This is a genomic window from Serratia sp. CY47444, assembly GCF_052168635.1.
In the GTDB taxonomy this organism is placed as follows: Bacteria; Pseudomonadota; Gammaproteobacteria; order Enterobacterales; family Enterobacteriaceae; genus Serratia; species Serratia bockelmannii.
Genome location: NZ_JBJNMH010000008.1, coordinates 111,636 through 199,993, shown reverse-complemented (window position 1 = coordinate 199,993; position 88,358 = coordinate 111,636). Strand labels below are relative to the sequence as shown.

84 protein-coding genes are annotated in these 88,358 nt (G+C 60.5%); 20 read left to right on the top strand and 64 right to left on the bottom strand.

Going from position 1 to position 88,358, the window contains the following annotated elements; genetic code table 11:
• Positions 1-157: 157 nt before the first annotated feature.
• From nuoN to lrhA, 14 genes are all read right to left on the bottom strand, one after another.
• Positions 158-1,615, bottom strand: coding sequence for an NADH-quinone oxidoreductase subunit NuoN (nuoN, locus tag ACJ8IL_RS13355; protein ID WP_025303659.1), 1,458 nt, complete (start codon positions 1,613-1,615; stop codon positions 158-160).
• Positions 1,616-1,621: 6 nt separating this feature from the next.
• Positions 1,622-3,151, bottom strand: coding sequence for an NADH-quinone oxidoreductase subunit M (gene nuoM / locus ACJ8IL_RS13350; protein ID WP_025303660.1), 1,530 nt, complete (start codon positions 3,149-3,151; stop codon positions 1,622-1,624).
• Positions 3,152-3,246: 95 nt separating this feature from the next.
• A complete protein-coding gene (gene nuoL, locus ACJ8IL_RS13345; protein WP_019453716.1) occupies positions 3,247-5,094 on the bottom strand; it encodes an NADH-quinone oxidoreductase subunit L in 1,848 nt (615 codons plus the stop codon).
• Positions 5,091-5,393, bottom strand: coding sequence for an NADH-quinone oxidoreductase subunit NuoK (gene nuoK / locus ACJ8IL_RS13340; protein ID WP_004936014.1), 303 nt, complete (start codon positions 5,391-5,393; stop codon positions 5,091-5,093). The genes nuoL and nuoK overlap by 4 nt, the downstream gene beginning before the upstream one ends.
• Complete coding sequence (nuoJ, locus tag ACJ8IL_RS13335; protein WP_019453717.1) at positions 5,390-5,947, bottom strand: NADH-quinone oxidoreductase subunit J; 558 nt, start codon at positions 5,945-5,947, stop codon at positions 5,390-5,392. Before nuoJ ends, nuoK begins: the two co-directional genes overlap by 4 nt.
• A gap of 13 nt (positions 5,948-5,960) precedes the next feature.
• A complete protein-coding gene (gene nuoI / locus ACJ8IL_RS13330) occupies positions 5,961-6,503 on the bottom strand; it encodes an NADH-quinone oxidoreductase subunit NuoI (RefSeq protein WP_025160170.1) in 543 nt (180 codons plus the stop codon).
• 14 nt (positions 6,504-6,517) lie between these two features.
• Positions 6,518-7,495, bottom strand: coding sequence for an NADH-quinone oxidoreductase subunit NuoH (nuoH, locus tag ACJ8IL_RS13325; protein WP_004936022.1), 978 nt, complete (start codon positions 7,493-7,495; stop codon positions 6,518-6,520).
• Entirely contained in the window at positions 7,492-10,230 is a 2,739-nt protein-coding gene (gene nuoG / locus ACJ8IL_RS13320) for an NADH-quinone oxidoreductase subunit NuoG (protein WP_130017836.1), read from the bottom strand. Before nuoG ends, nuoH begins: the two co-directional genes overlap by 4 nt.
• A 77-nt stretch (positions 10,231-10,307) precedes the next feature.
• Positions 10,308-11,654, bottom strand: a complete 1,347-nt coding sequence (nuoF, locus tag ACJ8IL_RS13315) for an NADH-quinone oxidoreductase subunit NuoF (protein WP_043140066.1) — start codon at positions 11,652-11,654, stop codon at positions 10,308-10,310.
• Positions 11,651-12,202, bottom strand: coding sequence for an NADH-quinone oxidoreductase subunit NuoE (nuoE, locus tag ACJ8IL_RS13310; RefSeq protein WP_004936034.1), 552 nt, complete (start codon positions 12,200-12,202; stop codon positions 11,651-11,653). The genes nuoF and nuoE overlap by 4 nt, the downstream gene beginning before the upstream one ends.
• Before the next feature lie 2 nt (positions 12,203-12,204).
• Positions 12,205-14,001 (bottom strand): NADH-quinone oxidoreductase subunit C/D, encoded by a 1,797-nt coding sequence (nuoC, locus tag ACJ8IL_RS13305; RefSeq protein WP_033651942.1) that lies wholly within the window; start codon positions 13,999-14,001, stop codon positions 12,205-12,207.
• A gap of 96 nt (positions 14,002-14,097) precedes the next feature.
• Entirely contained in the window at positions 14,098-14,772 is a 675-nt protein-coding gene (locus tag ACJ8IL_RS13300; RefSeq protein WP_004936039.1) for a NuoB/complex I 20 kDa subunit family protein, read from the bottom strand.
• A gap of 15 nt (positions 14,773-14,787) precedes the next feature.
• Positions 14,788-15,225 carry an NADH-quinone oxidoreductase subunit NuoA gene (gene nuoA, locus ACJ8IL_RS13295; RefSeq protein WP_025303663.1) on the bottom strand — a complete coding sequence of 146 codons (438 nt, stop codon included), beginning with the start codon at positions 15,223-15,225 and terminating at the stop codon, positions 14,788-14,790.
• A gap of 708 nt (positions 15,226-15,933) precedes the next feature.
• The gene (gene lrhA, locus ACJ8IL_RS13290) at positions 15,934-16,878 is read right to left on the bottom strand and encodes a transcriptional regulator LrhA (protein ID WP_025303664.1); all 945 of its coding nucleotides are present in this window, start codon (positions 16,876-16,878) and stop codon (positions 15,934-15,936) included.
• Between the two features lie 856 nt (positions 16,879-17,734).
• On the opposite strand from lrhA, the gene ACJ8IL_RS13285 reads away from it, so the two are divergent.
• Together ACJ8IL_RS13285 and yfbR are read left to right on the top strand one after the other, a co-directional pair.
• Positions 17,735-18,949 (top strand): pyridoxal phosphate-dependent aminotransferase, encoded by a 1,215-nt coding sequence (locus tag ACJ8IL_RS13285; RefSeq protein ID WP_442516591.1) that lies wholly within the window; start codon positions 17,735-17,737, stop codon positions 18,947-18,949.
• A 107-nt stretch (positions 18,950-19,056) separates the two neighbouring features.
• Positions 19,057-19,656, top strand: a complete 600-nt coding sequence (gene yfbR, locus ACJ8IL_RS13280) for a 5'-deoxynucleotidase (protein ID WP_025303666.1) — start codon at positions 19,057-19,059, stop codon at positions 19,654-19,656.
• Positions 19,657-19,683: 27 nt separating this feature from the next.
• On the opposite strand, the gene ACJ8IL_RS13275 is transcribed toward yfbR, so the two are convergent.
• The 4 genes from ACJ8IL_RS13275 to yfbV all read right to left on the bottom strand — a co-directional run bounded on the left by ACJ8IL_RS13275 (position 19,684) and on the right by yfbV (position 23,381).
• Positions 19,684-21,534: an SLC13 family permease gene (locus ACJ8IL_RS13275; RefSeq protein WP_072008257.1), complete on the bottom strand. Its 1,851-nt coding sequence runs from the start codon at positions 21,532-21,534 to the stop codon at positions 19,684-19,686.
• A gap of 79 nt (positions 21,535-21,613) precedes the next feature.
• Positions 21,614-22,270: a sugar phosphatase gene (locus tag ACJ8IL_RS13270; protein WP_060433715.1), complete on the bottom strand. Its 657-nt coding sequence runs from the start codon at positions 22,268-22,270 to the stop codon at positions 21,614-21,616.
• 17 nt (positions 22,271-22,287) lie between these two features.
• Positions 22,288-22,782 (bottom strand): YfbU family protein, encoded by a 495-nt coding sequence (locus tag ACJ8IL_RS13265; RefSeq protein ID WP_442516590.1) that lies wholly within the window; start codon positions 22,780-22,782, stop codon positions 22,288-22,290.
• A gap of 143 nt (positions 22,783-22,925) precedes the next feature.
• Positions 22,926-23,381, bottom strand: coding sequence for a terminus macrodomain insulation protein YfbV (yfbV, locus tag ACJ8IL_RS13260; protein WP_004936061.1), 456 nt, complete (start codon positions 23,379-23,381; stop codon positions 22,926-22,928).
• 358 nt (positions 23,382-23,739) lie between these two features.
• Between yfbV and ackA the strand changes: the two genes are divergently transcribed.
• Positions 23,740-24,942, top strand: coding sequence for an acetate kinase (ackA, locus tag ACJ8IL_RS13255; protein ID WP_025303669.1), 1,203 nt, complete (start codon positions 23,740-23,742; stop codon positions 24,940-24,942).
• Between the two features lie 74 nt (positions 24,943-25,016).
• On the top strand, positions 25,017-27,179 hold the full coding sequence (pta, locus tag ACJ8IL_RS13250; protein WP_043140081.1) for a phosphate acetyltransferase: 2,163 nt from the start codon (positions 25,017-25,019) through the stop codon (positions 27,177-27,179).
• 63 nt (positions 27,180-27,242) lie between these two features.
• On the opposite strand, the gene ACJ8IL_RS13245 is transcribed toward pta, so the two are convergent.
• From ACJ8IL_RS13245 to ACJ8IL_RS13225, 5 genes are all read right to left on the bottom strand, one after another.
• Positions 27,243-28,202 (bottom strand): transketolase family protein, encoded by a 960-nt coding sequence (locus ACJ8IL_RS13245; protein WP_049207313.1) that lies wholly within the window; start codon positions 28,200-28,202, stop codon positions 27,243-27,245.
• Positions 28,195-29,046, bottom strand: a complete 852-nt coding sequence (locus ACJ8IL_RS13240; RefSeq protein ID WP_049207319.1) for a transketolase — start codon at positions 29,044-29,046, stop codon at positions 28,195-28,197. Before ACJ8IL_RS13240 ends, ACJ8IL_RS13245 begins: the two co-directional genes overlap by 8 nt.
• Positions 29,047-29,059: 13 nt before the next feature.
• Complete coding sequence (locus ACJ8IL_RS13235) at positions 29,060-30,439, bottom strand: PTS ascorbate transporter subunit IIC (protein WP_043140091.1); 1,380 nt, start codon at positions 30,437-30,439, stop codon at positions 29,060-29,062.
• A 23-nt stretch (positions 30,440-30,462) separates the two neighbouring features.
• Positions 30,463-30,744 (bottom strand): PTS sugar transporter subunit IIB, encoded by a 282-nt coding sequence (locus tag ACJ8IL_RS13230; RefSeq protein ID WP_025303676.1) that lies wholly within the window; start codon positions 30,742-30,744, stop codon positions 30,463-30,465.
• A 92-nt stretch (positions 30,745-30,836) separates the two neighbouring features.
• Positions 30,837-31,280, bottom strand: coding sequence for a PTS sugar transporter subunit IIA (locus tag ACJ8IL_RS13225; protein ID WP_025303677.1), 444 nt, complete (start codon positions 31,278-31,280; stop codon positions 30,837-30,839).
• A gap of 310 nt (positions 31,281-31,590) precedes the next feature.
• On the opposite strand from ACJ8IL_RS13225, the gene ACJ8IL_RS13220 reads away from it, so the two are divergent.
• A complete protein-coding gene (locus ACJ8IL_RS13220) occupies positions 31,591-32,610 on the top strand; it encodes a LacI family DNA-binding transcriptional regulator (RefSeq protein WP_202669901.1) in 1,020 nt (339 codons plus the stop codon).
• Positions 32,611-32,664: 54 nt separating this feature from the next.
• On the opposite strand, the gene yfcD is transcribed toward ACJ8IL_RS13220, so the two are convergent.
• Entirely contained in the window at positions 32,665-33,210 is a 546-nt protein-coding gene (yfcD, locus tag ACJ8IL_RS13215) for an NUDIX hydrolase YfcD (RefSeq protein WP_025303679.1), read from the bottom strand.
• A gap of 99 nt (positions 33,211-33,309) precedes the next feature.
• On the bottom strand, positions 33,310-33,861 hold the full coding sequence (gene yfcE / locus ACJ8IL_RS13210) for a phosphodiesterase (RefSeq protein WP_435957658.1): 552 nt from the start codon (positions 33,859-33,861) through the stop codon (positions 33,310-33,312).
• Between the two features lie 233 nt (positions 33,862-34,094).
• Here yfcE and yfcG point away from each other — a divergent pair, with 233 nt between their 5' ends.
• The 3 genes from yfcG to ACJ8IL_RS13195 all read left to right on the top strand — a co-directional run bounded on the left by yfcG (position 34,095) and on the right by ACJ8IL_RS13195 (position 36,138).
• The gene (gene yfcG / locus ACJ8IL_RS13205) at positions 34,095-34,724 is read left to right on the top strand and encodes a GSH-dependent disulfide bond oxidoreductase (RefSeq protein WP_043140104.1); all 630 of its coding nucleotides are present in this window, start codon (positions 34,095-34,097) and stop codon (positions 34,722-34,724) included.
• A 111-nt stretch (positions 34,725-34,835) separates the two neighbouring features.
• Positions 34,836-35,207: a dihydroneopterin triphosphate 2'-epimerase gene (folX, locus tag ACJ8IL_RS13200; protein ID WP_025303682.1), complete on the top strand. Its 372-nt coding sequence runs from the start codon at positions 34,836-34,838 to the stop codon at positions 35,205-35,207.
• A gap of 16 nt (positions 35,208-35,223) precedes the next feature.
• On the top strand, positions 35,224-36,138 hold the full coding sequence (locus ACJ8IL_RS13195; RefSeq protein WP_060433722.1) for a TIGR01777 family oxidoreductase: 915 nt from the start codon (positions 35,224-35,226) through the stop codon (positions 36,136-36,138).
• A 7-nt stretch (positions 36,139-36,145) separates the two neighbouring features.
• Here ACJ8IL_RS13195 and hisP read toward each other — a convergent pair whose 3' ends face one another.
• The 15 genes from hisP to ACJ8IL_RS13120 all read right to left on the bottom strand — a co-directional run bounded on the left by hisP (position 36,146) and on the right by ACJ8IL_RS13120 (position 50,442).
• Positions 36,146-36,919, bottom strand: a complete 774-nt coding sequence (gene hisP / locus ACJ8IL_RS13190; protein ID WP_004936098.1) for a histidine ABC transporter ATP-binding protein HisP — start codon at positions 36,917-36,919, stop codon at positions 36,146-36,148.
• A 21-nt stretch (positions 36,920-36,940) separates the two neighbouring features.
• On the bottom strand, positions 36,941-37,645 hold the full coding sequence (locus ACJ8IL_RS13185; protein WP_025303685.1) for an ABC transporter permease: 705 nt from the start codon (positions 37,643-37,645) through the stop codon (positions 36,941-36,943).
• Positions 37,642-38,328 (bottom strand): histidine ABC transporter permease HisQ, encoded by a 687-nt coding sequence (locus ACJ8IL_RS13180; protein WP_025303686.1) that lies wholly within the window; start codon positions 38,326-38,328, stop codon positions 37,642-37,644. Before ACJ8IL_RS13180 ends, ACJ8IL_RS13185 begins: the two co-directional genes overlap by 4 nt.
• Positions 38,329-38,410: 82 nt before the next feature.
• Complete coding sequence (gene hisJ, locus ACJ8IL_RS13175; RefSeq protein ID WP_442516589.1) at positions 38,411-39,193, bottom strand: histidine ABC transporter substrate-binding protein HisJ; 783 nt, start codon at positions 39,191-39,193, stop codon at positions 38,411-38,413.
• A gap of 303 nt (positions 39,194-39,496) precedes the next feature.
• The gene (locus tag ACJ8IL_RS13170; protein WP_060433724.1) at positions 39,497-40,069 is read right to left on the bottom strand and encodes a UbiX family flavin prenyltransferase; all 573 of its coding nucleotides are present in this window, start codon (positions 40,067-40,069) and stop codon (positions 39,497-39,499) included.
• A gap of 131 nt (positions 40,070-40,200) precedes the next feature.
• A complete protein-coding gene (purF, locus tag ACJ8IL_RS13165) occupies positions 40,201-41,718 on the bottom strand; it encodes an amidophosphoribosyltransferase (RefSeq protein ID WP_025303688.1) in 1,518 nt (505 codons plus the stop codon).
• 21 nt (positions 41,719-41,739) lie between these two features.
• On the bottom strand, positions 41,740-42,240 hold the full coding sequence (cvpA, locus tag ACJ8IL_RS13160) for a colicin V production protein (protein WP_004936119.1): 501 nt from the start codon (positions 42,238-42,240) through the stop codon (positions 41,740-41,742).
• Between the two features lie 234 nt (positions 42,241-42,474).
• Positions 42,475-43,212, bottom strand: a complete 738-nt coding sequence (gene dedD / locus ACJ8IL_RS13155) for a cell division protein DedD (protein WP_049203693.1) — start codon at positions 43,210-43,212, stop codon at positions 42,475-42,477.
• Positions 43,213-44,478 (bottom strand): bifunctional tetrahydrofolate synthase/dihydrofolate synthase, encoded by a 1,266-nt coding sequence (gene folC / locus ACJ8IL_RS13150; RefSeq protein ID WP_043140120.1) that lies wholly within the window; start codon positions 44,476-44,478, stop codon positions 43,213-43,215. It lies immediately after the preceding gene.
• 191 nt (positions 44,479-44,669) lie between these two features.
• On the bottom strand, positions 44,670-45,578 hold the full coding sequence (accD, locus tag ACJ8IL_RS13145) for an acetyl-CoA carboxylase, carboxyltransferase subunit beta (protein WP_025303691.1): 909 nt from the start codon (positions 45,576-45,578) through the stop codon (positions 44,670-44,672).
• Between the two features lie 232 nt (positions 45,579-45,810).
• Positions 45,811-46,473, bottom strand: a complete 663-nt coding sequence (locus ACJ8IL_RS13140; RefSeq protein WP_004936130.1) for a DedA family protein — start codon at positions 46,471-46,473, stop codon at positions 45,811-45,813.
• 78 nt (positions 46,474-46,551) lie between these two features.
• Positions 46,552-47,373 carry a tRNA pseudouridine(38-40) synthase TruA gene (truA, locus tag ACJ8IL_RS13135; RefSeq protein WP_025303692.1) on the bottom strand — a complete coding sequence of 274 codons (822 nt, stop codon included), beginning with the start codon at positions 47,371-47,373 and terminating at the stop codon, positions 46,552-46,554.
• Complete coding sequence (locus tag ACJ8IL_RS13130; RefSeq protein WP_025303693.1) at positions 47,373-48,383, bottom strand: aspartate-semialdehyde dehydrogenase; 1,011 nt, start codon at positions 48,381-48,383, stop codon at positions 47,373-47,375. The genes truA and ACJ8IL_RS13130 overlap by 1 nt, the downstream gene beginning before the upstream one ends.
• Before the next feature lie 110 nt (positions 48,384-48,493).
• Complete coding sequence (pdxB, locus tag ACJ8IL_RS13125) at positions 48,494-49,615, bottom strand: 4-phosphoerythronate dehydrogenase PdxB (protein ID WP_043140127.1); 1,122 nt, start codon at positions 49,613-49,615, stop codon at positions 48,494-48,496.
• A gap of 53 nt (positions 49,616-49,668) precedes the next feature.
• Positions 49,669-50,442 carry an AraC family transcriptional regulator gene (locus ACJ8IL_RS13120; protein ID WP_025303695.1) on the bottom strand — a complete coding sequence of 258 codons (774 nt, stop codon included), beginning with the start codon at positions 50,440-50,442 and terminating at the stop codon, positions 49,669-49,671.
• A gap of 117 nt (positions 50,443-50,559) precedes the next feature.
• Between ACJ8IL_RS13120 and ACJ8IL_RS13115 the strand changes: the two genes are divergently transcribed.
• Positions 50,560-51,480, top strand: coding sequence for a DMT family transporter (locus ACJ8IL_RS13115; RefSeq protein WP_342095417.1), 921 nt, complete (start codon positions 50,560-50,562; stop codon positions 51,478-51,480).
• Here ACJ8IL_RS13115 and ACJ8IL_RS13110 read toward each other — a convergent pair.
• The 3 genes from ACJ8IL_RS13110 to ACJ8IL_RS13100 all read right to left on the bottom strand — a co-directional run bounded on the left by ACJ8IL_RS13110 (position 51,477) and on the right by ACJ8IL_RS13100 (position 54,053).
• A complete protein-coding gene (locus tag ACJ8IL_RS13110) occupies positions 51,477-52,895 on the bottom strand; it encodes a sensor histidine kinase N-terminal domain-containing protein (protein WP_442516588.1) in 1,419 nt (472 codons plus the stop codon). The two genes, ACJ8IL_RS13115 and ACJ8IL_RS13110, sit on opposite strands and share 4 nt — an antisense overlap.
• Entirely contained in the window at positions 52,882-53,556 is a 675-nt protein-coding gene (gene tctD, locus ACJ8IL_RS13105) for a transcriptional regulator TctD (protein WP_025303698.1), read from the bottom strand. Before tctD ends, ACJ8IL_RS13110 begins: the two co-directional genes overlap by 14 nt.
• Positions 53,557-53,723: 167 nt before the next feature.
• Positions 53,724-54,053 carry a hypothetical protein gene (locus tag ACJ8IL_RS13100; protein WP_442516587.1) on the bottom strand — a complete coding sequence of 110 codons (330 nt, stop codon included), beginning with the start codon at positions 54,051-54,053 and terminating at the stop codon, positions 53,724-53,726.
• A gap of 275 nt (positions 54,054-54,328) precedes the next feature.
• Between ACJ8IL_RS13100 and ACJ8IL_RS13095 the strand changes: the two genes are divergently transcribed.
• The 3 genes from ACJ8IL_RS13095 to ACJ8IL_RS13085 are packed head-to-tail and all read left to right on the top strand — an operon-like array spanning position 54,329 to position 57,285.
• Entirely contained in the window at positions 54,329-55,309 is a 981-nt protein-coding gene (locus ACJ8IL_RS13095; RefSeq protein ID WP_049203699.1) for a Bug family tripartite tricarboxylate transporter substrate binding protein, read from the top strand.
• A 15-nt stretch (positions 55,310-55,324) separates the two neighbouring features.
• Positions 55,325-55,756, top strand: a complete 432-nt coding sequence (locus tag ACJ8IL_RS13090; protein WP_025303701.1) for a tripartite tricarboxylate transporter TctB family protein — start codon at positions 55,325-55,327, stop codon at positions 55,754-55,756.
• A gap of 11 nt (positions 55,757-55,767) precedes the next feature.
• The gene (locus ACJ8IL_RS13085) at positions 55,768-57,285 is read left to right on the top strand and encodes a tripartite tricarboxylate transporter permease (RefSeq protein ID WP_253329919.1); all 1,518 of its coding nucleotides are present in this window, start codon (positions 55,768-55,770) and stop codon (positions 57,283-57,285) included.
• A 34-nt stretch (positions 57,286-57,319) separates the two neighbouring features.
• Here the strand turns inward: ACJ8IL_RS13085 and ACJ8IL_RS13080 are convergent, their stop codons facing one another.
• Positions 57,320-57,949, bottom strand: coding sequence for a CatB-related O-acetyltransferase (locus tag ACJ8IL_RS13080; protein ID WP_342095415.1), 630 nt, complete (start codon positions 57,947-57,949; stop codon positions 57,320-57,322).
• A 156-nt stretch (positions 57,950-58,105) separates the two neighbouring features.
• Entirely contained in the window at positions 58,106-59,101 is a 996-nt protein-coding gene (locus ACJ8IL_RS13075) for a DMT family transporter (RefSeq protein WP_442516586.1), read from the bottom strand.
• A 172-nt stretch (positions 59,102-59,273) separates the two neighbouring features.
• Between ACJ8IL_RS13075 and pdxR (ACJ8IL_RS13070) the strand changes: the two genes are divergently transcribed.
• Entirely contained in the window at positions 59,274-60,740 is a 1,467-nt protein-coding gene (gene pdxR, locus ACJ8IL_RS13070) for a MocR-like pyridoxine biosynthesis transcription factor PdxR (RefSeq protein WP_442516585.1), read from the top strand.
• Here the strand turns inward: pdxR (ACJ8IL_RS13070) and ACJ8IL_RS13065 are convergent.
• Genes ACJ8IL_RS13065 through ACJ8IL_RS13050 form a run of 4 tightly spaced genes read right to left on the bottom strand, consistent with a single transcriptional unit; the run spans position 60,737 to position 64,391 of the window.
• Complete coding sequence (locus ACJ8IL_RS13065; protein ID WP_442516584.1) at positions 60,737-61,237, bottom strand: protein disulfide oxidoreductase; 501 nt, start codon at positions 61,235-61,237, stop codon at positions 60,737-60,739. The two genes, pdxR (ACJ8IL_RS13070) and ACJ8IL_RS13065, sit on opposite strands and share 4 nt — an antisense overlap.
• The gene (locus ACJ8IL_RS13060; RefSeq protein ID WP_043140149.1) at positions 61,230-61,946 is read right to left on the bottom strand and encodes a DsbA family protein; all 717 of its coding nucleotides are present in this window, start codon (positions 61,944-61,946) and stop codon (positions 61,230-61,232) included. Before ACJ8IL_RS13060 ends, ACJ8IL_RS13065 begins: the two co-directional genes overlap by 8 nt.
• Positions 61,943-63,979: a protein-disulfide reductase DsbD family protein gene (locus ACJ8IL_RS13055; RefSeq protein WP_147824067.1), complete on the bottom strand. Its 2,037-nt coding sequence runs from the start codon at positions 63,977-63,979 to the stop codon at positions 61,943-61,945. The genes ACJ8IL_RS13060 and ACJ8IL_RS13055 overlap by 4 nt, the downstream gene beginning before the upstream one ends.
• Before the next feature lie 49 nt (positions 63,980-64,028).
• Positions 64,029-64,391 carry a hypothetical protein gene (locus tag ACJ8IL_RS13050; protein WP_033639760.1) on the bottom strand — a complete coding sequence of 121 codons (363 nt, stop codon included), beginning with the start codon at positions 64,389-64,391 and terminating at the stop codon, positions 64,029-64,031.
• 205 nt (positions 64,392-64,596) lie between these two features.
• Between ACJ8IL_RS13050 and flk the strand changes: the two genes are divergently transcribed.
• Positions 64,597-65,625, top strand: coding sequence for a flagella biosynthesis regulator Flk (flk, locus tag ACJ8IL_RS13045; protein ID WP_033651964.1), 1,029 nt, complete (start codon positions 64,597-64,599; stop codon positions 65,623-65,625).
• A 4-nt stretch (positions 65,626-65,629) separates the two neighbouring features.
• Here flk and ACJ8IL_RS13040 read toward each other — a convergent pair whose 3' ends face one another.
• The gene (locus tag ACJ8IL_RS13040; RefSeq protein WP_147824069.1) at positions 65,630-66,085 is read right to left on the bottom strand and encodes a rhodanese-like domain-containing protein; all 456 of its coding nucleotides are present in this window, start codon (positions 66,083-66,085) and stop codon (positions 65,630-65,632) included.
• Positions 66,086-66,178: 93 nt separating this feature from the next.
• Here ACJ8IL_RS13040 and pdxR (ACJ8IL_RS13035) point away from each other — a divergent pair, with 93 nt between their 5' ends.
• Positions 66,179-67,612, top strand: a complete 1,434-nt coding sequence (gene pdxR / locus ACJ8IL_RS13035) for a MocR-like pyridoxine biosynthesis transcription factor PdxR (RefSeq protein ID WP_442516583.1) — start codon at positions 66,179-66,181, stop codon at positions 67,610-67,612.
• Between the two features lie 27 nt (positions 67,613-67,639).
• Here pdxR (ACJ8IL_RS13035) and ACJ8IL_RS13030 read toward each other — a convergent pair whose 3' ends face one another.
• Positions 67,640-68,536: an endonuclease/exonuclease/phosphatase family protein gene (locus ACJ8IL_RS13030; RefSeq protein ID WP_442516582.1), complete on the bottom strand. Its 897-nt coding sequence runs from the start codon at positions 68,534-68,536 to the stop codon at positions 67,640-67,642.
• 217 nt (positions 68,537-68,753) lie between these two features.
• Here ACJ8IL_RS13030 and pepT point away from each other — a divergent pair, with 217 nt between their 5' ends.
• Positions 68,754-70,001 (top strand): peptidase T, encoded by a 1,248-nt coding sequence (gene pepT / locus ACJ8IL_RS13025; RefSeq protein ID WP_442516581.1) that lies wholly within the window; start codon positions 68,754-68,756, stop codon positions 69,999-70,001.
• Here pepT and ACJ8IL_RS13020 read toward each other — a convergent pair.
• The gene (locus ACJ8IL_RS13020) at positions 69,998-71,110 is read right to left on the bottom strand and encodes an SLC13 family permease (protein ID WP_442516580.1); all 1,113 of its coding nucleotides are present in this window, start codon (positions 71,108-71,110) and stop codon (positions 69,998-70,000) included. The genes pepT and ACJ8IL_RS13020 overlap by 4 nt on opposite strands.
• Positions 71,111-71,264: 154 nt before the next feature.
• On the opposite strand from ACJ8IL_RS13020, the gene apbE reads away from it, so the two are divergent.
• A complete protein-coding gene (gene apbE, locus ACJ8IL_RS13015; protein WP_414105048.1) occupies positions 71,265-72,296 on the top strand; it encodes an FAD:protein FMN transferase ApbE in 1,032 nt (343 codons plus the stop codon).
• A 51-nt stretch (positions 72,297-72,347) separates the two neighbouring features.
• Here the strand turns inward: apbE and ACJ8IL_RS13010 are convergent, their stop codons facing one another.
• Together ACJ8IL_RS13010 and fabB are read right to left on the bottom strand one after the other, a co-directional pair.
• Positions 72,348-72,569: a hypothetical protein gene (locus ACJ8IL_RS13010; protein WP_004936201.1), complete on the bottom strand. Its 222-nt coding sequence runs from the start codon at positions 72,567-72,569 to the stop codon at positions 72,348-72,350.
• 212 nt (positions 72,570-72,781) lie between these two features.
• On the bottom strand, positions 72,782-74,002 hold the full coding sequence (fabB, locus tag ACJ8IL_RS13005; protein WP_016926857.1) for a beta-ketoacyl-ACP synthase I: 1,221 nt from the start codon (positions 74,000-74,002) through the stop codon (positions 72,782-72,784).
• 170 nt (positions 74,003-74,172) lie between these two features.
• Between fabB and mnmC the strand changes: the two genes are divergently transcribed.
• Positions 74,173-76,194, top strand: coding sequence for a bifunctional tRNA (5-methylaminomethyl-2-thiouridine)(34)-methyltransferase MnmD/FAD-dependent 5-carboxymethylaminomethyl-2-thiouridine(34) oxidoreductase MnmC (gene mnmC / locus ACJ8IL_RS13000; protein WP_442516579.1), 2,022 nt, complete (start codon positions 74,173-74,175; stop codon positions 76,192-76,194).
• A 41-nt stretch (positions 76,195-76,235) separates the two neighbouring features.
• Here mnmC and ACJ8IL_RS12995 read toward each other — a convergent pair whose 3' ends face one another.
• The 6 genes from ACJ8IL_RS12995 to prmB all read right to left on the bottom strand — a co-directional run bounded on the left by ACJ8IL_RS12995 (position 76,236) and on the right by prmB (position 80,914).
• Entirely contained in the window at positions 76,236-76,517 is a 282-nt protein-coding gene (locus ACJ8IL_RS12995; protein ID WP_016926855.1) for a YfcL family protein, read from the bottom strand.
• A gap of 32 nt (positions 76,518-76,549) precedes the next feature.
• Entirely contained in the window at positions 76,550-77,107 is a 558-nt protein-coding gene (locus ACJ8IL_RS12990) for an elongation factor P hydroxylase (RefSeq protein ID WP_043140178.1), read from the bottom strand.
• A gap of 80 nt (positions 77,108-77,187) precedes the next feature.
• Positions 77,188-77,994 (bottom strand): sulfite exporter TauE/SafE family protein, encoded by an 807-nt coding sequence (locus ACJ8IL_RS12985; protein ID WP_025303718.1) that lies wholly within the window; start codon positions 77,992-77,994, stop codon positions 77,188-77,190.
• A 3-nt stretch (positions 77,995-77,997) separates the two neighbouring features.
• Positions 77,998-78,825 carry a penicillin-insensitive murein endopeptidase gene (gene mepA, locus ACJ8IL_RS12980; RefSeq protein ID WP_043140182.1) on the bottom strand — a complete coding sequence of 276 codons (828 nt, stop codon included), beginning with the start codon at positions 78,823-78,825 and terminating at the stop codon, positions 77,998-78,000.
• A gap of 5 nt (positions 78,826-78,830) precedes the next feature.
• Positions 78,831-79,916, bottom strand: coding sequence for a chorismate synthase (gene aroC, locus ACJ8IL_RS12975; protein WP_004936219.1), 1,086 nt, complete (start codon positions 79,914-79,916; stop codon positions 78,831-78,833).
• A 65-nt stretch (positions 79,917-79,981) separates the two neighbouring features.
• Positions 79,982-80,914 (bottom strand): 50S ribosomal protein L3 N(5)-glutamine methyltransferase, encoded by a 933-nt coding sequence (gene prmB / locus ACJ8IL_RS12970; RefSeq protein ID WP_025160157.1) that lies wholly within the window; start codon positions 80,912-80,914, stop codon positions 79,982-79,984.
• A 170-nt stretch (positions 80,915-81,084) separates the two neighbouring features.
• Here prmB and smrB point away from each other — a divergent pair, with 170 nt between their 5' ends.
• Positions 81,085-81,615 carry an endonuclease SmrB gene (smrB, locus tag ACJ8IL_RS12965; protein WP_025303720.1) on the top strand — a complete coding sequence of 177 codons (531 nt, stop codon included), beginning with the start codon at positions 81,085-81,087 and terminating at the stop codon, positions 81,613-81,615.
• A gap of 69 nt (positions 81,616-81,684) precedes the next feature.
• Here smrB and sixA read toward each other — a convergent pair whose 3' ends face one another.
• From sixA to ACJ8IL_RS12945, 4 genes are all read right to left on the bottom strand, one after another.
• A complete protein-coding gene (gene sixA / locus ACJ8IL_RS12960) occupies positions 81,685-82,167 on the bottom strand; it encodes a phosphohistidine phosphatase SixA (RefSeq protein WP_004936230.1) in 483 nt (160 codons plus the stop codon).
• A 388-nt stretch (positions 82,168-82,555) separates the two neighbouring features.
• Positions 82,556-84,721: a fatty acid oxidation complex subunit alpha FadJ gene (gene fadJ, locus ACJ8IL_RS12955; protein ID WP_197811643.1), complete on the bottom strand. Its 2,166-nt coding sequence runs from the start codon at positions 84,719-84,721 to the stop codon at positions 82,556-82,558.
• On the bottom strand, positions 84,721-86,031 hold the full coding sequence (gene fadI / locus ACJ8IL_RS12950) for an acetyl-CoA C-acyltransferase FadI (protein WP_025303722.1): 1,311 nt from the start codon (positions 86,029-86,031) through the stop codon (positions 84,721-84,723). Before fadI ends, fadJ begins: the two co-directional genes overlap by 1 nt.
• 195 nt (positions 86,032-86,226) lie before the next feature.
• Complete coding sequence (locus tag ACJ8IL_RS12945; RefSeq protein ID WP_072145088.1) at positions 86,227-86,523, bottom strand: YfcZ/YiiS family protein; 297 nt, start codon at positions 86,521-86,523, stop codon at positions 86,227-86,229.
• Positions 86,524-86,928: 405 nt separating this feature from the next.
• Here ACJ8IL_RS12945 and fadL point away from each other — a divergent pair, with 405 nt between their 5' ends.
• The gene (gene fadL / locus ACJ8IL_RS12940; RefSeq protein WP_004936243.1) at positions 86,929-88,251 is read left to right on the top strand and encodes a long-chain fatty acid transporter FadL; all 1,323 of its coding nucleotides are present in this window, start codon (positions 86,929-86,931) and stop codon (positions 88,249-88,251) included.
• Positions 88,252-88,358 lie beyond the last annotated feature (107 nt).

Below are 88,358 nucleotides of genomic sequence, written 5' to 3'. Positions count from 1 at the left end.
GAAAGTATGTTTGCCGAGGTCGATACCGATGAGCGTAATGTTTTGCATGATGATCCCCTCCGGAAAGAAAAACACCCTGTCAGCGTACCGCTCACAGGGTGGGGGTGACCATCTCATTAAGGTCGCCGAAGCGACCTTTTTACCGTCTGAAGCGTTATCAGAACGTCGGCTGTGCCATCTGCACCAGCGAAATCAGCGGCTGCGGATAGACACCCAACAGCAGCACCAGCGCGGCTGAGATCAGCACCACGACGCCACCGGCGGTCAACGCCCAGTTGTTCGGGGTGTCGCGCTGCAGCGATTCCGGCGCGCTGAGGAACAGGCTGACAGTCACGCGCAGGTAGTAGTACAGGCCAATGGCGCTGCCTACCACGACTGCGCCGGTCAGCCACCACAGGTGTGCGCTGACGCCCATCGCGATCACGAAGAACTTACCGATAAAGCCCAGCGTCATCGGGATACCGGCCAGCGACAGCATCATCACCGTCATTACCGCGGACAAGATTGGCTTATGCCAGAACAGACCACGGTAAGAGAACAGCGAATCCGCATCCGGGCCGCGGTACGGGCTGGACATCAGGCTGACCACGCCGAAGGCGCCCAGGCTGCTGAACAGGTAACCGGCCAGGTAAACGCCGGCGGTTTCCAGCGACAGCTGATGGGTTTGCACCGCAATCAGCGCCACCAGCAGGTAGCCCAGGTGAGCGATCGACGAGTAGCCCAGCAGACGCTTGATGTTGGTCTGGCTGATGGCCATCAGGTTACCGAACAAGATAGAGCAGAACGCGATGATCGACAGCACCAGGCGCAGCGCTTCGTTGTCGGCGGCTGGGGCATACAGGAACAGACGCATCACGACCGCGAAGATCGCAATCTTGCTGGCGGTTGCCAGGAAGGTCGAGACCGGCGCAGGCGCGCCCTGATACACGTCCGGCGTCCACAGTTGGAACGGCACCAGCGACAGCTTGAAGCCCAGACCGACGATCATCATGCCCATACCGGCCAGGATCAGCGGCTGGTGCATCATGTTTTCCTGCAGGCTCTTGCCGAGGCCGGCCAGCGACAGATCGCCGGATTCAGCGTACAGCAGCGCCATGCCGAACAGCAGGAACGACGACGCGGCGGCGGACAGCAGCATGTACTTGATGGCAGCTTCCAGCGGGCGCTTCTGACGATAGGCATAACCCACCAGGCCGAACAGCGGCAGCGAGATCAGCTCGATACCGATGAACAGTGAAGCCAGATGGTTGGCGCTCGCCAGCAGGATGCCGCCCATGGCGGCGATCAGCACCAGCAGGTAGAACTCTTCGCGGTTATCCGGATAGCCGACCAGCCACGGATAGGCGAAGGTGCAGGTCGCCAGACTCGCCAGCAGCACCAGCCCGGTGTAGAACATCGAGTAGCCGTCAACCCGCAGCAGCGGGGTGACGTCCATTGGGCCTGCCTGGCCGACAAAGTACAGCGAAAGCAGCGCCAGGTTGAGACCGATTACGGTCAGGGTGGCGTTGATAAAGTGGTCGCGTCGCCACGCAATGCCTAGCATCACAACCACCACCGTCAATCCGACGATCAACAGCGGCAGCAGTGCGATCAGTTGTTGAGGAGTTATTGTCATGGCGAATTACGGCCTTGTTGTTGAAATTGCTGAAACTGACGAACCAAACCAGTGTTGCACGTTGCTCATCGCCGCGTTGGAAGTATCCAGAATCGGCTGCGGGTAAACCCCCAGCAGAACCAGCAACACCACCAGCAGCAGAATGATGAACAGTTCGCGCGCGGTCATGCCCTGCAGCGGCTGGTCGGATTTAGGCGCACCGTAGTAAGCGCGCTGCATCATGATCAGCGAGTAAACCGAAGCGAACACCAGACCGAAGGTAGAGATCACGGTGATCACCGGCACCACCTGGTAGCTGCCGAACAGAATCATGAATTCACCGACGAAGTTACCGGTACCCGGCATCCCCAGCGTAGCCACGGCGAAGAACAGCGACAGCGCAGGGATGAATTTGATACGCCCCCACAGGCCGCCCATCTGACGCATGTCGCGGGTATGCAGACGCTCATACAGCTGGCCGCAGATAATAAACATACCGGCGGCGGACAGACCGTGCGCGATCATCTGGATCACGGCACCCTGGTAAGCCAGCTGGCTGCCGGTGTAGATGGCAATCAGCACGAAGCCCATGTGCGATACCGAGGTGTAGGCGATAAGACGCTTGATGTCAGTCTGCGCGAACGCCATCCAGGCGCCGTAGAAGATGCCGATCACGCCCAGCCACATGGCGATTGGCGCGAACTCGTGCGAAGCCTCAGGGAACAGCGGCAGGCTGAAACGCAGCAGGCCGTAGGCCGCGGTTTTCAGCAAGATGCCCGCCAGGTCGACGGAACCTGCGGTCGGTGCCTGGCTGTGCGCGTCCGGCAACCAGCCGTGCAGCGGCACCACCGGCATTTTCACCGCGAAGGCGATGAAGAAGCCCAGCATCAGCAGATATTGCACGTTGTGGGACATCGGCGTTTGCAGCAGGTCTTCGTAATCGAAGGTCCACACGCCGGTGGCGTTGTAGTGCACGAACACCAGGCCCAGGATCGCAATCAGCATCACCAGACCGCTGGCCTGGGTGTAGATGAAGAACTTGGTCGCCGCGGTGATACGGGTTTTACCATCCGACGCTTTGTGCCCCCACAGCGCGATCAGGAAGTACATCGGCACCAACATCATTTCCCAGAAGAAGAAGAACAGGAACATGTCGATGGCGAGGAACACACCGATAACGCCGCCCAGGATCCACAGCAGGTTGAGGTGGAAGAAGCCCTGATACTTCTGGATTTCACGCCAGGAACAGAGGATCGCCAGCACGCCCAGCAGACCGGTCAACACCACCATCAGCAGCGACAGACCGTCCAGCGCCAGGTGGATGGAGATGCCGAAGCGCGGGATCCACGGCAGCAGGAATTCGCTCTGCCACTGCGGAATGCCTTTCGGCGTGGTCAAGGTATAGCCGCCCTGCATCCACAACTGCAGAGAGAGCGCCAACGTCAGCCCCATTGCGATCAGCGCTATCCAGCGCGGCACCTTAGTACCGAAGCGCTCAAGCTGCCAGCACAGCAGACCGCCGATAAAGGGGATAAGAATTAGCCAAGGTAATAGCATGGCGTTTTGTGTCCCTTATACGAATAATTTCAAACTTTGTACGTAGCGCCTGCCCGGCGCTACGCCCGAAAAATGCGTCTGTTTAAATTATTCAATTAAACCAAAATCAACAGAGCCAATACGACCACTGCACCCACACCCATAGACGCTATATACCAACGCACCTGGCCGTTCTCGCTCACCGTCAGACCGCGGTTCCCCCAGCGGGAGAAGACGGCCGGCAGGTTCATCAGCGAGTTCAGCGGATCACGCTGCAGCAGCTTCGCAATGCCCAGATACGGCTTGACGAACACTTTGTCATACAGCCAGTCGAAGCCCCAGGCATGGAACCACCAGGTCGAGAAGAAACGACCCGGCGCGCTGTTGGCGATGCTGTTGACCAGGCTGCGTTTGCCCAGCCACAGCGCGGCCGCCAGCAGAATGCCGACGATAGCCACCACGCCAGAGGTGATTTCCAACGTCAGCACGCTGCCGTGCGCCAGTTCGGTGGTATCCGGCAGCACGCCCTGCAACGGCGGCACGATCATCGCGCCGACGAAGGTGGACAGCACCAGCAGAACCAGCAGTGGCAAGTGGTGAGTGATGCCTTTACCGGCATGCGCTTTGATTTTCTCTTCGCCATGGAACACGATGAAAATCATACGGAAGGTGTACAGCGAGGTCATGAACGCACCGACCAGGCCGGCCACCATCAGGTTGATGTGGCCGTTGGCCATCGCGCCCGCCAGGATCTCGTCCTTACTGAAGAAGCCGGCCGTGACCAGCGGCAACGCAGACAGCGCCGCGCCGCCCACCAGGAAGCAGACGTACACCAGCGGGATGCTCTTGCGCAAACCGCCCATCTTGAAGATGTTTTGCTCGTGGTGGCAAGCCAGGATCACCGAACCGGACGACAGGAACAGCAGCGCCTTGAAGAACGCGTGGGTCATCAGGTGGAAGATCGCCGCGTCCCATGCCTGCACGCCCAGCGCCAGGAACATGTAACCGATCTGGCTCATGGTGGAGTAAGCGAGCACGCGCTTGATGTCGGTCTGCACCAGCGCGGCGAAGCCGGCCAGCAGCAGAGTGACCGCACCGACGATGCCCACCAGGTGCAGCACTTCCGGCGCCATCAGGAACAGGCCGTGCGTACGGGCGATCAGATAGACGCCCGCGGTCACCATGGTCGCCGCGTGGATCAGTGCGGAAACCGGGGTTGGGCCCGCCATCGCGTCCGCCAACCAGGTTTGCAACGGCAGCTGCGCCGATTTACCGACCGCGCCGCCCAGCAGCATCAGGGTCGCCCAGGTGATGGCCGTGTCGCCCACCGCCAGTTTCTGCGGCGCCAGGATCATCAGCTCGCGGATGTTCAGCGTGCCCAGCTCGTTGTAGAGGATGAACAGCGCGAACGCCAGGAACACGTCGCCCACGCGGGTGACGATAAAGGCTTTCATCGCCGCCGCGCCGTTGGCCGGATCTTTATAGTAGAAACCGATCAACAGGTAGCTGCACAGGCCCACGCCTTCCCAACCCAGATACATCAGCAGCAGGTTGTCCGCCAGCACCAATACCACCATGCTGGCGATAAACAGGTTGGTGTAAGCGAAGAAGCGCGAATAGCCCTCTTCACCGCGCATGTACCAGGAAGCGAACATGTGGATGAAGAAGCCGACGCCGGTGACCACCGACAGCATGGTCAGCGACAGGCCGTCCAGCACCAGGGTCACGCCGATATTGAAGTTGCCGACGGCCATCCAGGTCCACAGGCTTTGCTCGAACAGCTGCACGCCGGCGGCTTTCTGGGCGAAGAAATCCATCGCCACATACACCGTGACCAGCGCAGCCAGGCCGATAGAACCCACGCCGACGGTGGCCGCCGTGTTTTCAGACCAACGACCGCGGGAAAATGCCAACAGCAGGAACCCGATCAGCGGTAGCAGAATTGTTAAATATAATAGGTTCATCCGCGCATCTCACTGACAGTATCAATATTCAGGGTATGACGACGACGGTAGAGCTGCAGCAGCAGCGCCAGGCCGATACTGGCCTCGGCTGCCGCCAGGCTGATCGCCAGGATGTACATCACCTGCCCATCCGCCTGGCCCCAGTAGCTTCCCGCCACGATAAACGCCAACGCCGCAGCGTTGATCATCACTTCCAGGCTGATCAGCATAAACAGCAGGTTGCGGCGCACCAGCAGCCCGGTCAGCCCGAGCACAAACAGGATAGCCGCCAGGATCAGGCCGTGTTGAAGAGGGATCATGCTTGCTCCTCCGATTTTCTTCTCGCCATTTCGCCACTCGCCGGCGCGTTGCTCAGCACCTCGCCAGGCTTGTGCTCGCGGCCGATATGGAAGGCGACAACCAGACCCGCCAACAGCAGCATTGAAGCCAGCTCAACCGCCAGTACGTAAGGCCCGAACAGGCTGATACCCACCGCCTTCGCGTCGACCATCTCACCGCTGATACCCTGATCGGATACGCTGCGGATCGCGACGATCAATACCACCAGCAGCGCCAGCGATAGCAGGCCAGGCCCGATCCACACCGTCGGCTTCATCCAGTCGCGCTCTTGCTGCTGCACGTTGCCGAGGTTCAGCATCATCACCACGAACACGAACAGCACCATGATGGCGCCCGCATAGACGATGATTTCCAACGCGGCGGCAAAGTAGGCGCCGAGAGAGAAGAAGACTGCCGAGATCGCCAGTAACGAGACGATCAGATACAGCAGCGCATGCACAGGGTTGGTATGGGTGATCACGCGAATCGTCGCGGCCACCGCAATCAAACCTGCCAGATAAAATGCAATTTCCATGCTTGCTGGCTCCTTAGGGCAACAGACCTTTGACGTCGATCGGTTTGGCTTCGTTTTCGGCTTCGCCTTTGGCTTTGCCGTCAATCGCCATACCGGCCATCCGGTAGAAGTTATATTCCGGATATTTACCCGGCCCCGAGATCAACAGATCTTCTTTTTCGTACACCAGATCCTGACGCTTGTACTCACCCAGTTCGAAATCCGGCGTCAGCTGGATAGCGGTAGTCGGGCAAGCCTCTTCGCACAGGCCACAGAAAATGCAGCGCGAGAAGTTGATGCGGAAGAACTCCGGATACCAACGGCCGTCTTTCTGTTCCGCTTTTTGCAGCGAGATACAGCCGACCGGGCAGGCCACCGCACACAGGTTACAGGCGACGCAGCGCTCTTCGCCGTCCGGATCGCGCGTCAGCACGATGCGGCCACGGTAGCGCGGCGGCAGGTAAACCGGTTCTTCCGGATACATCTGGGTTTCGCGCTTGGCGAAGGCATGCATGCCAATCATCCAAATGCTGCGCACCTGGGTGCCGAAACCAACCACTAACTCTTTCAATGTCATGGTTTATTCACCCCTTATTGAGCGTTGTACAAAATGACCGCGGCGGTTGCCAGCAGGTTCAGCAGCGTCAGCGGCAGGCACACTTTCCAGCCGAAGGACATCACCTGGTCATAACGCGGACGCGGCAGCGCAGCACGGATCAGGATGAACATCATCATGAAGAAGGCCGTTTTCAACGCGAACCAGATGAATGGCGGCAGGAACGGACCCTGCCAGCCGCCGAAGAACAACGTCACAATCAGGGCGGACACGGTGACGATACCGATGTATTCCCCCACGAAGAACAGACCGAACTTCATGCCGGAATATTCGATGTGGTAACCGTCGGCCAGTTCCTGCTCGGCTTCCGGCTGGTCAAACGGGTGACGGTGACACACCGCCACGCCGGCGATCGCGAAGGTCACGAAGCCGAAGAACTGCGGAATGACGTTCCAGACGTGCGCCTGGGATTCAACGATGGCCTGCATGTTGAACGAGTCCGCCTGCATCACCACGCCCATCAGCGACAGGCCGATGAACACTTCGTAGCTCAGGGTTTGCGCGGAGGCGCGCATCGCGCCCAACAGCGAGTATTTGTTGTTGCTCGACCATCCGGCGAACAGCACGGCGTACACCGCCAGACCGGCCATCATCAGGAAGAACAGAATACCGATGTTGAGATCGGACACCGCCCAGGTCGGGCTGACCGGAACGATGGCAAATGCCAGCAACAGGGAAGTAAAGGCGATCATCGGCGCCAGGGTGAAGATCACCCGGTCGGAGAATCTCGGTACCCAGTCTTCCTTGAAGAACATTTTGATCATGTCGGCGACCAGCTGCAGCGAGCCGCCCCAGCCTACACGGTTCGGTCCGTAGCGGTTCTGGAACAGGCCGAGCAGGCGGCGTTCGCCGAAGCTCATGAATGCCCCGCACGCCACGACCACCAACAGGATCACGACCGCTTTAAGAATGGCGATCAGAATGTCGATCACCTCAGGGGTAAACCAGCTCATCGTGCTGCCTCCCGCAGATTGTCTACCTTAGCACCCACCAAGATCGGCGGGATCCCTGGCAAGCCGAGCGGCAAACCAACCTGGCCCTGGGTCAGGGTTTCACTCAGACGCACCGGCAGACGCAGGGTCTGGCCCGCACAGCTGAACTCCACCAGGCTGCCCGCGTTGACGCCAAGCGTCGCCGCGTCGGCCGGGTTGACCATCACGTAGGCTTCCGGCATGCGCTGCTGGATCACGTGAGAGCGCTGCGACATTTCATCGCTGCCGAACAGGTGGTAGTAAGGCGCGACACGCCAGCCGTCGACCGGGTTGAACGCGGCCGGCACGCGGTCGAAGTAACCGAGGCTGCCCTCCCCCGCTTCGATCAGGCGCACACCCGGATCGCCGTGGCGCAGTTTGCCGCCCACTTCGGCCTGGAACTTGTTCCATGCCTGCGGTGAGTTCCAGCCTGGCGCCCAGGCGAACGGGATCTGCTGACGATCGGCCAGCGGGCTGTTGTTCCCTTCCATCGAGAAGGCAAACATGGTGTCTTTATCCTGCGGCTGACGCGGCTCGTGCACGCTGATGTTGGCGCGCATGGCGGTACGGCCGCTGGAACGGTGCGGCGAACGCGCCAGCTTCTGACCGCGAATGCGGAACGTCGCGTCCGGCGCGGCATCGACGATGCCCTGCAGCTGCGGCAATGCGGCGACGCAAGCGGCGATCACGTCATCGAGCTGGGTCCAGTCCACGTGGCGGCTGGTGTAGGTGGAGTGCAGCGAGTGCATCCAGCGCCAGCTTTCCAGCATCACGGTGAACTGATTTTTCTTGGCGTCGTCATAGTAAGCCGGATCGTATACCTGGAAGAAGCGCTGCGCGCGGCCTTCCTGGTTGATCAGCGTACCGTCGCTCTCGGCGAAGCTGGCCGAGGAGAGGATCAGGTTGGCTTTGTCCATGATCGCGGTGCGCTGGTGGTCGGCGACGATCAGGTTGTTGACCTTGGCCAACGCTGCGTCCACCTGCGCCGCCGGCGCATGACGATAGAGATCGTTTTCCATCACGATGGCGGTGTCGGCTGCGCCACTCGCCAGCTGTTCCAGCGCTTGATCGAGCGAACCGCCGCCGATCATCGCCAGGCCCATGCTGTTGGCAGCGCCCGCCACGAAGGTGATGCCGACATCGGAACCGCGGCCCTTCAACGCTTTGGCGATGTTGGCCGCCGCTTCGATGATGGCTTCGCTGCCGGCGTTGCTGCCGGTCACGATAAGCGGTTTGCGTGCGCCGGTCAGCGCCTGCACGATGATATCGACTTTCTTGTTCAAGCCGTCGGCCAGATCGTTCACCGCCGGCGCCGCGCTGTCCAGCGCGTGAGCGATGGCGAAGCCGAAGCGTGCCTGCTCGTCCACCGGCGCGCGGTAGTTCCAGGCGGCGATGTCGTCCAGGCGGGTGTTGTCGACGTTAGTGGTGAACAGCGGGTACTTGGCGTGCTGACCGATGTTCTGCACCGCCGCGATCTGCCAGTCGGCCACGCGTTGCGCCGCCGCCATCGCGCGAGCTTTCCCCTTGACGGCCTGGCGCACGGACAGCGCGATACGCGCACCGGTTTGCGTCAGGTCTTCGCCCAGCACCAGCACTGCGTCGTAATCTTCGATCTCACGCAGCGCCGGCGTATGGACGCCGCCGTTTTTCAGCACGTTCAGCATCAGCGCCAGGCGTGATTGCTCCGCCTGAGCGATACCGGTGTAGTAGTTCTCGGCGCCGACCAGCTCGCGCAGTGCGAAGTTGCTTTCCAGGCTGGCGCGCGGGGAGCCGATGCCGATGGTTTTCTTCGCCTGACGCAGGATGTCCGCCGCGCCCTGCATCGCCTGCTCGGCGTTCAGGGTGATCCAGTCATCGCCGCGCAGCTGCTGCGGTTGACGCGGACGATCTTTCTGGTTGACGTAGCCGTAACCGAAACGACCGCGGTCGCACAGGAAGTAGTGGTTCACGCTGCCGTTGTAACGGTTTTCGATACGGCGCAGCTCGCCATAGCGTTCGCCCGGGCTGGTGTTACAGCCGATGCTGCACTGCTGGCAAATGCTCGGCGCGAACTGCATGTCCCATTTACGGTTGTAGCGTTCGGAGTGCGTTTTGTCGGTGAATACGCCGGTCGGGCACACTTCCACCAGGTTGCCGGAGAACTCGCTTTCCAGCGTGCCGCTTTCCGGGCGACCGAAGTAGACGTTGTCGTGCGCGCCGTACACGCCGAAGTCGGTGCCGTCCGCATAGTCTTTGTAGTAACGCACGCAGCGGTAGCAGGCGATGCAGCGGTTCATCTCGTGCGAGATAAACGGCCCCAGCTCCTGGTTGTTGTGGGTACGCTTGGTGAAGCGGTAGCGGCGGAAGCTGTGGCCGGTCATTACCGTCATATCCTGCAGGTGACAGTTACCGCCTTCTTCACAGACCGGGCAATCGTGCGGGTGGTTGGTCATCAACCACTCGACCACGCTTTCACGGAACTGCTTCGCTTCGCCGTCATCGATGGAGATGAAGGTGCCATCGGATGCCGGGGTCATACAGGACATCACCAAACGGCCGCGCGTATCTTCCGCGTTTTGGTATTGCTTTACCGCACATTGGCGGCAAGCGCCGACGCTTCCCAGCGCCGGATGCCAGCAAAAGTAAGGAATATCAAGGCCGAGGGAAAGACAAGCCTGCAGCAGGTTGTCCGCCCCGTCTACCTCATACTCTTTGCCGTCTACATGAATCGTAGCCATAGTCAGCATGCTTCCAAGTGGCCTGCCTTGCGGCAGGCGTTAATCAAAAATTCTGGCCGTGTTCGGGCGAGTTCGGCTTACCAGCGCTGCTTCAGCAGATTGTTCGGCTGAATGCCGCCAATCGCATGGGCGTTGCCGAAGTGCTGCACGGCGATACCCGCCTCGAACTCTTCACGGAAATATTTAATCGCGCTTTGCAGTGGCTCTACGGCACCTGGCGCGTGGGCGCAGAAGGTTTTGCCCGGGCCGAGGGAGCGGCACAGCTGTTCGAGGGTTTCGATATCCCCCGGCTGCCCTTCGCCGTTTTCCAACGCACGCAGGATCTTCACGCTCCACGGCAGGCCGTCGCGGCATGGCGTACACCAGCCGCAGGACTCGCGGGCGAAGAACTCTTCCAGGTTACGCACCAGCGGCACCATGCCAATCTCGTGGTCTACCGCCATCGCCAGCGCGGTGCCGAGACGGCTGCCGGCTTTGCCGATCGCGCCGTATTCCATCGGCAGGTCGAGGTGATCGGCGGTCAGGAAGTCGGTGCCCGCGCCGCCCGGCTGCCAGGCTTTGAAACGCAGACCGTCGCGCATGCCGCCGGCGTAGTCTTCCAGGATCTCGCGCGCGGTAGTGCCGAACGGCAGTTCCCAGACGCCCGGATTTTTCACCCGGCCGGAGAAGCCCATCAGCTTGGTGCCTTTGTCTTCACTGCCGGAGATGCCGGTGTACCACTCCACGCCGTTCGCCAAAATGGCCGGCACGTTGCACAGCGTTTCGACGTTGTTGACGCAGGTCGGCTTGCCCCACACGCCGGCACTGGCCGGGAATGGCGGCTTGGAACGCGGGTTGGCGCGGCGGCCTTCCAGCGAGTTGATCAGCGCAGTTTCTTCGCCGCAGATGTAACGGCCGGCGCCGGTGTGCACGATCAGCTCGAAATCAAATCCGGTGCCGAGAATGTTCTTGCCCAGATAGCCGGCGTCGGTGGCTTCCGCGATGGCGCGACGCAGATGCGCCGCTGCTTCGATATATTCGCCGCGCAGGAAGATGTAACCGCGGTAGGCTTTCAGCGCGAACGCGGAGATCAGCATGCCTTCCACCAGCAGGTGCGGCAGCTGCTCCATCAGCAGACGGTCTTTATAGGTGCCCGGCTCCATCTCATCGGCGTTACACAGCAGGTAACGGATGTTCATGGATTCGTCTTTCGGCATCAGGCTCCACTTCAAACCGGTGGAGAAGCCCGCGCCGCCACGGCCCTTCAGCCCGGAGTCTTTCACCAGGCCGACGATCTCGTCCGGGGCCAGGCCTTTGAGGGCCTTTTCTGCGCCGGCATAGCCGTTTTTGCTGCGGTATTCGTCCAGCCACAGCGGCTGCTTGTCATCGCGCAGACGCCAGGTCAGCGGATGCGTTTCGGGAGTGCGTACAATGTGCTTGGTCATTGATACTGCTCCAGTAGCGTCTCGATATCTTCAGGCTTCAACTGACTGTGAGTGTCCTCATCAATCATCATGGTCGGCCCTTTATCGCAGTTGCCCAGACAGCAGGTCGGCAGCAGCGTGAAGCGGCCATCAAAAGTGGTTTGACCCGGCTTGATGTTCAGCTTCTTCTCGATAGCGGCCTGAATGCCCTGGTAACCGGTGATGTGACAAACAACGCTGTCACAATAACGGATCACGTGACGTCCTACTGGCTGACGGAAAATCTGGCTGTAGAACGTGGCCACGCCTTCTACGTCGCTGGCGGGGATGCCCAGCACTTCCGCGATGGCGTAAATCGCACCGTCCGGAACCCAGCCGCGCTGCTTCTGCACAATTTTCAGTGCTTCGATGGAAGCGGCGCGCGGATCCTCGTAATGGTGCTTTTCGTGCTCGATCGCATCACGTTCTTCCGCGCTCAGTACAAATGCATCAACGCCGCTCTGAGGAGCGGCTGCATTGATGGGCTCGAGCGCATCGTTGACTGCGTGATTGTCTTTTTGATCATGCATAGTTAGCGGTCCACATCTGACATTACAAAATCGATACTACCCAGATAGACGATCAGGTCGGAAACCAGGCTGCCTCGGATGACCGATGGGATCTGCTGCAGGTGCGCAAAGCTCGGCGTACGTACCCGGGTGCGGTAGCTCATGGTGCTGCCGTCGCTGGTCAGGTAGTAGCTGTTGATCCCTTTGGTGGCTTCAATCATCTGGAATGATTCGTTGGCTGGCATCACCGGGCCCCAGGAAACCTGCAGGAAGTGGGTGATCAGCGTTTCAATGTGCTGCAGCGTGCGCTCTTTCGGCGGCGGCGTGGTCAGCGGGTGATCGGCCTTGAACGGGCCTTCCGGCATGTTGTTCAGGCACTGTTCGAGGATGCGCAGGCTCTGGCGCAGCTCTTCCACCTTCAGCATCACGCGGGTGTAGCAATCGCTGTTGCCATCGCCCACCGGCACTTCGAAGTCGAAGTTCTCATAGCCGGAGTACGGGCGCCATTTACGCACGTCGAACTCGACGCCGGTGGCGCGCAGACCGGCACCGGTCACGCCCCATTCCAGCGCTTCTTTAGCGTTGTAAGACGCGACGCCGATGGAACGGCCTTTCAGAATGCTGTTCTTCAGCGCCGCTTTCACGTAGGAATCCAGACGCTTCGGCATCCATTCGAGGAATTCACGCAGCAGGCGATCCCAACCGCGCGGCAGATCGTGCGCGACGCCGCCGATGCGGAACCAGGCCGGGTGCATACGGAAGCCGGTAATCGCTTCCACCAGATCGTAGATTTTCTGACGGTCGGTAAAGGCGAAGAACACCGGGGTCATCGCGCCGACGTCCTGAATGAAGGTGGAGATATACAGCAGGTGGCTGTTGATACGGAACAGCTCGGACAGCATCACGCGGATAGTGTCGACGCGCTCAGGCACCTTAATGCCGGCCAGCTTCTCGACCGCCAGCACGTAAGGCATTTCGTTCACGCAGCCGCCGAGATACTCGATGCGGTCGGTGTACGGAATGTAGCTGTGCCAGGATTGACGCTCGCCCATCTTCTCGGCGCCGCGGTGGTGATAACCGATGTCCGGCACGCAGTCGACGATCTCTTCGCCGTCCAGCTGCAGAATGATGCGGAACGCACCGTGCGCAGACGGGTGGTTCGGGCCGAGGTTGAGGAACATGAAGTCTTCGTTCTCGGTGCCGCGCTTCATGCCCCAGTCTTCCGGCTTGAAGGTCAGCGCTTCCATCTCCAGATCTTCTTTCTGCTTGGTCAGCACGAAAGGATCGAATTCGGTGGCGCGCGCCGGGTAGTCCTTGCGCAGCGGGTGCCCTTCCCAGGTCTGCGGCATCATGATGCGCGACAGGTGCGGGTGGCCGTCGAAGGTGATGCCGAACATTTCCCAGGTTTCGCGCTCATACCAGTTGGCGTTCGGGAATACCTTGGTCGCCGTGGGCACGTGCAGGTCTTTTTCAGACAGCGCCACCTTCAGCATGATGTCGCGGTTGCGCTCGATGGAAATCAGATGGTAGAAAACGGAGAAATCCGCAGCGGGCAGGCCGTCGCGGTGGGTGCGAAGACGTTCGTCCACGCCATGCAGATCGAACAGCATGACATACGGCTTCGGCTGTTTTCTCAGGAACGTCATTACTTCCAGTAACTGGTCAGGTTTAACCCATACCACGGGCATGCCGGTACGGGTGGCCTGAACAGTAAAGGCTTCCGGCCCAAAACGGTTGCGCAGTTCGCCGATCACCGGGTCGTCAAGGTGATCTCGGGTCTGCCAGGCAGGCAAGGCGTCGTGCGTCGTCAAATCTGTCATAATTTTTTTTCACCACACTAAAGGGTTATTCGCCGCAAGTTTCACTTTTCGCTGTGTTAACCAATAGCGCACTAAGATGGACGTTAAATGAACGTCTTAAATCTCGTCAGGCGTCCGGAGGTTGGTCACCGCGATGCGCTCGCCGTGTTTACGCTCTCTTTCAGACTGCATATTGGCGCGGTAAACGCCCTGATCGCCGACAACCCACGACAGCGGGCGACGTTCTTTGCCGATAGATTCCTGCAGCAGCATCAGCGCTTGCATGTAGGCTTCCGGACGCGGTGGGCAGCCGGGAATGTACACGTCGACCGGCAGGAACTTGTCCACGCCCTGTACCACGGAATAGATGTCGTACATACCACCGGAGTTGGCGCAGGCGCCCATCGAGATCACCCACTTCGGTTCCAGCATCTGCTCGTACAGGCGCTGGATGACCGGGGCCATCTTGGTGAAACAGGTACCGGCCACCACCATCAGGTCAGCCTGACGCGGGGAGGCGCGCAACACTTCCGCACCGAAACGCGCCACGTCGTGAACGGCGGTAAACGACGTCACCATCTCCACGTAACAGCACGAAAGGCCGAAGTTATACGGCCAAATAGAGTTTTTACGCCCCCAGTTCACCATGTCATGCAGCGCATGTTCGAGTTTACCCATGTAAACCGTGCGGTGGACCTGTTGTTCCAGGGGATCGGCGACGATCTCCTGTTTTTGCAGGGGATAACGGTCGTTCTCACCGTTCGGGTCTATGCGGGTGAGCGTATAGTCCATCTTAATGCCTCGCTGTTACTGCGGATGACTGTTGGTGTTAGTGATCGTGCTCGGTTTGCTGCGGCGTTGGGAACGCGCCGGAGTCCAATCCAACGCGCCGATGCGCACCAGATAAACCAGACCGGCCAATAGCACCAAAATGAAAATGGCGGCTTCGATAAAGCCTACCCAACCGCTCTCGCGAACCGAGACCGACCAGGCATACAGGTATAAGGCTTCAACGTCGAAAATAACGAAGAACATGGCCACCAGGTAGAACTTGGCGGACAAGCGCATGCGCGCCGTGCCGACCGAGTCGATGCCTGATTCAAACGGGGTGTGTTTGGCGCGCGCCCGGGCTCTCCCGCCCAAGAAGAACGCGCCCAGCAGCATTAAGCCGCAGAGCCCGATAGCCACAACGAGAAATACGGCGAGCGCCCAGTGATGAGCGATAACTTCAGTGGTTGTTGACATACTCTATGCTTACTCATCAAAAGTGGCGTCGATCGCACTGCTCTTGTCACCGGCAGTTAGTGCGCCACATCGATTTAAGGGAAGGATAAATAACCACACAAACAAACTGCTTTTACAGCGAGTTAGGCAGCGTTTTTCTGTGGGCTTTTTACTCCTTTCTATAACCTTTTGTCAACTTTGACAAAAGTATCTACACACTAGTTTACATACGTATCATTTGATTAACATTTGATGCGCCAGGGACAGGCTAAATCGTGTCAGTTAATTTTTGTGTAGAAACAGATAGATATAAACCAACATGCACATTTCAGTTTTACTATACCATTGTCTCAGGAATTCCCTGTTCTTCCACTCACTACCTAGGGGTATTTTTTTGATCCAGGACACGTTTTCAGCATAAATCCTCAAAAAAAGTGTGGCCCTTTAACAATTTTCCTCAAATTGAGCCGCAAAAACGGCCGCTATAAGCTAACAAAATACCCCTGCTATTACCATGCCTTTAACCCATTCAATCTTATTGCTCAAAAAACGAACTTAGCGTATTAAACCCGGCCAAACTCTCTTTTCATTAACGCTTAAAAGTTAACAAAACGGCCAACTCAATTGAAAATACAAGCCAAATACATATAAATAAATTTTTAGGTAAAAAAAGGGCAAAAAAAACCTCCGCCGAAGCAGAGGTTTTTCATCAGATATCGCGCCGCGACGTTATTCTTCTTCGTCCACCAGGCTGGCGTCATCCTGATCGCTCTGGAGACCGCCTTCCGCACCGTTGAAGCCATAGCCGTCATTGCCGCCCTGCATCGCGCTGAAGATGGCCATCGCCAGCTCGTTGCTGCACTGCGCGTTTTTGCACAGCGCATACTGGGTATCCGGCAGCGGCGGCAAACCTTCCACCGCGCCCAGCACCCGCAGATCGGGGCTCATCATCTCGATCGGCCGTGCGGTCACGCCCAGGCCGGCTTTACAGGCCGCCCGCACCGCGGACAGCGTGGAGGCGACGTAGGCGATACGCCACGGAATACCGGCTTCGTCCAACTGTTTAATCGCCAGCGCGCGGAACGGGCTTGGCTCATCCATTACCACCAGCGGGATCGGTTCGCCGGCCTGATAGTGATAATCGGCGGCGCAATACCACAGCGTCGGCGACGTGCGCAGCACGATGTGCGGGTGCCCGGCAGGATCGGCCGTGGTCACCGCCAGATCGATCTCGCCCTCTTCCAGCAGATCGACCATCGTCGTACTGCGCTTTACGCGCACGTCAATGGCCAGCTTCGGATAGATGGCGGTCACGCGGTTCAACAGGAAAGGCAGAATGGTATCGGCGGTGTCGTCGGAAGCACCGATGGTCAGAACACCTTTTATATTGTTGTACATCAGCGAGGTACAGGCTTCGTCGTTAAAGCGCAGGATCTTCCTGGCATAACCGAGAAGCTGAATACCATGCTCAGTCAGGAGTTTGTTGCGCCCATGGCGGGCAAACAGTTCTTTGCCGACCAGTTGCTCTAATCGCTGCATTTGTTGACTGACGGCTGATTGAGTACGGCAAACGGCAACAGCCGCCGCGGCGAAGGTATTCAAATCAGCAACCGCAACAAAGGTTCTTAGCAGATCGAGGTCGAGATTAAGTATCGGACGATTTGCAGTTGTCATAGTGTATTCTTCACTTTTTTAAATTCTAATTTACGAACTACTACCCTGGTGTGTTTCTCAGACGCCGTTGAAAAGGACGGCGCCTGTTATGACAGTACCCCACTCATAAGTGGAGGGCAAAAAAATTACTTATGATTCGTTACCTCTATCGCTTTTTAAAATGCGATCTATCGATGGTGCTTATAGAACGCGGGGGACTGAATACCGGTGAAAAGGGAAAACCCCCACCGAACCTGAGATTTTACTCATTCATACTGCCTAATTTCCACTCCATTCGTGCTACTGAGAACCCTTATCAACCAGCCTTCAGACTGCATTCCAGAGCAAAAAAGATAAATAATTAACGGTACCGACTTCATGTTACTACTCAATGAATTTAATAAATTCAATCATTAAGATTTTTGCTTTAAATAATAATCTTATAACCACATAAACAATGCTTAAGGTAAAATATAAAGTAAAGCTAATGTAAATATGTCATTTTCCTTAGTGTGGTGCGCGAACCGACACCCCGCTATCAGACTACTCCGGTATTATCGTTCCTTTACAGTTTATTGAAGCCTATTCTCCCTTTCGGCTTATCAGTTCACTGCTGCCGGCCGCGATCGCCGGCACGTCTCGTTTATCGACGCTTGATTTAACAGAACAAAACCCTAGTAAAATTATAGTTCATGAAATTATGAACCACAAAATAACTTTACCTTTGCTTATCATAACTAAAATCCCCCGTTACGACATGCATTTGCACCAAAGGCGTGCAAAACCCTTCAAAAGCAACTACGCCAGGAGTACATTGGGCGGGTTGCGGCGTCCCACGGTAGGAGCGCCCCTATCCCAGCAAAAGGCTCAACTTTTTATGTCCCCCATTGAGAAATCCAGCAAACTGGACAACGTCTGCTATGACATTCGCGGCCCGGTGCTTAAAGAAGCTAAACGTCTTGAAGAAGAAGGCAACAAAGTCCTGAAACTGAACATCGGCAACCCTGCCCCGTTCGGTTTCGACGCCCCGGACGAAATCCTGGTCGACGTGATCCGCAATCTGCCCACGGCGCAAGGCTACTCCGACTCCAAGGGCCTCTTCTCGGCGCGTAAAGCGATCATGCAGCACTATCAGGCGCGCAACATGCGTGACGTGACCGTTGAGGATATCTACATTGGCAATGGCGTCTCTGAGCTGATCGTCCAATCCATGCAGGCGCTGCTCAACAGCGGCGACGAAATGCTGGTACCGGCGCCGGACTACCCGCTGTGGACCGCTGCGGTATCGCTGTCCGGCGGCAAGGCCGTGCACTACCTGTGCGATGAGCAGGCCGGCTGGTTCCCGGATCTGGACGATATCATCAGCAAGATCACCCCGCGCACCCGCGGTATCGTGATCATCAACCCAAACAACCCGACCGGCGCGGTTTACAGCAAAGCGCTGTTGGAACAGATCGTCGAGATCGCCCGTCAACACAACCTGATCATCTTCGCCGACGAGATCTACGACAAGATCCTGTACGACGACGCCGAACACTACTCGATCGCCGCACTGGCGCCAGATCTGCTGACCGTGACCTTCAACGGCCTGTCGAAAACCTACCGCGTGGCGGGCTTCCGCCAGGGCTGGATGGTGCTGAACGGGCCGAAGAAGCACGCCAAAGGCTATATCGAAGGGCTGGAGATGCTGGCTTCGATGCGCCTGTGCGCCAACGTGCCGATGCAGCACGCCATTCAGACCGCGCTGGGCGGTTATCAGAGCATCAGCGAATTCATTCAGCCCGGCGGCCGCCTGTACGAACAACGCAACCGCACCTGGGAATTGCTCAACGACATCCCGGGCGTCTCTTGCGTGAAGCCGCAGGGCGCGTTGTACATGTTCCCGCGCATCGATGCCAAACGCTTCAACATCCACGACGACCAGAAGCTGGTGCTGGATCTGTTGCTACAGGAAAAAGTGCTGCTGGTGCAAGGTTCGGCGTTCAACTGGCCTTACCCGGATCACGTGCGCATCGTCACCCTGCCGCGCGTAGACGAACTGGAAATGGCGGTCGGCAAGCTGGGCCGCTTCCTTGAAGGTTACCACCAGTAATCGCCTGGGGCGCAGCGCCTTGCTGCGCCCTTCTCTTATTGCCCGGTTGCAAAATTCGCCGTCACTGCTTCACAATGGGGCCCTCACTTGCCGTTAAAGAGAGCACCATGAGCCAGAGCCATTTCTTCGCCCATCTGTCCCGCCTGAAACTGATCAACCGCTGGCCACTGATGCGCAACGTGCGTACCGAGAACGTCTCCGAACACAGTCTGCAGGTGGCTTTCGTCGCCCACGCGTTGGCGGTGATCAAGAACCGCAAATTCAACGGCAACCTCAATGCCGACCGCGTTGCGCTGTTAGCGATGTATCACGACGCCAGCGAAGTGATCACCGGCGACATGCCGACGCCGATCAAGTACTACAATCCGCAGATCGCCCATGAATACAAGAAGATCGAAAAGATCGCCCAGCAAAAGCTGCTGGACATGATCCCCGCTGAGCTGCGCAACGATTTCCGCACCATTCTCGATGAGCACTACTACAGCGAAGATGAAAAGCAGGTAGTGAAGCAGGCAGACGCGCTGTGCGCCTACCTGAAATGTCTGGAGGAACTCTCTGCCGGCAACAATGAATTCACCCTGGCCAAGGCGCGGCTGGATAAAACCCTGGAACAGCGCCGCAGCCCGGAAATGGACTACTTTATGGACGTGTTCATTCCCAGTTTCAGCCTGTCATTGGACGAAATCAGCCTCGACAGCTCTCTGTAACCCCACCGGCGCAGCCTCGCTGCGCCGTTAAAAGCCGTAGAGCCACGGCACCACAATCACGCTGACCGCCATCACCAACAGGGTGAACGGCACGCCGAGCCGCACGAAATCACCGAACTTGTAATTGCCCGGCCCCAGCACCAGCGTGTTGACCGGTGAAGAGACCGGCGTCATAAAGGCGGCGGACGCGGCGATGGCGATAATCATCGCGAACGGGTATGGCGAGACGCCCATTTCGCGCGCGGCGGCAATGGCGATCGGCGCCATCAGCACCGCCGTCGCGGTATTGGAAATAAACAGGCCAATGGTGGCGCACAAGACGAACAAGCACAGCAGCATCACGCGCGGCCCCGCGCCGCCGGCGACGTCCATCAGCCCGCGAACGATCAGATCCACGCCGCCGGTCTTTTGCAGCGCCTGCGCGAACGGCATCATGCCGACGATCAAAATGATGCTCGGCCAATGGATCGATTTATAGGCGCTCTCCATGTCGATACAGCGGAACTTGCCCATCAGCAGGCAGGCGATCAACGCCGCGATCGGGTTGGGGATTTCGTCGGTCAGCATCATCGCCACCATCAACGCCAGGCAAAACAGCGCGTGCGGCGCCTGGGTGATGGCCGGCGCCACTTCGTCCACTTCGGCCGGCAGGTTGAGCACGATAAAGTCGTGGGTTTTGGCCTGCAGCTGACGAATCGCCTTCCAGTCGCCGATCACCAGCAAAATGTCGCCCAGCTCCAGCGGCTCGTCCACCAGCTTGCCGCTCAGGGTCTCGCCGTGGCGGCGGATGCCCACCACATTCAGATCGTAGCGGCTGCGGAACGCTGCTTCACGCAGGCTTTTGCCCAGCAGCGCCGAGTCCGGGATCAGCGACACTTCGGCCATGCCGACGTTGCGCGACTGTTCAGAGAAGTAATCGCCGCGCAGCACCATCGGCTCCAGCCGCTGCTCGCCGCAGAATTCGCGCAGATCGACCTGGCTGTCCGACATGTCGATCAAGAGGACGTCGCCCTCGCGCAGCTCGGTGCTGCCGGAGGCGCTGACCATCACCCGCCGGAAGCGTTTCCAGCGCTCGATGCCCACCACGTTGGCACCATAGCGCGCACGCAGGTGCAGTTCATCCAGCGAACGTCCGATCAGCGGCGAAGCGCTGCGGACAGCCAGCCGCCGCGCGCGGCCGGTCAGCTTGTAATCACGGATCAGGTCGCGGAAGGTGCGACGCTGCCAGTCATCGCCGGCTTTGCCGGTGTCACCGCTGCCCAGCCAACGCCGGGCGATCAGCATGTAGCCGACGCCCAGCGCCAGCACCACCAGGCCAATGGGCGTCACGCTGAAGAAACCGAAACCATGGATGCCTTCCCGCACCAGTTCGCTGTTGACCACCATGTTGGGCGGCGTGGCCACCAGCGTCATCATGCCGCTGATCAGCCCGGCGAAGCTGAGCGGCATCATCAGCCGCCCCGGCGCGATCTTCATTCTGGCCGTCACGCTGAGCACCACCGGGATAAAGATCGCCACCACGCCGGTCGAGCTCATGAACGCGCCCAGCCCGGCGACCGTCACCATCAGCAGCATCAACATTTTGGTTTCGCTGCTGCCGGCCACTTTCACCAGCCAGTCGCCCACCTGATAAGCCACGCCGGTGCGCACCAGCCCTTCGCCGATCACGAACAGCGCGGCGATCAAAATCACGTTGGGATCGCTGAAACCGACCGTCGCTTCCTGCAGGCTGAGCGTGCCGCTCAGCACGAAGGCGATAATCACCAACAGCGCCACCACGTCCATCCGCAGCTTGTTGGTGGTAAACAGCACGATGGCAATCAGCAGTAAACTCAGCACCCACAGTAATTCGCTGTTCAAAACGGCCTCATCCGGCAAATGTCCAAGGGTCTAAAAAATAGCATAAAAAAACCCCGCCGAAGCGGGGTCTAATCAATTAGGGTGAAGATAATGCCACTCAGGCCAGCCGGCGAACGATCGCGCCCTGCGCCGTTTTATCGACGGCGATCTGCACCAGCGAATCCAGCCGTAGGTCGACCTGCTCCAGCTTCGGCGCATCGGCCGGGGCGTTGACCGCAATCACCTGACAGCCCGCAGCCAGACCCGAAAGAATGCCGGCCGGCGCGTCTTCAACCACCACGCACTCGTGCGGCGCCAGCCCCAGGCGCTCGGCGCCCAGCAGGTAGGCATCGGGCTGTGGCTTACCGTGTTTAACCTGCTCGGCGGTGATGAACACCGCCGGCTGCGGCAAACCGCCGGCCTGGCGGCGAGCGCCGGCCACCGGCACCGAACCGGAGGTGACGATCGCCCAAGGGATGCCGAGCGCGTTCAGGCGCTCCAGCAGCGCGATGGCGCCCGGCAGCGCGCGAACGCCGTCGGTATCCTGCGCTTCCACCTGCTCCAGCAGTTGGAACTCGCGCTGAATTTCCGCTTCGCTTTCGTCCGGCATAAAGTGGCGCAGAGAAGTAATGGCCTGTTTACCGTGAATGAAGTCCAGCACCGCTTGCGGATCGACGCCGCGGCGCTCGGCCCAGTGCGTCCAGGCGCGCTCTACCGCCGGCAGAGAATCCACCAGGGTGCCATCAAGATCGAACAGAAAACCCTTACACTCCACAGAAAACCTCTTCTTAATCAAGCATTGATGATTTGCGCTATCTCAACGGCGCTCAAGTGATACTGGCGCGGACAGGCCAGCCAGATCGCCAGCATACGCTGGTACTTTTCCCACATTTTGGTCTGGGCGTTAAAACCGTGGCTACCGGAATCGAAGTGAGTATAACGCCCCTCGGTGCTGACCAGGAAACGCACGTAGCTCAGGTAGCGCGCCTCGGTAGCGGCGTCGAAGCCGAGAAACGCCAGGCGGCGCTCGTCCAGATCCTGCTTCTCTTTCTGGTTGCCCCAGGAAACCTGCAGCGCATGGTGCATCTCCATCACGTTGATGATGGTGCGGCACACCTCTTCGCTCAGTTCGCCGAAGTCGCGATCCAGTTCGCGCATTTGCAAACCGAAGCCGCGTTCGACGATGGTTTGCAACCGGCGATAACGGTCGCCGTTGTCCGGATCGAGCAGGGTCATCATCTTGTACTGGTTCGACAGGATCAGCCGCTGGGCGTTGGTCATTTCCATCAGGATTTCCTCATTTCTGTGTGATGGCGGGAGCATCGCACAGCGCAAGAACGCAGGAAATCACAACTCGACCGTTCTTTGATTTAAACCGGGGTTATTGCCGCTTTGACGAGAAAGGCCGCATCAGCGCGGCCTTTTTTCATTTACAGATCGTCGAGGAAGGTTTTGTCCAGCTGCTTGAAGGCGCGCTTGAGCAGATCGGCCAACGTCTGATAGGTCGGCGTGCCTTCGAGCGGCGCCACCGCCTGCCCGGCTTCCGTCAGCTTGTTGCGCACCTCATGGAACCATTGCAGCAGCGTCGGCGGCAGCGGCGTGACCGAACGGCGCCCCAGCCACCACAAGCCCTGCATCGGCAGGCTGCAGGCGAACAGCGCGGTGGCGATCGCCGGGCCCAGCTGGCCGCCCAGCGCGATCTGCCAGGTCAGCGTGAAAATCGCCAACGGCGGCATGAAACGGATAGCGAAACGGGTGGCACGCGCAACGCGATTCTCCGGAAAGACCGGTGCCAGACGTTTGTCTGACGGCCAGGTTTTCATATAATGCTGCCCGCGCTGGAAGACCTGAAACCAGCTTACGGAACCGGACGGTTTGCTCGTCATTGCGTACCTCAACGTCACGTAAAGAAACTAAAAGCGTGCTGCCAGAGACCATACTAAAAAATTTGAAGCTTTAAATTTATTTTGTGTTTGCACCGGGCTATCGGTATCCTAAGCCGGCCTTGTGGCCGGTAGAAGATGACGTAAATTTTGTCAACTTTTAGCCCTATAAAAATCAAGATTATTTAAACCGCAGAGAAATCATCGGTTTTTCCATCATCCTGTGATTTGTGCACTTCACATGATGTTAATCATAAATGTCATCGGCACTATGCGCTACGCTTGTTGTCTGATTGACGATTAATTCACCACGTGTGTTCGATTTTCTTTTAACAACACGACTATTTAAGTAGGTACTTCCATGTCGAGTAAGCTAGTACTGGTTCTTAACTGCGGCAGTTCTTCTCTGAAATTCGCCATCATCGATGCCGTTAACGGCGACGAATTCCTCTCCGGTTTGGCCGAGTGTTTCCACCTGCCTGAAGCTCGCATCAAGTGGAAAATGGACGGCGCCAAACACGAAGCTGCCCTGGGGGCCGGCGCTGCACACAGCGAAGCGCTGAACTTCATTGTTAATACTATTCTGGCACAAAAACCAGAGCTTTCCGCGCAGCTGACCGCTATCGGCCACCGCATCGTGCACGGCGGCGAGAAGTTCACCGCTTCTGCCGTGATCAACGACGAAGTTCTGCAGGGTATCAAAGATTCCGTGCCGTTTGCACCACTGCACAACCCAGCTCACCTGATCGGCATCGCGGAAGCGCTGAAATCCTTCCCTAACCTGGCCGACAAGAACGTTGCCGTGTTCGACACCGCGTTCCACCAGACCATGCCGGAAGAATCTTACCTGTACGCCCTGCCGTACAGCCTGTACCGCGACCACGGCGTTCGCCGCTACGGCGCGCACGGCACCAGCCACTTCTACGTGACTCAAGAAGCCGCGAAGATGCTGAACAAGCCGGTAGAAGAAGTGAACGTGATCACTTGCCACCTGGGCAACGGCGGCTCCGTAACCGCAGTGCGCAACGGCCAGTGCGTTGACACCTCCATGGGTCTGACCCCGCTGGAAGGCCTGGTGATGGGCACCCGCAGCGGTGACATCGATCCGGCTATCATCTTCCACCTGCACGATTCTCTGGGCATGAGCGTTGACCAGATCAACAAGATGCTGACCAAAGAATCCGGCCTGCTGGGCCTGACCGAAGTCACCAGCGACTGCCGTTACGTTGAAGACAACTACGACAGCAAAGCCGACGCCAAACGCGCCATGGACGTGTTCTGCCACCGTCTGGCCAAATACGTCGGCGCCTACAGCGCGCTGATGGAAGGCCGTCTGGACGCGGTGATCTTCACCGGCGGCATCGGCGAGAACGCCGGCATGGTGCGTGAGCTGACCCTGAACAAACTGGGCCTGCTGGGCTTCGAAATCGACCACGACCGCAACATGGCCGCTCGCTTCGGCAAATCCGGCGCCATCACCAAAGACGGCAGCCGCCTGGCGCTGGTGATCCCGACCAACGAAGAGTTGGTCATCGCGCAGGACGCATCCCGCCTGACCGCGTAATGCTCTCAAAACACCGTCAGCCCAGGCTGACGGTGTTGTTTTAGCCTCATGTTAATCGTGAAGAGGACTATTCTGTGTCACGTACTATTATGTTGATCCCCACCGGCACCAGCGTCGGCCTGACCAGCGTCAGCCTGGGTGTCATCCGCTCCATGGAGCAAAAAGGCGTTCGTCTGAGCGTGTTCAAGCCTATCGCTCAACCGCGCACCGGCGACAATGCGCTCGACCAGACCACCACCATCATCCGCAGCAGCAACTCCACCATTACGGCGGCCGAACCGCTGCGCATGGACTACGTTGAGGGCCTGCTGAGCTCCAACCAGCAAGACGTGCTGATGGAAGAGATCGTGGCGCGTTACCACGAGAACACCAAAGACGCGGAAGTGGTGCTGATCGAAGGCCTGGTGCCGACTCGCAAACACCAGTTCGCCAACGCGCTGAACTACGAGATCGCCAAAACCCTGAACGCCGAGATCGTCTTCGTGCTGGCGCTGGGCAACGACTCCCCGGCGCAGCTGAAAGAGCGCATCGAACTGGCGCGCACCAGCTTCGGCGGCAGCAAGAACAAAAACATCACCGGCGTTATCATCAACAAGCTGAACGCACCGGTCGACGATCAGGGCCGTACCCGTCCTGACCTGTCCGAAATCTTCGACGACTCCACCAAAGCCAGCATCGCCCACGTCGATCCTGCGCAGCTGTTCGCCAACAGCCCGCTGCCGGTTCTGGGCTGCGTGCCGTGGAGCTTCGATCTGATCGCCACCCGCGCCATCGACATGGCTCGCCACCTGAAGGCCCGCGTGGTCAACGAAGGCGACATCATGACCCGCCGCGTGAAGTCCGTGACCTTCTGTGCGCGCAGCATCCCGCACATGCTGGAACACTTCCGCCCAGGCTCTCTGCTGGTGACCTCCGCAGACCGTCCTGACGTGCTGGTCTCCGCCTGCCTGGCGGCGATGAACGGCGTGGAAATCGGCGCCATCCTGCTGACCGGCGGCTACGCCATCGACGAGCCGATCAAGAAGCTGTGCGAACGCGCCTTCCAAACCGGCCTGCCGGTGTTCATGGTTGACACCAACACCTGGCAAACCTCGCTGAGCCTGCAGAGCTTCAACCTCGAAGTGCCGGCGGACGACCACCAGCGCATCGAGAAAGTGCAGAACTACGTGGCCAGCCACATCAACACCGAGTGGATCGACTCGCTGACCGCCACCTCTGAGCGTTCACGCCGCCTGTCTCCACCGGCGTTCCGTTACGAACTGACCGAGCTGGCGCGTAAAGCCGGCAAGCGCATCGTGCTGCCGGAAGGCGACGAGCCGCGTACCGTAAAAGCGGCGGCCATCTGCGCCGAACGCGGCATCGCGGAATGCGTGCTGCTCGGCAACCCGGACGAGATCCAGCGCGTAGCGGCAGCGCAGGGCGTTGAGCTGGGCAAAGGCATCGAAATCGTCGATCCGGTCGCCGTACGTGAAAACTACGTGCCGCGTCTGGTTGAGCTGCGCAAGAGCAAGGGCATGACCGAAGTGGTCGCGCGCGAGCAGCTGGAAGACAACGTGGTGCTCGGCACCCTGATGTTGGAACAAGGCGAAGTCGACGGTCTGGTCTCCGGCGCGGTTCACACCACCGCCAACACCATCCGTCCGCCGTTGCAGCTGATCAAAACCGCACCGGGCAGCTCGCTGGTGTCCTCCGTATTCTTCATGCTGTTGCCTGACCAGGTACTGGTCTACGGCGACTGCGCGATCAACCCGGATCCGACCGCCGAGCAGCTGTCTGAAATCGCCATCCAGTCTGCGGATTCCGCCGCGGCCTTCGGCATCGAGCCGCGCGTAGCGATGATCTCCTACTCCACCGGTAACTCCGGTGCGGGCAGCGACGTCGAGAAAGTGCGCGAAGCGACCCGTCTGGCGCAGGAAAAACGCCCGGATCTGATCATCGACGGCCCGCTGCAGTACGACGCCGCCATCATGGCCGACGTTGCCAAGTCCAAGGCGCCGAACTCACCGGTAGCCGGCCAGGCGACCGTGTTCATCTTCCCGGATTTGAACACCGGCAACACCACCTACAAAGCGGTACAGCGCTCCGCTGACCTGGTTTCCATCGGCCCTATGCTGCAAGGCATGCGTAAGCCGGTGAACGACCTGTCGCGCGGCGCACTGGTTGACGATATCGTCTACACCGTTGCGCTGACGGCGATCCAGTCTTCCCAGGCTGACGCTGCCGCCGCCAAGGCCTGATATTCTTCAGGTTGAGCGATAAAAAAGCGCCGGTCATTGACCGGCGCTTTTCTTTTGCGTTCCCTAACGCGCCAGCAACTGCCCGGCAGCCTCCAGAATATGCTCGGCGGTCAGGCCATACTCCTGCTGTAAAAACGCCTGGGTGCCCACCTGGCCGTAACGCTCCTTCACCCCCACGCGCCGCATCGGCGTCGGGCATTCCTCTGCCAGCACCTCCGCCACTGCGGATCCCAACCCGTTATGAATGCTGTGGTTTTCACAGGTGACGATGCGTCCGGTCTTGGCCGCGTAGGTTTTGATCAGTTCACGGTCGATAGGCTTGAGGGTGAACATATCGATCACTGCCGCGCTGACGCCCTGCTGCGCCAGCATCTGCGCCGCCTTCAGCGCCTCCGCCACCATGATGCCATTGGCAATCAGCGTAATGTCGTCGCCGTCGCGCAGCAGGTTGCCCTTGCCGATGGTAAAGCGCGAGCCTTCCTGGTAAATGCGCGTCGCCTGCTTGCGGATGGTGCGCACCCAGTAGAAGCCGCGTAGATCCATCAGCTGGCGCAGAATGTCGGCGAACATGGTAGCGTCGGTCACTTCCAGCACCACCGAGTGCGCCAGCCCGCGCACGATGCCCATGTCCTCGAACGACATGTGGGTGCCGCCGTTGTGGCAGGCGCTCACCCCGGCGTCGGAGGCGATCACCTTGACGTTGTTGCGCTGATAATCCAGCGACATGAACAGCTGATCGAAACAGCGGCGGCTGGCGAAAGCGGTAAAGGTATGCACGAACGGCACCCGGCCGGTGAGCGACAGCCCGGCGGCGACGCCGATCACGTTGGCCTCCATGATGCCGCAATTGATCACGTGCTGCGGGTGATCCTTGTGCACGCCGTCCATCGCCATCGAGCTCATCAAATCGGCCTCCAGCGCGATGATCGGTGCGCCCGCTTCTATCTGCCGACGCACCGCGCCGGCATAGACTTTGCGCATTTCGACGGCGTCGTTTTCCAACTGGGTCACTACGTTAAACATGGGCGGCCTCCAGTTCGGCGATGGCTTTTTCGATTTCCAGCTGCACGTCCGGCGTCAGGCGCAGGTGGTGTGAGTTCGACAGGTTTTCCAGATAGGTCACCCCCTGTCCCTTGATGCTGTCGAGCACGATCGCCAGCGGCCGCTGTTCACCGCCGCGCGCCGGCGCCACCGCCGCCAGCAGCGCCGCGATGTCGTCGCCCTTGATGGTCTGCACCTCAAAGCCGAAAGCGCGGAACTTGGCGGCCAGATCGAACGGTTGGATCACCTCGTCCAGCGCACCGTCTAGCTGTTGCTTGTTGTAATCGATGAACAGCGTCAGGTTGTTCAGGTTGTGGTGGGCGATAAACTGGAACGCCTCCCAGCACTGCCCTTCGTTCAGCTCACCGTCGCCGAGGATGCTGAACACCCGGTTACGACGCCCCGCCAGCCGATGGGATAATGCCATGCCGGCGGCGATCGACACGCCCTGCCCCAGTGAACCGGTGGTGGCGTCCACGCCGCGCGTGCGCAATCGGTCCGGGTGGCTAGGCAGACGCGTGCCGTTCTGGTTGAGGGTCTTCAGCTCCGCCAGCGGGAAGTAGCCCTTGATCGCCAGCGTGCTGTACAGCGCCGGGCCGGCGTGCCCCTTCGACAGCACGAAGTCATCGCGCTCCGGCCAGTCCGGATCCGCCGGATCGATACGCATCACGCTGCCGTACAGCACCGCCAGCGTCTCCACCACCGACATGCAGCCGCCGTAGTGGCCGAAGCCCAGCCCGGTCAACGCCTTCAATGTTTCCAGGCGGATCGCGCGCGCCAGGGTCTGCAGCTCTTCAATTTCCGTTTCACTCGTTGTGTCGTTCATCAGTCTGCCCTCGTTATTTCTCGACGCGGTCAGCGGCCGGTGCGCCTTTGCGTTTTCCCAGGAAGTTATGCGCCACCAGCAGCGCGAACACGGCGACGATCGCCAGCATGATCATCTCCTTCGACATAAAGCGCGCCATGTTGCCCAGCAGGATGCCGATCACGCCGAAGTCGGCGTCGGAGAAGGTGGTGTTGGCAAAGCCCAGCGCCCCCAGCACCGGCAGCAGCAATACCGGCAGGAAGGTGATCAGCAGCCCGTTGGCGAAGGCGCCCAGCATTGCGCCGCGCCGCCCGCCGGTGGCGTTGCCGAACACCCCGGCGGTAGCGCCGGTGAAGAAGTGCGGCACCACGCCAGGCAGGATCAGCACCATCTTCAGCTGTCCCAGCAGGAACAGCCCGGCCAATCCGCCGAGGAAGCTGAACAGGAAGCCGATCAGCACCGCGTTGGGGGCATAGGGATAGACCACCGGGCAATCCAGCGCCGGCCGCGCGTTAGGCACCAGTTTTTCCGAGAAGCCGGTGAACGCCGGCACGATTTCCGCCAGAATCAAGCGCACGCCTTGCAGAATGATGAATACCCCGGCGGCGAAGGTGATGGCCTGGATAATCGAATACACCAGGTAGTTCTGGCCGCCGCTGAGCTCGCTTTCCACATAGGCCCGCCCGGCGCAGATCGCCAGGATCAGGTAGATGACAATCATGGTCATCGAGATCGAAATGGAACTGTCACGCAAGAAACTGAGGTTTTTCGGCAGGTTCATCTCCTCGGTCGAGCGCGAGTTTTTGCCCACCTTCGAGCCGATCCAGCCGGACAACACATAGCCCAGGGTGCCGAAGTGGCCGAAAGCGATATCGTCGTTGCCGGTAATGCGGCGCATATAGCGCTGGGCGATCGCCGGGAAGAACGCCATCACCAGCCCCAGGGTCAGCGCACCGGTAAACACCAACTGCACGCCCTCGAAGCCCGCCACCGTCAGGATGATGCCGATCATGCAGGCCATGTAGAAGGTGTGGTGGCCGGTCAGGAAGATGTATTTCAGCCGGGTGAACCGTGCCACCACGATGTTCGCCACCATGCCGAACGCCATGATCAACGCGGTGGAGGCGCCGTATTTCTCCAGCGCGATGGAGACGATCGCTTCATTGTTCGGAATGATGCCCTGAATATTGAACGCATGTTCGAACATGCCGCCCAGCGGATTGAGCGATCCGACCAATACCGTGGCACCGCCGCCCAAAACGATAAAGCCGAGAATAGTTTTTACCGTGCCTTTCACCACGTCGGAAAACGATTTCTTTTGCGCCAGCAAACCGATCAGCGCAATAAGCCCGACCAGCACCGAAGGCACCTTTAATATATCCACCACAAACTTAAGCGTTTCCTGGATAAACATATCCACCTCGCCAATCGTTTTATTTAGATGATTGAGTGGGCTTCGAAGTAAGCGCGCAGCTTGGCTTCCAGCTCATTAATGTCGATGATGTTGCTGATCACCACCAGCTGCTCGGCCGGTACGCTGGCGCTGTCGGCGATGTCTTTCGCCATCACGAACACGTCGGCGGCGCCGGGGGTGGCGGACGACAGATCGGAGTGTTCGACCTCGGCCTCCACGCCCATCTTTTTCAGCACCTTTTTAATGTTCATTTCCACCATAAAACTGCTGCCGAGACCGGAACCGCAAATCGCCATGATTTTCATAATATCCACCTGTTGAATTTAGCGTGTAGGGTAGCGCCGCCGGTCATATTCCCGGCGTTGTTAGCATTAATCGTGTTCCTGGTGATTAAACGTTAATAGCGGGCGATAATATCCTCAATTTGCCGTTTATCTGTGGCGTGAAATAACGCCTCCATCGCCGAGTTATCGGAAAATAATTCCGCCAACTGCGAAATCATTTCAATGTGGCTGTTGCCGTCGGGCGCCGAAAGCATCACCACCACCTGAACCGGATCGTTATCCGCGGAATGGAAATTCACGCCCTGATGGATCTTCAACAGCGACAGCCCCAGCGCGTTGGCGCCCTCCTCCGGCCTGGCGTGCGGCATGGCGATGCCCGGCGCCAGGACGAAGTAAGGGCCGAGCTTCTCCTGCTGATGAAAGATAGCCGTCAGGTAATTCGGCGTAATCACGCCGCCTTGCAGCAGCGGCTGCGCGCTCAGCGTGACCGCCTGGCGCCAGTCCTCCACCCGTTCGCACAGCTGTATATGATCGGCGGTCAGCCACTCTTTCAGCACATTACCCTCCCAAACGTTGATGGTTTCGGCCGGTGATTAATTCACCGACGACGGTAAAACTTTAATCAACCCCTCTCGGCGACACAGTGATGGATATCACAAAGATAGCGCTACCAAAGCGCTATCATGCAGATCTGTGATAGCGCTATCAAAACACCGCGCTGCGGCATGGCGTTAACCACAATTTTTTCTCGCTCTTTCGGGTAACGGGGTAGAATGTGCCGCATACGGGGATCGTCGAAGCCGCGCCGTCGGCTTCCCACCCTCACCATTTTTATGCGCCGCTCGCGCATTTCAGTCGGGATTAGGCATGTCGATCGGTAAAAAACGACGCAGCACAGGCAGGGTGACGTTGGCTGACGTAGCGCAGCTGGCGGGCGTCGGCACCATGACGGTGTCGCGCGCGCTGCGCACGCCGGAGCAGGTTTCAGACAAACTGCGCGAGAAGATCGACGCGGCGGTAAACGAACTGGGCTACCTGCCCAATCTGGCCGCCAGCTCGCTGGCGTCAGCGTCCTCTTACACCATCGCCATGGTGGTGCCCAGCCTGTCCGAATCCGGCTGCGCCGAGATGTTCGCCGGCCTGCAGAAAGTGCTGCAGCCGGCCGGTTATCACATCATGCTGGCGGAATCGCAGCATCACCTCGAACGCGAAGAAAAACTGCTGGAGACCCTGCTTTCTTACAACCTGGCGGCAGCGGTGCTGCTCAGCGTCGAGCATTCGCAAAATGCCCGCAACGCGCTCATCGCCGCCAACATTCCGGTGGTGGAGATCGGTGCCGTGCGCGCCGATCCGATCGACATGAGCATCGGCATCGATTACGTGGCGGCGATGTATCAGCTGACGCAAACGGTGATCGCCAGCGGCTACCAGAATATCGGGCTGCTGTGCGCCAACCAGGAACAGTGGATTTTCCAGCAGCACCTGCAGGGCTGGCACAAAGCGCTGCTGCGCAACCATATGTCGCCGCATCGGGTCATCAACGCCGCGCAGACCGCCAGCTTCAGCACCGGCGCGCAGCAGCTGCCGGAATTCTTGCTCGCCTGGCCGGAGCTGGACGCGCTGGTGTGCGCCTCGGACGAACTGGCCGGCGGCGCGCTGTATGAATGCCAGCGGCGGCGCATCAAGGTGCCGGACAATCTGGCGGTGGTGGGGTTCGGCAACAGCGAGTTCAGCCGGGTGTGCCAACCGCCGCTGACCACCATGACCATTCCGCATCGCGATATCGGTATTCAGGCCGGCCAGGCGCTGCTGGCGCGGCTGAACGAGCAGCCCTGGCTGCCGGAAGGCATCCTGCCCGCCACGCTGTGCCGCCGCGACAGCTGCTGAATCCGCGCCATAAAAAAAGCCGGTCGATGACCGGCTTTCTCACGCGTTGGCGTCTCAGTGGTTATCGAGCGGCTTACCGTAATCCTGTTCGTTGTTGCGCGTCAGCCACAGCGACAGCGCCTTCAGCGAATCCGGGGTAAACTCGTCGCAACGCGCAGTGATCTCTTCCGGCGTCAGCCAGCATACCTCGGCCACTTCCTCTTCCTGCAGCGCGAACGGGCCGTGCGACACGCAGCTGAACAGCGCGCCCCACACCCGGCACTGATCTTCTTCGAAGTAGAACAGACCGTGCTCGGCGAAAGGCACGCCGGCGATGCCCAGCTCTTCTTCCGCCTCGCGACGCGCTGAATCCAGCACGTTTTCACCGCTTTGCACTACGCCACCCGCCGTCGCGTCCAACCAGCCCGGGTAGAAGTCCTTGATCTCGGTGCGACGCTGCACCAGAATTTTTCCCATCCCATCATGCACCACAATATAGGTAGCACGATGGCGCAGCCGCTCCGCCCGCATCTGTTGACGACTGGATTGAGCAATCACCTCGTTTTGCTCGTCGACGATATCAACCCATTCGGTATCTGCAGCCTGACCCTGTTCCGCCATCCTCTAAAACCTTCTATTTTGGCGCGATGCATCCCGCGCGCTGGTTAATCAATGAGTGTTTTTCAAAGATTTTTATTGTGTGTGTATAAATTAGTGCGTTTAGCGTGTTACCGCCACCTCCGCGACGACCTTGCCGTCGTCGAGCGTCAGCACGCTCAAAGTGCCCCGATCCAACATGCCGTAGCTGGCCGGAAAGCCCCCTTTGGGGATGCTGACCGAGCCCGGATTGAAGCAATAGATCTCACCCTGCCGCTCCGCCTGCGGCAGATGCGTATGGCCGTAGGCCAGGACGTCACCGCGGGATAACGGCGGCAGTGCCGAGGGATGATAAAGGTGACCGTGGGTCAAAAACAATCGTCTTTTTTGCAGTAAAACCTGTTGCCAGGGCGCCTCGATGGGAAACGTCAACAGCATCTGATCGACCTCGCTGTCGCAATTGCCGCGAACGGCGATGATCTTGTCGCTATAGCGATTCAATCGTTCGGCAACCTGAGCGGGCTGATACCCGGCCGGCAGCGCGTTGCGCGGGCCGTGATTCAGCAAATCACCCAGAAGAATCAACCAGTCGGCGCCGTTTTGTGCGAACAATTCCAGCACGCGTTCGGTAGCAGGCAGCGATCCGTGAATATCCGAGGCGAACATCAGCTTCATAACCTTGTCCTATAGAGGGAAATAAGCGCCATTTTACCGCGCTGGCGCCGTGCGGCAAACCGCCGCCCGCCCCGATGGAGAATTGTGATCCAACCGAGCAGATAGCATCGGACGAATCCCACATAGCCTGCTATCCTTAGCTGCTATTGTTGGATCTCTGATATACCTTTGTGCGCGGCGAAGACCGCAGCAACGTGTAATGAATTACAGATCACCTTACCGCAGGAGGCAACATGATTGACCTGTATTACGCGCCTACTCCCAATGGTCACAAGATCACCTTGTTTTTGGAAGAGGTCGGCTTACCCTACCGTATCCATCGCGTAAACATCAGCGCCGGCGACCAGTTCAAACCGGACTTTCTGAGCATTTCTCCCAACAACAAAATCCCGGCGATCGTCGATCAGCAACCGGTGGACGGCGGCGCGCCAATCAGCCTGTTCGAATCCGGGGAAATCCTGCTGTATCTGGCGGAGAAGACCGGCAAGCTGCTGAGCACCGGCCTGCGCGAACGCGCCGCGACCCTACAGTGGTTGTTCTGGCAGGTGGCCGGGTTCGGGCCGATGCTCGGGCAGAATCACCACTTTAATCACTACGCGCCGCAGCCGGTGCCTTACGCCATCGAGCGTTACCATCTGGAGACCAAGCGGCTGTACGGCGTGCTGGAAGCTGAACTGCAAAAACACCCGTACCTGGGCGGCGACAACTACAGCATCGCCGATATCGCCACCTATCCGTGGGTCGTATCGCATCCGCGTCAACGCATCGATCTGGCAGATTACCCAGCGGTGCGCAACTGGTTCGAGCGCATCAGCAACCGCCCGGCGACCGAGCGCGCCTACAAACTGGCCGAACAAGGCTAAGCGCCTTCCCCGACTCCCCGTCGGCCGGGGAGTCACATCGTCCCCTCGTTATCTTTTCCTTACTTTCCGTGTATTCTGAACGCTAATAATCAGACCTATGGAGAATCTCTGATGTCTTTCAGTCAACCCGACGCCGTTATTCGCATTAAAAATCTGCGGCTGCGCACGTTCATCGGTATCAAGGAAGAGGAAATCAACAACCGACAGGACGTCCTGATCAACGTGGTGATCCACTACCCGGCGGACAAAGCGCGCAACAGCGAAGACATCGCCGATGCACTCAACTACCGCACCATCACCAAAGCGATCATCCGCCATGTGGAAGATAACCGTTTCGCGTTGCTGGAAAAATTAACGCAGGATGTGCTCGACATCGTAAAAGAACACGCCTGGGTAACCTATGCTGAAGTGGAGATAGATAAACTTCTGGCCCTGCGCTACGCCGATTCGGTTTCCATGACCATGAGCTACCGCCGGGACTAACTCAGGGAGGTCGACCATGCGGATCCTGATCACCGGCGCAACGGGATTGATAGGCAGCAGTCTGACGGCCAGGCTGCTGGCGCTTTCTCACCACATTACGGTGTTGACCCGAGACGAGCGGCGAGCCCGAGCCCGGCTGGGCGATCGGCCGAGCTATTGGCAAACGCTGGACGACCGGCAGTCGCTGGATGAATTCGACGCGGTGATCAACCTGGCCGGCGAACCTATCGCCGACAAGCGCTGGAGCGCACAGCAGAAAGAGCGCCTGTGCCGCAGCCGTTGGGATCTGACCGAACGATTGGCGCAGCTTATCAAGGACGGCAGCACGCCGCCCGGCGTGTTGATTTCCGGTTCCGCCGTCGGCTACTACGGCGATCAGGGGCAGGCGGTGGTGACCGAAGAGGAGCCACCGCACGACGAATTCACCCACCAACTGTGTCAACGCTGGGAAACGCTGGCGCTGCAGGCGCAAAGCGATGCCACCCGCGTCTGCCTGCTGCGCACCGGCGTGGTGCTGGCGCCACAGGGCGGCGCGCTGGCCAAAATGCTGCCGCCGTTCCGCTTCGGGCTGGGCGGCCCGATCGGCGACGGTCGCCAATATCTGCCGTGGATCCATCTCGACGACATGGTCAACGGCATTATTTATCTACTGGATCACGCCACGCTGAGCGGCCCGTTTAACATGGTCGCGCCCTACCCGGTGCACAACGAGCAGTTCGCCGCCCAATTGGCCAACGTGCTCGATCGCCCGGCGTTTCTGCGGGTGCCGGCGTTCGCCATGCGGCTGTTGATGGGGGAAGCGGCGGTGCTGGTGCTCGGCGGGCAGCGGGCGGTGCCGAAGCGCCTGGAAGAGGCCGGCTTCCACTTCCGCTATCTGGAATTGGAACAGGCATTGGATGACGTGATTAATCAGCGGGCCGAAGCCCGCTGATCTGAGGTTACTTCAACGCGCCGGACAGGAACTGCTGCAGGCGCGGGCTTTTGGGGTTGCCGAACAGCTCGGCCGGCGGCCCCTGCTCTTCGATCAACCCTTTGTGTAGGAAGATCACGTGGTTGGAAACGTGGCGCGCAAATTCCATTTCGTGCGTCACCACCACCATGGTTTTTCCCTCCTCCGCCAGCTTCTGCATGATGCGCAGCACCTCGCCCACCAGCTCGGGATCCAGCGCCGACGTCGGTTCGTCAAACAGCAGCACCTCCGGCTCCATCGCCAATGCGCGAGCAATGGAGACGCGCTGCTGCTGGCCACCCGACAGGTGCACCGGGTACTTGCCGCGCGCCCGCTCGTCGATGCCCACTTTATCCAGGTAACGCACCGCGCGCTCATGCGCGTCGGCCTTGCTCAGCCCCAGCACCTGCACCGGCGCCTCCATCACGTTCTCCAGCACCGTCATATGGCTCCACAGGTTAAAGTGCTGGAACACCATGGTCAGGCGGGTGCGCAGCAGCTGCAGCTGCTTCTTGTCGAACACTTTCAGCTGGCCGTCCTTGTCGCGCACCATGCGAATATCTTCGTTGTTCAGGCTGATCGAGCCTTCGCTCGGCTTCTCGAGGAAGTTGATGCAGCGCAGAAAGGTGCTTTTGCCGGAGCCAGAGGAGCCGATGATGCTGATCACATCCCCGGCGTTGGCCGCCAGCGAGACGCCTTTCAGCACTTCGTGGTCGCCATAGCGTTTGTGCAGTTCCGTGACGGCTAATTTATTCTCAGACATGGTTTTTCTTCCCGTCATTTATCAGTGACTAACGTGTGCCATCCAGCGTTTTTCAGCTTTGCGGAACAGGCTGATTAACACGTAGGAGATGATCAGGTACAGCACCGCCGCGATGCCGAAAGCGTAGAACGGCTGGTAAGTCGCGGCGTTGATGTCGCGCGCGATCTTCAGCAGATCCGGCACGGTGGCGGTAAACGCCAGCGCGGTGGAGTGCAGCATCAGGATCACTTCGTTGCTGTAAGCCGGCAACGCGGTGCGCAGTGCCGAAGGCAAAATGATGCAGCGATACATCTTGAAGCGCGAGAAACCGTAGGCGTTGGCGGCCTCGATTTCACCGTGCGGCACCGCGCGGATCGCCCCGGCGAAGATCTCGGTGGTATAGGCGCAGGTATTGAGCGTCAGCGCCAGGATGGTGCAGTTAAGCCCGCTGCGGAAAAACGCATTAAGAAACTCGGTGCCGCGCACAATCTCGAGGCTGTACATGCCGGAGTAGAACACCAGCAGCTGCACGTACAGCGGCGTACCGCGAAACACATAGGTGTAAAGCCACACCGGGAAACGCACCCAGCGAAGGGAAGAGACGCGCGCCACCGCCATCGGGATCGCCAGCAGCCCGCCCATCACCACCGAGGCGATCAGCAGCCACAGCGTGACTGCCACGCCGGTGAAACGGTAGCCGTCGCTCCACAGCAGCGACTGCCAATACTGTTGCAAAATCTCGATCATAGCTCGGCCCTCTTGACGCCCAGTGAGTAACGCCGTTCAAGCCACAGCAGCACGCCGTTGGAAACGGTAGTGAAGATCAGGTACACCACGCCGGCCACGATGGCGAAGAAGAACGGCTGATAGGTGCCTTTCCCCGCCAGCTGCGTGGCTTTCACCACGTCGTTCAGGCCGAGGATCGACACCAGCGCCGTCGCCTTCAGGATCACCTGCCAGTTGTTGCCGATGCCCGGCAAAGCGAAACGCATCATCGCCGGGAACAGAATGCGCCGAAAGATCTGCGCGCCGCTGAAGCCGTAGGCCGTCGCCGCTTCGATCTGCCCTTTCGGCACCGCCAGATAGGCGCCGCGGAAGGTCTCAGTGAAGTAAGCACCGTAGATAAAGCCGAGGGTAATGATACCGGCGCCGAGCGGATCGATATCGATCTGCGAGAAGCCGAGCAGCGTGGTGATGTTGTTCAGCGCGATTTGCAGGCCGTAAAAGATCAGCAGCATCAGCACCAGATCGGGCACGCCGCGGATCAGCGTGGTATAGGCGCCGAACAGACCGGAGATAAAGGGGTTATGAGACAGTTTGCCACCGGCGCCGATCAGGCCGATCACCACCGCCAGCAACACGGAACTGAGGGCCAGCTCCAACGTCACCAGAGCCCCCTCGAAAATCAGTTGGGAATAGCCTTGCAGCATCTACTTCACCCTGTGGTCTAGGATCCGAACCATCGGGGCCGGCACGCCGGCCCCGCAGTCACAGCATGGAACGGTAAGCGGATTACCCGCCGTAGACGTCAAAGTCGAAGTACTTTTTCGCGTATTTGTCGTAGGTGCCGTCTTTGCGTATCTCGGCGAAGGCTTTGTCCAGCGCCGCTTTCAGCTCGGTATCGGTCTTGCGCAGCCCCATGCCGGTGCCGACGCCGAAGAACTTGTCATCCTTCACCGATTCGCCGGCGAACGCATAGTCTTTGCCCGGCGGCTGTTTCAGGAAGCCGTCGCTGCCCGCCACTTCATCCTGGAAGGCGGCGTCAATACGGCCGGAAGCCAGATCGGCGTAAACCAGATCCTGGTTCTGGTAAGGCACGACGGTGATGCCCTTCGGCTGCCACATGGCGTTGGCGTAGGCTTCCTGGGTGGTACCCTGCAGCACGCCCACGCTCTTGCCTTTCAGAGCGTCCACGGTAGGCAACAGCTTGGACCCTTTCGGCGCGATCAGACGCGCGTTGGCGGCATACAGCTTGTCGGTAAAGGCGATTTCCTGCTGGCGTTTTTCAGTGATGGACAGCGAAGAGATGATGGCGTCGATTTTCTTCGCCTTGAGGGAGGGGATCAGCGCGTCGAAGTCGCTCTCCACGAAGGTGCATTGGGTATTGATGCGTTTGCACAGCTCTTTGGCCAAATCAATGTCAAAGCCAACCAATTCGCCTTTGGCGTTTTTGGATTCAAACGGTGCGTAAGTCGGATCGGTGCCAATCTTCAGCGTGGAAGGAATGGCGGCAAAGGCGCTGCTGGCGGCGCTCAAAGCCAGAACTAACGGCAAAATCAAAACCCGCTTTTTCATAAATTACCCTCAAATTGATTTTTTTGATGCCACTACGGGCATTACTTTCCCCACCAAATCAATTTGCAGTAATCGTGCCACATTAGGTGCTACGGGCGGAGGGAACGGCTCCGGCCTTCACAATACTGTTTCCTGGGACGATAACCGCAAAATTAAATCGGCCGGTTGGGGCCGCGCCACTGGCAACCGCAATAAGGCGGCGCCATGAAACAGTGAGCGTGATGAAGTGGGATCATTATGGTGCATACTCCGCCCCAATTCAGTGCGGTGTTGCACAAATGTACCAATTTAGGGATAAAACTGTTAATTAGCACCCTGCCAGCGGGTGAACAGATCGGTCGGCAATTCGATATCAAACTGGTCGATCACCCGATTGACGGTCTGATCGATGATGTCTTGCACGCTTTTTGGCTGGTGGTAAAACGCCGGCACCGGCGGCATGATCACCGCGCCCATCTCCGCCGCCTGCGTCATCAGCCGTAAATGGCCAAGATGCAACGGCGTTTCCCGCACGCACAAGACCAAACGGCGGCGCTCTTTGAGCACCACGTCGGCGGCGCGGGTCAGCAGCCCGTCGCTGTAGCTGTTGACGATGCCGGACAGGGTTTTGATTGAGCATGGCAGGATCGCCATACCCAGGGTTTTGAAAGAGCCGGAGGAGATGCCGGCGGCGATGTCGCGCGCATCGTGCACCACGTCGGCCAGCGCCTGCACTTCCCGTAGGCTGTACGGCGTTTCCAGCGCCAGCGTCTGTCTTGCAGCATTACTCATCACCAGATGGGTTTCCACCTCTGCGACGTCGCGCAAAACCTGTAACAGGCGCACGCCGTAGATCGCGCCGCTGGCGCCGGAAATGCCGATGATGAGTCGTTTCATGAAGAATGGCCTCTGCCGTAAAAAGTAAGATCAGGCAGACTTTGCCGCAATGGCGAGGGATAAGCAAGTCAGAGGAACAAGGTGCACCGCCGCAGACGCGGCGATGCACCTTGAGGGATCAACGCAGACCGTTAGCCTTCGTTGTGCAGTTCCAGATTTTCCGCTTCGGTTTGCACCCGCATCGCCTTGGCATCGTCGCTGCGCAGCGACTCCAGGTATTCCAGATAGCTTTGGTCGACGTCTTTGGTCACGTAGATACCATTGAAGACCGAGCATTCGAACTGGATGATGTCCGGGTTCTCTTCGCGCACCGCTTCGATCAGATCGTCGAGGTCCTGGAAGATCAGCCCGTCGGCGCCGATAATCTGACGGATTTCATCCACTTCACGCCCGTGGGCGATCAGTTCGTTGGCGCTCGGCATGTCGATGCCGTAGACGTTAGGGAAACGCACTTCCGGCGCGGCGGAAGCCAGATACACGCGCTTAGCGCCCGCTTCGCGCGCCATCTCGACGATTTGCTCAGAGGTCGTGCCGCGCACGATGGAGTCATCCACCAGCAGCACGTTCTTGTCGCGGAACTCGGCACGGTTGGCGTTCAGCTTGCGGCGTACCGACTGGCGACGCGCCTGCTGGCCCGGCATGATAAAGGTGCGGCCAACGTAGCGGTTTTTCACGAAGCCCTGGCGGTAGGGCTTCTCGAGAATACGCGCGATCTCCAGCGCGATATCGCAGGAAGTTTCAGGAATCGGGATCACCACGTCGATATCCAGATCTTCCCACTCGCGGGCGATCTTCTCACCCAGCTTCTGGCCCATGCGCACGCGGGCGCTGTAGACCGAGATCTTGTCCATAAAGGAGTCTGGGCGCGCAAAATAAACATATTCGAACAGGCACGGGTTGGTTTTCGGGTTCTCTGCGCACTGGCGGGTGAACAGCTGGCCCTTGGTGGTGATGTACACCGCTTCGCCCGGCGCCACATCGCGCAGGAACTCAAAGCCCAGGGTATCCAGCGCCACGCTCTCGGAAGCCACCATGTACTCGCTGCGGCCATCCTCCAGCGTGCGCTTACCGATCACCAGCGGACGAATGCCGTTGGGATCGCGGAACGCCAGCAGGCCATGACCGATGATCATCGCCACGCAGGCGTAAGCGCCGCGCAGTTGCTGATGCATAGCGGCGACCGCGGTAAAGATGTTGTCGGCTTCCAGCGGATAGTGCGGGAAGCGATCCAGCTCGCTGGCCAGCACGTTCAGCAGGATTTCCGAGTCGGAGGTGGTGTTGACATGGCGGCGGCCGCTTTCGAACAGCTTTTGGCGCAGCTCATGGGCGTTGGTCAGGTTGCCGTTGTGGGCCAGCGTAATGCCGAACGGCGAGTTGACGTAGAAAGGCTGGGCCTCAGAGGCGCTCGAGCTGCCGGCCGTCGGGTAACGCACATGGCCAATGCCCATGTTGCCCTGCAAGCGTTGCATATGGCGCGCCTCAAACACATCCTTCACCAGGCCGTTGGCTTTACGCAAACGGAACCCGTTGTGGGCGTCAATGGTGACGATGCCTGCGGCATCCTGGCCACGGTGCTGAAGCACCGTCAGCGCATCATAAATCGACTGGTTTACCGGCATGAAACCGGCGATACCGACAATACCGCACATGTTGTCTTTTCCTCATCAGCGCTACCGCCCCGGCAATTGGGTCGGCAAGAAACTCGACGTGCTCTGCAGGTAGTCAAAGAACCACCTGATGACGTAACTGAACTGGGGGATCAGCTGCGACTGTTTCCAGTCGGCACTTTGTGAAAAGCCGGTAAAGGTATCCAGGAAGAACAGGATCGCCGCGACAATCAACACGCCGCGCAGTGCGCCGAAGCAGATGCCCAGCACCCGGTCGGTGCCCGACAACCCGGTTTTCTCTACCAGTGAGCTAATCACATAGTTAACAATAGCCCCTACGATCAGGGTCGCGATGAACAAAATCGCGATCGCGATGCCGTTTCGCACCAGTTCATCTTCAAAACGAGTGAAATAGACCGCAAGGTAAGAGTAGAAATGGCTGGCAACAAAAAACGCACATCCCCATGTCACAAGTGACAATGCTTCGCGAACAAACCCTCGGATCAGGCTCACCAGAGCCGAAAATCCAATCACCGCTATAATGACGTAATCAATCCAGACCATGAACTATTCCAATGATGAATCGCCCCTGCATCCAATTCGCGGCGAATTCTAACAGAAAAAGAAAACGTTTGCGTAGGGGATTTCCTACCACGTTACAAATAAAAAGCGGCGATTAAAAAATTCCCAATCGCCGCGCCTACATAGGTGATTTCGCCTGTAAAAGGCGCGGTTTCTCTCGCTTTCTCTCCACCACTCCTGAATTCAGGGGCGCATCCTGCTGCGCCCCCGCGGGGTTTAACGGCCGTACGGCTTCACCTGCCCGCTCAGCCCGCTGATCGAGTTCAGCGACGGCAGCGCCGCCTGCAGCTTCTGCTTGGAAGCGTCCGGGCCAACGTAGATGCGGGTGATCTGCCCTTGCACCGGCGTTGACGGCACGGTAAAGGCGCGATAGCCCGAGAGACGCAGCGAAGCGACAATCTCGTTCGCCTTGGCGGCGTTCTTCAGCGCCCCGAGCTGCACGACATAAGCTTGCCCGGACGGCGCTTTTTCTTCCGCCGGTTTTGGCTGCGGCGTCGGTTCTGGTTTCGGCGTCGGTTCCGGCTTCGGCACCGGTTTCACCTCCACCGGCTTCGGCTGCGGTACCGGTTTTGGTTTCACTTCCACCGGTTTGGTTTCCACCGGCTTCGGCTTAGGCTGCTGCACCGGCTGAGGACGCGTCTCGACCGGCGGCGGCGCCACCTGCGTCGGTTGCTGAGCGCTCTGCCGCACCGCCTGTTGCGCCGCCGCTTCGTTGGCCGCCTGCTGCTCGACCAGCGCGCCCGCCCCTTCCGGCGGCTGCGCCGGCAACGGCTGCGTCACCGGCGGCAGCACGTCGTTCTCTTCGACGTCGCCCGCCTTCGGCACCAATGGAATGGCCGCGAACTCATCCTCGTAATGCTTCTTTTTGCCGTCCAGCAACCCTGGCAGGATGATTACCCCCAGCGCCACCAGAATCACGGTTCCAACCAGTCGGTTCTGAAATTTACTCGCCACTCACACTCCCCGCATCTCGTCTAACGCCGCCATCACCTGCGCCACGGTGTGGAACGATCCACAGACGATCACAATATCCTGTTTATCAGCATCCTGCATAGCCTGCCGCCAGGCAGTTTCGACATCATTAAAGCGGCGCGGTTCCGTCAGATGCTGCGCCAGCTGTTCGACGCTGGCACCGCGCGGCCCGTCGAGCGGTGCGCAGTACCATTCATCCACCTGCTCGCTGAGGCAGGCCAGCGTGCCGGCGATATCCTTGTCGGACAGCATGCCCACCACCGCGCGCACCTTGCCGCCGTCGCGCGGCAGCTTGGCCAGACGCCCGGCCAGATAGCCGGCGGCGTGCGGGTTGTGTGCCACGTCGAGGATCAGCATCGGCTCCCGCCGCACGATCTGGAAACGCCCCGGCAGCGTCGCCTGCTGCAGCCCTGTGAAGATCGCGCGTTCGTCGATTTCCAGCGGGGAACAGTTCAGCGCCGCCAGCGCGGTAGCGGCGTTGGCCAGCGGTACGTTCGGCGTCGGCAGATCGGTCAGCTGCGTGTCGCCGCCCTGCCACTGCCAGCGATCGCCCTGCTCGCTGAAGCTCCAGGCTTCACCGCGGCGATACAGCGGTGCGCCCAGCGTTTCGGCGACCTGGCGAATGCTGTCCGGCATGTCGGGTTCGCCCACCACCGCCGGCTTGCCGCTGCGGAAAATACCGGCCTTTTCACGGCCGATGCTTTCGCGATCGTTGCCCAGCCAGTCAGTATGATCGAGCGCAATGCTGGTGATCACCGCCACGCTCGGATCGACGATATTGGTGGCGTCGAGACGCCCGCCCAGGCCCACTTCCAGGATCACCACGTCGAGCCGCGCCTGTTTGAACAGCTGCAGCGCCGACAGGGTGCCGAATTCGAAATAGGTCAGCGACGTTTCGCCGCGGCCGGCTTCAATGGCGGCGAACGAGCGGCTGTGCTCCGCTTCGCTCAGCTCTTCCCCCTGAATGCGCACGCGTTCGGTATAGCGCACCAGATGCGGCGAACTGTAGACGCCGACGCGCAGGCCGGCGGCCAGCAGAATGGCTTCGAGGGTACGACAGGTCGTGCCTTTGCCGTTGGTGCCGGCAACGGTGAACACCGTAGGAGCGGGGGTCAGTAAATCCAGATGCGCCGCGACGCGCTGTACGCGCTCAAGACCGAGTTCGATCGCCTGGCTGTGCAGACGTTCCAGATAGTAAAGCCACGAGCTCAATGGCGACGTGGCTTGGGGAATTTGGTGGTTTTGCATGAGTCCCGTCACTGAACTTGGGTTCATTAATCCATCAGGGCACCACCCTCACCGCGGTAAAGGCGATGCGCTTCGTAACCGCCGCCAACCCGCAAACCATGGCGCGATAGGCCACGGCCGGCAGGGAACGGGCATCAGCCGTCACTTAGCCACAAAGTGGCGGCTGAACCCGGGCGGGATCTGTCTTTGCCTCAGGCGTCGGCCTGCGGCTCCGGCTCAATGACCGGCGCGGCCTCATCGAAATGCGGCTGCGGTTGGTTGGTCAGCTTGGACAGAATGCTCGCCAACGTTTGGCGCATCTCCGGACGGCGAACAATCATGTCGATCGCGCCTTTTTCGATCAGGAACTCGCTGCGCTGGAAGCCAGGCGGCAGTTTCTCGCGCACGGTCTGCTCGATGACGCGCGGGCCGGCAAAGCCGATCAGCGCTTTCGGCTCGGCGATATTGATGTCGCCCAGCATCGCCAGGCTGGCAGAGACGCCGCCCATGGTCGGGTCGGTCAGCACGGAGATGTACGGCAAGCCGCGCTCCTGCATCTTAGCCAACGCCGCGCTGGTTTTCGCCATCTGCATCAGCGACATCAGCGCTTCCTGCATGCGCGCGCCGCCGCTGGCGGAGAAGCACACTAGTGGACAGTTGTCCTCCAGCGCCTGCTCAACCGCACGCACGAAACGCGCGCCGACCACGGAAGACATTGAGCCGCCGATGAAAGCGAATTCGAAGGATGCGGCGACGATCGGCATACCGTACAGCGTGCCCTTCATCACCACCAGCGCATCTTTCTCGCCGGTCGCTTTCTGTGCGGCGACCAGACGATCTTTATAGCGCTTGGAATCCTTGAATTTCAGAACGTCCTTCGGCTCCAGATCGCTGCCCAGCTCCACTTCACTGCCTTCGTCCAGCAGGGTATGCAGACGCGCGCGCGCGCCCATACGCATGTGGTGGTCGCACTTCGGACACACTTCCAGATTACGCTCCAGCTCGGCGCGGTAGAGAACCTGGCCGCAGCTGTCGCATTTGGTCCAGACCCCTTCAGGAATGCTCGCCTTACGGGTTTGTGTGATATTGCTCTTGTTAAGAATTCGTTCAATCCAGCTCATCGATGACCTTTCTGTTTGAACCTGGCACACGCCAGTCCGCTGTTCATGCTTTAACAATCCCCCTGAAAACACCCCAATGAAAAAATGCCCGTTCGCGGCGCGGCAAGCGCGGCGACTGAGGCATCGGCTTCAGGGTTGTTCGCAGGAACAGACCATAATGTCGCTCATTAAACCATATCGGCCCGGCGCTGTGGACAAAAAACTGGTCGAACCGACAGGTTAAGCGATGTTTTTACTGTTTTTGCTGGCGGGCGGCCGCGCGCTTGTGACGCCAAATTTCAATCACGCCCGGCAGAATCGAAACGATGATGATCCCGACGATCAACAGTTTCAGGTTCTCCTGCACCACCGGCAGATCGCCGAACAGGTAGCCAGCATAAGTGAAGAGCAGCACCCAAACCAGTGCACCAATCACGTTGTAGGCGGCGAAGTGGCGATAGGACATATGCCCCATGCCGGCGACGAACGGCGCAAAAGTACGCACGATCGGCACGAATCGCGCCAGAATAATCGTTTTCCCACCGTGCTTCTCATAGAACTGATGCGTCTTGTCCAGGTAGCTACGGCGGAAAATTTTCGAGTTCGGGTTGCTGAACAGCTTCTCGCCGAACAACCGCCCGATAGTGTAGTTCACCGCATCGCCAATGATCGCCGCTACGGCCATCAACGCCACCATGGTGTGCACGTTGAGATCGTTGGTCGGCAACGCCGCCAGCGCGCCGGCGACAAACAGCAAAGAATCCCCCGGCAGGAACGGCGTCACCACCAGGCCGGTTTCGCAAAACAAGATCAGGAACAGAATAGCGTAGACCCACATGCCGTATTGTGCGACCAGCTCGGCCAGGTGCACATCAATATGCAAAATGAAATCAATAATAAACTTGATGATGTCCATAAATTCTCTCATTGATACCGGGTGTTTCAATCACCCGGCAGAAGCACAAGGGAGCGACGCTTTCAGGCGTGCCGGCGTTTAATCGTCGGGCAAAAACAGCGGCCCCATCGGTGGCCGCGGTAGACCAAAATGATCGGGATAGTCCACGGCAACCAGATACAGCCCCTCGGCTCGCGCCGTCGCCGCCGCCAGATTGCGATCCTTCAGCGCCAGCAACTCGGCCATCCAGTTCTCATCCTGATTGCCGCAGCCGATCTCCATCAGGCTGCCGACGATATTGCGAACCATGTGATGCACAAAGGCATTCGCCTTGATATCTACCACAATATATTCGCCGTAGCGCGTAACCTTAACGTGTTTTACGCAGCGCCACGGGGTGCGCGACTGACACTGCACCGCGCGGAACGAGGTGAAGTCATTCTCGCCCAGCAGCGCCTGCGCCGCCCGGTGCATGCGATCGGCATCCAGCGGGTGATAAAAGTGCGTCACCCCCTGTTGCAACACCGCCGGCCGGTAGCGATGGTTGAAAATAATATAGCGGTAACGGCGCGCGGTAGCGCTGAAACGCGCGTGAAAATCGTCGGCGACGGGGCTCACCCAGCGCACCGCGATGTCCGGCGGCAAATGGGTGTTCACGCCCATCGTCCAGGCGGCGTCCTTGCGACGCGCGGTGGTTTCGAAATGCACCACCTGCCCGGTGGCGTGCACCCCGGCGTCGGTGCGCCCGGCGCACAGCACGTTGATCGGCGCATCCGCCACCTTGCTCAACGCCTGCTCAAGGCGCTCCTGCACGCTGGCCACTTCTTGCTGCCGCTGCCAGCCGTAGTACCGGCTGCCGTCATATTCGATGCCCAGCGCTACCTTCAGCGTCGGCTGAGCGGGCGAGACCACCTCTGACATCAGTACATCTGCTCCTGCACCAGACGCTCGGCGGTTTCGATCGCCATTAACGCGCCGCCGAAGCGCACGTTGTCCGCCACCGTCCAGAACTGCAGCAGCTCGGGAATGCCGTAATCGTTACGCAGGCAACCGATGCTGAGCGCATCGCTGCCGGAGGCTTCGGTCACCTGAGTCGGGTAATCGTCCTCTTCGCTCAGCTGAATGTCCTCGACTTCTTCGAGCTCGCTGCGCGCCTCTTCGGCGGACAGCGGGCGCAGCGCTTCCAGGTGCACCACCTGCGCATGGCCGTAAAACACCGGCGACTGAACGCAGCTCACCGAAATCGGCAACCCTTCGTCCTGCAGCACCTTGCGCACCTGATCGACGATCAGACGCTCTTCGCGCACGCTGCCCTGCTCGTCGGCAACGAGCGGCAGCAGGTTAAACGCCAGCTGTTTAGCGAAGACGCCTTCCTCGGCAGGAATGCCGTTCAGCAGGCGCGCGCTCTGGCCGGCCAGATCGTCCACCGCGGCCTTGCCGCGCGAGGATACCGACATCAGCGTGGTAACGTGCAGACGCGAGAGCCCCGCCTGTTCGGTCAGCGGTTTGATCGCCGTCAGCAGCTGGCTGACCATGCTGTCGGCCACCGCGACGATATTGCGGTTGCGGTAATCCGCCAGCACCTGCGGGTTAACGCCAGGGACTACCAGCGGCACATCCGGCTCCATGGCGAACAGACCGCTGGTGTCGATCACCAGGCAGCCCATGTTGCCGGCCTCTTCGGCATAGCGAGCGGAAGCGTCGCTGCCGGCGACGAAGAAGGCCAGTTGGGCCTGCGACCAGTCGAACTCTTCGGCGTTCTGCACCAGAAGAGACTTGCCGTTGAAGCGCACATTGGCGCCCGCGCTGCGTTCGCTTGCCAGAGGATAGAGCTCACCCACCGGGAACTGGCGTTCCTGCAACAATTCCAGCAACGCTTCACCTACCGCGCCAGTGGCGCCGAGCAGCGCGATATTCCAGCCGTCAGACATCGGGTTTTCTCCAGAGTATTTCATTCATAAAAGCAGACGGGCAGTGCAATCACCGCCCGATAATCTTTACCGCTCACTGTAGCGGCGTTGGCTTAAGACAACCTTACGCGCTACGCCAGGCTAAAGCCCAGCTTGCCGAGCAGCTCGGCGCTGGCGCTGTCATCGCATTGCACGGCCAGCGAAGACCACTCGCGGCGCTCCTGATAGTGCTTACGCAGGCGATCGAATTCGCCCGGTTGCCCAGCGACTTTGCGCAGCGGCGCATCATCGCGGCGCACATCATACACCAAGTGCATCAATCGTTTTAACCGCGCTTCATCCAGCGGCCCATTGAGGCGGATCTGGCTGAACTCCGGCACCGGCAACAGCGAGGCCAGCGCCACCTGTTGCGGCTGCCCCAGATGGCGGCTGAACGCCTCGAACACCTGGGTGGTGCCGCGCGCCTTGCCTTCCAGCGTATACCCAGCGATGTGCGCGGTGCCAATATCCACCCGCGCCAGCAGCGGTAAGGCGAGATCCGGCTCCGGTTCCCACACGTCCAGCACCGTGCTCAGCTTTTTGCCCTTTTCCAGCGCCTGCAGCAAGGCGGCGTTATCCACCACCGGCCCGCGGCAGGCGTTGATCAGAATGCGGTTGTCCGGCAGGGCCGCCAACAGCTCGGCGTCCGCCAGATGCAGCGAATGGTATGGGCCGGATTTATTCAACGGCGTATGGAAGGTCAGCACGTCGGCCTCGGCCACCAGCTTCTCCAACGGCCAGAATTCCCCGGCGTCGCCGCGATCGGCACGCGGCGGATCGCACAGCAGCGTGCGCACGCCCAGCGCTTTGAGGCGAGCGTCCAGACGGGAACCAACGTTGCCCACGCCGACGATGCCGACGGTTTTATCCCGCAGGTGGAAGCCGTCGCGTTCGGCCAGCAGCATCAAGGCAGAGAACACATACTCGACCACCGCGATAGCGTTGCAGCCCGGCGCGGCGGAAAAGCCGATGCCCTGACGTTGCAGCCAGGCTTCATCGACGTGATCGGTGCCGGCGGTGGCGGTGCCGACAAAGTCGATATGGCTGCCGGCCAACAAGGCTTCATTGACCTTGGTGACCGAACGCACCATCAGCGCATCGGCATCCGCCAGCGCCTCGAGCGGGATCGGGCGGCCCGGTACCGCCTGCACCTCGCCCAGGCGGCTGAACAGCTCGGCCGCGTACGGCATATTTTCATCAACCAGAATTTTCACTGCGTTCTCCGACGGTTTACGGCTATTTGTCTGCGAAATAGTGTGCCACTGAATCAGGCACGGCGAAAGCGCTCAGGGGTAGTGCCGGCGATCTGCTGGAACATGACGATAAAGGCCGACGCGGAGCTGTAGCCGACGTCTAACGCCACGTCCTGCACGGTCTTGCCCTGCTCGAGCAGGGAGACGGCATGCAGGAACCGCAGGCGCTGGCGCCATTCGCTGAACGACATGCCCAGATCCTGTTGGCAGCGTCGCGACAGCGTGCGCTCGGTGGTGTAGACCCGAGCCGCCCACGCCGCCAGCGAGGTGTTGTCCGCCGGACAATGCTCCAACGCTTCCAGCACCGGTGCCAAGAACTTGTCGTCCGACGACGGCAGATAGGTTTGCTGGCGCGGCGACAGGCGCAGCTGATCGATCAGCACCTGGCAGAGACGCAAATCCGCCTCCGCCTGCGGAATGTACTGCTTGCGCGCATAGAAATCCTCGGCGATGGCGCGGAATATCGGCGTTACGCTCACCAGACAGGGGTCGGCCGGCATGCCGGTGCACAGCGCCGGCGTGATGTCCACCATGCGGCACTGCGCCAGCCGCTGGTTATAGCAGGAGTGTTCGATGCCAGCCGGCGCCCACAGCACGAACTCCGGCGGCGCCAGAAAGCGCTGCCCGCCGATGCGCAGCACCATCACCCCGGCTTTAACCCACATCAACTGACCCCAGGTGTGGCTGTGCGGCTGGAATTCGGTGCGCGCGTTGAACTCCTCGCAGCGGAACTGCACCGGGTTGGGCGCCGGGATCAACGACTCGGGGAAATGGCGGATTTCTGGCATGGTTTCGTCCCGTGATTTGTCTTGTTTACGCCGATTTTTGTCTGGATATCGCTATATATGATAAACCGGACACGCGTAGACTAGCCAGCATGTTGGACGTTATTGAGAATAATTATCATGAATATGCTCTTCCCGCTGTTGGCCGTGCTGATTTGGTCGATTAATGCCGTCGTCAGCAAACTCTCCGCCACCGCCATCGATCCGGCGGCCATCTCGCTCTACCGCTGGCTGCTGGCGCTGATTGCCCTCACGCCGTTCGTGCTGCCGGGCGTGCTGCGCAACTGGGCGCAGGTGCGCGCCAACTGGTGGAAGCTGATGATCCTCGGCCTGCTGGGCATGGTGCTGTACCAAAGCCTGGCCTATTACGCCGCGCACAGCGTCAGCGCGCTGTTTATGGGCATCATCGTGTCGCTGATCCCGCTGCTGACCATCCTGATCAGCATCGTTCTACTGCGCATTGCGCCAACCGTCGGCGTGCTGCTCGGCAGCATACTCTCCTTCTGCGGCCTGATCTGGCTGGTCAGCGACGGTCAGCCCGGCGTGCTGTTGCAGCACGGTATCGGCAAAGGGGAATTGATGATGCTGCTCGCCACCGCCTCGTACGCGCTGTATGGCGTGTTGACCAAACGCTGGGCCATCGCGCTGCCGAACTGGCAATCGTTGTACGTGCAGATCCTGTTCGGCGTGCTGTTGTTACTGCCTAATTTCCTGATGGCGGAGGATGTCGGCTTGAACGGCCATAACCTGCCGCTGGTGCTGTTCGCCGGCATTCCGGCTTCGATCATCGCCCCGTTCCTGTGGATCCAGGGCGTGATGCGCCTGGGCGCCAACACCGCCTCGATCTTCATGAACCTGGCACCGGTGTTTACCGCCGCTATCGCCGTGCTGTTCCTGCATGAGCAGTTGCACGGTTACCACCTGATCGGCGGCGGCATTACCCTGCTGGGCGTTATCCTGTCGCAGCGGCTGCGCACGCCGCTGACGCGTAAAGCCAAAGCCCCGGCGGCCAACGCAGAGTCCTGCAAAGAACAGGCTTAAGGCAGCAGCCTGAAACGCACCCGCACCAACAGGCCGCCCAGCGCGGCAGAGCTCAACAGCTCCGGGCGGGTGCCGTGATACGCGGTGATGTCTTTCACCAACGCCAGTCCCAATCCGGCGCCCGGCTGATCGCCCACGTTGTCCAGCCGGTGAAACGGCTGCAGCGCCAGCGCCTTGTCCTGCAAGGCGATGCCGGGGCCGCTGTCTTCTATCTCCAGCACGCCTTCCCCTGCCGCCTTATCCTGCGTGAGGCGAGCGGTCACCATGCCCTGACGCGGTGTATATTTCAGCGCGTTGTCCAGCAGGTTGGCGCACAGCTCGGCCAACAGCAGCGGCTCCCCCGCCACTTGACACGCCGCCTCGCCTTCGAACCCGAGATCGATCTGTTTACTGCGCGCCTGCGGCAAGCGGGAAAAGCAGGCGTCGCGCAGCACCTGCGCCAGGTTGACCGGTTGCAACTTACGATCGGCCTGGTGCTCGCTGGCCTTCAGGCGTGAAAGATGCAGCAGGCGGTCGGTCAGCGACACGGTATTATCCAGCGTCGCGCTCATCGCCTGCAGGCTTTCGCGCCACTGCTGCGGCCGGTCACTGGCCAGCGCTACCCCTACCTGAGTCTTCAACACCGCCAGCGGCGTGCGCAGTTGGTGCGAAGCGTCGGCGCTGAAGCGCTCCTGACGTGCCACCATCAGCCGCAGCCGTTCGATGTAACGATTAAACGCCACCAGCAGCGGCTGCATCTCCGACCATGGCAATACCCGCGGCAAGGGCGTCAGCTCGCCCGGATCGCGCCGCAGCATGATACCGGAGAGCTTACGCATCGGCTTCAACACCCGCTTGAGCAATGCGAACGCCAGGATCAGGGTTAACGCCACCACCGTGCCCTGGCTCAGCAGCGCCGCGATCATCATCTGCCGCGCCAGGTAACGGCGCGACTCCGGGGTTTCCGCCACCAGAATGGTCGCCATGCCGCTCACGCCCGACTCGTTGACCGGTTGAAACAGCGCCGCCACGCGGATCGGCCTGCCGAGGTATTCCGCATCGTAAAAATGCACCAGCGCCGGGTAGAGCGTGGAACGCGGGATATGGGGCGGCAAAGGCGGCAAATCGTCATAGCCCGAGATGCTTTTCCCCTGCGGCGAGATCACCTCGTAATACAGCTGATCGTTCATGTTGCGCTCGAAGCTGTCGAGCACCACATAGGGCACATCAACCGCCAGCTTGCCTTCGCGCACCACCAGTCGCTCCGCTACGGTGCGCGCCGACGCCAGCAGCGTGCGATCGTAAGCCAGGGTGGCGGCGCTCATGGCGCTGAAATAGTGGGTGTAGATAGAGATGCCGCCCAACGCCAGCAGCGGCAGGCCAAAAAACAATAGCAGTTGATAGAACAGCGAACGCGGCGCGTTAAACCACCGCATCGCACAGCTCCAGGCTGTAACCCAGGCCACGCAGCGTGACGATCGCCACGTCGCTGCCCTGCAGCTTTTTCCGCAGGCGGTGTACGTAAAGCTCGATGCTCTCCGGATTGGCCTCGTCGGACAACGTAAATACCTGCTCGAACAGCTGTTGCTTGGCCACCGGGCGGCCGCGCCGGTGCATCAACGCGGTCAACACCGCCAGCTCACGCGGCGTCAGCGCCAGCGGTTTGCTCTCCAGCAGAAAATAGCCTTCGTCGTGATAGGTCAACGCGCCGTACTGCAACGCCGGCTGCGGGGCGCCGACGCTGCGGCGCAGCAGCGCCCGAATACGCGCTTCCAGCTCGTCCAGTTCGAACGGCTTGGTGAGGTAATCGTCCGCCCCCAGATTCAGGCCTTTTACCCGGTCGGCCACGTCGGTGCGCGCCGTCAGCAGCAGCACCGGCAGATCCTGCCCGCGCTTGCGCAGGCGCGCCAGCAAATCCAGACCGTTCATACGCGGCAGCGCCACATCCAGCACCGCGAGCGCATAGCGTTCGTTGAGCAGCAGGTGATCCGCTGCCACACCGTCCGGGGCGACGTCGACGGCAAAGCCGGCGCCGGTCAGCGCCTTTTGCAACCAGTGAGACAGCTCGGGGTGATCTTCAACCAATAACAGTCGCATGTTCCCATTCCATTGATTTATCTGATCAACCTGGCGCCAATATCGCGCTTGTTAACAGGTCGATAACAGAGAATGGCATGGAAAATAAGGGGATAAAAGAGCGCCGCGCCGCCAGTTTTGGGAGCTGGCACACAATTATGCGTATAGAGCGCGATCGCAGGACGATGTCAGATCAGCGGAATGGGGCTATCGGCCACGGCAATGTCCAGTACCGGGCGCAGCTTGTCGGCGGTAAACGGCGAAGAAACCAGCACGGAGCGGTTGTTGGCGGCAAATACCAGATCGATGCCGGTCACGCAGGCGGTCATCTGGCAGGCATACTTTTCACCGTCGGCGTTGACGAAATGCAGTTCAAACACGCCAACGTCGGTACGCAGTCGCTTCAAACGGCACTGCCCGGTTTCACCGACCATCTCCGCATAGACCTCAGGCAACCGTTTAATCGCGCATACTTTGGCGCTGTCCCTACCACCAAATAATTTCCCTAACGAAAACATATCACTGCGTCTCTATTCATTTCACTGATCATGATTTTATCGCGAAAGCAGAACGGCAAACCTGATATTACGCAGGATTTTGGCCGGTTTTGCGCCCTGTTCCTGCCCGCATTTCTATGGTAGCGCACCCGTGATTCACTGGCGACAAGAGACCCTAATCACAGACTGGAAACTTTTCCGGCCACTGAAAGGTAAATGAAAGGTTGTTGTTTTAACAATCCTGCAACCGCGCTCTGCGGGATTCACAACCAGAACAATACCGAGGGCAAGCCACAATGAAAAAAATAATGACCCGTACCTTTACCGCCGCCGCACTGTTGCTGGCAGCCTCTCAGGCCTTTGCCGTGGAAGCGCCCAAACGCACCGAATGTATTGCGCCGGCCAAGCCCGGCGGCGGTTTCGATCTGACCTGCAAGCTGATTCAGGTGTCGTTGCAGGACACCAAGGCGATCGATAAACCGATGCGCGTCACCTATATGCCCGGCGGCGTCGGCGCGGTGGCCTACAACGCCATCGTCGCGCAGCGACCGGCGGAGTTCGGCACCGTGGTGGCCTTCTCCGGCGGCTCGCTGCTCAATCTGGCCCAGGGCAAGTTCGGCCGCTACAACGTGGACGACGTGAAATGGCTGGCGGCGGTCGGAACCGACTACGGCATGATCGCGGTGCGCGCCGACTCGCCTTACAAGACCCTGAAAGACCTGATGGACGCCTTCCAAAAAGATCCCAACAGCGTGGTGTTCGGCGCCGGCGCCTCCATCGGCAGCCAGGACTGGATGAAAACTGCGCTGCTGGCGCGCGAAGTCGGCGTGGATCCGCGCAAGATGCGCTACGTGGCGTTCGAAGGCGGCGGCGAGCCGGTCACCGCGCTGTTGGGCAATCATATTCAGGCGGTTTCCGGTGATCTGAGCGAGATGGTGCCTTACCTGCAGGGCGACAAAATCCGCGTGCTGGCGGTGTATGCCGAGCAACGTTTGCCTGGCCAGTTGGCCGACATTCCAACTGCCAAAGAACAGGGGTACAGCCTGGTGTGGCCGATCATTCGCGGCTTCTACGTCGGGCCGAAAGTCAGCGATGAAGAGTATCAGTGGTGGATCGACACCTTCCAGAAAATGATGGCGACCGAGGAATTCAAGCAGCAACGCGATCTGCGCGGCCTGTTCGAATTCAACATGACCGGCAAAGAGCTGGACGCCTACGTGAAGAATCAGGTTGCCCAATACCGTGAGCAGGCGAAAGTGTTCGGCCTGGCCAAATAACCGCAGGGGAAAACCATGAGCGATCGTATTTTTGCCGGCTTTTGGCTGCTGCTGTGTATCGGCGGGCTGTTCATCGGCTGGGGCATTCAAAGCGAATACAGCTATGAACCGCTGGGGCCGCGCCCTTTCCCGCTGGCGATCCTCAGCCTGATGGCGCTGTGCGCGGCCCTGTTGCTGCTGCGCCGCCCACAGGCGGTGGACTGGCCGCACCACAAGGTGCTGCAGCGGCTGCTGGTGCTGGTGATCACCCTGGTGCTGTATGCCTGGGGCTTTGAATGGCTGGGCTTTCCGCTGGCGACCGCGCTGCTGACGTTCAGCATCGGCCTGTTGTTTCAGGCCAGCCTGCCGGCGGCGGCCCTCTCCGGCGTCGTCATGGGCGCAGCGCTGTACTACGCCTTTGACCAACTTCTCGATGTCACACTGCCGCTCGGCATCTGGCTGAGCTAACGGGAGCGATGATGGATACCTGGATGTATTTGACCCAAGGGTTCGAAGTGGCGCTGGTGCCGCAGAACCTGATTATCGCCCTGATCGGCTGCTTCGTCGGCACCATCGTCGGCCTGCTGCCGGGCCTCGGGCCGATCAACGGCGTGGCGATCCTGCTGCCGCTGGCATTTGCCCTCAAGCTGCCGGCCGAATCGGCGCTAATCCTGCTGGCGACGGTGTATATCGGCTGCGAGTATGGCGGGCGCATCTCATCGATTCTGCTCAACGTGCCGGGCGACGCGGCGGCGATCATGACCGCGCTGGACGGCTACCCGATGGCACAGCAGGGGCGCGCCGGCGTGGCACTGTCCATCTCGGCGGTCAGTTCGTTCGTCGGATCGATGATCGCCATCGGCGGCATCATCCTATTCGCGCCGCTGCTGGCCCGCTGGTCGCTGGCCTTCGGCCCGGCTGAGTATTTCGCCCTGATGGTGTTCGCCATCGCCTGCCTCGGCAGCATGATGAGCCAAAACCCGCTGAAATCCCTGCTGGCGGCGCTGATCGGCCTGGGGCTGGCGACGGTGGGCGTCGACGCCAACACCGGCGTTTACCGCTTTACCTTTGACAGCGTGCACCTCTCCGACGGCGTGCAGTTTATCGTGGTGGTGATCGGCCTGTTCTCGGTCAGCGAGATCCTGCTGATGCTGGAAAGCACCAGCACCGGGCAAAAGCTGGTGCGTAAAACCGGCCGGTTGCTGTTCAACCGCAAAGAGGCGGCGCAGTGCGCAGGCCCTACCCTGCGCTCGTCGGTGATCGGCTTCTTCGTCGGCATTCTGCCAGGCGCCGGCGCCACTATCGCCAGTGCGCTGACCTACATGACCGAGAAGAAAATCAGCGGCAACAGCGACACCTTCGGCAAGGGCGACATCCGCGGCGTAGCGGCGCCGGAAGCGGCCAACAATGCCTCGGCCTGCGGCTCGTTCATTCCGATGTTGACGCTGGGGGTGCCGGGTTCCGGCACCACGGCGGTGATGATGGGCGCGCTGACGCTGTACAACATCACCCCTGGCCCGGCGATGTTCACCGAACAGCCGGATATCGTCTGGGGGCTGATCGCCGCGCTGCTGATCGCCAACGTCATTTTGCTGATCATGAACCTGCCGCTGGTCGGCCTGTTCACCCGCATGCTGACCATCCCGCTGTGGTTCCTGGTGCCGGCGATCGCCGCGGTATCGGCGGTGGGGGTTTATGCGGTGCACAGCACCACCTTCGACCTGCTGCTGATGGTCGGGTTGGGCGTGTTCGGCTACATCCTGCGCAAAATGCACTTCCCGATGTCGCCGCTGATTCTGGGCTTTGTGCTGGGTGAGATGCTGGAGCAGAATCTGCGTCGTGCGCTGTCGATCAGCAACGGCGAATTCGGCATCCTGTGGAGCAGCAGCATCGCGCAAACGCTGCTGGTGCTGGCGGTCGCGGTACTGGCGCTGCCGCCGCTGCTGCGCCTGATGCGTAAACGCCGCCAACCGGCGGCCGAGGCCAAGGCCGAGTAATGCGAAACGGGCGGGGCTCCCCCGCCCGTTATGGTTAACGGCGCAAGGCCGCAATTCCCCTTTCCAACGCATCGATATCGTCATCGGCGAGCAGAGGTTGAATCACCGCAAAGTCCGCCTCGGACAAGTCATAGAGGCGCAACGCAAGCAACCGCGCGATGATTTCCGGCACGAATCGCCAACGGATAAACCTCGCCGGGTTACCGCCGACGATGGCATAAGGCTCAACATCGCCGGCCACCACGCTGCCAGCGGCGACGATCGCCCCTTCGCCTATCGATACCCCTGGCATCAACATCGCCCGCATGCCAATCCAGCAACCGTCCCCCAGCCGGGTGTCGCCTTTGGGGCGGTACGCCCGTTTGATGGTTTCCATAAAGGGGTACAGGCTCAACCAGTCGATACGGTGGGTGTGATTGCCCCCCATCAGGATCACCGCTTCGGCCGCGATGCACACATAATCGCCGATCAGCAAGCGATCTATGTCACCCAGCGGCTGCCATTGCCGGCTGACCGCGTCGCCGTGCAGATAGCGCACTACCGAGCGTTCGAAGCCGTTATCCCAACAGTCGCTGTAGTAGCTGTGGGTGCCTTTGACGATGATATTCGGGTTGGTCACCGTCTGATGCAGCAGCTCGGTTTTGGACCAATGTTTTTCGGACATGGCGTATTCTCTTGTTACGGGAATAAAAGCCACGGAACGGAATGTCTGTGGCCGTGTTGTCGTTCACTCAACACGGCCATTCAAGCGATAAGCGCTCGTTTCAATCTCGGGTTATTCATCATTACCGCCTCTCTTGCGAGGCGTAATGGTAGCCGATCACGCCTCGGCGGTCTTGCTTTTCAACAGCAGCACTCCGCCCATCACCAGCGCGCTGCCCAGCAGCTGCAGCTGATTCATGTTTTCCCCCAGCAGGAAATAGGCGATCGCCGCGGTGAAAACCAGCTCCAACGACAGGATCAGGTTGGCTACGGCCAGCGGCAGCGTTTTCAGGCTGATGTTATACAACCCGAAGCCCAACAGCGTCGGCCCGGCGGCCAGCGCCAGCAGCAACAGCCAGCCGCTCCACTGAATGCCCTGCGCGCCGTGCGACAGGAACCACAGAGAGCCGGCCATGCCGTGGAACGCCGCCAGCGGGAACGCCGTCAGCGCCGCGTTGAACACCAGCTGATACAGTGCCGAAAAACCGAAAACGTACAAAATGGTGTTCCACACCGGATAGCCCCGTTCGCTGGCCACCCGCCCGCCGAGGGTATACAGGGTATAACCGATACCCGACAGCATCCCGACCAGCAGCCCCAGCAGATCGAAGTGGCTGTTCCCCATGCTGTCGCCGTTGCTGACCAGGAAGCAACCGCCCAGGCTGATGGCGATCACCAGCAATTGGCGCAGCGTCAGGCGTTCGCTGTACATCACCCAGCCGAGGAACACGGTAAAGCCCACCGAGCAGTAGGTCAGAATGGTCGCCACCGACGCGCCGTTCAGCGCCACCGACAGCGTCCACAGGCTGTTGAACAGCGCCAGCAGCAGCCCGTAAAGCGCGTAGAACACCACCTGTTCACGGCGCAGGCGCGCCCACTGCGGTTTCACCAGCAACAGCAGCGGCAACAGCACCAGCGCCACCAGCGCCGCGCGCCAGAACGCCAGCACGAAGGTCGGCAGGTGATAGTACTCGGTCAGCGCGCGGATGATGATGGCGGTAAAGGCCAGCAGCATGGCGCTGATAATGGCGATGACGTAACCCTGGTGGCTGCCCTGAAAGAGGCGCGCGCCGGGCAGCGCCGGCCGGGCGGAAACGCCTGACGGTAATGACATGAGATCCTCGGAGAAATGGCCACGTAAATGCTCAGGCGGACAGTGTAACGCGGCCATTTTTTCTCACTATAGCCACTTTGCGGCGTTGTCATGCAGGCCACTTTTCTACGCTTGAAGCCCTGTTGACATGGGGTATAGTGAAAATCACTCTCCATAACCGGGCCAATTTCGCATGCATATCCCGTTAGATCGCGAGCAGGACGTTCCGCTCTATTTACAGATCGAAGAAGCGCTGCGGCGCGCCATCCTCACCGGCGTATTCGTGGATGGCGACAAACTGCCCTCGACGCGCACGCTGGCGGCCGAACTGGCGGTCAGCCGTTTAACCGTGGACAACGCCTACGCCGAACTGGCGGCCAAGGGCTTTTTGCACCAGCGGCGCGGCAGCGGCGCCTATGTTGCGCACCCGCAGGCGCAAACGCGCCCGGCCCGGCCGAGCAGCGATGCCCCATTCCCGCTGGAGAGCTTCACCACCCTCACCTCGCGGCTGGACGGCTACGCCGACGCCCCGCTGCCGGAGGGGCTGATCAACTTCGCCGCCGGCGTCGGCAGCCCTAAGGTGTTTCCGCTGGAGGCGTTTCGCAAAGTGCTGCTGTCGGTGCTCAGCCGACATGCGGAAGAGGCCTTCAGCTACGGGGAGTACTGCGGCTACTACCCGCTGCGCGATACGCTGAGCCGCATTCTCAGCGCGCAGGGCATCCCCACGCAGGCGGAACAGGTGCTGATCACCAACGGCTCGCAGCACGCCATCAGTCTGGTGGTGCAAAGCCTGCTGGCGCCGGGCGATACGGTGATCGTCGAAGAGCCGACCTACGCCGAAGCGCTGGGCCTGCTGCGCCAGCACCGCATCAATATCGTCACCGTACCGGGCGACCGCCACGGCATGCGGGTGGATTTGCTGCCGGAATTGTTAGAACGCCACCGCCCCAAACTGATCTACACCATCCCCAATTTCCACAACCCGACCGGCCGCTGCCTGAGCGAGGCGCGGCGGCGACGCCTGCTGGCGATCGCCCAACAGGCCGGCGTGGTGATCCTGGAAGATGACTTCGTCGGCGACCTGCGTTATCAGGGCAAACAGCTGCCGTCGCTGCGCGCGCTGGCGCAGCCGGGCGCGGTGATCTACGTCAGCACCTTCTCCAAGATGCTGCTGCCCAGCATGCGCATCGGCTATCTGGTGGCGGACAGCGAACACTATCAGCGTTTCGCCAGGCTGAAACACGTCGACAGCTTCACCAGTTCCAGCCTGATCCAGCGGGCGCTGGACGCGTTCGTCACCGTCGGCCGTTACGACAAGCAGCTGCGGCGCGCCGGGCGCGTCTACCGCCGCCATCTGGAGGTGATGATTGATGCCTTGCAACGGCGGCTGCCGCCGGGGTGCCGCTTCGAAACGCCGCAGGGAGGCTTATTTATCTGGCTGACGCTGCCGGCGACGGTGACCACCACCGAACTGATGCCGGTCGCCTGGCGGCACGGCGTGACCTTCGCACGCGGCGAATGCTTTTATGCGCAGGAACAGCTGGGCGCGCACGGCCTGCGGCTGAACTTCGCCGCCAACTCGCCGCCGCAGATTGAAGAAGGCATCGCCCGGCTGTGCCGGGCGATTGAGGAGGTGATAACGGAGAAAAGTGCCGGTTAGACGGCGGCCCACCACAGCCGCAGCTTTATCCCCCAGTAGCTGGTCCAGCCGGTGGTGCTCTGCACCACCTTGCCCTGCGAGACCACCACGAAGGTCGGCGTCACGCCAATCTGCCACTGCGCCGAGAGCGTACCAGCCGGATCGTTGACCACCGGCAGCGCCAGCCGTTTGCGCGCCAGCCAGTGTTTCACCTGGGTATCGTCGCCCGAGCGCAGCGCGACGGTCAGCACGTTGCCGCCCGCCGCCTGCAAACGGGCGACGTCCGGCGTGGTGAAGCGGCAGACGCCGCACCAGCTGGCCCAAAAATAAACCAGCAGCGGCCGCTCATGGCTGAGCTGCGCCAACGACACCTGCTCGCCGTCCAGCGTGGTCAGGGTCTGAGCATCGAAGGCCGGCGGCACCTGCGGCGCGTTCAGCCAATCCATCACCGTCACCACCGCCAGCGCGATCAGCGCCAGCAACAACAACTCGCGCCCCCAGCGCTTGAGCTTAGCCATGGTTGGCCTTCGCCAGCTGCTGTTTCACCATCGCTTCCAGCTCTTCATACGACACCGCCCCCGGCAGCATCCGATCGCCGATCAGCGTCGCCGGCGTCCCTTGTACGCCCAATTGTTCCGCCAATTCCATATTGGTGCGCAGCGTGGTCATGCTTTGTTCGCTCGGAGCCACCGCCTTGACGCCGGTTTTCTCCTGCGCGGCGGCGATGCTGGCCTTGTCGTGGAAGCCCTTTTTCGCCATCAGCCGCTGGTGCAAAGCCCAGAATTGATCCGGATGCTGCTGCCAGGTGGTGAGCGCCACGCGCGCCGAGCTGACCGAGCTTTCGCCCTTGAACGGCAATAGCTTCACCACCAGCGCCACATCCGGGTATTGCTTGACGATTTTCTCCAGCATCGGATCAAACCGCTTGCAGTACGGGCAGTTATAGTCGGTAAAGGTCACCAGCGTCAGTTTGGCGTTGGCGGCGCCCAGGCGCGGGCTGGCCGGATCCTGATACAGCGTTTTGGCATTCTGCTTGATAGCCTGGCTGATTTGCTGGCCTGCGGTCTGCTGCTGCCAGGCGTCCACCGCCTGCGCCAGAATGTCCGGGTTGGACACCAGCGTTTCGCGGATCATCTCTTTAATGCGCGCCTCTTGCGCCGGGGTGAAAGGCTCGGCGGCCCACGCCGGGGCGGCGATGATCATCAGTAAAATCAGTAGCTTTTTCATTGTTCAGTTCCTTTGGCATGGGAGAGCGTTTGCAGCACGGCGTCACGGGTCAACAGCGGGGATAACACCTCGCCGTCCGGGCTGCCGGGGCCATAGATTTGGTTGAAAGGCACGGCGACGCTGCCGCGCTTTTGCAGGAAGGCGCTGATGTCGGCCGACGGGCGGCTCCAGTCGCCGCGCAGCGCGACCACATCGTCGGCGCTCAGCGCGCGCTGTACGTCATCGCGCAGCAGCACATTGAATTTGTTGGCTTTACAGGTCACGCACCAGTCGGCGGTCACGTCGACGAACACCCGCTTATGCTGGGCCAGCGCCTCGGCAATCGCCTGTTCGCTCAGCGGTTGCCACTGCACCCGATCCTGCAACGGTTGGCGCCACAGGCCGGCGGTCAGCGAGCCGGCCAACAAGGCCACGCCTGCCAGCACCAACGTGCCCGCCGCCAGCTTGGCCGCTAACCGTGCTCCCTGCTGACGCCATACTGCCAGCAGCAACGCCAGCAGCGCCAGCGCCCCCAGCCACAGCGTGGCCTGCACGCCGATATGATTGCTCAGCAGGCTCAGCAGCCACAGCGACGACGCCAGCATCAACAACCCCATCGCCAGCTTGACGGTATTCATCCAGCGGCCGGGGCGCGGCAAGCGCAGCGCCAGCGAAGGCCAGGCGGCGATCAGCAGCCACGGCAGGCTCATGCCGATGCCGAGTGCGATGAACATGCCCCACAGCACCGGCAGCGACGCCGCCAGCGCGAAGGCCACCGCCGTGCCGAGAAACGGCGCCGAGCACGGCGTCGCCAGTAGCGTAGCGAACGCGCCCTGCCAGAAATGGCCGCTCAGACCGTGCCCGTTATGGGTGGCCAGTGAGGTATTCAGATCGGATGAGAGGCGCAGATGGAACAGGCCAAACAGGTTGGCGCTGAACAGCAGCGTCACCAGCACCATAAAGCCGATAAACCACGGATTCTGGAACTGAATGCCCCAGCCAAGCGCGTGGTTGCCGAGTCTCAGCAGCGTCATCAGCAAGGCCAACGCCATAAACGAGGCGACGATACCCAGCGACGACGCCAGGAACTGCAAACGAACGCTGCGCCGATCGCGATGCTCCACCTGCAGGATAGAACCGAGCTTGATGCCCAGCACTGGCAGCACGCACGGCATCAGGTTGAGGATTAACCCACCCGCCAGCGCCATCAATACCGCTTGCCATAACGGGAACGCCGCACCGGCAGGCGCGGCCAGCGGATCGCCAATCGGCAGCGTAATCTGCTGCGCCATGCCGCCGTCGTCAATCACCAACGTCAGCGTTTTGCCGCGCAGATCCGGCGCCGCATCGCCCCAACCGTCGCTGACCGGCACTCGCGCCAACAGCTGAGCACCGTCGGTCTCGACCTGCGGCTTGCCGAGATCGGCATCCGCTAGCGTATCGAAGAACAGCGCGGGTTGCTGCCAACCGGCGGCACGTTCGGCGGAAATCTGCAGCTCGCCGCTGCGGTAACCGGCCTTGACGCTTTCCGCCAACCCAGCGGCGATCGGCACCTGCCCCATCGCCTGCGCGAAATCGTGGTTAAACAGCGGATCGTTCGGCGTAGTCAGATCCAGGCTGAACGGGTAGTCGGTCAGAATGCAGACATTGCTGCAAGTGGACAGCGTCAGGGTGCCCGCCAGCGGGCCGGACACCTGGCCTGGCATCACGATCGGCAGCGTGACCCGATCGTGATAGCCCTGGGTGGAAATGCCGGCCACCTCGAAACGCTGCGGCGTCGGCCAGTGCCAGGTTGCGGGCGGCGGGTTGCCCTGCCAGACGATAGCCGGCGCGATGCCGCCTTCGCCTGGAGAGCGCCAGTAGGTTTTCCAGCCTTTTTGCAGCTCGACCGACAGCAGCAGACGGGTCTCTCCCGGCTGTGACGTGTCGGCGCGCAGCCGCACCTTGGCATGATCGTTGGCCGGATTTTGCAGCCAGCCGCTGTCCGCCGCCTGCAAGGCGGGCAGCCACAGCATAAACAGGCAAGCGCAGGCCAGCCTGATAATTTTCAACATGTTAATTCTCCATAAATGATTAATTCACCGCGAAAAACGGGCGATTAACTCATTCACGGAAGACGCATAATCGAAGGTGCACCCTGAGGGTGGGCGGAGAAATGGCGCGGGGAGGAGGAATGCGCAGACGCGCGGCAATGGTCGGCGCCAACAGAGCCAGCAGCAGACCCAGCCCGAACAGCACGGTTTCGAACATTACCGGCGGCGCGGCCAGCAATGATTTGGCGCTCAGTTCACAGGGCGTCGGCTGCGCTTCGGCGGCGGCATCACTGGACTGAACGGCGGTAGCGGCCGGGATCCCCAGCGTTTGCTGCAGCGCATGCAGGCCCGCCATGCGCTGGGTCATGCACGTCAGCACCACCAGGCAAGCCAGGCATAAAAACCATTTTGCAATCCGCTGCCGTTTAACCATGCCATCCTCATGTTCAGATCTGGGGTTATCTTAGCGGCGCAGACGCGATTAGCAACGTTTTGTCGGTAAAGAAATGTCTGAGCGGCGGTATTGATGGCGGCGAATTACAGGTATCATAGAGGGTAAGCCTGCGCTTTTCGCCGGGTACGATGACGATTCTCTCCTCCAGGCACACTGCGGGGATACACAGCGAAGGACTGGTGATATGCAACCTTTGAGTGGGCCGGGCACCCCAATCGCCGGCGAGCGCCCCCCTTCCCCGGGCAAAACGGCGGCCACTGACGATCAACCCCTCTCTCCGGCGCAGCGCACAACGCTGGAAAAACTGATCGTGAAAATCATGACGCTCAGCCCGGTAAAATCGGCAGAGATCTGGGCGTCTCTGCGTCACGATCTCGGCGCCGACAAAGGCGGCGAACTGCTGGCGCGCCATTTTCAACCGGCGGAACAGCTGCTGCAAACGCGCCTGACGCAGGCGCAGCAAAACCATGCCGGGCGCCAGCTGTTGCAACAGCTGGCCGAGTTGCTGCCGCAGGGCAATAATCGCCAGGCGGTCAGTGACTTTATTCGTCAACGGTTCGGCCATACGGTGTTGAGCCAGTTAAGCCCACCACAGCTGCAGCAGGTGCTGAATCTGTTGCAGACCGGCGGCCTGACCATTCCCCAACCGCAGCAAACCGCCACCAGCGATCGCCCGCTGCTGCCCGCAGAGCATCAAAGCCTGCAGCAGCAGGTCACCAAACTCAGCGCCGCGACCGGTGAAGCGCCGGCTAAAATTTGGCAAACGCTGTTCGATCTGGCGGGCGTGAAAACCAACGATCCGCTGCCGGCGCGCCACTTCCAGCTGCTGAACCAGTTTTTACAGGTGAAGGTGGCGCTCAGCCCGCAGAACGCGCCAACGCTGAACAACCTGCTGGCGGCGCTCAAACAGCCGGCGGATGAGCAAGAACTGCAGCAGATGAACGACTATTGCCAGACGCGCTTCAACTGCGGCGCCAACGCGCCGCTGACGCATCCGCAAATGAGCGACGCCATTCATCAGCTGTTTGCCCGCCGTCTGGAGAAAGCCGGCCAGGCACAGCCGATCGCCAGCCCCCCTATCGAACCGCAGCCGCTGCTCAACCCGCTGATCGCCGCCCTGCCTCTGCCGCTGCAAAAAGCGCTGAGTAAGCCCGCCGTGGCGCTGATCCTGCTGCTGTTGGCGTTGGCCGTCGTGCTGGCGCTGGTGTTTTAACGCCTTAGGCGCAGCCGCAGTCCGCTGCGGCCGCCCGATCGCGCAGTGACCCCGGCAGTTCGCCGATGGCCAACGGATGGCCGTCGCGCAGCCAGAAATCCAGCCCGCCAATCAACTCCTTCACCCTAAATCCCAACTTCGCCAGCTTGTAGGCGCCTTTGGTGGAACCGTTGCAGCCGATGCCGTCGCAGTAGGTCACATACACCTTTTGGCGATCCAGGTGCGCCGTGCCGGCTTCATCCATCAGGCGATGCGGCAAGCTGAATGCGCCGGGGATATGCCCGGCGGCGTACAGCGCCTCCGCACGGGTGTCGATCACCACCATCCCGTCCACGCCATTGCGCAAATCTTCCGCCACGTCCCAGGCATCCGCATAGCGGCTCAGTTTAGCCGCCAGATAGGCCAGGCTCTCTTCCGGCGCTGCCGGCGGAAAGGCCAGCACCAAGGATTCTTTCGACATATCACTCACTCCCGTTGATCAAGACAGATGACAATAGTGCCCGATTTTGGTCTTATGATTGATACCCATTATCCACAGATGATAAGACCCATTATGCGGCACACGCTGATCACGCTGTTTCAGCAATCGCCCCAGGCCGTCGGCACACTGCGCGATCGTTTGTGCGCGGCATTGCGGCAGGCCATCCACCACGGCGCATTGAGCGTTGGGCAACGGCTGCCCTCCAGCCGAGTGCTGGCTGGGGATCTGAACCTCTCAAGGGTGACCGTCGAAGCAGCCTACGGCCAGTTGGAGGCGGAGGGGTATTTGCAGCGCCGCGTCGGCCAGGGCACATTTGTGGCTATCCGCATCGCCAAATCGCCGCCGCCGGCGACCCGCACCGCCATGCCGCGCCTTTCGCTGCGCGGCCAACAGATCGTGCACACCGGCGGCTGCCGCGATCCGCAGCATCCTCAGGCCTTCGCAGCCGGCTCGCCGGACCTGCGCGCGTTTCCGCTGGCCCTGTGGAAGCAGTTGACCGCTCAACGCCTGCGCCTGCAGGGGGAAAGCCTGCTGCGCTACGGCGATCCGCAAGGCTATCTGCCGCTGCGCGAAGCCATTGCCGCCCACGTCAACCAAACGCGCGGCGTAGTCTGCGATGCGAGCCAGGTTATCGTGCTGACCAGTTCGCAGCAGGCGCTGCAAATGATCGCCACCTTACTGTTGGACAGCGGCGACAGCGTCTGGATGGAAGAGCCGGGTTACGCCGGGGCGAGAAACGCCTTTATCAGCGCCGGCGCCGCGCTGACGCCGGTGGCCGTAGACGGCGACGGCCTGCAAGCAGAACCTTCCTTGCCCGATCCACGTTTGATTTATCTGACGCCCTCGCACCAATACCCGACCGGCGCGGCGCTCAGCCTGGCACGCCGCTTAGCGTTGCTGGCGCAGGCGGAGCGGCAACAGGCCTGGATCATTGAGGACGATTACGACAGCGAATTTCACTACGACGGGCTGCCGATTCCGGCGATGCAAGGCTTGGATCGCCATGGCCGGGTGCTCTATCTCGGCACCTTCTCCAAATCGTTGTTCCCTTCGCTGCGGCTGGCGTACCTGATCGTGCCACCCGCGCTGGTCGCTCCCTTCGTCACCGCGCGCACGGTCTATGACGGCCACAGCGCGCAATTGATGCAGGCGGTGACCGCCGAGTTCATCCGCCAGGGGCACTTCGCCGCGCATATTCGCTACATGCGCCAGCTCTACCACAGCCGGCGCGATGTGCTGCTGACGGAAGTGCGCGAAAAGCTGAGCCACTTCGCCACGGCCGTTCCCGCCGCCGGCGGCCTGCAGCTCAGCGTTTGGCTGCCGCCCGGCCGAGAGGCGGCGCTCAGCCGGCAGGCGTGGCGGCTCGGCGTCCTTACGCCCGGGTTAACGGCGCAATACCAAACGGTTCAGGCCCAGCGCGATGGCTGGCTGCTGGGTTTTTCGGCCCTGACGCCGGGCGAGATCCGCAGCGCCGTCGAGCGGCTGGCGCGGATCGCCGCGGCTTAGCCCTGCCCCGGAGAGACGCCGGCCGGCTTATTGCTCGGTCAGGCGCATCTCCGCCACCAGCGGCAGGTGGTCGCTCACCGCCGGCCAGTGCACGCCGTTCCAATCACCGCTGGCGTTCGGCACCGTCAGGCTGTCCAGATGCCAACGCTGCGCATTGCCGCTAAAGATGTAATCCACCTTGATCTCGGCGTTTTCCGCCGGCCAGCTGCGGCCGTCCTGCCCGTTAGGCATGATGTCGTTCCAATAGCGGCTCAGCTCCAGCCAGGTGACGCTGCCCGGCACATCGTTCATGTCGCCGAACAGCAGCTTGATGCCGCGCACTTCGATGGCGCGATCGTTCAGCTCCCGCACCTGATCCAGACGCATCGTCGGATCTTCCTTGGTATCGAGATGTGCGTTGAACAGGGTGATCGGCGCCGGGAACTCCGGCACGTCAACTTTGGCACTGAAGGCGATGCGCTGTTCGCGCTGGCCGGACGGCAACGGATAGATCACGGCGTCGTGCAGCGGATACTTCGAGAGAAACGCCAGGCCATATTCACCGCCGTCGAAATCGATCGCCCGGCCAAACACCGCCTGCATGCCGGTCAGCTTCGCCAGTTCCGCCGCCTGATCGACGCGCCCGCTGCGGGCGGTGAGTTTATCCACCTCCTGCAGCGCCACCACGTCGACGTTCATCGCGCGAATCGCCTTGGCAATGGAGGTCATGTCGCTGACCTTGCCGGCGGCGATATTGAAGCTGGCGACGCGGATCTTCGGCGCCTGCTCCAGCTCGTAGGTTTTGTTCTTCAGGCCGCCCAACGCGCTGGCCACTTCGCGGCTGTTGGCGTTGCTGTTGGCATGCCCGGTATCGGCGGACGCCCAGGCGCTGTGAGAGATGCCCAGGGACAGTAAAGTGATAAGCAGAGCGTGACCGGTGTGCATGAATTCTCCTTGAGGGACAGATAAGTGTTATGTAGGCGCTTCCCGGCCCACAGCTAACACCGATTTTGCCGCAGAAACCTGCGACTATTTCCTAGTTGCACCGCTATTTTTCGTTTCTGCGCGATGCTTCGCATTCTGGCGGTTTACGCATTGCGCCGTTGGACAATCGGCTGATTTCGTTTTAAAACCGGTAGATTGCCAACCGCGAGGAGTTCCGATGACCAGCCCTATTGCCGAACAGCTTACCGAACGTTTCTTCCGCTATCTGGCGGTGACCAGCCAGAGCGACGCCGCCGCAACCGCCCTGCCCAGCACGCCGGGGCAGCATGAGATGGCGCAACTGTTGGCGGACGAGCTGCGCCGGCTCGGCCTGGCCGAGGTGCAGATCGACGAGCACGCCACCGTGACCGCCCGCAAGCCCGGCACCCAACCCGGCGCGCCGCGCATCGGCTTCATCACGCATATCGACACCGTGGACGTCGGCCTGTCGCCCGAGATTCATCCGCAGCGCCTGCGCTTCACCGGCGAGGATTTATGCCTGAACGCCGAGCAGGACATCTGGCTGCGTACCGCCGAGCATCCGGAGATCCTGCCCTACCGGAACGAAGAGATCCTGTTCAGCGACGGCACCAGCGTGCTGGGCGCCGACAATAAGGCGGCGGTCACCGTGGTGATGACGCTGCTGGCCAACCTGACCGCGGCCGATCGCCACGGCGATATCGTGGTGGCGTTCGTACCGGACGAAGAAATCGGCCTGCGCGGCGCCAAGGCGCTGGATCTGCAGCGTTTCCCCGTCGATTTCGCCTACACCATCGACTGCTGCGAACTGGGTGAGGTGGTGTACGAGAATTTCAACGCGGCAGCGGCGGAGATCCGCATCGAGGGAGTGACCGCCCACCCGATGTCGGCGAAAAACGTATTAATCAACCCGATACGCATCGCCAACGACATCATTAACCGATTCGATGTACTGGATACCCCGGAGCACACCGAAGGGCGCGAGGGCTATTTCTGGTTCACCGATCTGGCCGCCAACGCCAATCAGGCGACGCTGAAGGTGTCGATTCGCGACTTCGATCGCGCGGCGTTCGAGGCGCGCAAGGCCCGCCTTGAGGAGACGGTGCGCCAGGTGGCGGCCAACTATCCGCGCGCCAACGTTAGCTGCAACGTCAGCGACATCTACAGCAACATCAGCAATGCCATCGGCGAAGATCGACGCGCTATCGATCTGATCTTCGGCGCCCTTGCCGCCCACGGCATCCCGCCGAAGGTGATCCCAATGCGCGGCGGCACCGACGGTGCGGCGCTCTCCAGCCGCGGTATCCTGACGCCCAATTACTTCACCGGCGCGCATAACTTCCACTCGCGCTTCGAGTTTTTACCCGTCAGCGCCTTCGTGAAATCCTACCAGGTGACCCGCAGCATTTGCCTGTTGGCCGCCCGGCAGAGCGGTAATCAGAGTTAACTCAACAGCCAGCCGACCAGCGCGGCCCACGCCAGCAGCGGCAGCGAGTAATAGTGGAAGCGCAACCAGATCTTGCGCTCCCCCGCCATGCGCAGCGCAATCAGGTTGGCGAGCGATCCGATGGCCAACCCGAAGCCACCGGCGTTAACCGCATAGGCCAGCTGTGCGCTGGAGGGCACATAGTTGAGCAGCAAAATGGTGGCCGGCACATTGCTGACGACCTGCGACAGCCCGACGCCCAGCGCGTACACCCCGCCGTCGCTCAGCCCGGCGATGGCGGCAAACGCCGGCTGAAGCGGCGGCAGGCGGGTAAACAGGCCAACATCGATAAACATGGCGGCGAACACGAAAATCAGGCTCCAGTCGATCTGCAGCAGTACCCGGCGCGCCAGCAACAAAAAGCCGGCGAACACCACCAGCAGCCCATACAGCGGCAGACCGATATCCAGGCACAGCAGGAAAATCGTATACAGCCCTACACAGCTCAGCAACAGCGGCCGCTGATAGGGGTAGCCCTCGGTATTCGGCGTTTTCACGATGTCGCGCGCCGGGAAGCTGAACCAGGTCAGCGCCAGCAGGCTCAACATCATTGCGGCGCCAAACGGCGCCATCTGGCCGATGAAACCGAGGAAAGAGAGGCCGGAGCGGCTCCACAGCAGGATATTTTGCGGGTTGCCGATCGGCGTCAGCAACGAACCGGCGTTCACCGCCAGCGCCTGGAAGATGATCAAGCGGCCAACCGGCAGCGCCGACAGCTTTTTCAGCGTGATGGTGAGCGGAATGACGATAAACAGCGCCACGTCGTTGGTCAGAAACGACGACAGCAGCGCGGCGGAAAACACCAGAAACAGCGCCAGCCGTCGTTCGCTGTGCAACCGGTTGATAATCTTGCGGCCAACGAAGTCGAAGTAGCCGCTGACCTCAACGCCTTTGGTCAGCAGCATCAGCCCCAGCAAGGTAATGAGAGTGCGGCCGTCGATAAAGCCGCCCAACATCGCCAATGGCTGCGGATGAAAGACGAACATCGCCACGCCGGCCAGCAGCAATACATGCAGGAAACGGTCTTTGACAAAGGGATGGATAAGCCGGGAAATGGCGGTTGCACTCATGGTGGCAGCTTGAAACCTCAGCGAAAAGCATGAGCGAGACGTTAGCTCAGGCACAGCCGCAACGCCAGCAAAATGCTATTTTACCTTTATCCGCTTTCCATTTGCCGCGCTTTACTTTATTTGTAGCGGCTTTCTCGTTTTCAAAGGACATGTTATGGCTTCCCTGTTCGCCAAAGGGGCGTTGCTCAGCGCCTTATGCGCCCTGCTCGCCGCCTGCGACGATGCGTCCTCCCGCCCGCAAATCGATATCGACGGCAAGACCATGGGCACCTTCTACAGCGTTAAAGTCAGCGGTAACGTCGCGATCGGCAAGCAAGAACTGCAGCGGCAGATCGACGCGGTGCTCGAACGGGCCAACGACGATATCTCCACCTACCGCGCCGATTCGGTACTGTCGCGGTTTAACCACAGCGCCAGCCTCGAACCGCAGCCTATCCCGCGCGGCATGGCGGACATCGTGTTGATGGCCCAGCGCATCGGCCGTGATACCGGCGGCGCCATGGACATCACCGTCGGCCCGCTGGTAAACCTGTGGGGATTCGGCCCAGACAAGCATCCGGTCAAGGTGCCGGAACAGGCGCAGATCGACGCGGAGAAGCAGCGCACCGGCCTGCAGCACCTGAAGCTGATCAGCGACAGTCGCGGGGAGTGGCTGCAAAAAGATCTGCCGGGCATGTATGTCGATCTCTCGACGCTGGGCGAAGGCTATGGCGCGGATGAGTTGGTGCGCCTGATGAACCGTCACGGCATTACCAACTACCTGGTATCGGTCGGTGGCGCGGTCTCTTCACGCGGCGTCAACGGCCAGGGCAAACCCTGGCGGGTAGCGATCCAAAAGCCGACCGATCGTGAAAATGCGGTGCAGGCGCTGGTGGATCTGCACGGTTACGGCATCAGCACCGCCGGCAGCTACCGCAACTACTTTGAACAAAACGGCCAGCGCTACTCCCATGTCATCGATCCGACCACCGGCAGGCCGATCAACCACCGGCTGGTTTCCGCCACGGTGATCGCCCCCACTGCGCTCGAGGCCGACGGCTGGGATACCGGCTTGATGGTGCTGGGCCCGGAGAAAGCGTTGCAGCTCGCAGAAGAGAAAGGGCTGGCGGTCTACCTGATCAGCAAAACCGACGACGGTTTCAGCGCCGTGATGACGCCGCAATTCAAAGCGTTTTTGGTGCAGTGAGATAAAAAAGCCCGGCGCGCAATGGCCGGGCTTATTCCTGTTCCGCGCCGATCACTTGGTCAGCGCGATGATACCGAGGGTCAGACCGGCAACCGCCGCCGCGCCGCCGGCGATCGCGCCCGCGGTTTCCCAGTTATCCTGAGTGGTGCCCTTCATACAGGTGTTGGTGTGCACCAGACGCCCCTGGTCATCGTAGACCGGCACGCAGGGAGAATCGGTGGCGCATCCGGCCAACACGGCCGACAGTAACCCAACCGCAATTAACTTTTTCATACTTCTTGCCTCAATGTTCGATCACTTTAGAAAGCTACGCCGAGCGATAATCACGCTACCTGGCTATTGTATGCCCAACGCGTGTAATGGCGAGGTAATGATGTGTCAGGGGATGTGATTTGGGAAAACTCCGAGCGCTCGCCCGGCGGGCTTTGGGCAGTAAAAAGCCCGCGAAAACGCGGGCTTGATAGCGAAGTGACGCGCCGGCGGAATTATTTCGCCAGTTTGCGCATCACCAGGGTGGCGTTGGTGCCGCCGAAACCGAAGCTGTTGGACATCACGGTGGTCAGCTCGCGCTGAGTCGGCTGGGTCACGATGTTCATGCCGGCCGCCTGCTCATCCAGGGTTTCGATGTTAATGCTCGGCGCGATAAAGCCGTGCTCCAGCATCAGCAGGCTGTAAATCGCTTCCTGCACGCCCGCGGCGCCCAGCGAGTGACCGGTCATCGCCTTGGTGGAGGAGATGGCCGGGGTATTGTCACCGAACACTTCACGAATAGCGCCCAGCTCTTTCACGTCGCCTACCGGCGTAGAGGTGCCGTGCACGTTGATGTAGTCGATCGGCGCATCCAGATCCTGCATCGCCATCTTCATGCAGCGCACTGCGCCTTCGCCCGAAGGGGCAACCATGTCGGCACCGTCGGAAGTCGCGCCGTAGCCAACGATTTCTGCGTAGATGTGCGCACCGCGCGCCAGCGCGTGCTCCAGTTCTTCAACCACCACCATGCCGCCGCCGCCGGCGATGACGAAACCGTCACGATCGGCGTCGTAGGTGCGGGAGGCTTTTTCCGGCGTGTCGTTGTACTTAGTGGACAGCGCGCCCATCGCGTCGAACTCGCAGGCCATTTCCCAGCACAGCTCTTCACCGCCGCCGGCGAACACGATGTCCTGTTTGCCCAACTGAATTTGCTCAACCGCGTTGCCGATGCAGTGCGCGGATGTCGCGCAAGCGGAGCTGATGGAGTAGTTCACGCCGTGGATTTTGAACGGCGTTGCCAGGCAGGCGGAAACGCCGGAAGCCATGGCTTTGGTCACCACGTACGGGCCAACCGCTTTCAGGCCGCGCGGGCTGCGCATCGCATCGGCGCCGAACACCTGGAAGCGCGGAGAACCGCCGCCGGAACCGGCAATCAGGCCTACGCGCGGGTTGTTTTGATACTCTTCTTCCTTCAGGCCGGAAGACGCGATCGCTTCTTGCATCGCCAGGAAGGCATAAATGGAAGCATCGCTCATGAAACGCACTGCCTTGCGGTCGATCAGGCCGGTCGTGTCGAGCTTAACTTGCCCCCATACGTGACTACGCATGCCGGAATCTTTCAGCTCCTGGGAGAAAGTGATCCCAGAACGTCCTTCCTGCAGGCTTGCCAGGACCTCCTGCTGGTTATTACCAATGCTGGAGACAACTCCCAGGCCAGTAATCACTGCACGTTTCATTCAATACCTCTTCCACTATTTACCTACGGGATTTTGCATCGCACTTTAGCGTACAGATGTAAGCCGAACAAGTCCGATCAGCGTTTTTCAGCTTTATTGTTGTCCAGTTTGCGCCGGGGCGCCAGCGCCGTTAGAATTCGCGGCATCCCTTGAATTTCGAGCCATTGACCGTGAACCACGCCCCCATCCAAACCGCAACGCTAACCTGGAACGAACAGGGTACACCTGTTTCGAAACAGTTTGATGACGTCTATTTTTCCAATCAGGATGGGCTGGAAGAAACCCGCTACGTCTTCCTGCACGGCAATCGGATGCCGCAACGTTTCGCCACCCACCCGCGTCCGTTGTTGGTGGTGGCGGAAACCGGGTTCGGCACCGGGCTCAATTTCCTCACGCTGTGGCAGGCCTTCGCCGGCTTCCGCCAGGCCGAGCCGGACGCCGCGCTGCAACGCCTGCACTTTATCAGCTTCGAAAAATTCCCCCTGCAGCAGGCTGACCTGGCGGCGGCGCATGCGCGCTGGCCGGAGCTGGCGCCTTATGCCGACGAGCTGCGCGCCCAATGGCCTCTGCCGCTACCGGGCTGCCATCGTCTGTTGCTGGCCGAAGGCCGCATTACGCTCGATCTGTGGTTCGGCGACGTCAACGACCTGCTGCCGCAGTTTGACGCCAGCATGAATAACCAGGTGGATGCCTGGTTCCTCGACGGTTTCGCGCCGGCAAAAAATCCCGACATGTGGACCGAGCAACTGTTCGCCGCCATGGCGCGTTTCGCCCGGCCGGGAGGCAGCTTCGCCACCTTTACCGCCGCCGGCTTTGTGCGCCGTGGCTTGCAACAGGCCGGTTTTCAGGTCAACCGCTGCAAAGGCTTCGGCCAAAAGCGTGAGATGCTCGCCGGCGAGCTCCCGGCCGATGCGCAGCCCGCCGCACATCCGGCGCCCTGGTATCGGCGCCCGGCGGCGGACAACACCGCCGACATCGCCCTGATCGGCGGCGGCGTCGCCAGCGCGCTCACCGCGCTGGCCTTGCTGCGGCGCGGTGCCACCGTCACGCTGTACTGCGCCGATGAGCAGGCGGCGGAGGGGGCATCCGGCAATCGCCAGGGGGCGATTTATCCGTTGCTGAACGGCAGCGGCGACGCGCTGGAGAGCTTCTTCAGCGCCGCGTTTCCCTTCGCCCGCCGCCAGTACGACGCGCTGTTGCAACAAGGCGTCGCCTTTGATCATCAGTGGTGCGGCGTCAGCCAGTTGGCCTATGACGACAAGAGCGGCGCTAAGATCGCCAATATGCTGAAAACCGACTGGCCGCAGGCCTTGGCGATGGCGGCCGACCGCGAGACGCTCAGCGGACTGTGCGGCGTCGATACCGGCTTCGGCGGCATCACCTACCCCCAAGGCGGTTGGCTCTGTCCGGCCGAGCTGACGCGCGGCGCTCTCGCGCTGGCGCAGCGCCAGGGCTTGGTCTGCCACTACCGGCACGATGCACAGAGGCTGACGCAGGAAGAAAACGGCTGGCGCATCGACTTCGCCCACGGCGAAAGCCGCAGCCATGCGACGGTGATCCTGGCCAATGGCCATCGGCTGGCCGAACTGGCGCCGACGGAAGCCCTGCCGCTGTATTCGGTACGCGGACAGGTGTCGCATATCCCAAGCTCGCCGGCCCTCGGTCAATTGAAACAGGTCTTGTGTTACGACGGCTACCTGACGCCGGTTAATGCCAACAACGGCCACCACTGCATTGGCGCCAGCTACCAGCGCGGCGACATCACCACCGACTACCGCGAGCAGGAGCAACAGGAAAACCGTGAACGCCTGCTGCGCTGCCTGCCGGAGCAGGCCTGGCCGCAGCAGGTGGACGTCAGCGCTCATCAGGCGCGCTGCGGCGTGCGCAGCGCCACCCGCGATCATTTACCGATGGTCGGCGCGCTGCCGGACTATCAGGCCACGTTGACGCAGTATCAGGATTTGCAGCGGCAGAACCAGCGCGGCGAAACCGTCGCCGATGCGCCGGTCTATCCCGGCCTGTTCGCTATCGGTGGGTTGGGATCGCGCGGGCTGTGTTCGGCGCCGCTGGCGGCGGAAATTCTGGCGGCGCAGCTGTTCGGTGAACCGTTACCGGGCGACGCGCGCCTGCTGGCGGCGTTGAATCCGAATCGAATGTGGGTGCGAAAGTTACTGAAAGGACGTGCGGTTTAATTCATGGATGAGGGGCGCGGCGACGCGCCCCGGCATGGCGGTCAGGCGGCTGGGGTGGCAGCCTGATAGAGGTTTTCCCACATGCCGCGCACCAAAATCTGATCCGGCGGCGAGAGTTCCCCAGCGGCGATCGCCTTGTGCAGGCTCTCTTCCACCCGCGCTTTCAGCGCTTCGGCAGTATGCTCGCCCTGCTCTTCCGCTTCGGCCACCGCCAGCGTCAGATGACCGCGCAGGTAGCCACCGGCAAACAGTTCATCATCGCTGGCGTGCTCTACCATGTCATCAATCAGCGCCAAAATGCGCGCTTCAAATTCTGCGATCATCAAATTTCCTCATTAAATAACGGGCTGTGGCGTCAGTTGAGATCTTCCGGATACGGAAAATGCTCGGCCGCCAACGGTGGCGTATTGTAGAACGATTGCAACGCCTGAATAAAGCGTGCAGGCCGTGTGGGTATTCCCTGCTCCAGCAGCATCAATACCCGGGCACGCACCTTGCGCTGGAACGCGATGCGATCCGGTTCGCAGTCGCCGTTCAGGTTGTCGCAGCTGACGTTGAACGGGAAACCGGCCGCCACGCAGAACATCCATTCCAGCGCCTGCGGTTTGATCTCCACCGCTTCGAATTCACTCTGGGTTTGCGCGTCGCGCCCGTCCGGGCAATACCAGTAACCGAAGTCCACCAGTTGGCGGCGCGCTTCACCGGCGATGCACCAGTGCGAGATTTCATGCAGGCCGCTGGCGTAGAAGCCGTGGGCGAACACGATGCGGTGATACGGCAATTCGTCGTCGGCCGGCAGGTAGATAGGTTCGTCGTCGCCCTTCACCAGGCGGGTGTTGTAGTCATCGCTGAAGCACCGATTGAAGATCTCGATCAACTGCTCATAGTGATGGCGGGTCTGCATGTCTGACATAAAAACTCTATAACCACAAAAATAAAGAGGCCATTATACCCGATAAGACAGGGCGCGTAAGCAACGCCCCCTCTTCATCTTTAACCGTGCACCAAGGCGGTCAACCACTGCTGAATTTCCGCGCCGTGATTGTCGTACAGCAGCTTGAGGCTCATCACCAGCGAGACGATCACGATCATCGGCCGAATCAATTTCTGGCCGCGGGTCAGCACCATGTGCGCGCCCAAACGCGCCCCCAGCACCTGCCCCACCAACATCACCAGACCAATGCTCCACACCACCTTGCCGCCGATGATGAACAGCGCCAGCCCGCCGACGTTGGAGGTAAAGTTCAGCACCTTGGCGTGCGCCGTGGACTTGGCGAGGTTGAAACCGCACAGCGTCACGTAGGCCAGCGCGTAGAATGACCCGGCGCCGGGGCCGAAGAAACCGTCGTAAAACCCGACGCAACCGCCGGCCACCAGCCCGAACGGCAAGGCCCCGAGACGGCGTTGACGATCTTCCTCACCCAGTCGCGGCATCAACAAGAAATAGAGACCGATGCCGATCACCAGCAGCGGCAACATCTGCCGCAGCAAATCGGCGCGCATATGCTGCACCAAAATGGCGCCGGCGATCGAGCCGATCAGCGTCAGAAAAATCGTCAGCTTCTGGTCGTTGAGATTCACCGCTCGCCGACGAATGAAGTACAGACTGGCGGAGAAGGAGCCGCCGACCGACTGCAACTTATTGGTCGCCAGCGCCTGCGCCGGAGGAACCCCCACCGCCAGCAGGGCCGGCACCGTCAGCAACCCGCCGCCGCCGGCGATGGAGTCGATAAACCCCGCCAGCAGCGCTACCGCAAACAACACCCCGAGCATCTCGGGGCCAATGACGAACCAGTCCATGTGTTATTCCGCTGAGAAATGGTGATCCAGCAATGCCTGACAGGTCGGCGGTAACGGCGGCGGCACGGGTTTGCCCGGCTTCGCGTTCGGCTGATGCGGCACGAACCAGCTCGCCAGTTCGGCGCCGCAGCCGTCGCCCGGCGGCGGCGTATCCTGCTCCTGGCACTCCAGGCTGCCGGCCGGACAACGCAGACGCACGTGCATGTGCGCACGGTGGCCGAACCACGGCCGCACCTTGTGCAGCCAGGCGCGATCGGCGCCGGCGTCCAGGCACAGACGCTGCTTGATCGCCGGGTTGACGAAGATGCGCGTCACGTCCGCGTCCTGCGCCGCCAGTTTGATCAGCGACTCAATTTGCGGCTGCCATTGGCTCGCCACCACCTGCTTGCCATCCCCTGACACCAGGTCGATCGGCTGCGGTTTGAGCAATTGCTGCGCGCTCCAGCGTTGGCGCGGCAACTGCAGCCAGATGTCAACGTCGAGCCCCGACTGGTGGCTGGCGTGGCCGCTGCTGAAGCGCCCACCGGCCGGCATCGCCATGTCGCCGATCAGCACCGTGCCCAGCGCTTTCTGGTTCGCTTGGCTGCTGAGGCGCTGTATGAACGCCAGCAGATCCGGATGGCCGAAATAGCGGCGCTGGTCGGTACGCATCACCTGGTAGTCCGGTGAATTCAGCGGCAACGGCTGCGCGCCGATGACGCAGCCGTTGGCGAAACCGCCCACCGCCTGCGGCGCGCCGGCCACCGGATGGTCGATTTTCTGCCACGGCGTCAGCGCCATGGCGGAAGCGGAGGCCGTCAGGGCCACCAGGCCCAACATCCAGTTTTTCATGGCGATTACCAGCGAGGTACGTCGGAAACCACATCACCGTTTTGCGCACGCTGGCGCAGCAGGTGATCCATCAACACGATTGCCATCATCGCTTCGGCGATCGGCACGGCGCGGATGCCCACGCACGGATCGTGGCGACCGCGGGTCACCATTTCCACCGCTTCGCCCTGGCGATTGATGGTGCGGCCCGGTACCATGATGCTGGAGGTCGGCTTCAGCGCCAGATGCGCGATCACCGGTTGGCCGCTGCTGATGCCGCCGAGAATGCCGCCGGCATGGTTGCTCTGGAAGCCTTCCGGGGTGATTTCATCGCGGTTTTCGCTGCCGCGTTTGGTCACGACAGCAAATCCGTCACCGATCTCCACGCCTTTCACCGCGTTGATGCTCATCAGCGCGTGCGCCAGATCGGCGTCGAGGCGATCAAACACCGGCTCGCCCAGGCCAACCGGCACGTTCTCCGCAATCACGCTGACCTTGGCGCCGATGGAGTCGCCCTCTTTTTTCAGCGCGCGCATCAGTTCGTCCAGCGCTTCCAGCTTGTCCGGATCCGGGCAGAAGAACGGGTTCTGTTCGACCTGATCCCAGTCTTTCAGCTCGCAGGTCACGTCGCCGATCTGCGCCAGATAGCCGCGCACCTGCACGCCGAACTTCTGCTGCAGGTATTTCTTGGCGATGGCGCCCGCCGCAACGCGCATGGCGGTTTCGCGCGCCGAAGAGCGGCCACCGCCGCGATAGTCGCGCAGACCGTATTTCTGTTCGTAGGTGTAGTCGGCATGCCCCGGACGGAACACGTCTTTGATGGCGCTGTAGTCTTGCGAGCGCTGATCGGTGTTTTCAATGATCAGACCGATGCTGGTACCGGTGGTCACGCCTTCGAATACGCCGGAGAGAATGCGCACCTGATCCGGTTCGCGACGCTGGGTGGTGTAACGCGAGGTGCCCGGACGACGACGATCCAGATCGTGTTGCAAATCGGCTTCGGTGAGCGGAATGCCGGGCGGTACGCCATCGACGATACAACCCAGCGCCACCCCGTGAGATTCACCGAAGGTGGTGACGCGGAAAATCTGCCCAATACTGTTTCCTGCCATCACGGCTCCTTACCGTTAGTCTTTTATCGTTATGAGGCCCGCCATGCGGGCCCTGGAAATGCGGTTTAGCTGCGATAGAGGCTGAAGTGATCCTTGCAATCCACCAGCTGCTGTTTGGTCAGCATGAACACGCCGTCGCCGCCGTTTTCGAATTCCAGCCAGGTGAACGGGATGTCCGGATATTGTTCCATCAGATGTACCATGCTGTTGCCCACTTCACAAATCAGCACGCCGTCGTCGGTCAGGTAGTCCGGCGCGCAGGCCAGGATGCGGCGCACCAGCTTCAGGCCGTCGCTGCCCGCCGCCAGGCCCAGTTCCGGCTCAAAGCGGAACTCCTGCGGCAGATCGGACATGTCTTCCGCATCGACGTACGGCGGGTTGGTGACGATCAGATCGTACTGGATCGCGGGAACGTCGCGGAACAGATCGGAACGGATCGGGATCACCTGATGTTCGACGCCGTGCGCCTGAATATTGCGCTCGGTCACCGCCAGCACTTCGCTGGAGATGTCCACCGCGTCCACTTCCGCTTCCGGGAAAGCGTAGCCACAGGCGATGGCGATGCAGCCGCTGCCGGTGCACATGTCGAGAATATGGCGTGGCGGGTGCGGGATCAGCGCGCTGAAACGATCGTTGATCAGCTCACCGATCGGCGAGCGCGGCACCAACACGCGTTCGTCGACGTAGAATTCCATGCCGCAGAACCAGGCCTTGTTGGTCAGGTAAGCGACCGGGATGCGTTCGTTGACGCGGCGGATCACGCGCTCAACGATGCGATGGCGCTCGCTGGAGGTCAGACGGGCGGTGTGCATGTCCTCCGGAATGTCCAACGGCAGGAACAGGCTTGGCAGCACCAATTGCACCGCTTCGTCCCACGGATTGTCGGTTCCGTGACCATAATAGATATTGGCGGCGTTGAAGCGGCTTACCGTCCAGCGCAGCATATCTTGAATGGTGTGCAGTTCGTTCACTGCTTCGTCGACGAAAATTTTGTCCAATTTGCCCTCCGGCAGGCGCTGTGTTTCATGATTTAGCCGCATAGTTTGCCATGAAGCCCGCGACAAATCACGCGCGCCCCTCGCGCTTTTCACTCTGGCCCGAGTTTTGCGTCGACAGCGCTCATTCACAAGGTAAACTAGCGAAATAAACGATTTCCGGTGAATGAAGCATGAAGAACAAGCCCCCTCTGAGCAAAGACGAACAACAGCTCTTCAGAGAGTCGGTGGCGGGCGCAAAAAAGCTGCGCCAGGACACCATCGTCCACCGCCCGCCGAAGCTCAAGGTCAAACAGGTTGCGCCGCAGCGGCTGCTGCAGGAGCAGGTCGATGCCAGCTATTATTTTTCAGATGAATATCAGCCGCAGCTGGAAGAGGAAGGCCCGACGCGCTACGTGCGCCCCGGCAGCAGCCCGTATGAGCTGAAGAAGCTGCGACGCGGCGATTATTCGCCGGAGCTGTTTCTCGATTTGCACGGCCTGACCCAGCTGCAGGCCAAGCAGGAGCTGGGGGCGTTGATCGCCGCCTGCAAACGCGAGCACGTGCACTGCGCCTGCGTGATGCACGGGCACGGCAAACACATTCTCAAACAGCAAACGCCGCTGTGGCTTGCGCAGCATCCCGACGTGCTGGCGTTCCATCAGGCGCCGAAGGAATGGGGCGGCAACGCCGCCGTCCTGCTGTTGGTGGAGCTGGCAGAATAGCCCCCCGCAGAAACGACTCAGGGCGATGTCAGACATCGCCCTGAGTTTATTCCGCACCGCATCCGCGGCTCACACTTTGGCCATCACCTGCGACGGGCTGACCTGCCATTCAAATTTGCCGTAGCTGCCGTCCGCCGGCAGATCGACGTTAGCGATCGCCGAGGTCGCGAACATCGGCGGGCACTCGCCCGGGCACAGTTCAGCCACCAGGTAGCCCACCAGCGGCAGGTGCGACACGATCAGCACCGAGCTCACCCCTTGCATCGCCAGCGCCTGCAGATAGCTGCCGACCTGTTCGGCGTTGCCGCCCGGCGTCAGCTCGGGCAGCACTTCTTCGCCCTCCGGCAGCGTCAAGGCTTCACGCACCGTCGCCAGCGTCTGTTCGGCCCGCAGATAGGGGCTGACCAGCACGCGTTCAATATCCACAGACTTGGTGTTCAACCAGGCCGCCATCTGACGGGACTCGTCGCGGCCGCACAGGGTAAGGGGCCTTACCGCATCGCTGGCTGCCTCGAGCGCCGCCTCTCCGTGACGCATAATCAAAACTTGCATATTGCACCGCTGTTGTTGACAAAGTAACGCTATACAGAAACGCCGTGCGTGCTGTACCGCCGAGTTTTACAACCCAAAGCCAAAGCTTTAAAACGATAACGCGCCGTCTCTTTATGGCGGCCGGGCATTTTGCCTGAAAGTTTGCCTAAAGAAAATGCTGTTTTTTACAGCAACCTTCCCCTGGCAAACCTCGATTGCTCACAGAACAATCAATTCAACGGGTTAAATTTTAACCTTACCGCCATGAAATTTATTGATGACGGTCAAGCTAACTTACCGCTGCCTACGCCTTGCTGTACAGCCTCACCGGCTGACGCTGTTACAAGGAGTGATGGCGATCACAACGCGGCCCTGTTGCAACTATAGTGCAAATCGGGCCGCCCTGCGTTCAGCTCCCCAGCGGGTAAAAACGCTCGCCCTGCTGCGCCATGCGCTGCAAGCGTTCGCACGGCGCGAAGTGCTCGCCGTGCTGCTGGCGCAGGTATTCCAACGTTTTCACCACTTTTTCGGCGCCGAGCTCGTCCATATAGCGGAACGGGCCGCCGAGGAACGGCGGGAAGCCGATGCCGAACACCGCGCCGATGTCGCCGTCGCGCGCGCTGCGGATCACGCCTTCATCCAGGCAGCGCGCCGCTTCGTTCAGCATCATCATCACGCAGCGCTGGGCGACGGTCGCCGGCAGCATGTGCGCCTTCGGCGTGACGCCGAGCAACGTATACAATGAGGTATCCGCACGTTTACGCCGCTGCCGCTGCTGCCCTTCGCTCGGGTAAAGATAGAAGCCGCGGCCGTTCTTGCGCCCTTTACGCCCGTCCTTCAGCACCGCATCGAACGCAGCCGGCGCGGCGAAGCGCGGCCCCAGCGCCTCGACCAGCACCGGAATGATCTTGGTGCCGACGTCGATGCCCACTTCGTCCAACAGGGTGATCGGGCCGACCGGGAAACCGAAGTCCACCAGCGCCTTGTCCAGCGACTCCATCGGCTCGCCTTCCAGCAGGCAACGGGCCGCTTCGTTGATGTACGGCGCCAGGATGCGGTTGACATAAAAACCCGCGCTGTCGCCCACCACGATAGCGGTCTTGCCCTGCTTGTGCGCCAGCGCCACGGTGGTCGCGATAGTCTCTTCGCTGGTGCCGGCGTGCGGGATCACTTCCACCAGCGGCATTTTGTCCACCGGGCTAAAGTAGTGCAGACCGATCACCTGCTGCGGCCGCTGGGCTTTTTCGGCGATGTGGCCGATAGGCAACGAGGAAGTATTGGAGGCAAACACGGTATGCGGCGCACAGTTCGCTTCGACCTCGGCCACCATCTTCTGCTTCAGCGCCAGATCCTCAAACACCGCCTCGACCACGATATCCACCTGCTCAAAGCCGGTGTAATCGGTAGAGCCGGAGATCAGCATCATCTGTTTTTGCCGTTCCGCCGGGCGCATGCGCTTGCTGCGTACCCGTTTGCCAAGCACGTCCCAGCTGTATTTCAGCGCGTGATTGATGCCGGTTTCATTAATGTCTTTGATACGAACCGGCAAACCGCCGCGCGTGGCGGTGACGCAGGCGATGCCGCCGCCCATCAGGCCGCCGCCGAGAATGCCGACGCGATGCAGGACATGCGGCTTGGCATTGCCGCCCCGCTCTTTTTTCAGCGCAGTGGAGGCGAAGAACAGACTGCGCAGCGCCGCCGACTGCGGCGTCATCGCCAGTTCGCCAAAGGCGCGCGCTTCGGCTTCATAGCCGCTGGCGCTGCCGTGATCCAGCCCGGTGCGCACTACCTGAATGATGCGTTCCGCCGCCGGGTAGTTGCCGTGGGTTTTCGCCAACGTTTTTTTGCGCACAATGCTGAACAGCAGATTTCTGCCCAGCGGGCCATTGAGCAGGCGATCCTGCCACGGCAGCTCGCGCTGATGCTTCCAGCCCTGTTTCACCCGCTCGATGGCGGTCTGCAACAGGATCGACTGCGGCACGGCGTCGTCCACCAGCCCCATGCGCAGCGCCTGGCGGGCGCGAATGTGCTTGCCGGTCAGGATCATGTCCAGCGCCTTGGCGGCGCCAACCAAGCGCGGCAGGCGCTGAGTGCCGCCGGAGCCCGGCAGCAGGCCCAGCTGCACTTCCGGCAGACCGAGCGCGGTTTTGTCATCCAACGAACAGACGCGGCCGTGGCAGGCCAGCGCCAATTCCAGGCCGCCGCCCAGGCAGGCGCCATGAATGGCGGCCACCACCGGCACCGGGAAGGCGGCGATCTGCGCTAGCGTGCTCTGCCCTTTCTTGGCCAGCGTTTCCGCCTCTTTGACGCTGGTGCAGGCGGCAATCATGGTGATGTCGGCGCCGGCGATAAACGAGTCCGGCTTGCCGGAAACGATCACCAATCCTTCCAGCGCGGTATGCTGCTGCGCCCGGATCAGCACGTCGTTCACCTGTTCGACGAACTCGGCCTTGAGCGTATTGACCTTATCGCCCGGCACGTCGATGGTGATCACGCCGATGTTGTCGGGGCGAATCGTCAGCTGAAAGGCCGACGGTTTGGCCCGCTGTTCGTGCAATGCGTTTTCGGCACTCATCATTCCACCTCCACGATCATCGCGGCCCCTAACCCGCCGGCGGCGCAGGCGGTGGTCAGGCCCAGCCCGCCGCCGCGGCGTTTCAGCTCGCGCAACGTCTGGGTGATCATGCGCGCGCCGGTGGCGGCGAATGGGTGGCCATAGGCGATGGAACCACCCAAGACGTTGAATTTGTCCATGTCCACCTCACCGATCGCCTGGCTGCGGCCAAGCTTCTCGCGGGCGAACGCTTCGCTGGCAAACATCTTCAGGTTGGCCAGCGTTTGCGCAGCGAAGGCTTCATGCATGTCGATGAGCGTCAGATCGGCCAGACCGATGCCGGCGCGATCCAGCGCCAGCGGCGTAGCGTAGGAAGGCCCCAGCAGCATGTCTTCCCACACGTCGATGGCGGCGAAGGCGAAACTGCGTAGATAGCCGAGCGGCTGCAGCCCCAGCTCTTTGGCGCGCGATTCGCTCATCATCAGTACCGCCGCCGCGCCGTCGGTCAACGGCGTGCTGTTGGCCGCAGTGACGCTGCCGTGTTTGCGATCGAACGCCGGTTTCAGCTTGGCGTAGGAAGCCAGGCTGGAGTCTTTGCGGATATTGTTGTCTTCAGAAAGCTGCGCGCGGTAAGGCGGCACGTAGGCCGTCATCACCTCATCGCGCAGCCACCCCTCACGCCAGGCCCTGGCCGCCAGTTCATGGGAACGGTGCGCCAGCGCATCCTGCGCTTCGCGGGTGATGCCGTGGCTTTTCGCCATTTGCTCAGCGGTATCGCCCATGCGCAGACCGGTGGAATACTCCGCCACCGCCGGCGGCACCGGCATCAGATCGCGGAATTTCAGCCGGCTGAACAGTTTGAGACGCTGCGACAGCGTGCGCGCCTTGTTGACGTCCACCAGCGTGCGCGCCAACGCCTTGCTGACGCCGATCGGCAAGACGGAAGAAGAGTCCGCCCCGCCGGCGATACCGACGCTGATGCTGCCGGCCATGATGCTCTCCGCCACGTTGGCGATCGCCTGGAAGCTGGTGGCGCAGGCACGCGACACGCTGTAAGCGTCGGTATGAACGCTCATACCGGTACCGAGCACGATTTCACGCGCGATGTTCGGCGCCTCGGGCATTTGCACCACCTGGCCGAACACCAACTGTTCGATCAGCTGCGGATCGATGCCGCTACGCGCCAACAGCTCGCTCACCGCCGTTTTCCCTAAATCCACCGCCGGAATGCCGTGATAGGCAGTTGCCTGTTTGGCAAAGGGGGTACGCAGTCCATTCACAATCGCAATGCGGTCACCATGACGGGTCACCAACGGCAGTGCCTTACTCATAAATGCTCCTGAAGAAAATAACGTCAGCGCAATGGGCAGAAAGAGGTCTGACCTGATGAGGTCATTGTTAACCAAACGGTTACATTTGGCAAACCGGCAGAGATCAAAACTGCGAGCAGGCGCACTTTCTATCGGGGCGGCACGGGGAAGGAAATCCCCGGCGCGCAGCAGGCGGCGCCGGGGGTAAAGCGGGGATTAACGCAGGCCGAGCTGGAAGATCAGGGTTTCCGCCTGGCAGGCGAAGGTGAAATCGGCCTCCAACTGCACGCCACCGTCAACCGGTTTAATGCTACTGCTGATGTCACAAGGATCGGATTCGACCGCGCGCGCCTTTTCGCTCAGGGCGGCCAGCATCGCTTCCGCATCTTGTTGATTACTGAACACCTGGCTGTAGGACGCGGTGCAATCGGTGTTATCCATCACGGTGCCGACATCCACGCAGCAACACGCGGCGGTTTCCTGGGCGCTGCATTTATTAATTGCATCTGACATGATTGGTTCTCCTCAAGGGCCTCTGTTATCAGCCCAAATTGCCGTTTCACTCACCGGCACAAAGCCACAAAATTCTGCGGGTATTTTACGCTTCCACGCCGGCAATCACTAGCACTTACTTTTACTGGGTGTTTTAAGTGATGGAAATCACAAATAAAAATGAGCGTCTGCTAAGGAATGGTAAGAATTTTGTTATTTACCGCTGGCTTTTTGTTAAGCAGATCTCTTTTTTGATATCAGGTTGGAAATATTTCAAAAACAAACTTGCAACATTTTCACAGGTCAGACCTATACTTCAGCCACTGGTCTGATTTGTCTGAACGATAACGGACCCTACAATCCCGCGCTCCTTGTTACTTCGTGTAACAATAGTTTAAATAATAAACACATAATGAGGTTTTGGTCATGAGCCAGAAAAACCTATTGACTAAATCAGCTCTCGCAGCTGCAGTGGCAATTATTTCTTCAAACGTGTCTGCCGCAGGATTCCAGCTGAATGAGTTCTCATCAGCTGGTTTAGGACGTTCGTATTCTGGCGAAGGCGCCATGGCGGATACGGCGGCCTCCGCAAGCCGCAACCCGGCATTGCTGATGATGTATACCCGCCCGGAACTTTCTTTCGGCGCAGTCTTCATCGATCCGGACGTCGATATCAGTGGCCGATCTCCTTCCGGCGCCAGCCTGGATGCGAAAAACATCGCACCGACAGCCTGGGTGCCGAACCTGCATTATGTTCACCCAATTAACGATCAATTCGCCGTAGGCGGCTCGGTCACCAGCAACTTCGGTTTGGCGACCGAATATAACGACGGTTACGCGGCGGGTTCCATGGGCGGCAAAACCGATCTGGAAACCCTGAACCTGAACCTGAGCGGCGCTTATCGCCTGAACAAAAACTTCAGCTTCGGTCTGGGTTTTGACGCCGTCTACGCCAAGGCTAAACTCGAGCGTTACGCCGGCGATCTGCCAAAATTGATCGCCGGTTCAGGCAAATTGCCGCCACAGTTGGCCGGCCCGGTTTCGCAGATCCCGGCAGATACCCAAATTTCTCATCTGAAAGGCGACGAATGGGGCTTCGGCTGGAACGCCGGTATTCTCTACGAAGTGGATGAAAACAACCGTTACGGCTTCACCTATCGCTCAGAAGTGAAAATCGACTTCGACGGCGATTACAAGAGCAGCCTGCCTTCAGCCTTCAACCCGTTGCTGGCCTCTCAAGGTCTTCCGTGGGGCACCAACGGCACCACCATTCCGGGTTCTCTGAGCCTGCACCTGCCGGAAATGTGGGAACTGTCCGGCTATAACAAAGTGGCGCCGCAGTGGGCCATCCACTACAGCCTGGCCTACACCAGTTGGAGCCAGTTCCAGGAGCTGAAAGCCACCGGCAACAACGGCCAGACCCTGTTCCAGAAGCATGAAGGCTTCAAAGACGCTTACCGCATCGCGCTGGGTACCACCTACTTCTACGACGATAACTGGACCTTCCGTACCGGTATCGCCTTCGATGACAGCCCGGTGCCTGCCCAAAACCGTTCGATCTCCATTCCCGATCAGGACCGTTTCTGGCTGAGTGCCGGTACTACCTATGCGTTCAACAAAGACGCCTCGGTCGACGTCGGCGTGTCCTACATGCACGGCCAGAAAGTCACCATCAACGAAGGTCCTTATACCTTCACCTCCGAAGGCAAGGCCTGGCTGTACGGCGCCAACTTCAACTACCGCTTCTAATCTCACTTGAGATGGATGCCAAAGCGCCCCCTGGGGCGCTTTTTCTTTGCCTGTCGCTCGCGCGGGCATAAAAAAACCCGCCTGACGGCGGGTTTTCATTGGCATAA

Bases quoted from the DNA above. Each gene is read 5' to 3' on its own strand.
- folX (WP_025303682.1), top strand. From the start codon at position 34,836: ATGTCTTTCAGTCAACCCGACGCCGTTATTCGCATTAAAAATCTGCGG.
- nuoI (WP_025160170.1), bottom strand. From the start codon at position 6,503: ATGACATTGAAAGAGTTAGTGGTTGGTTTCGGCACCCAGGTGCGCAGC.
- pepT (WP_442516581.1), top strand. From the start codon at position 68,754: ATGACCAGCCCTATTGCCGAACAGCTTACCGAACGTTTCTTCCGCTAT.
- nuoA (WP_025303663.1), bottom strand. From the start codon at position 15,225: ATGTCAACAACCACTGAAGTTATCGCTCATCACTGGGCGCTCGCCGTA.
- ACJ8IL_RS13085 (WP_253329919.1), top strand. From the start codon at position 55,768: ATGGATACCTGGATGTATTTGACCCAAGGGTTCGAAGTGGCGCTGGTG.
- ACJ8IL_RS12945 (WP_072145088.1), bottom strand. From the start codon at position 86,523: ATGTCAGATGCAATTAATAAATGCAGCGCCCAGGAAACCGCCGCGTGT.
- ACJ8IL_RS12985 (WP_025303718.1), bottom strand. From the start codon at position 77,994: ATGGACTGGTTCGTCATTGGCCCCGAGATGCTCGGGGTGTTGTTTGCG.
- smrB (WP_025303720.1), top strand. From the start codon at position 81,085: ATGAAGAACAAGCCCCCTCTGAGCAAAGACGAACAACAGCTCTTCAGA.
- yfbR (WP_025303666.1), top strand. From the start codon at position 19,057: ATGAGCCAGAGCCATTTCTTCGCCCATCTGTCCCGCCTGAAACTGATC.
- nuoJ (WP_019453717.1), bottom strand. From the start codon at position 5,947: ATGGAAATTGCATTTTATCTGGCAGGTTTGATTGCGGTGGCCGCGACG.
- pdxR (WP_442516585.1), top strand. From the start codon at position 59,274: ATGCATATCCCGTTAGATCGCGAGCAGGACGTTCCGCTCTATTTACAG.
- ACJ8IL_RS13120 (WP_025303695.1), bottom strand. From the start codon at position 50,442: ATGCCAGAAATCCGCCATTTCCCCGAGTCGTTGATCCCGGCGCCCAAC.
- ACJ8IL_RS13130 (WP_025303693.1), bottom strand. From the start codon at position 48,383: ATGTCTGACGGCTGGAATATCGCGCTGCTCGGCGCCACTGGCGCGGTA.
- ACJ8IL_RS13055 (WP_147824067.1), bottom strand. From the start codon at position 63,979: ATGTTGAAAATTATCAGGCTGGCCTGCGCTTGCCTGTTTATGCTGTGG.
- ACJ8IL_RS13060 (WP_043140149.1), bottom strand. From the start codon at position 61,946: ATGAAAAAGCTACTGATTTTACTGATGATCATCGCCGCCCCGGCGTGG.
- ACJ8IL_RS13240 (WP_049207319.1), bottom strand. From the start codon at position 29,046: ATGAACGACACAACGAGTGAAACGGAAATTGAAGAGCTGCAGACCCTG.
- nuoE (WP_004936034.1), bottom strand. From the start codon at position 12,202: ATGCATGATCAAAAAGACAATCACGCAGTCAACGATGCGCTCGAGCCC.
- ACJ8IL_RS13075 (WP_442516586.1), bottom strand. From the start codon at position 59,101: ATGTCATTACCGTCAGGCGTTTCCGCCCGGCCGGCGCTGCCCGGCGCG.
- ACJ8IL_RS13040 (WP_147824069.1), bottom strand. From the start codon at position 66,085: ATGTCGAAAGAATCCTTGGTGCTGGCCTTTCCGCCGGCAGCGCCGGAA.
- ACJ8IL_RS13010 (WP_004936201.1), bottom strand. From the start codon at position 72,569: ATGAAAAAGTTAATTGCGGTTGGGTTACTGTCGGCCGTGTTGGCCGGA.
- ACJ8IL_RS13090 (WP_025303701.1), top strand. From the start codon at position 55,325: ATGAGCGATCGTATTTTTGCCGGCTTTTGGCTGCTGCTGTGTATCGGC.
- yfbV (WP_004936061.1), bottom strand. From the start codon at position 23,381: ATGACGAGCAAACCGTCCGGTTCCGTAAGCTGGTTTCAGGTCTTCCAG.
- ACJ8IL_RS12990 (WP_043140178.1), bottom strand. From the start codon at position 77,107: ATGTCAGACATGCAGACCCGCCATCACTATGAGCAGTTGATCGAGATC.
- mepA (WP_043140182.1), bottom strand. From the start codon at position 78,825: ATGAAAAACTGGATGTTGGGCCTGGTGGCCCTGACGGCCTCCGCTTCC.
- ACJ8IL_RS13100 (WP_442516587.1), bottom strand. From the start codon at position 54,053: ATGTTTTCGTTAGGGAAATTATTTGGTGGTAGGGACAGCGCCAAAGTA.
- lrhA (WP_025303664.1), bottom strand. From the start codon at position 16,878: ATGACAACTGCAAATCGTCCGATACTTAATCTCGACCTCGATCTGCTA.
- nuoK (WP_004936014.1), bottom strand. From the start codon at position 5,393: ATGATCCCTCTTCAACACGGCCTGATCCTGGCGGCTATCCTGTTTGTG.
- ACJ8IL_RS13115 (WP_342095417.1), top strand. From the start codon at position 50,560: ATGAATATGCTCTTCCCGCTGTTGGCCGTGCTGATTTGGTCGATTAAT.
- accD (WP_025303691.1), bottom strand. From the start codon at position 45,578: ATGAGCTGGATTGAACGAATTCTTAACAAGAGCAATATCACACAAACC.
- pdxR (WP_442516583.1), top strand. From the start codon at position 66,179: ATGCGGCACACGCTGATCACGCTGTTTCAGCAATCGCCCCAGGCCGTC.
- ACJ8IL_RS13020 (WP_442516580.1), bottom strand. From the start codon at position 71,110: ATGAGTGCAACCGCCATTTCCCGGCTTATCCATCCCTTTGTCAAAGAC.
- hisP (WP_004936098.1), bottom strand. From the start codon at position 36,919: ATGTCTGAGAATAAATTAGCCGTCACGGAACTGCACAAACGCTATGGC.
- hisJ (WP_442516589.1), bottom strand. From the start codon at position 39,193: ATGAAAAAGCGGGTTTTGATTTTGCCGTTAGTTCTGGCTTTGAGCGCC.
- sixA (WP_004936230.1), bottom strand. From the start codon at position 82,167: ATGCAAGTTTTGATTATGCGTCACGGAGAGGCGGCGCTCGAGGCAGCC.
- ACJ8IL_RS13080 (WP_342095415.1), bottom strand. From the start codon at position 57,949: ATGTCCGAAAAACATTGGTCCAAAACCGAGCTGCTGCATCAGACGGTG.
- ACJ8IL_RS13095 (WP_049203699.1), top strand. From the start codon at position 54,329: ATGAAAAAAATAATGACCCGTACCTTTACCGCCGCCGCACTGTTGCTG.
- ACJ8IL_RS13285 (WP_442516591.1), top strand. From the start codon at position 17,735: ATGTCCCCCATTGAGAAATCCAGCAAACTGGACAACGTCTGCTATGAC.
- nuoH (WP_004936022.1), bottom strand. From the start codon at position 7,495: ATGAGCTGGTTTACCCCTGAGGTGATCGACATTCTGATCGCCATTCTT.
- fadL (WP_004936243.1), top strand. From the start codon at position 86,929: ATGAGCCAGAAAAACCTATTGACTAAATCAGCTCTCGCAGCTGCAGTG.
- ACJ8IL_RS13050 (WP_033639760.1), bottom strand. From the start codon at position 64,391: ATGGTTAAACGGCAGCGGATTGCAAAATGGTTTTTATGCCTGGCTTGC.
- yfcG (WP_043140104.1), top strand. From the start codon at position 34,095: ATGATTGACCTGTATTACGCGCCTACTCCCAATGGTCACAAGATCACC.
- nuoM (WP_025303660.1), bottom strand. From the start codon at position 3,151: ATGCTATTACCTTGGCTAATTCTTATCCCCTTTATCGGCGGTCTGCTG.
- ACJ8IL_RS13065 (WP_442516584.1), bottom strand. From the start codon at position 61,237: ATGGCTAAGCTCAAGCGCTGGGGGCGCGAGTTGTTGTTGCTGGCGCTG.
- apbE (WP_414105048.1), top strand. From the start codon at position 71,265: ATGGCTTCCCTGTTCGCCAAAGGGGCGTTGCTCAGCGCCTTATGCGCC.
- ackA (WP_025303669.1), top strand. From the start codon at position 23,740: ATGTCGAGTAAGCTAGTACTGGTTCTTAACTGCGGCAGTTCTTCTCTG.
- fadJ (WP_197811643.1), bottom strand. From the start codon at position 84,721: ATGAGTGCCGAAAACGCATTGCACGAACAGCGGGCCAAACCGTCGGCC.
- nuoN (WP_025303659.1), bottom strand. From the start codon at position 1,615: ATGACAATAACTCCTCAACAACTGATCGCACTGCTGCCGCTGTTGATC.
- ACJ8IL_RS13185 (WP_025303685.1), bottom strand. From the start codon at position 37,645: ATGATCGAGATTTTGCAACAGTATTGGCAGTCGCTGCTGTGGAGCGAC.
- fabB (WP_016926857.1), bottom strand. From the start codon at position 74,002: ATGAAACGTGCAGTGATTACTGGCCTGGGAGTTGTCTCCAGCATTGGT.
- nuoG (WP_130017836.1), bottom strand. From the start codon at position 10,230: ATGGCTACGATTCATGTAGACGGCAAAGAGTATGAGGTAGACGGGGCG.
- aroC (WP_004936219.1), bottom strand. From the start codon at position 79,916: ATGGCAGGAAACAGTATTGGGCAGATTTTCCGCGTCACCACCTTCGGT.
- tctD (WP_025303698.1), bottom strand. From the start codon at position 53,556: ATGCGACTGTTATTGGTTGAAGATCACCCCGAGCTGTCTCACTGGTTG.
- folC (WP_043140120.1), bottom strand. From the start codon at position 44,478: ATGCAAAACCACCAAATTCCCCAAGCCACGTCGCCATTGAGCTCGTGG.
- purF (WP_025303688.1), bottom strand. From the start codon at position 41,718: ATGTGCGGTATTGTCGGTATCGCCGGTTTCATGCCGGTAAACCAGTCG.
- ACJ8IL_RS13230 (WP_025303676.1), bottom strand. From the start codon at position 30,744: ATGAAAATCATGGCGATTTGCGGTTCCGGTCTCGGCAGCAGTTTTATG.
- yfcD (WP_025303679.1), bottom strand. From the start codon at position 33,210: ATGGCGGAACAGGGTCAGGCTGCAGATACCGAATGGGTTGATATCGTC.
- yfcE (WP_435957658.1), bottom strand. From the start codon at position 33,861: ATGAAGCTGATGTTCGCCTCGGATATTCACGGATCGCTGCCTGCTACC.
- truA (WP_025303692.1), bottom strand. From the start codon at position 47,373: ATGTCAGAGGTGGTCTCGCCCGCTCAGCCGACGCTGAAGGTAGCGCTG.
- fadI (WP_025303722.1), bottom strand. From the start codon at position 86,031: ATGAGTAAGGCACTGCCGTTGGTGACCCGTCATGGTGACCGCATTGCG.
- ACJ8IL_RS13220 (WP_202669901.1), top strand. From the start codon at position 31,591: ATGTCGATCGGTAAAAAACGACGCAGCACAGGCAGGGTGACGTTGGCT.
- nuoF (WP_043140066.1), bottom strand. From the start codon at position 11,654: ATGACCAAGCACATTGTACGCACTCCCGAAACGCATCCGCTGACCTGG.
- nuoL (WP_019453716.1), bottom strand. From the start codon at position 5,094: ATGAACCTATTATATTTAACAATTCTGCTACCGCTGATCGGGTTCCTG.
- ACJ8IL_RS13180 (WP_025303686.1), bottom strand. From the start codon at position 38,328: ATGCTGCAAGGCTATTCCCAACTGATTTTCGAGGGGGCTCTGGTGACG.
- ACJ8IL_RS13235 (WP_043140091.1), bottom strand. From the start codon at position 30,439: ATGTTTATCCAGGAAACGCTTAAGTTTGTGGTGGATATATTAAAGGTG.
- ACJ8IL_RS13195 (WP_060433722.1), top strand. From the start codon at position 35,224: ATGCGGATCCTGATCACCGGCGCAACGGGATTGATAGGCAGCAGTCTG.
- nuoC (WP_033651942.1), bottom strand. From the start codon at position 14,001: ATGACAGATTTGACGACGCACGACGCCTTGCCTGCCTGGCAGACCCGA.
- ACJ8IL_RS13110 (WP_442516588.1), bottom strand. From the start codon at position 52,895: ATGCGGTGGTTTAACGCGCCGCGTTCGCTGTTCTATCAACTGCTATTG.
- ACJ8IL_RS13265 (WP_442516590.1), bottom strand. From the start codon at position 22,782: ATGGAAATGACCAACGCCCAGCGGCTGATCCTGTCGAACCAGTACAAG.
- ACJ8IL_RS13300 (WP_004936039.1), bottom strand. From the start codon at position 14,772: ATGGACTATACGCTCACCCGCATAGACCCGAACGGTGAGAACGACCGT.
- ACJ8IL_RS13170 (WP_060433724.1), bottom strand. From the start codon at position 40,069: ATGAAACGACTCATCATCGGCATTTCCGGCGCCAGCGGCGCGATCTAC.
- ACJ8IL_RS13245 (WP_049207313.1), bottom strand. From the start codon at position 28,202: ATGTTTAACGTAGTGACCCAGTTGGAAAACGACGCCGTCGAAATGCGC.
- ACJ8IL_RS13030 (WP_442516582.1), bottom strand. From the start codon at position 68,536: ATGCACACCGGTCACGCTCTGCTTATCACTTTACTGTCCCTGGGCATC.
- ACJ8IL_RS13140 (WP_004936130.1), bottom strand. From the start codon at position 46,473: ATGGACATCATCAAGTTTATTATTGATTTCATTTTGCATATTGATGTG.
- ACJ8IL_RS12995 (WP_016926855.1), bottom strand. From the start codon at position 76,517: ATGATCGCAGAATTTGAAGCGCGCATTTTGGCGCTGATTGATGACATG.
- flk (WP_033651964.1), top strand. From the start codon at position 64,597: ATGCAACCTTTGAGTGGGCCGGGCACCCCAATCGCCGGCGAGCGCCCC.
- cvpA (WP_004936119.1), bottom strand. From the start codon at position 42,240: ATGGTCTGGATTGATTACGTCATTATAGCGGTGATTGGATTTTCGGCT.